At 68.6% G+C, this 93069-nt stretch carries 77 protein-coding genes, 1 tRNA gene, 2 rRNA genes and 3 riboswitches (2 of these 83 only partly in view); of the genes, 34 read left to right on the top strand and 46 right to left on the bottom strand.

What is annotated here, in order from left to right; translation table 11 throughout:
- Positions 1–1050: the 3' portion of a gamma-glutamyltransferase gene (locus tag BLU81_RS30550; protein WP_092548932.1), read on the top strand. Its footprint begins 342 nt before the window's first position; the window shows 1050 of its 1392 coding nt (coding positions 343–1392); its start codon lies beyond the left edge, outside the window; it ends in the stop codon at positions 1048–1050.
- Positions 1051–1158: 108 nt separating this feature from the next.
- Here the strand turns inward: BLU81_RS30550 and BLU81_RS30555 are convergent, their stop codons facing one another.
- Positions 1159–2088: an NAD-dependent epimerase/dehydratase family protein gene (locus BLU81_RS30555; protein ID WP_092557865.1), complete on the bottom strand. Its 930-nt coding sequence runs from the start codon at positions 2086–2088 to the stop codon at positions 1159–1161.
- A gap of 94 nt (positions 2089–2182) precedes the next feature.
- Between BLU81_RS30555 and BLU81_RS30560 the strand changes: the two genes are divergently transcribed.
- Complete coding sequence (locus tag BLU81_RS30560; RefSeq protein ID WP_092548936.1) at positions 2183–2893, top strand: TetR/AcrR family transcriptional regulator; 711 nt, start codon at positions 2183–2185, stop codon at positions 2891–2893.
- Here the strand turns inward: BLU81_RS30560 and BLU81_RS30565 are convergent.
- Both BLU81_RS30565 and BLU81_RS30570 read right to left on the bottom strand, forming a co-directional pair.
- Positions 2876–3658, bottom strand: a complete 783-nt coding sequence (locus tag BLU81_RS30565; RefSeq protein ID WP_092548939.1) for a class I SAM-dependent methyltransferase — start codon at positions 3656–3658, stop codon at positions 2876–2878. The genes BLU81_RS30560 and BLU81_RS30565 overlap by 18 nt on opposite strands.
- Positions 3658–3960, bottom strand: coding sequence for an MGMT family protein (locus BLU81_RS30570; protein WP_092548942.1), 303 nt, complete (start codon positions 3958–3960; stop codon positions 3658–3660). Before BLU81_RS30570 ends, BLU81_RS30565 begins: the two co-directional genes overlap by 1 nt.
- A gap of 62 nt (positions 3961–4022) precedes the next feature.
- Between BLU81_RS30570 and proB the strand changes: the two genes are divergently transcribed.
- Together proB and BLU81_RS30580 are read left to right on the top strand one after the other, a co-directional pair.
- Positions 4023–5135 carry a glutamate 5-kinase gene (gene proB / locus BLU81_RS30575; protein WP_172890649.1) on the top strand — a complete coding sequence of 371 codons (1113 nt, stop codon included), beginning with the start codon at positions 4023–4025 and terminating at the stop codon, positions 5133–5135.
- 41 nt (positions 5136–5176) lie between these two features.
- Positions 5177–6418, top strand: a complete 1242-nt coding sequence (locus tag BLU81_RS30580) for a glutamate-5-semialdehyde dehydrogenase (RefSeq protein ID WP_092548948.1) — start codon at positions 5177–5179, stop codon at positions 6416–6418.
- A 10-nt stretch (positions 6419–6428) separates the two neighbouring features.
- Here the strand turns inward: BLU81_RS30580 and BLU81_RS30585 are convergent, their stop codons facing one another.
- The 6 genes from BLU81_RS30585 to BLU81_RS30610 all read right to left on the bottom strand — a co-directional run bounded on the left by BLU81_RS30585 (position 6429) and on the right by BLU81_RS30610 (position 14200).
- Positions 6429–7235 (bottom strand): prenyltransferase/squalene oxidase repeat-containing protein, encoded by an 807-nt coding sequence (locus BLU81_RS30585; RefSeq protein WP_092548951.1) that lies wholly within the window; start codon positions 7233–7235, stop codon positions 6429–6431.
- Between the two features lie 88 nt (positions 7236–7323).
- Complete coding sequence (gene moeZ / locus BLU81_RS30590; RefSeq protein WP_092548953.1) at positions 7324–8505, bottom strand: adenylyltransferase/sulfurtransferase MoeZ; 1182 nt, start codon at positions 8503–8505, stop codon at positions 7324–7326.
- Between the two features lie 108 nt (positions 8506–8613).
- On the bottom strand, positions 8614–10347 hold the full coding sequence (locus BLU81_RS50955; RefSeq protein WP_231953588.1) for a DUF3152 domain-containing protein: 1734 nt from the start codon (positions 10345–10347) through the stop codon (positions 8614–8616).
- A 166-nt stretch (positions 10348–10513) separates the two neighbouring features.
- Positions 10514–11101, bottom strand: a complete 588-nt coding sequence (locus BLU81_RS30600) for a DUF3152 domain-containing protein (protein WP_231953589.1) — start codon at positions 11099–11101, stop codon at positions 10514–10516.
- Positions 11102–11415: 314 nt separating this feature from the next.
- Complete coding sequence (locus BLU81_RS30605; RefSeq protein WP_092548959.1) at positions 11416–12384, bottom strand: alpha/beta fold hydrolase; 969 nt, start codon at positions 12382–12384, stop codon at positions 11416–11418.
- Between the two features lie 94 nt (positions 12385–12478).
- Positions 12479–14200 carry a Daple gene (locus BLU81_RS30610; RefSeq protein ID WP_231953590.1) on the bottom strand — a complete coding sequence of 574 codons (1722 nt, stop codon included), beginning with the start codon at positions 14198–14200 and terminating at the stop codon, positions 12479–12481.
- Positions 14201–14501: 301 nt separating this feature from the next.
- On the opposite strand from BLU81_RS30610, the gene BLU81_RS30615 reads away from it, so the two are divergent.
- The 4 genes from BLU81_RS30615 to BLU81_RS30630 all read left to right on the top strand — a co-directional run bounded on the left by BLU81_RS30615 (position 14502) and on the right by BLU81_RS30630 (position 18925).
- On the top strand, positions 14502–15161 hold the full coding sequence (locus tag BLU81_RS30615) for a TetR/AcrR family transcriptional regulator (protein ID WP_092548965.1): 660 nt from the start codon (positions 14502–14504) through the stop codon (positions 15159–15161).
- A 40-nt stretch (positions 15162–15201) separates the two neighbouring features.
- Positions 15202–15426 carry a DUF3107 domain-containing protein gene (locus BLU81_RS30620; RefSeq protein ID WP_092548968.1) on the top strand — a complete coding sequence of 75 codons (225 nt, stop codon included), beginning with the start codon at positions 15202–15204 and terminating at the stop codon, positions 15424–15426.
- 220 nt (positions 15427–15646) lie between these two features.
- The gene (locus BLU81_RS30625) at positions 15647–17704 is read left to right on the top strand and encodes a DEAD/DEAH box helicase (RefSeq protein WP_092548971.1); all 2058 of its coding nucleotides are present in this window, start codon (positions 15647–15649) and stop codon (positions 17702–17704) included.
- A gap of 87 nt (positions 17705–17791) precedes the next feature.
- Complete coding sequence (locus BLU81_RS30630) at positions 17792–18925, top strand: class I SAM-dependent methyltransferase (protein WP_092548974.1); 1134 nt, start codon at positions 17792–17794, stop codon at positions 18923–18925.
- A 21-nt stretch (positions 18926–18946) separates the two neighbouring features.
- Here the strand turns inward: BLU81_RS30630 and BLU81_RS30635 are convergent, their stop codons facing one another.
- Complete coding sequence (locus tag BLU81_RS30635) at positions 18947–19915, bottom strand: hypothetical protein (RefSeq protein ID WP_231953591.1); 969 nt, start codon at positions 19913–19915, stop codon at positions 18947–18949.
- 76 nt (positions 19916–19991) lie between these two features.
- Between BLU81_RS30635 and BLU81_RS30640 the strand changes: the two genes are divergently transcribed.
- From BLU81_RS30640 to BLU81_RS30650, 3 genes are all read left to right on the top strand, one after another.
- Complete coding sequence (locus tag BLU81_RS30640; RefSeq protein ID WP_092548977.1) at positions 19992–20498, top strand: hypothetical protein; 507 nt, start codon at positions 19992–19994, stop codon at positions 20496–20498.
- Positions 20477–21052 carry a nucleotidyl transferase AbiEii/AbiGii toxin family protein gene (locus BLU81_RS30645; RefSeq protein ID WP_092548979.1) on the top strand — a complete coding sequence of 192 codons (576 nt, stop codon included), beginning with the start codon at positions 20477–20479 and terminating at the stop codon, positions 21050–21052. Before BLU81_RS30640 ends, BLU81_RS30645 begins: the two co-directional genes overlap by 22 nt.
- 272 nt (positions 21053–21324) lie before the next feature.
- Positions 21325–21897: a GNAT family N-acetyltransferase gene (locus tag BLU81_RS30650; protein ID WP_231953592.1), complete on the top strand. Its 573-nt coding sequence runs from the start codon at positions 21325–21327 to the stop codon at positions 21895–21897.
- Positions 21898–21932: 35 nt separating this feature from the next.
- Here the strand turns inward: BLU81_RS30650 and BLU81_RS30655 are convergent, their stop codons facing one another.
- Positions 21933–24065, bottom strand: coding sequence for a RecQ family ATP-dependent DNA helicase (locus BLU81_RS30655; protein WP_092548982.1), 2133 nt, complete (start codon positions 24063–24065; stop codon positions 21933–21935).
- A gap of 217 nt (positions 24066–24282) precedes the next feature.
- On the bottom strand, positions 24283–24411 hold the full coding sequence (locus BLU81_RS51650; RefSeq protein WP_269460927.1) for a hypothetical protein: 129 nt from the start codon (positions 24409–24411) through the stop codon (positions 24283–24285).
- On the opposite strand from BLU81_RS51650, the gene BLU81_RS30660 reads away from it, so the two are divergent.
- Entirely contained in the window at positions 24410–24808 is a 399-nt protein-coding gene (locus BLU81_RS30660; protein ID WP_092548985.1) for a hypothetical protein, read from the top strand. The two genes, BLU81_RS51650 and BLU81_RS30660, sit on opposite strands and share 2 nt — an antisense overlap.
- 284 nt (positions 24809–25092) lie before the next feature.
- Here BLU81_RS30660 and BLU81_RS30665 read toward each other — a convergent pair whose 3' ends face one another.
- The 3 genes from BLU81_RS30665 to BLU81_RS30675 all read right to left on the bottom strand — a co-directional run bounded on the left by BLU81_RS30665 (position 25093) and on the right by BLU81_RS30675 (position 29299).
- On the bottom strand, positions 25093–25818 hold the full coding sequence (locus tag BLU81_RS30665; RefSeq protein WP_092548989.1) for an SDR family NAD(P)-dependent oxidoreductase: 726 nt from the start codon (positions 25816–25818) through the stop codon (positions 25093–25095).
- A gap of 85 nt (positions 25819–25903) precedes the next feature.
- Positions 25904–27700: a serine/threonine-protein kinase gene (locus tag BLU81_RS30670; RefSeq protein ID WP_092548992.1), complete on the bottom strand. Its 1797-nt coding sequence runs from the start codon at positions 27698–27700 to the stop codon at positions 25904–25906.
- A 90-nt stretch (positions 27701–27790) separates the two neighbouring features.
- Positions 27791–29299: a fused MFS/spermidine synthase gene (locus tag BLU81_RS30675; RefSeq protein WP_092548995.1), complete on the bottom strand. Its 1509-nt coding sequence runs from the start codon at positions 29297–29299 to the stop codon at positions 27791–27793.
- A 384-nt stretch (positions 29300–29683) separates the two neighbouring features.
- On the opposite strand from BLU81_RS30675, the gene BLU81_RS30680 reads away from it, so the two are divergent.
- A complete protein-coding gene (locus tag BLU81_RS30680) occupies positions 29684–30316 on the top strand; it encodes an RNA polymerase sigma factor (RefSeq protein WP_197686003.1) in 633 nt (210 codons plus the stop codon).
- Positions 30300–30830 (top strand): hypothetical protein, encoded by a 531-nt coding sequence (locus tag BLU81_RS30685; protein ID WP_092549001.1) that lies wholly within the window; start codon positions 30300–30302, stop codon positions 30828–30830. Before BLU81_RS30680 ends, BLU81_RS30685 begins: the two co-directional genes overlap by 17 nt.
- Before the next feature lie 36 nt (positions 30831–30866).
- Here BLU81_RS30685 and BLU81_RS30690 read toward each other — a convergent pair whose 3' ends face one another.
- From BLU81_RS30690 to BLU81_RS30740, 11 genes are all read right to left on the bottom strand, one after another.
- Positions 30867–31604 carry a hypothetical protein gene (locus BLU81_RS30690; RefSeq protein WP_092549004.1) on the bottom strand — a complete coding sequence of 246 codons (738 nt, stop codon included), beginning with the start codon at positions 31602–31604 and terminating at the stop codon, positions 30867–30869.
- Positions 31601–33319 (bottom strand): hypothetical protein, encoded by a 1719-nt coding sequence (locus BLU81_RS30695; RefSeq protein ID WP_092549007.1) that lies wholly within the window; start codon positions 33317–33319, stop codon positions 31601–31603. Before BLU81_RS30695 ends, BLU81_RS30690 begins: the two co-directional genes overlap by 4 nt.
- A complete protein-coding gene (locus tag BLU81_RS30700; RefSeq protein ID WP_092549009.1) occupies positions 33316–33654 on the bottom strand; it encodes a helix-turn-helix domain-containing protein in 339 nt (112 codons plus the stop codon). Before BLU81_RS30700 ends, BLU81_RS30695 begins: the two co-directional genes overlap by 4 nt.
- Positions 33651–34763: a tyrosine-type recombinase/integrase gene (locus BLU81_RS30705; protein ID WP_092549012.1), complete on the bottom strand. Its 1113-nt coding sequence runs from the start codon at positions 34761–34763 to the stop codon at positions 33651–33653. The genes BLU81_RS30700 and BLU81_RS30705 overlap by 4 nt, the downstream gene beginning before the upstream one ends.
- A gap of 185 nt (positions 34764–34948) precedes the next feature.
- Complete coding sequence (locus BLU81_RS30710; RefSeq protein ID WP_092549015.1) at positions 34949–35959, bottom strand: coiled-coil domain-containing protein; 1011 nt, start codon at positions 35957–35959, stop codon at positions 34949–34951.
- 63 nt (positions 35960–36022) lie between these two features.
- Positions 36023–36796 carry an SDR family NAD(P)-dependent oxidoreductase gene (locus tag BLU81_RS30715; protein WP_092549018.1) on the bottom strand — a complete coding sequence of 258 codons (774 nt, stop codon included), beginning with the start codon at positions 36794–36796 and terminating at the stop codon, positions 36023–36025.
- Positions 36797–36924: 128 nt separating this feature from the next.
- On the bottom strand, positions 36925–37752 hold the full coding sequence (locus BLU81_RS30720; protein WP_231953593.1) for an inositol monophosphatase family protein: 828 nt from the start codon (positions 37750–37752) through the stop codon (positions 36925–36927).
- Positions 37745–38197 (bottom strand): response regulator, encoded by a 453-nt coding sequence (locus tag BLU81_RS30725; protein WP_092549021.1) that lies wholly within the window; start codon positions 38195–38197, stop codon positions 37745–37747. The genes BLU81_RS30720 and BLU81_RS30725 overlap by 8 nt, the downstream gene beginning before the upstream one ends.
- Positions 38194–39873: a sensor histidine kinase gene (locus BLU81_RS30730; protein ID WP_307833806.1), complete on the bottom strand. Its 1680-nt coding sequence runs from the start codon at positions 39871–39873 to the stop codon at positions 38194–38196. The genes BLU81_RS30725 and BLU81_RS30730 overlap by 4 nt, the downstream gene beginning before the upstream one ends.
- Positions 39870–41069 (bottom strand): PP2C family protein-serine/threonine phosphatase, encoded by a 1200-nt coding sequence (locus BLU81_RS30735; RefSeq protein WP_092549027.1) that lies wholly within the window; start codon positions 41067–41069, stop codon positions 39870–39872. The genes BLU81_RS30730 and BLU81_RS30735 overlap by 4 nt, the downstream gene beginning before the upstream one ends.
- A 93-nt stretch (positions 41070–41162) precedes the next feature.
- The gene (locus tag BLU81_RS30740) at positions 41163–41504 is read right to left on the bottom strand and encodes a hypothetical protein (protein WP_092549030.1); all 342 of its coding nucleotides are present in this window, start codon (positions 41502–41504) and stop codon (positions 41163–41165) included.
- A 75-nt stretch (positions 41505–41579) separates the two neighbouring features.
- On the opposite strand from BLU81_RS30740, the gene BLU81_RS30745 reads away from it, so the two are divergent.
- Positions 41580–43895 carry a M28 family peptidase gene (locus tag BLU81_RS30745; protein WP_092549033.1) on the top strand — a complete coding sequence of 772 codons (2316 nt, stop codon included), beginning with the start codon at positions 41580–41582 and terminating at the stop codon, positions 43893–43895.
- 13 nt (positions 43896–43908) lie between these two features.
- On the opposite strand, the gene BLU81_RS30750 is transcribed toward BLU81_RS30745, so the two are convergent.
- Entirely contained in the window at positions 43909–44193 is a 285-nt protein-coding gene (locus BLU81_RS30750; protein WP_092549036.1) for a Smr/MutS family protein, read from the bottom strand.
- A 10-nt stretch (positions 44194–44203) separates the two neighbouring features.
- Complete coding sequence (locus BLU81_RS30755) at positions 44204–44575, bottom strand: tetratricopeptide repeat protein (RefSeq protein ID WP_092549039.1); 372 nt, start codon at positions 44573–44575, stop codon at positions 44204–44206.
- Positions 44576–44897: 322 nt separating this feature from the next.
- On the opposite strand from BLU81_RS30755, the gene BLU81_RS30760 reads away from it, so the two are divergent.
- The 6 genes from BLU81_RS30760 to BLU81_RS30785 all read left to right on the top strand — a co-directional run bounded on the left by BLU81_RS30760 (position 44898) and on the right by BLU81_RS30785 (position 52461).
- Complete coding sequence (locus BLU81_RS30760) at positions 44898–45635, top strand: response regulator transcription factor (protein WP_092549042.1); 738 nt, start codon at positions 44898–44900, stop codon at positions 45633–45635.
- A gap of 3 nt (positions 45636–45638) precedes the next feature.
- Positions 45639–47219 (top strand): sensor histidine kinase, encoded by a 1581-nt coding sequence (locus BLU81_RS30765; RefSeq protein ID WP_092549045.1) that lies wholly within the window; start codon positions 45639–45641, stop codon positions 47217–47219.
- A gap of 200 nt (positions 47220–47419) precedes the next feature.
- Positions 47420–48484: a 3-deoxy-7-phosphoheptulonate synthase gene (locus tag BLU81_RS30770; protein WP_092549048.1), complete on the top strand. Its 1065-nt coding sequence runs from the start codon at positions 47420–47422 to the stop codon at positions 48482–48484.
- A 97-nt stretch (positions 48485–48581) separates the two neighbouring features.
- Complete coding sequence (locus tag BLU81_RS30775; RefSeq protein WP_092549051.1) at positions 48582–50585, top strand: ArnT family glycosyltransferase; 2004 nt, start codon at positions 48582–48584, stop codon at positions 50583–50585.
- Between the two features lie 110 nt (positions 50586–50695).
- Positions 50696–51919 (top strand): glycosyltransferase, encoded by a 1224-nt coding sequence (locus BLU81_RS30780; protein WP_092549054.1) that lies wholly within the window; start codon positions 50696–50698, stop codon positions 51917–51919.
- A gap of 245 nt (positions 51920–52164) precedes the next feature.
- The gene (locus tag BLU81_RS30785; RefSeq protein WP_092549057.1) at positions 52165–52461 is read left to right on the top strand and encodes a DUF3040 domain-containing protein; all 297 of its coding nucleotides are present in this window, start codon (positions 52165–52167) and stop codon (positions 52459–52461) included.
- A 6-nt stretch (positions 52462–52467) separates the two neighbouring features.
- Here BLU81_RS30785 and BLU81_RS30790 read toward each other — a convergent pair whose 3' ends face one another.
- Positions 52468–53184: a hypothetical protein gene (locus BLU81_RS30790; RefSeq protein ID WP_092549060.1), complete on the bottom strand. Its 717-nt coding sequence runs from the start codon at positions 53182–53184 to the stop codon at positions 52468–52470.
- Positions 53185–53279: 95 nt separating this feature from the next.
- Positions 53280–57950, bottom strand: coding sequence for an ExeM/NucH family extracellular endonuclease (locus BLU81_RS30795; RefSeq protein ID WP_231953594.1), 4671 nt, complete (start codon positions 57948–57950; stop codon positions 53280–53282).
- Positions 57951–58361: 411 nt separating this feature from the next.
- Between BLU81_RS30795 and BLU81_RS30800 the strand changes: the two genes are divergently transcribed.
- Entirely contained in the window at positions 58362–59504 is a 1143-nt protein-coding gene (locus tag BLU81_RS30800; RefSeq protein WP_231953595.1) for an LCP family protein, read from the top strand.
- Positions 59505–59538: 34 nt separating this feature from the next.
- Positions 59539–59611, top strand: a tRNA-Arg gene (locus tag BLU81_RS30805).
- A 76-nt stretch (positions 59612–59687) separates the two neighbouring features.
- Here BLU81_RS30805 and BLU81_RS30810 read toward each other — a convergent pair.
- Positions 59688–60230 carry a LysM peptidoglycan-binding domain-containing protein gene (locus tag BLU81_RS30810; RefSeq protein WP_092549069.1) on the bottom strand — a complete coding sequence of 181 codons (543 nt, stop codon included), beginning with the start codon at positions 60228–60230 and terminating at the stop codon, positions 59688–59690.
- A gap of 5 nt (positions 60231–60235) precedes the next feature.
- Positions 60236–60376: riboswitch (cyclic di-AMP (ydaO/yuaA leader) on the bottom strand.
- Positions 60377–60582: 206 nt separating this feature from the next.
- Between BLU81_RS30810 and BLU81_RS30815 the strand changes: the two genes are divergently transcribed.
- The 6 genes from BLU81_RS30815 to BLU81_RS30840 all read left to right on the top strand — a co-directional run bounded on the left by BLU81_RS30815 (position 60583) and on the right by BLU81_RS30840 (position 68715).
- On the top strand, positions 60583–61797 hold the full coding sequence (locus tag BLU81_RS30815; RefSeq protein ID WP_092549072.1) for a saccharopine dehydrogenase family protein: 1215 nt from the start codon (positions 60583–60585) through the stop codon (positions 61795–61797).
- A gap of 93 nt (positions 61798–61890) precedes the next feature.
- Positions 61891–62496 carry a GNAT family N-acetyltransferase gene (locus BLU81_RS30820; RefSeq protein ID WP_092549075.1) on the top strand — a complete coding sequence of 202 codons (606 nt, stop codon included), beginning with the start codon at positions 61891–61893 and terminating at the stop codon, positions 62494–62496.
- Between the two features lie 21 nt (positions 62497–62517).
- Positions 62518–63600: a winged helix DNA-binding domain-containing protein gene (locus BLU81_RS30825; protein WP_092549078.1), complete on the top strand. Its 1083-nt coding sequence runs from the start codon at positions 62518–62520 to the stop codon at positions 63598–63600.
- 71 nt (positions 63601–63671) lie between these two features.
- Positions 63672–65285 (top strand): rhamnogalacturonan lyase B N-terminal domain-containing protein, encoded by a 1614-nt coding sequence (locus tag BLU81_RS30830; RefSeq protein ID WP_092549081.1) that lies wholly within the window; start codon positions 63672–63674, stop codon positions 65283–65285.
- Positions 65286–65656: 371 nt separating this feature from the next.
- Positions 65657–67249 (top strand): FG-GAP-like repeat-containing protein, encoded by a 1593-nt coding sequence (locus BLU81_RS30835; RefSeq protein ID WP_172890650.1) that lies wholly within the window; start codon positions 65657–65659, stop codon positions 67247–67249.
- Positions 67246–68715, top strand: coding sequence for a calcium-binding protein (locus BLU81_RS30840; RefSeq protein WP_092549087.1), 1470 nt, complete (start codon positions 67246–67248; stop codon positions 68713–68715). Before BLU81_RS30835 ends, BLU81_RS30840 begins: the two co-directional genes overlap by 4 nt.
- Positions 68716–68766: 51 nt before the next feature.
- Here BLU81_RS30840 and BLU81_RS30845 read toward each other — a convergent pair whose 3' ends face one another.
- From BLU81_RS30845 to BLU81_RS30870, 6 genes are all read right to left on the bottom strand, one after another.
- Complete coding sequence (locus BLU81_RS30845; RefSeq protein WP_092549090.1) at positions 68767–68982, bottom strand: DUF397 domain-containing protein; 216 nt, start codon at positions 68980–68982, stop codon at positions 68767–68769.
- Between the two features lie 103 nt (positions 68983–69085).
- The gene (locus tag BLU81_RS30850; RefSeq protein ID WP_092549093.1) at positions 69086–71053 is read right to left on the bottom strand and encodes an SMP-30/gluconolactonase/LRE family protein; all 1968 of its coding nucleotides are present in this window, start codon (positions 71051–71053) and stop codon (positions 69086–69088) included.
- A 116-nt stretch (positions 71054–71169) separates the two neighbouring features.
- A complete protein-coding gene (locus tag BLU81_RS30855; RefSeq protein WP_231953596.1) occupies positions 71170–71709 on the bottom strand; it encodes a response regulator transcription factor in 540 nt (179 codons plus the stop codon).
- 183 nt (positions 71710–71892) lie between these two features.
- Entirely contained in the window at positions 71893–72789 is an 897-nt protein-coding gene (locus BLU81_RS30860) for an NAD-dependent epimerase/dehydratase family protein (RefSeq protein ID WP_231953597.1), read from the bottom strand.
- Positions 72790–72924: 135 nt separating this feature from the next.
- Positions 72925–74913: a glycosyl hydrolase family 28-related protein gene (locus BLU81_RS30865; protein WP_092549102.1), complete on the bottom strand. Its 1989-nt coding sequence runs from the start codon at positions 74911–74913 to the stop codon at positions 72925–72927.
- Between the two features lie 114 nt (positions 74914–75027).
- Positions 75028–76617, bottom strand: a complete 1590-nt coding sequence (locus BLU81_RS30870) for a methyl-accepting chemotaxis protein (protein ID WP_092549105.1) — start codon at positions 76615–76617, stop codon at positions 75028–75030.
- A 161-nt stretch (positions 76618–76778) separates the two neighbouring features.
- Here BLU81_RS30870 and BLU81_RS30875 point away from each other — a divergent pair, with 161 nt between their 5' ends.
- From BLU81_RS30875 to BLU81_RS30890, 4 genes are all read left to right on the top strand, one after another.
- Complete coding sequence (locus tag BLU81_RS30875; protein ID WP_092549108.1) at positions 76779–77672, top strand: hypothetical protein; 894 nt, start codon at positions 76779–76781, stop codon at positions 77670–77672.
- A 30-nt stretch (positions 77673–77702) separates the two neighbouring features.
- Positions 77703–77783: riboswitch (S-adenosyl-L-homocysteine riboswitch) on the top strand.
- 19 nt (positions 77784–77802) lie between these two features.
- Positions 77803–79263, top strand: coding sequence for an adenosylhomocysteinase (gene ahcY / locus BLU81_RS30880; RefSeq protein ID WP_092549111.1), 1461 nt, complete (start codon positions 77803–77805; stop codon positions 79261–79263).
- Between the two features lie 91 nt (positions 79264–79354).
- On the top strand, positions 79355–79882 hold the full coding sequence (locus BLU81_RS30885) for a DUF4142 domain-containing protein (protein WP_157751846.1): 528 nt from the start codon (positions 79355–79357) through the stop codon (positions 79880–79882).
- 4 nt (positions 79883–79886) lie between these two features.
- On the top strand, positions 79887–81533 hold the full coding sequence (locus BLU81_RS30890) for a Na+/H+ antiporter (RefSeq protein ID WP_092549117.1): 1647 nt from the start codon (positions 79887–79889) through the stop codon (positions 81531–81533).
- A 6-nt stretch (positions 81534–81539) separates the two neighbouring features.
- Here the strand turns inward: BLU81_RS30890 and BLU81_RS30895 are convergent, their stop codons facing one another.
- From BLU81_RS30895 to BLU81_RS30905, 3 genes are read right to left on the bottom strand one after another with little or no spacing between them, the layout of a single operon-like run.
- Positions 81540–83111 (bottom strand): ABC transporter permease, encoded by a 1572-nt coding sequence (locus BLU81_RS30895; RefSeq protein WP_092549120.1) that lies wholly within the window; start codon positions 83109–83111, stop codon positions 81540–81542.
- On the bottom strand, positions 83108–84004 hold the full coding sequence (locus tag BLU81_RS30900) for an ABC transporter ATP-binding protein (protein ID WP_092549123.1): 897 nt from the start codon (positions 84002–84004) through the stop codon (positions 83108–83110). The genes BLU81_RS30895 and BLU81_RS30900 overlap by 4 nt, the downstream gene beginning before the upstream one ends.
- The gene (locus tag BLU81_RS30905; protein WP_092549126.1) at positions 83974–84621 is read right to left on the bottom strand and encodes a TetR/AcrR family transcriptional regulator; all 648 of its coding nucleotides are present in this window, start codon (positions 84619–84621) and stop codon (positions 83974–83976) included. Before BLU81_RS30905 ends, BLU81_RS30900 begins: the two co-directional genes overlap by 31 nt.
- A gap of 228 nt (positions 84622–84849) precedes the next feature.
- On the opposite strand from BLU81_RS30905, the gene BLU81_RS30910 reads away from it, so the two are divergent.
- Positions 84850–85455: a DUF4097 family beta strand repeat-containing protein gene (locus tag BLU81_RS30910; RefSeq protein ID WP_092549129.1), complete on the top strand. Its 606-nt coding sequence runs from the start codon at positions 84850–84852 to the stop codon at positions 85453–85455.
- 23 nt (positions 85456–85478) lie between these two features.
- Here BLU81_RS30910 and BLU81_RS30915 read toward each other — a convergent pair whose 3' ends face one another.
- The 6 genes from BLU81_RS30915 to BLU81_RS30940 all read right to left on the bottom strand — a co-directional run.
- Positions 85479–86243, bottom strand: coding sequence for an ATP-binding cassette domain-containing protein (locus BLU81_RS30915; protein ID WP_092549132.1), 765 nt, complete (start codon positions 86241–86243; stop codon positions 85479–85481).
- Positions 86240–87250, bottom strand: coding sequence for an ABC transporter permease (locus BLU81_RS30920; RefSeq protein WP_092549135.1), 1011 nt, complete (start codon positions 87248–87250; stop codon positions 86240–86242). The genes BLU81_RS30915 and BLU81_RS30920 overlap by 4 nt, the downstream gene beginning before the upstream one ends.
- Positions 87251–87253: 3 nt before the next feature.
- A complete protein-coding gene (locus BLU81_RS30925; RefSeq protein WP_092549138.1) occupies positions 87254–88276 on the bottom strand; it encodes a substrate-binding domain-containing protein in 1023 nt (340 codons plus the stop codon).
- A 200-nt stretch (positions 88277–88476) separates the two neighbouring features.
- Positions 88477–89904: a glycine hydroxymethyltransferase gene (locus BLU81_RS30930; protein WP_092549141.1), complete on the bottom strand. Its 1428-nt coding sequence runs from the start codon at positions 89902–89904 to the stop codon at positions 88477–88479.
- Positions 89905–89924: 20 nt separating this feature from the next.
- Positions 89925–90016: riboswitch (ZMP/ZTP riboswitch) on the bottom strand.
- 132 nt (positions 90017–90148) lie between these two features.
- Positions 90149–90265: ribosomal RNA gene (gene rrf, locus BLU81_RS30935) — 5S ribosomal RNA — on the bottom strand.
- 111 nt (positions 90266–90376) lie between these two features.
- A 23S ribosomal RNA gene (locus BLU81_RS30940) occupies positions 90377–93069 on the bottom strand (it continues 422 nt past the right edge of the window).

Raw genomic sequence — 93069 nt, forward strand, 5'->3', positions numbered from 1 at the left:
GCCGGGCTCGGCGAGGTGCATCGCCGCTGGGGCAAGCTGGCCTGGCCGGAGGTGGTGGCGCCGGCGGCTGGGCTGGCCCGGACCGGGGTGCTGCTGCCACCGGCGCACGCTCGCACCCTGGAATCGTGCGCGCTGGCGCTGGCCTACGGCGAGGGGGCGGCCCACTACCAGCCGGGTGGGCGGCTGCTGCAGGGCGACGAGTTGCTCTTCCACCCCGGGCTGGCGACGGCGATGGACGTGCTGGCCAGTGACGGGCCGGAGGTCTTCTACACCGGGGAGTACGCGAAAGTGCTCGTCGACACGGTTCGGGAGGCGGGCGGGTCGATCGGGCCGGCTGATCTGGCGGCCTATCGGGTCGAATCGGTTCCGGTGGATCACGCGAGGTTGGCCGGTTACCGGGTGCACGCCCGGCATGATCTGAACCGGACCGTCGACACGATCGGTGCGCTGCCCGCCGACCTGTCCCGCCCGCATCGTGCGCCGGGAGTGGCGGACGCGCTGGTCAACCGGGGTAAGCAGCGGCTCGGCGACACCACGAACGTCTCGGTCGTGGACGGCGAGGGCAACGCCTGCGTGATCACTACGACGCTCGGGCTGGGCGCCGGGGTGTGGCTGCCGGGGCTCGGCATCAACTTGAACTCGATGCTCGGTGAGGGTGAGCTGCTGACCGGTGAACTGGTGCCGGGGCAGCGGATGTCGTCGTACATGTGCCCGCTCGTGGTCACCGATCCGGACGGTGGATTGGTCGTCGCGGCCGGTTCGGCAGGGGCCTCCCGGATTCGGACCGCGCTTGTCGACACGCTGCTCGGGGTCCTGGTCGACGAGTTGAGCGTTCCCGAAGCGATCGCCCGGCCGCGCTTTCACGCGGTCGAGGACACCGTGCATGCCGAAGCCGGCTGCCCGCCCGGTGAGCTGGAGGCTCTGGCGAGTGCCGGCTGGCAGATCGTCGAGTGGCCGGAGATCAACCACTACTTCGGCGGGGTCACCGCCGTGGGCCGGGCCGGTGCGGCCGGCGACCCTCGGCGTGGCGGTGTCGGACTGCTCGTCTGAGGTCACTCACGCGCTGTGAGACGGGGCGTGAGTGACGGGATGATCGCTTGGCGACGGCCGCGGGACGCAAAGACGGTGCTTGAGCGGTGGGGTGGCTGTCTGGTGGGGTCACATGGTTCGGGCGGCGGTGGTGTCGGCTTCGGTGGCGGTTTCGCGGAGCGGGATCTCGACGTCGGTGGGGGTGAGGCCGAAGGTGCGCTCGGTCAGGGACGAGTCGAGGATGAACGGGGCGTAGAACTGGTAGTCCATTTCGGCCATCTCGCGGGCCATCGGAACGGCGACGCCGGCGGTGTGCATCACGAAGCGGGGCAGCTTGTGGATCTTCAGGTGGGGCTGGCCGGTCAGGTCGCAGTAGCGGTGGGCCAGCTCGCGGATGCTGATCGGCTTCGGTGACGGGACGTGCCAGGCTCGGCCCCAGGCTCGGTCGTCGCGGGCCAGTTCGACCAGGGTGCGGGCCATGTCGCCGGTGTAGGTGAAGGTGTGCGGGGCGTCGACGTCGCCGGGCGCCCAGGCGGCGCGGCCGGCGCGGATCGCGGGCAGCAGCACGCTGGAGAAGACGCCGACCGCGCCGGCACCCACGTAGTCGGAGGCTCGGGCCTCGAACGTGCGCACGCCACTGTCCAGGGCGTCCTGCCACATCTGGTTGCGAATGCGGCCCTTACGGCCGGTGGCGGCCAGCGGGGAGTCCTCGGTCATGAGGCCGCCGGGCTGAGGGCCGTAACCGTAGAGGTTGCCGGTGATGGCGTAGACCGCGCCGGACGCCTTGGCCGCGGCGATCATCGCGTTGTTCATCGGGAACCACTTCTCGGCCCACTCGGTGTATTTCGGGTTGGCGCAGTTGTAGATGACCTCGGCGCCTTCGGACAGCTCAGTGAGGCGGCGCACGTCGGACGCGTCGGCCGCGACCCGCTCGATCAGCTCGTGTGAGGGGCCGCCGCCGCTGCGGGTCACCATCCGGACGTTTTCGCCGCGCTGGGCGAGAAGACGGGCGACGGTGGAGCCGATGGGACCGAAACCGATGATTACCTGCATTGCGATCTCCTTTGTGAGCACTGCTCTCTGTTGAGAACAACGATCGCACAGCCTTCATCCGAAAGCAAGAGCAGTGCTCTCGTTATGGCACACTGGCCTCATGAGCGAGCGATCACCAGCGAAAACACCACGAACGCTGCGAGCCCGGGTGCGGGCCGAGATGACCGAGGAGATCAAGACGGTGGCCCGGCGGCACCTGGCAACCGATGGGGCGAACCTGTCGTTGCGGGCGGTCGCACGGGATCTGGAGATGGCCTCGTCCGCGGTCTACCGGTACTTCGCCAGCCGGGACGAACTGCTCACCGCGCTGATCATCGACGCGTACAACACGGTGGGTGAGGCGGCCGAACAGGCCGCGGCGGCACAGACGGCACCGTTGGAGAAGTGGCTGGCGGCCGGGCACGCGGTCCGCGACTGGGCATTGGCCAACCCGCACGAGTGGGCGCTGATCTACGGCAGCCCGGTCCCGGGTTACCAGGCCCCAGCCGACACCATCACCCCGGCCACCCGCGTGTTGCTGCTGCTGGGGGCGATTTTGACCGGGGCGTACGAGGCCGGCGAGATCCCGGCGCGCGAGCCTCTGGCCGGCCGGTTCGCGCAGGAGCTCGCACCGATCGCGGCGCAGTACTCCCCCGGCATGCCGACCCGGGTCATCGCCGAGACCATCGCCGCCTACTTCCAGATCTGCGGCGCGATCAGTTACGAGCTGTTCGGGCAACTCAAGAACTCGGTCGAGGACGACCGGCGAGGTTTCTTCGAGTTCCAGATGCGCAACGCGGCCGCGACGGCGGGCCTAACGGGCGTGCAGTAAGTGGCCTCCGGGGGTTGAGGGCGGCACGTCGGTGCGGCCGAAGTAGCGTGCGGCCAGCGCTGACGGCCCCAGGTCCTCGATCTCGGCGAATCCGAGCCCTCGCAACCGGGAGTCGATCTCGTCGGGCTCGAAATAGCTGAGCCACGGCTCGCCGAGCTTGGCCACCCGGTCAGTGCGCGCCTCCAGAGCGGCCCGGCGATCACCGGTCGTCCGATCGGGTGACTGGGCGTAGTCGAAGACGACCTCGTGCCCGACGGTCGACGACATCGTCGAGGTGAAGGCAGCGACGGTCAGGTAGGGCACCACACCCAGCCAGAGGAAGAACGTCGGCTGATCCCACCGGGGAAGGGACAAGGTCTCGAAGTCGACGCCCAGGTAGCGCACGTTCGGCGGGACGACGATGCCAGCCGACGCGAGCCGTTCCCGCTTCCACTCCTGCGTGTCCGGATGATCGACTTCGACGACCGACAGGTTCGGGTACGGGTTGCGGTAGGCGAACGTGTCCAGCCCCGCCCCGAGCACCACCACCTGCCGGACTCCCCGGGACACAGCGGCGGCCAGCGCGTCCTCGGCGAACCGATGCCGGGCCGCGATGAACAGACGCATGCCCCGGCGCGGTTCGTCGGCGAGGAGGGCGGCTTCGGGTTCACCTGACAGGCGTACCGCCAAATCGTCTTTGAAGATCGACCCGCCCTCCAGGAGCTGATGGGCGGCCCGGTAGCGCGCGGCACTCCACGCTGTCCGGCTCGGTGATCCCTGTCGCATCACGGCATCCAGGAGGCGTCGGCGATCAGGACCCGGTCGCCGCGCATCGGCACGCCCTCGGCCACCAGCAGGGCCTTGGCCCGCGCCTCGTGACCTGGGGGAAGCCGGCCGCCGCCGCTGCACACCCGATGCCACGGGACCGCACCGCCGTGCAGCGACATGATCCGGCCGACCTGTCGTGGTGAGTTGCGGCCCGAGCGGTCGGCGAGGGCGTCGGCGATCGCGCCGTACGACATCACCCGGCCCTCGGGAATGCGCTCCACGAGGCTGAGGACCTCTTCGACGTACTCCTGCGGTGTCATCACCCGCCACGATATGGGATCTGACAACGATCGACACCCGCCTGCCGAGCACAATGGGCCGGGTGCGGGAACTGGTGACCGGTGCGCGACGGATCGTGGTGAAGGTGGGCTCGTCCTCACTGACCACCGCGACGGGCGGCATCGACGAGCAACGGGTCGATGCCCTGATCGACGTGCTGGGCAAACTGGCAGCCGACGGGCGTGAGGTGGTGCTGGTCTCCAGCGGCGCGATCGCCGCCGGGCTGGCCCCGTTGCATCTGCGGCGCCGGCCGCGCGACCTGGCCACCCAGCAGGCCGCCGCTTCGGTGGGCCAGGGTCTCCTGATCGGGCGGTACATCGCCGGTTTCGCCCGGCACGGCATCACCGTCGGGCAGGTGCTGCTGACCGTCGACGACGTGACCCGGCGCGTGCACTATCGCAACGCCTATCGCACGCTGCGCAAACTGCTCGATCTGGGCGCGCTTCCGATCGTGAACGAGAACGACACGGTGGCCACCGAGGAGATCCGGTTCGGCGACAACGACCGGCTGGCCGCGCTGGTGGCCGCGCTGGCCGACGCTGATCTGCTGGTGCTGCTCTCCGACGTGGACGCGCTCTACACCGGCAATCCGGCCGACCCGTCGTCGGTGCGGATTCCGCTGGTCCGCGACGACCGGGACCTCGATGGGGTGACGGTCGGATCGGCCGGTAAGGCCGGAGTCGGCACCGGTGGCATGGTCACCAAGGTCGAGGCGGCCCGGATCGCCACCGGTTTCGGCATCCCGGTGGTGCTGACCGCGGCGCCGCTGGCCGCCGAGGCGCTCGGCGGCGAGGAGGTCGGAACGCTGTTCGAGGCGGCCGCGAAACGACCGGCGGCCCGGCTGTTCTGGCTGGCCCACGCCACGTCTCCGCGCGGGCGCCTGCACCTGGACGCGGGGGCCGTCGCGGCGGTGGTGGCCCGGCGCAAGTCGTTGCTGCCGGCCGGGATCACCGCGGTGGACGGGTCGTTCGCAGCCGGGGATCCGGTGGACCTGGTGGACGCCGAGTCCGGGACACCGGTCGCCCGGGGACTGGTCAACTACGACGCGGTGGAACTTCCGGCACTGCTGGGACGGTCCACACCGGAGTTGGCCGCGGAGCTGGGGCCGGGATATGAACGAGAGGTCGTCCACCGCGACGACCTGGTTCTTCTCTAAGAAGAGACGACCTGGTTCTTCTCTAAGAAGAAAGGCTAGTAATGAGCGTGCTGGAACAGGCCGCCGCGGCGCGGGTCGCCGCCATCGATCTGGCCCGGGCCACCCGCGCCGAGAAGGACGCGGCCCTGCTGCTGATGGCCGACCGGCTGGTCGAGCGGACCGACGACATCGTCCACGCCAACGGGGTGGACATCACGAACGCCCGAGCCAACGGCCTCTCCGAGGCGATGATCGACCGGCTGACGCTCACCCCGGAGCGGGTCGCCGCGATGGCCGACGGTCTGCGGCAGCTCGCCGTCCTGCCCGACCCGATCGGTGACGTGGTGCGCGGGTCGACGCTGGCCAACGGGCTGGAGCTGCGGCAGATCCGGGTGCCGTTCGGGGTCGTCGGCATGATCTACGAGGGCCGGCCGAACGTGACCGCCGACGCCGCCGGCATCTGCCTCAAGAGCGGCAACGCGGCGCTGCTGCGCGGCTCCGGTTCGGCGTTCGCGTCGAACGCGGCGATCGTCGCGGTGCTGCGCAAGGCGGTCGCCGACGCGGGTCTGCCGGTCAACACGGTCCAGTTGCTCGACGCCACCACCCGCGACTCGGTGAAGGAGCTGATGCGGGCCCGGGGCCTGGTCGACGTGCTGATCCCGCGCGGTGGCGCCTCGCTGATCAAGACGGTGGTCGAGGAGTCGACGGTGCCGGTGATCGAGACCGGGGTGGGCAACTGCCACGTCTATGTGGACTCGGCCGCCGACCTGGAGAAGGCTCTGGCCGTCACGGTCAACTCGAAGACACAGCGGTACTCCACCTGCAACACCGCAGAGTCGCTGCTGGTACACGCGGCTATCGCGGACACGTTCCTGCCGCTGGTCCTGGAGGAGTTGCAGAGCCGCGGCGTCACCGTGCACGGCGACGCCCGCGTGGCGGGTTTCAGCGATGCGGTGGTCGCCGCCACTGACGACGACTGGGGTACGGAATACCTGTCCCCGGACATCGCGGTGGCCGTCGTCGACTCCCTGGACGACGCCCTCGACCACATCCGGCAGTGGGGCACCGGCCACACCGAGGCCATCGTCAGCGAGTCGACCACCGCGACCAGGCGTTTCGTGGCCGGCGTGGATGCGGCGGCAGTGATGGTCAACGCGTCGACCCGGTTCACCGACGGCGGCGAGTTCGGTTTCGGCGCGGAGATCGGCATCAGCACCCAGAAACTGCACGCCCGCGGTCCGATGGGCCTGCCGGAGCTGACCTCCACGAAATACGTGGTGACCGGAAACGGTCACACTCGCTAGAAGCGAGAAATCAACGGCAGGCCCGCAGCGCCGTCAGCGTCGCGTTGACGTCGAAGAGCGGGCCTTCGTTGCTGTCCCAGCCGCCGTCGACACGTTGTGCCTCACCCAGCCGCTTCCAGGCGCTCTGCAACAGCCAGTCGTCACCCAGGTTGACCCGGCGCAGCGCCACCGTCATCGCCGCCACATCGGCCGGGGACATGTCCGGCAGGCGGCTGCCGAGCACCTGCTGGACCCGGGCCGACTCGTAGAAGAACTGCTGCTGATGCAGGAGCCCGGCGGCGTGCCAGCCGGTGGCCAGGAACGACGGCCAGCTGCCGTCCGGCCGGAGCTGGGCGGCCACCCACGTCGCGGACGAGCGCGCTACCTCGTCGTACGGCGAACGGGTTTGAAAAGGGTCGGTCGCGACCGCGACGGCGGTGAGCCAGAAGCCGGCCAGCGACGTCAGGTACAGGGTCGCCTCCGGGTCGCCGGGCAGCGCCCACGGTGGCGCCTGCCCGGCCAGCGACTCGTGCTCCTGCCAGGTGCCGTCGCCGCGCTGGGCCGAGGCCAGCCACTGCAGGGCCCGCTCGCCGATCGGGCTGTTGAGGACGCCGATGTCGTCCAGCTCGGCCAGGCGGAAGCAGGTGGCGTCGATCGAGGGGATCGCACCGTCGTCGGCGGAGGCGGGCCAGCCGCCCTCGGGCAACTGCCCGGCGGCGATCCGGTCCACGATTTCCGGCAGAGGCGGCTGACCGGTCCTGATATGGGACAACCGCGCCCGCTCGACGGGGTCACCATGGGCGACCACATATCCGATCGCGGCGTCTATATCGATCACGATGACGACCGTACCGGCCGAACCTATGGAACGCAGGCCCCTCCACTTCGGGGAGTCACCCGTTGGTGACCCCCCGGGGTGAAAACGATCAGTACGACGGGAGGGACGGGTCGACCGTGCTGACCCAGGAGACGATGCCGCCCTGGACGTGCACGGCGTCCTTGAAACCGGCCGCCTTGAGTGCCGCGAGCGCCTCCGCCGAGCGCACGCCCGACTTGCAGTGCAGGACGATCTGCTTGTCCTGCGGGAACTGCGCGAGCGCGGCACCGGACAGGATCTCGCCCTTGGGGATCAGGACCGCGCCGGGGATCCGGTTGATCTCCCACTCGGCCGGCTCGCGGACGTCGGCCAGGAAGATGTCCTTGCCGCTGTCCTGCCAGTCCTTCAGCTCGCGGGCGGTGATCGTGGAACCGGTGATCGCCTCCTGCGCCTCCTCGGAGACCGCGCCGCAGAAGTCCTCGTAGTCCTCGAGCAGGTCGGTGACGGTCGGGTTGTCGCCGCAGAGCGCGCAGTCCGGGTCCTTGCGGACCTTGATCTTGCGGTACTCCATCTCCAGGGCGTCGTAGACCATCAGCCGACCGACCAGCGGCTCACCGATGCCGGTGATCAGCTTGATCGCCTCGTTGACCTGGATCGAGCCGATCGACGCACAGAGCACACCGAGCACGCCACCCTCGGCGCAGCTCGGGACCATGCCGGGCGGCGGCGGCTCCGGGTAGAGGCAGCGGTAGCAGGGACCGTGCTCCTCCCAGAAGACCGAGGCCTGGCCGTCGAAACGGTAGATGGATCCCCAGACGTACGGCTTGCCGAGCAGCACGGCGGCGTCGTTGACCATGTACCGCGTGGCGAAGTTGTCGGTGCCGTCGACGATCAGGTCGTACTGGCTGAAGATCTCTTTGACGTTGTCGCGGTCCAGCGCGGTGTTGTGGATGACCACGTTCACCAGCGGGTTGATCTCGGCGATGCTGCGGGCCGCCGACTCCGCCTTGGGTGTGCCGACGTCGGAGACACCGTGGATGACCTGACGCTGCAGGTTGGACTCGTCGACCGTGTCGAAGTCGATGATGCCGAGCGTGCCCACCCCGGCCGCGGCCAGGTAGAGCAGCGCCGGCGAACCGAGACCGCCCGCGCCGACCGCGAGGACCTTGGCGTTCTTCAGACGCTTCTGCCCGTCCATCCCGACGTCGGGGATGATCAGGTGACGCGAGTAGCGGCGGATCTCGTCGACGCTCAGCTCAGCTGCCGGCTCGACGAGCGGAGGCAGACCCACATTCACTCCCCGGGTTGATGGTAAGGATCGCCGCCCATTGTTGCTCGATTCGCGGGCTCGCACCCATGACGTTGGCCACCGGCCCGACATGCGGGATGACGGAATAACTCAGGCGATCGGCTTACCCTGATAACGGTCGCCGTCCAGGTACGGCCACGCGTTCGCGGTGCACCCCTTCAGACCGAACGTCTGCTGCTGCATCACCGGCGCCGGTTCGCCCTTACCCGGACACGCCTCGTGACCGTGCCCCAGCTCGTGCCCGACCTCATGATTGATCGTGTAACGGCGGTAGGTCGTCAGCCGGTCCCCGAACTCCGGCACCGCCCCGGCCCACCGGGCGGCGTTGATGATCACCTTTCCGGGAAGCCGGCACGAGGTGTAACCGTCGGTGTCCAGGCCACCGGCCGCGCACATCTTCTCCGAGGTCTTCGCGGACGCCAGGTAGATGGTGAAGTCCACGTCGTCGCCGGCTTTCGCGGCCCGGCGCAACCGCAGTTCACCACTGTGCACCCAGCTGCGGTCGTCACCGAGAGTCTCGTCGATCACCTCGGCGAAGCCGGCCGGTGACGTGTCCTCGACGACCTCCTCGACCGCGACCCGGAAACGGTACAGACGGCCACTCTCGCCGAGCATCGGGCCACGGCTCCGTTCGTACGAGAAATCGCCGCTCTTGCCCTTTTTCTTGCTGGTCGGCTCCTCCAGCGGTGCCCCGGTCATCGTGACAGCCGGTGTCGGGCCCGCCGGAACACCGATCTCGCCCGCCGGCTGGGCGACCTCCGGTTTGTCCCGCACCGAATCGATCGGCTGCCCACCGGTCCACACCTCATGACCGACGACCAAAGCCGTCAAGACCACCATGGTGTACGCCACCAGAACCGCCCGCCTGCGACGGCGAACCTGGCGAGTCGTCACCGACTCCGGAACCATGTGCCGGGCCGGAGACGGCCGGGAGTGCGCGGGAACGTAATCGATCTCCTCGCGCTCCGCGACCTCGTGCTGGGACAGCACCGCCGGCAGGAAGTCGGGGGCGGGTTCCTCGTCCGGCACCGGTTCGGACGCCGCGGGCACGTAGATCCGCTCCTCGGTGACCGGCTCGAACTCCGGGGCGTGATGCCGGCCCGCCAGTTCGGGGATCGACTCGACCCGGGGCGTCACGGGCGGGTTCTCCGCGAGGTTCCGGTCCAGCAGGTTCTTCGGCGGCCACAGGTTGTCCGGCAGCTCGGCCGGCAGGCGCAGACTCGGCGGCAGGCCGCGCCGGTTCGGGGTCCGCGGGTAGCGGTCCTCCAGCGGGATGTCGTCGGCGTACACGTTCCGGGCCGGCTTCTCGTCGACCTCGAGGGCGGGCTCTGGCTCGACCGGGCCGCCCAGCCAGCCGTTGTCCGGCGCGGGCGGGCGGGGCGCCTCGGGCAGTGCTCTCATTCCGCCGGAGCGACTCGATCGGCGGCCACCGGCGGCTCGGAGGCCCACCGAGGTTCCCGGAGCCGCCATCGGGTCGCCGGGGGCCGGGGCGGGCGGCTCCAGCTCCGGCGTGCGGGGCTGGGACGCGGCCAGGCGTTCGGCGGCCAGCTCCAGGATGCCGCGGGTCATCTCCGGTCCCCTCGCCGGCGGCGCCGTCTCCGCTACTTCCGGCGGCTTCGCCACCGGGCGCCGACGGGCCGCCCGCTCCCCCACCGGGCGGGGCTCTGCCCTGGTCACGGTGGTCTTGCGGGCCGGGGCGCGTTCGGTCGCCGCTCGCGCTGAAGGGCTCTTGACCGCGTCCGGTTCCAGGTTCTCCCCGGCGGTGGACTTCTTGGCGGCCGGTTTACGGGCGGGCTTGCGGGCCGGGTCGGTGGAGGCGGTCACCGGAGACTTCGCGGTGGCCGTCGCAGGCACGGTACGGGCGCGGGCCCGGCCTCGCCGCTCACTGCCGGCGTCCGGGTCAACAGGGCCATTTGTCGCGTTTGCCATAGCAAGCGAAAGCCTGCCACGACTTACCGTCCGTCACAGGACTTTCGCGTTTCCGTACCTGTCAGAGACGCGGCCCGGCCAGGTTCTTGTCGTTGCGGCGCGGCCAGGAGTACGGCGTACAGCCCCGTAACGTCAGCGTCTGCTGCACCATCACCGGGGCCGGGCCGCCCGCCTCGGGACAGCCCTCGTGCCGGTGGCCCAGCTCGTGCCCGACCTCGTGGTTGATCACATATTGCCGGTACTCGGCCAGCCCGGCCTTCGCGGCCAGGTAGGGCGTCGACGACTTCCGCCAGCGGTCCAGGTTGATGATCGCCTTGCCGCTGGTCCGGCACGAGGTGAACGGCACCCCGCCGATCCGGATGTCGGTGCCGCCCCGTTCGCACATCCGCCCGGCCGTGACCCGCGTCGCCAGGTAGATCGTGAAGTCGGCCTTGTCCGACCCGGCAACCAGTTGCAACCGGAACTTTCCGGAGCCGGCCCAGCTGCGCTCGTCCTCCAGCACCGCCCGGACCCGCTCGGTGAAGTCGGCGACGTCCTCGCCACTGCCCTTCTCCACGGCGACCTTGAAACGGCGGAGCGTGCCCTTGCTCCCGGCCACCGGCCCGCGCTCACTGGAGAACGTGAAGTCGCCGGAGCCCTTGGACGGCACTTTCCCGGCGAGCTGAAGAACGCCCTCGGCCAGAGTTTCCTCAGCCGGTTCGCTCGGTTCAGCCGGTTCGCTCGGCCTGGTCGTCCCACTTACCGACGGCTCTTCTAAAGGCTCGGCGGCCGCCGCCGGACTGCCCGGCTGGACCGGCTCAGCCCTCCACCGGCTGCTGATGGCAATCGTCGCGAGCAGCAGCAAGGTCGCGGCCAGCACCACGAACCAGGTCCACTGCCATCGGTCACCACGGGAGATCACCTTTCGGAGATTTCCACATGTCACTCACCGTGCCCAGCCGGGGACAATCTTGGTGCGTTTCGTTACACGTTCCCGCTGGTGGACTGATGGGCCTCGGTCAGCAGGCCGACGATGGCACGGCCCACCAGACGGGGGACCTCCATCTGAGCGACGTGGCCGACCCCGGGCAGGATCAGCAACCGGCCGTCCGGGACGATCCGGGCCACCTGAGCCGGCACCCGCGGGTCGATCAGCTTGTCGGTGAGACCCCCGATGACAAGCGTCGGCGCCTCGATCCGGGCGGCCAGGCGCCACTGCGAGTTGTCACCCGGCAGATAAGCCCGCAAGAAGCTGCCGACCAGGCCCCGCAGGGTGCCGAGATAGGCCCGCGGGTAGTGGGCGACGGTGTAGCGGAGCTGGATCTCGGCCATCGCCTCGGCCCGACGCTGCGGATGCACCTTCGTGGTGTCCCCGAAACACGCCGCCAGCACCTGCTCGGCCATCTCCTCAGCGGTCACCCGGGTGAGTGCCCAGGCCATCAGGCGCTCGGCACCGGGCAGCGCGAGCAGCGGCAGCACCGGGCCCTGCGCGGTCCGGCGCGGGTCCAGGAACGGCATCGCCGGCGAGATCAGCGTGAGGGTCCGGACCAGGTCGGGCCGGAGCGCCGCCACCCGCACCGAGATCGACCCGCCGAGCGAGTTGCCGATCAGGTGGACCGGTCCCCGCCCGGAGTGGTCCAGGTAGTCGATCAGCGTCGACGCGAAGGACGGGATCGAATAACGCGGGCTCGGGTCGCTGTAACCGAACCCGGGCAGGTCGACCGCCTGGCCGTCGAGCCGGTCGGCGAGCAGCCCGGCCAAGTCGGTGAAATTCTGCGAGGAACCACCCAGCCCGTGTACGTACACGGCGGGCTGGGCCTCAGGAGTCAGCCCCGGGGTGTCCCGGACGTGCAGCATCGCGCCACCGACCGTGACCCGGCGCGCGGGCCACGGTGGCGGAACCTCACCATCCGGCAACAGCGTGCTGTCGTCGGCAAGAATCGCGCCTCTCATCAGCCCCTCATCAGGCCTGTGGTCAGGCCGTTCATCGGGCCTATGGTCAGGCCTTTCGCCGGGCCTCTCAACAGGCCTTTCGCCGGGCCCCTCATCAGGCCAGCAGTGCCTCTAGGCGGCGGTTGACCGCGGCCAAGGTGGCGCGGACCATGGCGTGCCGGTCGTCGCCGGTCACCACAGCCGATCCGGCCAGCTGCTCGACCCAGCCGCCGCCGCACGAGAGCAGCAACACGACCACGGCGACCTGCATCTGCCCGAACGACACCGCGGCGGCGTGCTCGACGAAACAGCGCGCCGGACCGTCCGGATGACCGGAGGTGGAGAGCAACTCGTCGACCGCACCCGCGGTGGCCGTCGCGCAGAGGCGAAGCAGGTAGCCGTCGACCGCCGGGCCGGTGGCCACACCCGAGGCGGTCCGCCCGCCGGCGCGCAGCCGCACCTCGACGGTGGCGTCCGCACCGAACGTGTTGACGTGCACGTTCTCGATGATCACCCGAGGGCCGGGGTTGTCACCCGGGTCCAGCGGGCGCGGTTTGGAGGCGTCCGCCGGGACCAGTGCGGCCGGTGTGCTGATCGCCGGGCTGACCGGAGTGGCCGCCGGCACCGGAGCCGGAGCCATCAGGGCCGTCGGAATAGTCGGAATCGGCGAGGCCGTCGGCATCGGCGGGGCCGGTGCCGCGGAGACCGGTGCCATCGGCATCGGGGCCGCCGGGCTCGACACCGGCGCGGCCGGACTGGAGATCGGGCGGACCGGACTGGAGACCGGCCGGGCCGGGCTGGACACCGGCGCCACCGGGAACGAGGCCCGGGCCTGCCGGGTGGGCTGGCTGGGCAGCAACGGCGTCCGCGGTGACGAGACCGGGGCGCCGGCCGGCCGGAGCGCGGCGGGCGGGTCGCCCGGCATGGCCGCGTCGAGACCCATCCGGTCCTGCAGGAGGCGGGCCACCTGGCGGCTCACCTCGGCCGGGTCGGCGCCGTCGGACAGGTCGAGCCGGAGACTGTGCGCGCCGGCCGGGGTGGCCCGCAGCGACGCGTCCCGGACCCCGTCGACCTCACGGACCGCGGCCAGGATGTCCTGGACGTCGAAACCTTCTTGACGCTCCTGGGCGGGCACGACGTCACCGCGACGCAGGTGCGTCGCTATCCGCGCCAATGCCGGTGCTTCGGCCGACGGCTCCACAGCGGGCGGCTCCGGAACTCTCGGGACGTCCGGCTGGGCCGGAACGCGCTGGGGCAGGACCCCGCGCGGCTCGCCGTCGGCGTCGGTCTCGACGTCGCCGGCACCCGGCAGACCCGGCGAGGGGAATGTCGGCTTGCGCGGGTAGCTCGGCGAATCGTACGCCGAACCGTCACCTGTCGGCCCGTCGAAATGCGGCAGGCCCTGAGCCAGAGTGTCGGTGACCAGGGCGTGCCGGGACCGGATCGGCTCGGACGAGACCGGCGCGGCCGGCGTCTGCTCGGCGGCGGGCTGCTCGGGAAGCCAGTCGGGCCGGGGCATCGGCACCGAGCCACGCTGCTGGGGGTACGAGTCGTCCAGATCACCCTCGTACGGGTACGGCGGGGCGCTGCTCGGGGTCGGCGGCAGCGGCGGCACACCCGGCGGACGGCGGTGGCCGAGAATGTCGGCGAGCCTGTTCCGTTCGGAAGGCCACCCGTCAGAGGACCCGGACGGGGGAACCTCGGAACTCGGTGCCGAACCCGGCGTCGACTCGGGAACCCCGGACGCCGGCGCTGTCCCGAACGGCCGCTCGGCCGGGAACTGCTGCCGGCCGAAGGTGCGCCCGTCCGCTGGCCGCCGCCATGGAGGCGTGTCCACTCCCTGCTCCAACCCCGCTCCCGTGTTGGGCCACGAGCTGTCGTTATTCGCCCAGCCGTTCACCCGTGTGCGGTCTTGCGAGTCGGCTCCGTTGCCACCCGTTGAGGCTCCGGTGTCCCCGGAATGCCCTGATTCATCCACCGCGTGCTCCTCGCTCGCCCCCGCTGAGGCTACCGTGTCGTTGCAGTGGCGATAAGTTGCAGCGTCGCGACAATTGCCCGCACGACCGCGACATGCGCCGAACCGGGCAATCCGAGACGACAAACCGCGGGGACACGAGACCCCCTGGAGGTTCACAGAAATGACCGCTGCGTCCGGCGGGCCACAGACCGCACGACCTACCCGCCTGCCCCGCTCGGCGCGCCGTAAGCAGTTGCTGGCCGCCGCGCAGCAAGTCTTCGTCGCCCACGGCTACCACGCCGCGGCGATGGACGACATCGCGGAACGTGCAGGTGTCTCGAAGCCTGTTCTCTACCAGCACTTCCCCGGCAAACTCGAGCTCTACCTGGCCCTGTTGGACACGCACTGCGACGCGATAATCGCCAAGGTGCGCGGGGCGATGCTGGCATCGCCGGACAACAAGGACCGGGTGAAGGGCGCCGTCCGGGCGTACTTCGACTTCATGGACCACGAGAGCGAGGCCTTCCGGCTCGTCTTCGAGTCGGACCTGCGCAACGACCCCCAGGTGCGCCAGCGGGTCGAGCGGGTCGAGCAGGGCTGCATCGCCGCGGTGACCGACACCATCATCTCGGACACCGGGCTCCGGGCCGATCAAGCCGAACTGCTCGCCTCGGGCCTCGCCGGGGCCGCCGGGCAGGCCGCGCAGTTCTGGCTGGCGAACGGTCGGCGTACGCCGAAAGCTGAAGCCGAAGCGCTTGTAGCTGCACTGATCTGGCGTGGGATCGCCAGCTTCCCGCTCCAGGGCGGTTCAACCGCCGGAATGGCCCCGGAAATCGGATAGCCTTTCGATCGGGTAACAGATCTTTTTTGGGAGGGACTCCGTGGAGGTCAAGATCGGCGTGCAACAGTCGCCGCGCGAGCTTGTGCTGGAGAGCGCTCAGACCCCGGCGGAGGTCGAGCAGGCCGTGACGGATGCTCTGGCCAAGGACGGCGTCCTGACACTCACTGACGAGAAGGGCCGCAAGGTGATCATCCCGATCGCCAAGGTGGCTTACGTGGAGATCGCGGAGGCGACGCACCGCCCCTTCGGCTTCACCACTCGCTGAACTACTGCGACGGGAGGGATGCCCTGGCACAGGGCGCCCTCCCGTAACTCTCTCTCGGGTGCGTCTGCTATCAGGTCGGGTAGAGTGGCCTGTGTCGTCGTCGATCTGTCAAGTCGACGGCCCGCGTGTGGCCCGCTTTCGAGCGTGCGGCCCGCGCCTATACGAGATCGCGCCCACGACATCCGACGGGCGCACCACGAGAGGGCACCCGTAAAACTTCATGACCGACAATGAGCAAGCTCTAGTTCCCGTAACCAGCCGCGCCCCGGTCCGCGCTGACAGCCCCACCTTTGCTGAGCTGGGCGTTCGGGCCGAGACCGTCGAGGCGCTGGCCACGGCCGGCATCACCCACGCGTTCGCCATCCAGGAGTACGCGCTGCCGATCGCCCTGCGCGGCACCGACCTGATCGGCCAGGCGCCCACCGGCACCGGCAAGACCCTCGGTTTCGGCCTCCCCCTGCTGGAGCGCGTCACCGCCCCGTCCGAGGGCGCCGACGGCCAGGCGCAGGCCCTGATCGTCGTCCCCACCCGTGAGCTCGGTCTCCAGGTGGCCCGTGACCTGGCCGCCGCGGGCAGCACCCGCGGTGTCCGAGTGCTGCCGATCTACGGCGGGGTGGCGTACGAGCCGCAGGTCGAGGTCTTGAAAAAGGGTGTCGAGATCCTGGTCGGCACCCCCGGCCGTCTGCTCGACCTGGCCAAGCAGAAGCACCTGAAGCTGAACTCGGTCAAGGCGCTGGTGCTCGACGAGGCCGACCGGATGCTCGACCTGGGCTTCCTGGAGGACGTCGAGAAGATCCTGGCGATGCTTCCCGCGAAGCGCCAGACGATGCTCTTCTCGGCCACCATGCCGGACCCGATCGTGGCCCTGTCCCGCCGGTTCCTGCACAACCCGGTCACGATCCACGCCGGGCACACCACCGAGAGCGCCGCGTCGCCGCTGACCAAGCAGGTCGTCTACCGCACCCACCCGCTGAACAAGGTGGAGATGGTGGCCCGCATCCTGCAGGCCAAGGACCGCAGCCTCACGATGATCTTCACCCGCACCAAGCGGGCCGCCGACCGGGTCGCCGAGGACCTCGACTTCCGTGGTTTCGCGGTTGCCGCAGTGCACGGTGACCTGGGCCAGGGCGCGCGTGAGAGGGCACTGCGGGCGTTCCGCAGCGGCAAGATCGACGTGCTGGTGGCGACCGACGTGGCGGCCCGTGGCCTGGACGTGTCCGGCGTCACCCACGTGATCAACTACGACTGCCCGGAAGACCCGGAAACCTACACGCACCGCATCGGCCGCACCGGCCGGGCCGGTGCGACAGGTGTCGCGGTGACCTTCGTCGACTGGGAGGACATGCCGCGCTGGGTGCTGATCGACAAGTCGCTCAGTCTCAGCATGCCGGAGCCGCCGGAGACCTACCACACGAGTCCGGCGCTCTACTCCGACCTGGACATCCCCAGCGGCATCTCGGGCACCCTGCCGACCGCCTCGCGCAGCCGGGCCGGTCTGTCCGCGGAGATCGAGGAAGACCTCGGCGGTGTGGGGCGTCGCGGTGGTAGCCGTAGCCCTCGCGGTCGTGGCGACAGCAGCCGCTCACGTGGGCGCAGCTCCGGGCCGTCGTCGCCGTCCACCTCGGGTTCCGCTGCGGATTCCGGTTCGGGCTCGGGATACGGGCCGGGCTCGGCATCCGGATCGGGTTCGGGTTCGGGTTCGGCATCGGCTGAGGTGACCGAGCGGCCCAAGCGGCAGCGTCGCCGTCGCCGGATCGACGAGGAAGCATCCGCCGGGTCCGTTGTGGCTCCCGCGGACGGCCCGGTCGTCACCGAGGCTCCGGTCGCCGTTGCTCCGGCCGCTTCAGTTTCGACCGACGCTGCGCCGGCCGACTCCGGTTCGGCCGCTTCCGCTCCGGCAGCCTCTGCACCGGCGGTCTCCGCTCCGGCGGTCTCCGCTCCGGCTTCGGAGGGTTCGGTTGTCGAGGAGGCCGCGCCTCGTGCCCGGACTCGGCGGCGCCGCGCTCCCGCGACTTCGCTGACCTTCTCCGAAGTCGCCGCCACCGAAGCCGCTGCTCCGTCCGCCGCCACCGTTTCGGCTGAGGTTCCGGCCGCCACCACCGGTGCGGCTGCTACCGCCGTTTCGGCTGAGGCTCCGGTCGCTGCCGCCGCTTCGGATGACGCTGTTGCTGCTCCGGCTGCTGCTGCTCCGGCTGTTGCTGAGGAGCCCGCCGCACCTCGTCGGCGTCGTCGTCGCGCCGCCACCGCACCGGCTGAGGACACCACCGCCGACGCCTGATCGTCCGTAAGCCGCATGGGCCCCTCTTGGCCCATGCGGCCGCATGGGCTGATGGGACCGTCTCCCACCGCGGGCAGAATGGGACCCATGCCAGAACCGCTCGAATCAGTACTCGCCGAGGTGCGTGAGCTTCTGCTCGCACCCGGCCTCACCCGGGCTGTCGCGGCCGGCCGCCGCCGCGGGCATACACCCTCGGTGACTCGCGCCCAGGTGCGCCCGGTCACCTTGAAGCAGGGGCGGAAGCTACAGATCGTCACCGACGACGGTGCCCGGCCGTTCACCCGGAACGTCGAGGGCACCGAAGCCGCCGAGGCGGTCGACGCTCTGCTGGCCGAGCCGTTCGGCAACTGGCATGTGGAGACCGACTCGGCCACCGTGCAGGTACGGGTGACCAAGAAGGGCGACGCTCAGGTGCACCGGGGCGCGGCTGTCGCCGGGCAGCCCGTGCCCGAGACTCACGACCGGGCCAAGCAGTGGCTGCTCGACCCGGGTGACCCGCTCTTCACCGTGATCGGCGGCACGGCCGCCAAACGCCGCCAGATCGACGCCTTCCTCCGGGCGCTCGCCGCCACGCTGCCCGACGATCTTCCGACTCCGCTGCGTGTCGTCGACCTGGGCTGCGGAAACGCGTACCTCACCTTCGCCGCCTATCGATACCTGGCCGGGCGGGGCGTTCAGGTCCAGGTCGTCGGGGTCGACGTCCGCGAGGATCAGCGGGTACGCAACAGCGCGGTCGCTGCCGAACTGGGCTGCGCCGCCGAGGTCACGTTCGTAGCCGGAACCATCGAGGAAGCCGAACTGCCGATCGAGCCCGACCTGGTGCTCGCGCTGCACGCCTGTGACACCGCCACCGATCAGGCGCTGGCTCGCGCGGTGGGCTGGCGGGCCCGGTGGGTGCTGGCCGCTCCGTGCTGCCATCACGACATCGCGGCGCAGCTCAAAGGCAGTTCGACCCCTTCGCCGTACGGGGAGGTAACCCGTCACGCGATCCTGCGCGAACGATTCGCCGACGTGCTGACCGATTCGCTTCGGGCCGCCCTGCTGCGACTGCACGGCTACCGGGTGGACGTCGTCGAGTTCATCGACTCGGCACACACGCCACGCAACCTGATGCTGCGGGCCCGGCGGACCGAGGCCACACCCACGGCCGAGCAGGAAGCCGAATATGCCTCGCTGACCGGCCAGTGGGGCGTCGAACCGGCGCTGGCGAAACTACTCTGAGTCTTCCAACTGGGGTTGCGCTCAGCTGACTACGACAGTCCAGGCCGCCGTGGAGACCTTCCCGGCGACCTGGAAGTCGAGGAACATCCGGTAGGTGCCCGGACTCGGAGCGGCCAGCCAGAACTTGACCTTGCCGTCGACCAGCTGAGTCTCCGGGTGCACGTGGACATAGCCGAGATCGTTCTGGCGCAGCATGACCAGGTGACCGAACGCACCCAGATAGGGCTCCAGCACGGCGGGTTTCCCGGAGCCGTCGGTCACCGTCATCAGCAGTGGCTGGGTGGACTCGGTGGCGGGCGTTCCTTCGTACCCCACCTGGAAGTCGCCGGTGGTAGCGGCCCGGACCGGATCGGGAAGGGTGACCGGCGCGTAGTCTCCCGCGACCGTCAGGTCGCTGCCCAGGCTGCTGACCGTCTCGACACCACCGACCTGAGCAGTGAAATCAGCGATCATCCGGTAGAGGCCCGGCTCACCCAGGGTGAGATCGACACTCCACGTACCGTCGGGCGCCATCACCGGATGTAGATGCTGAAAGCCGGTGAGGTCACGCCGAATAACGATCAAATGCAACAGCTTGTCGTGTACGACGGCAAACGTGGTGACCGGCGCACCACCCGGCCCGTTGATCGTGAATTCAAGCCGCCGCGCTTTCCCCGCGTCGAAGACCGTGGTCAGCGGAGTGAGGGTGAGACCGCCGCCGCTGAGGGAGAGGCCGCCGACGGGGGCGCCGCCGGTCGTACCGATCGGGGCGGTGGTCCCATGAACATGGGGCTGACTCTCGTCAAAAGCGGACGCGCTCGGGGTGGCCTGCGGCCTGGTCGCGCCTGCCTCGCCTGTGGTGCCGCCGTTGAGCCGGCCGAGCCCGTATCCCGCGAAGAGGACGACGATCAACAGGGCGCCGATCGCGGCGAATCGAAAGCCGTCACCTGCCGGTTTCCCGGCGCTCTCCGGCCGGGCGAGGCCGAACCGTGGTTCCTCGTCGTCAGGCATCGATGATGAGAATCCTTCCGCCCGGTTGCGTCCACTCGTCAGCGTAACTGTCATCCCCGGCGGTAGCGTGCGGGGCGTGGGCGGCTTCGAAATACATCTGACGGTTTCAGCCGAAGCGGACGACGAGAAGCTTCGGTCCTGGGCCGCCGGGAGCGGGTGGAAGTACACCCGTATCCTGCTCGACCAGGGCCTCACCGCCGACCAGCCGATGCTCAGCCTACTGACCGGCGGCACCGCTGCCGAAGCCGAGCAGGTCGCCCGCCATACCGCGGCTGAACTGTGGAAATCCGGCTTCACCGTCACCCGGCTCAAAGTGGAGGCCGCCGCGTCCAGCCGGGAGACGCCCGCCACGGGCCACCTCTACTTCGAGCATCACGTGAAGCTGCTGCTGCCGGCCGGCAGCGACCTCGAGCAGGTACGCGCGGTCGTCGGCCGGCACGACGCCCGCCTGTCCCGCAACGCGCGACGGGTCCGCGACGACGGCGTGCAGGAGCGGTTTGTGACCCAGTGCTGCCATCACGTCGGCCGGGCCGAGGCGGACCCGGTTCTCCTGAAGGCATCGTGTTCGACCCCGAGGAGATGAACGTCACGTCGGACATCGACTACGCCGACTACGACCTCGACGGTGAGACCGGCCGTGTCCGGGTCAGCGTCCCGTGGCGTGCCCCGGACTTCGAGCCCGGCACCGTGCAGATCGACGTGTCCTTCGGCGAACGCCTCCCCGAGCCTCCGGTGTGCACGGCTGTCCCCCGCTCCGGCGGCCGGCCGCCCCTGGGCTTGTGGACACCGAGCCGTGAGTTGTCGCTGGCGTGGAAACTGTACTGGCTCGCCACCGACCAGAGGGTAAGCCGGGTATCAGCGATGAAGGACGACTACGACGCCGTCCTGCTGGCCGAATCCCCCGGCATGCACCTGCGTCCGGTGTTGCAGAGGGTCGCCCTGGGCACCGAGCCCGCGCCCTCACCCATCCGCTCCCCCAGCAATGCCATCAGCCACACCGTCGGCGACCAGCGGGCCGACGGTGTGGTTGGAGCCGCCGTCAGAACCAACCCTGGAGTCCCTGCTGTCACCCGCCACGATCCGCACCTGGACGGTGAGCGGCACCCCTCCAGACGGCGGCGCGCCCCCACCTCCTGACTGACGCGCCTGGCAACCGCAACAACCCGACTGCTCTGACACCGGCAGCCCTCCCGTGCCCCGCTCCCCTACCCATCGCCGACCTGGATCGGCCCCGCTTTCCCTGCTCACCGCCTGTCCCGCACCGGCCCTGTCTTACCTGTTCGCAAGGCCTGCCCATCAGAGGGTGACGTCCCGGATGCCGTGACACGGCGGCCTACCGACACGGGACGATCAACCTCTGTGACACCATGCGACCGGCCGGGTACTCAGCCAGGACGAAGGAGCACTCCGTGGAAGATCTGGAACGCGACGGATACGTCCTGTCCGCAGACCCGAAACGCGTCGACTTCACCCGCGTCCACCGCTGGCTGGCCGAGGAGTCCTACTGGGCAGCCGGCCGCCCGTACGACCTGGTAGCCCGCTCCATCAACGGCTCCCTCCCTTACTCGGTCTTCAAAGCCACCCCAACCACACCCGCTACCGCCCACACCCCAGCGTCAGACGCGGGCACCGCCTCGGACCCGGCCACCGTCCCGGACCCCGGCACCGTCCCTGGTCAGGGCGCCGTCGCCGGTCCGGGTGAGCAGGTCGCGTTCGCTCGGGCCGTCACCGATGGCGCCACCTTCGCCTGGATCTGCGACGTCTTCGTCGACAAGGATCACCGCGGCCACGGCCTCGGCCAATGGGTGATCGACACCATCCTGGCCGACCTCTCCGAACGCGGCATCCAGCGTTTCCTCCTGGCCACCCGGGACGCCCACGACGTCTACCGCCGCTCCGGTTTCACCGAACTGGCCGGGGCCCACCGCTTCATGGAGATCGACCGCCGCCCCACCCGAAACGCCATCCTCGGCAAGTCCTGACAGCCACCACCGGGCACTCCACGCCTTGAGGTTGGTCAGCCGGCCACCGCAAGTGCCAGGGGCAGGACTCCGGGGGCGCCTGCTCGTCGGAGGGCACGGCCGGCCAGTGTCATCGTCCAACCGGAGTCGACCAGGTCGTCGACCAGTAACACCGGGCCGGACAGGTCCGGCAGCTCGGCGGCCATCGCCGGTGGCACCTCGAAAGCGTCGTGCAAGGCCCGGACCCGCTGGGCGCTGTTGCCTCGGTGACTGCCGCCATCGAGCGTGGGTGAGGCTTGGACCACGCCGAGCATCGGCAGCCTGCCGACCGCGGCGATGCGCTCGGTGAGGCTGTGGATAAGTTGTGGATGACGCTGTGAATAGACGGCTGCGACGGCTGCGGGACGCTGCTTCCAAGCGTCATCTCCCCTGGCCCAGGCCTTGAGCACCTCGACAACAGCATCGGCCAGCTCTGGTGGGATCGGACCGTCCACGGACTCCGGTGAGACCGCGGCGCGCAGCCGGTTGCCCCAGCCGAGATCGGACAGACGGCCGACGGCCCGGCCCGGTTCGATCTGCTCGGCGGGCGCGATCCGGCCTTTGAGTGAGACACCGACCGCGGCCAGCCCGGTGGGCCACATCTTCTTCGGTGCGATTTCGAGACCGGGACGGCCGAGGAACGCTTCGGCGGCCGCGAACGAACCGGCGGACACCTCACTGTCGAACAGCGGTTCCGCGCAGTTGTCGCAGCGGCCACACGGGACCGCTTCCGGGTCGTCCAGGCAACGACGGAGGAACTCCATCCGGCAGGCGGTGGTCACCGCGTACTCAAGCATGGTCTTCTGCTCTGTCTCGCGTGCCTCGGCGACGCGCCGCAACCGTGCCTCGTCGTAGGTCCACGGTTCACCGGTGGCGAGCCAGCCGCCACGGGTGCGGCGCACCGCCCCGTCCACGTCGAGGACCTTGAGCATCAGCTCCAGCCGGGTGCGTCGGAGATCGACGAGTGGCTCCAGCGCCTGGGTCGACATCGGCTGGACCGGCGAGAGCCGGCTCAGCACCGCGTGCACCTGATCTTCCGGCGGGAAGGCCAGCGATGCGAAGTAGCGCCAGATCGCGACGTCCTCGGGGCCGGGCAGCAGCACCACCTCGGCGTGTTCGACCGCGCGGCCGGCGCGGCCGACCTGCTGGTAGTAGGCGATCGGGGAGGGCGGCGCGCCGAGGTGGACGACGAACCCCAGGTCGGGTTTGTCGAAGCCCATGCCGAGAGCCGACGTGGCGACCAGCGCCTTGATCTTGTTGTTGAGCAGGTCCTGCTCGGCGGCCCGGCGCTCGGCGTCCTCGACCTGGCCGGTGTAGGTCGCCACCTCGAATCCACGCGAGCGCAGGAAGTCGGCGGTCTCACCGGCCGCGGCGACGGTCAGGGTGTAGATGATGCCGGAACCGGGCAGCCGCTCCAGGTGGTCGGCGAGCCAGGCCAGACGATGCGCGGGGTCCTCCAGCCGGAGCGCGGCCAGGCGCAGTGAGTCCCGCTCGAGCGAGCCACGCAGGACCAGCGCGTCGCCGAGCTGGTCAGCGACATCGGCGGTGACCCGGGCGTTGGCGGTCGCGGTGGTGGCCAGCACCGGGGTGCGGCTGGGCAGGCCGGCCAGGAACGTCCGCAGCCGCCGATAGTCGGGCCGGAAATCGTGCCCCCAGTCGGAGACACAGTGCGCCTCGTCGACCACGAGCAGGCCGGTGCTGCCTGCGAGCCCGGGCAGCACGTTGTCCCGGAAGTCGGGGTTGTTGAGCCGCTCCGGGCTGATCAGCAGCACGTCGACCTCGCCGGCCCGGATCTCCTGCTCGATCAGGGACCACTCGTCGAGGTTCGCTGAGTTGATCGTGCGGGCCTGGATGCCGGCCCGGGCGGCCGCGTCGACCTGGTTGCGCATCAGGGCGAGCAGCGGCGACACGATGACCGTCGGCCCGGCCTGCCGGTCACCGGCGCGCAGCAGCGCGGTGGCCACGAAGTAGACCGCCGACTTGCCCCATCCGGTGCGCTGCACACACAGCACCCGCCGCCGGTCGACGGTGAGCGCCTCGATCGCCCGCCACTGGTCCTCCCGGAGCACCGCGTGCTCCCCGGCCAGCCGGCGGAGAACCTCCTCGGCCCGCTCTCGCACGACCGCTCGCTCGGCCTCGCTTGCCGCCATCCGCGTCGTATCAGTCACCCGGCATGTCTATCAGCCCGCGGCGGACCTCCTTCGAGTTATCCACAGTCGGGAGTTGTCCACAGGGCGAGGGGCGATTTCGAGCAGCGGTCCGGCGGATCGGCAATGCTCCAAGGCGTCCAAGCGGGTTCGATCGGAAGGGGCACCATGCAGACGTCAGGTGGATGCACGACCCGGTTCGTCCCGGCGCGAAGTGGCGTCAAACCGGCTCAGGCCGGGCCTCGCCCACCACCACGCCGGGCCGGCTCCGGCCGGCCCGGTACCCACGTGGGACGCGTTCGGCGAAGACGGTGATCCGGTGCCGGGCGGGTGGAATTCTCGGTGACATGACCACAACGATCGCCGAGAAACTGCTGATCAAGCCCAACTCGACCGTCTGGCTCAACGAGCCGGCCCGGCTGCCGCTGCTCACTCCGATGCCGGAGGGCGTGCGGGAGTCCGCGTCCCTCGCGACCGCGAGCACGGCGGTGCTGTTCACCGAGGATGCCGCTGGTGTGCGGGATCAGCTCGAACGGCATCGCACCGATCTCGATAAGCCCGGCGCGTTCTGGATCGCCTATCCGAAGGGGAACAAGGCCGACATCAACCGGGATTCGTTATGGCCGATCGTGGCCGACTTCGACATGCGCCCCTGCGGTCAGGTGTCGATCGACGAGCAATGGTCGGGGTTGCGATTCCGGGCCAATCGTCCTGACGAGGGCCGCTTCACCGGCGGTGCGGGATGAGATGGCACCGGCCGTCGCCGCCCTCGACGGGGTGGCGACGGCCGGTCTTGGAGCTTCTCGGCCAACCTGGCCCAGCGGATGCCGGGCCAGGCCGGTCGGTCCGGTCCGGCGCATGCCAGGCCAGGCCGGTCGGTCCGGTCCGGCGCATGCCAGGCCAGGCCGGTCGGTCCGGTCCGGCGCATGCCAGGCCAGGCCGGTCGGTCCGGTCCGGCGCATGCCAGGCCAGGCCGGTCGGTCCGGTCCGGCGCATGCCAGGCCAGGCCGGTCCTGGCCGCGAAACGTCTCTATCGGCCGAGGACGGAGCCGCCGTTGACGTTGATGATCTGTCCGGTGACGAAGCCGCCGCCGGGGCCGACCAGCCAGCGGACCGTCTCGGCGATCTCGCCGGGTGTGCCGGCGCGCTTGACGAGGGTGGCGGCGACGCGGTGTTGGTGTCCTTCCGGGGTCATCCGGCCGTCGAAGAACTCGCTGTCGGTGATGTAACCAGGCGCGATGACGTTGGCCGTGATGCCCTCGGCACCGAGTGAGGTGGCCAGGTCGAGGACGTATCCGTGCAGTGCGGCCTTGGCTGCCGAGTAGGGTCCGCCACCACCACGCTGGGCGGCGATCGAACTGGTCAGGATGATCTTGCCGCCGGGACGGCGGAGCTGCGGAAGGAGGGCGGTCGTCGTGAGAACCGCGGTGAGTACGTTGGAGTCGAGGTTGGCCCGCCAGCGGTCCGCTACCTCGTGGAGGGTGCTCTCGTCCCCGGCGACGTACGCCCCCGCGTTGTTGACCAGCACGTCGAGCGGACGGCCGGCCACCGCCTCGACCACGGCCGGGAGCTGGGCCGGGTCGGTGACGTCGGCGGTCACCGCGGTGGCCTGCGGTCCGATCCATTTCACGGCGTCGTCGAGCACCTCGGCACGGCGTCCGACAATGATCACGTCGAAGCCCTCGCCGGCGAGCATGCCCGCCGTCGACCTGCCGATCCCGGTCCCGCCGCCGGTGACCACTGCGAGTCTCGTCATGCTCTCGACCCTATCGGTGGATCATCCGGGCGATCGTCGGCCGTGGCGTTCCGGGCCGGGGAACGGAACCGGACGCCGAAGTCCGTCAGAGCGCCAGGGAGAAGCCGGTCTTCCTTTTGGGGGCCGGGAGGCCGGGCGGGACCGGTGCCGGGCTCTTCCGGGCCGTCCCAGCACGCCGGGACGGCGGGCGTTTGCGTTTGTTCGCGGTCTCGTTCCCGGCCGGGGGCTGCTCGGCCGTCGCCGCGTTGACGGAGTCGGCGTTGGACGCCACCGGTGGCGGGCTGATGGTGCCGTCCGGAGGGGTGGTGGTGCCGCCCAGGACTTCGGCGCGGCACCGGACGCCGTTCAGTGTGAACGAGAGTGGCAGCGGGTTCCGGCTCCGGTAATCACCGCGCAGGACGACGGCCCGGGACCGTCCGCGACCGTCGAGCACGACCCGGCGGCCGTGCTGGGTCACCGTGTCAGGCGTGGCGGCGAGGCGTTGCGAGCCGGGAAAGGTGAACTCGACCCGCCACTGGGCCGTCTCCGTGGTCTCCACGCTCAGCCGCGCCTCGAAGTCGGTTCCGGAGTCCCGTTTTACCTGGTATCTGACCCGGCAACGGCCACGTTCCGGAGCGGCGACGACAGCGGTGCCCGCTCCGGCACCGGCCGCTGCGGCCTGGGCCGGCTCGGTGTCCGGTGCCTCGCGGCGCGTGGACCAGCTGAGCGCGGTTCCGGCGAGCAGGATCAGGGTGGCCAGGGCGGCGATGGCGGGCTTCCGGTCGCGAGCGCCCATCAGACGGTTCGCCGGGAGTATCCGGCGCCGGTCGCCCATGAAGAGGCCGCCTCCGAGCGGGCGCACGGTCCCGCGGCGCAGCAACAGACCGGCCCGCAGCCGTACGGTGGCGACCGCGACCCTGGGCCGGGTGGCGCAGACGCTCAGGACTCGGCGTACCCCCGCTCCGGCTCGTCGGGCGGCCGGCACCGACGCGACCGCCCGCGCCACCGGCGCCGTGGGTTTCTCGTTCTGCCGCAGTGGCGGGATGATCGGCCGCAGTCCGACGGTCGCGGCCAGGGCCCGGGCCACCTCGGCCGCGCCGGGACGTTCGGCCGGACTCTTCGCGAGGCAGCGCAGGCACAGTTCGGCGACGACGGCGGGCATCCCGTCGAGTTCGGGGATCGGTGCGGGGTCGGCGTACAGGTGGGCGCGCAGGGCTTCGGTGGTGTTCTCGGCATGCCAGGGCATCCGGCCGGTGAGTGCCCGGTAAAGCAGGAGACCGAGGGCGTAGACGTCAGTGGCGGGCGAGACGGAGGAGCCGCCGAGGCGTTCCGGGGCGAGGTAGGCGGGGGTGCCGAGCAGGGTGCCGTCCGGGCCCGCGTCACGTTGCCCGACCACCGCGGAGATGCCGAAGTCGACGATCTTCGCCCCGGAGCCGGTCAGCATGACGTTCGCGGGGGTGACGTCACGGTGCACGAGGCCGCGGGCGTGTGCGGTGGCCAGTGCGGAGGCGACCTCGGCGGTGATCGTGACGGCTTCCCGCCAGTCGAGCGATCCCTGCCGGCCGAGGCGGGCGCCGACGGACTCGCCGTCATTGAGTTCCATCACCACGTAGGGGACGGTCAGCCGCTCGGAGATCGGGGCCTCGCCGAAGTCGTGGATCCCGGTGATGTGCGGGTGGCAGAGCCGGGCCGCGGCCAGGGCCTCCTGGCGGAGCCGGTCCCGGAAAGCCCGGTCCTCGGCCAGTTGGGGAGAGAGCACCTTGACGGCGACGTCACGGCCGAGGACTTCGTCGTAACCACGCCAGACCACCGACATGCCGCCGGTGCCGAGTTTCTCGATCAGGCGGTAGCGGCCGGCCAGACGGAGCGATCCGTCGTGACCGTTTCGCTCCGTACGCCCCATGCGCCGATTCTCGCCCTAGTGACTCGCCCACCGATGCCGCACCCGAAAACCCGCTCGGAATCCGAGGTCGTCTCCTGGCCGGTCGAAGAGTCAGCCGGCCAGGAGCTGGTCCACCGGTGCGTAATCATCGGTGAGGACCGGGGAGTCACCGATGAAGTCGGTCAGCTCGGTGCCGGAGAGCAGGAGGACCGGTTCGTTCAGCCCGGACAGAGCGGGCCGGACGGCGTCCAGCGGGAGCGGCGCCCGCGAGGCCAGGATGACGAAGTTGGAACCCCGGTCACCGGAGAGCGCCGCGGGCGGGACGATCAGGGCGACGTGCGGGAACGCGGCGGCCACGGTGGCCAGCTCGGCGCGGATGAAACGGTTCGGCGGGTAGTCGATCACGTTCTGGGTGTAGATCCCGTCGGGCCGCAGCACCCGGGCGACGTCCTCGGCCATCTCACGGGTGGCCAGGTGCCAGGGGACGGCCAGGTGCCCGAAAGCGTCACCGACGACCAGGTCGTACGAGGTGTCCGGGCGTTCGGCCAGGCCCACCCGGGCATCACCGATCCGGACTCGCATGTCGGGGCCGGTCTTCAGTCCGAGGCTGCGTTCGTCCAGGTCGACCAGGCCGCCGTCGAGTTCGAGGACGAGCTGGTCGCTGCCGGGGCGGGTGGCCCGCAGATAGTTCGGGACGGTGAAACCACCACCGCCGAGATGCAGCGCGTCGATCGGGGTGCCGGCCGGCTTCAGCACGTCGGCGACGGCACCGATCCACTGCACGTACTCGAACTCCAGGTGGGTCGGGTCGTTCAGGTCGACGTACGAGTGCCGGGCCGAGTTGAGCACCAGGGTCCGTCCGCCGTCTCGCCCCGAATCCGTCGTCACGGTCGCGCAGTGATAGGCCGTCTCCACGTCGCACGGTGTCGGTGCGGTGGCGCCCAGCCCGGCTCCGACCAGCCCGACCACGGCCAGCGAAGCCCGGATCCGGGGCGTGCCGGGCAGCTCCGGCCGAGTTCCGTCCCGGCGCAGCCACCAGGCCAGTGCCACTCCGCTGAGCGCCAGCAGCACGGCCAGACTCAGGATGATCGCGCTGCTCGGCATAGCCGCGACGAAGACGAACCCGGTCACCAGTGTGGCCGTGATGGCGCCGAGCGTGCCGATGCTGGACAGCCGGCCCACCACCGAGCCGGCTTTCCGCAGATCGGCGAGCTGAAGTTTCACCACCATCGGCGGAATCGTGGACAGCACCAGCGCGGGCAGGAAGATCGCGAGCGCGGCCAGCATGAGCACGGCCGGGGCGGCACCACCCCGCAGCAGCTCACCGCCCCAGCGGACGAGGGGCAGGGTGACCGCGGTCCCGATGGCGCCGAGGATCAGGGCCGGGGCCAACAGCGTACGAGCGTCGAACTTGTCGGCGAGGCGGCCACCGATCCACGCTCCGTAGGCGATCGCGGCCAGCGCGACTCCGATCACCGAGCTGCTGACCTGAAGGGTCACGCCGACGTAGGGCCCGACGAGGCGCAACGCCACGATCTCCAGGACGAGGACGGCACCACTGGATCCGAACGCCAGAGCGGTCGCCAGGACCGAGGGCAGGGCACGCGGCTGGTTCTCCACCGCCGGGATGCTACCGGCGGCGGAGGGGGCGTCACCTCATCGACAGGCCGCTTTGTACCTGTGCAAAAGCTGGAGGCCGGCGAGTGCTGGGGCAGTACAGGTATTCCAACGGTGTGAATGGGCAGGCTCCGCTGTCGGTGGCCTTCGGCTCCTACCCCGGGGTACCTGCTGAACAGCCGTCTGAGCCGCCAAGCGCGACTGCTGTGAGTGGTGGCGGACGAGCCGAGCACGGGTCGGGAAGGGACCGAGCGCGGGATGCCTGCGTCAGATCGAGTGGGAAGATCTGCCAGCCCGCCTAGTTCACGACGCCGGTCGGGCTGGGCGGATCGGGGGTTCCGCGAACTCGGGAGTGGCGAGCGGACATATACAGGTATGGGGCCGCCGATGGGTGAAGAGGTTCGCGATGTCGAGCTGTTGGCGCGCGCGCAGGCCGGTGAGGGAGAGGCGTTTGGGCTGATCTTCCGCCGGCACGTCGACGCCGTGTACAACCATTGCTTTCGGCGGTTGGGTTCGTGGAGCGGCGCGGAGGACGCCGCTTCGCTGGTCTTTCTGGAGACCTGGCGCCGCCGGCGTGATGCCGTCGACTCGGACGGCTCGCTGCTGCCGTGGCTGCTCGGAGTGGCGAACAACGTAGTGCGGAACCTGAGTCGCACCGCGCGCCGGTACGACGCCGCGCTGTTCAGGCTCCCCCAGCCTGTGTCCGAGCCGGATCACGCCGATCAGGTGGCGGCCCGGCTCGACGACGAACGTCGGATGCGGGAGGTCCTTCGTGACCTGTCCGCCCTGAGCAGGGTCGAGCAGGACGTCGTCGCGTTGGTGCTGATGTCCGGCCTGAGCTATGCCGAGGCTGCAGTCGCCTTGGGCGTGCCGGTGGGCACCGTTCGCTCCCGGCTGGCCCGCGCCCGTGAGCGCCTCAAGGCCACCGCGCTGGGACCAACCGCATCGAGGCCTGCGCTGACATCGCCCCGTCCAGACCGTCGCGAGTCCGAAGGAGTGCCTGATGGTCGATCTGAGTGATCTCCCGTCCGAGCGGCCCATGCCGCATGTCCACATGCTGGTGCGTCAACAGCGCATCGAGCAGTACGCCGCCGGGCCGACGCGACGTCGATGGGCCGTCCGGAACGCGGTCCGCTACGCGATGGTGGTCGCGGGTGCATCTGCCCTGTTGATCGGCGGCACCGCGGCGGCGTACGTCGCGTTCAAACCCGCGACGGTTCCGGTCGCCGACGAAACTCGTTGCTATACCAAGGCATCCCTGGAGGGGGGCAAGGACTTCTTCGGCACCACCGTCAGCCAGGCGTGGTCGGCCGACGGCACCCGAGACGCTGCATCCGCGGTGGAGGCATGCTCCGCGGTATGGCGGCAGGGCTTGCTGCGACTCGGCTCGAAGCAGGTAGGCGGGCCGGACACCGGGACCGACCATCCGATCCCACCACTAGTTGCCTGCACACTGGACAACGGCGTTGCCGCAGTCTTCCCCGGCGACGAGCAGACCTGCGCTCGACTGGGCCTGCCCCGACTGGCCGAATAGACCCAAGGCGCACCCCGCCCCCGAACGGGCGCGTGTTCAGCCGAACCGATTCGCGGCTACCCGGAGTAGCTGCCAGAGCAGCGCGGTCAGTGCCGCGGTCGAGATCATTGCGATGAGCAGTGTGGGCCACGCTCGCCAAAGGCGCTGGACGTGTGCCAGCCAGGCACCGATAGCGAGCGGGAGGATGACTTGGATCAGCTTCGCTGCGAGGAAGCCGGGTGCGACTTCGCCGTCAGCTGCTGCCGCCAGGAAGACCCAGGGTGGCGCCGCAGCGATCTCTTGCCAGCCTTGGCCCGACAATAATCCGCATGCGATCCCCGCGGCCAGCGCCGAGCCCGTCGTCTGAGTGGTTCGAGTCCGGTGGCCGAGCAGGCCCAGCATTGGTCCCGCGATGAGAGATGCCACGAGCCATGCTGCGGTCATGATCGCCAAAGAGCGCAGCCCGTACAGGTCCGCCGACGATCCGTCGGCCAGATACCCACCGCTCCAGCGTCGGCTCACCACAAGGATCAGCAGGTAGTACACGAGCGTGGCGGAGATCAGCAGGACGGTCGCGCCGTGGACGGCGCTGCGGTGATCAGCTGCTCTCCGGCCTGCCAGGAACGCTGCCAGGCCCCAGGCGAGGCCGCTGCTGATCAATGCCGTGAGCACTTGTCCAGCGGGGGCGGCTGGGTCGAAGGCGTCGGCGGCGAACGCAAGCAGGCCGAGCGCGAATGCCGCGGCCAAGATCCGTGGGTTACGGGCAGCAGGACGCCGCACCGTAAGGTTGATCATGATCGTTCTCCTGGACCGGGCCACGCTACCAGCACCGTGCTCCGTCCGTTGCAGGTTTTCATCGACTGCGGTCGGCGGCGTAGGTGGCCCAGTTGCCGTTGGCTTCGTGCGCCCATTTTCGTCGCGGTGCCGGTATGGACTCCGAGTAGGTCAGCGATGACGACGGCGGGGAGTTCAGCCGCGAGTTGGAGCATGGCGGCGTTGCGGTTGCTGCGGGCGTAGATGCCGAGGGCGTTGAGCCGGCGCATGAGGGTGGCGGAGTCTGCGGGGCGGTCGGGGTGTCGGCCGGGGAACAGCCAATGGTCGGTGTAGAGAGTTCGAGCCATGCCGACGGGCCGCCGCTCGGGAAGGCTGGCAGCGAGGCCGGCCAGGGGTGATGGGAGTTGGAGGGCGTCAGTGCCGACGTCGAGCATGGTGGTGCCGCCGACGTGGCGGAGGTGGCCGGTGGTCAGGCGCGCGATGCGGGCCACCGGTTGGGCGTAGAGCAGTACGAGCAGGCCGGCGAAGCGGTCGCTGATGGTGGCGGCGGAATCGTCGTGCAAGAGGGTGCGGGCCAGGTTCCAGCGGTGTTGGTCGTCGGCGAAGTGCAAGGGCTGGCGGGGCTGGTGTTTCGGCAGCTGGATTCCGGTGATGAGCCGGTGGCTGTCGGCCCAGGAGAGAAACGAACGCAGGATGTCACGGCTGGTGAGGAGCGCGTCGATGTCGGGTTGGCACAGGGTGTCGAGTGATCGTCCTTGCTGACGGATGTCGGCCAGAAGCCGTGCAGCGGCGGTGATCTCGTGGCGGGCGCGGTATCCGGCAGCGGGCCAGATCGCGGGGCGGGGCCGGTCGTTGCGGATGCGGTGGATGACGTGCCAGGTGGCGTAGGAACGCAGCAGACGTCGGTCCTTGGGATCCTCGATGGCCTCGATGGTGCGCTTTGCGAATGCTTCGAGTCGGGCGAGGTGTTCGTTGCGTTCGGGCAGGGCGTCGGCGGCGACGAGCATGCGGCGCAGGTGCTCGACGGACTTGCCGGGTGGTTGGCGGTCGAGAGCGTCGTGGGTGAGCGGGAGCTGCCCGGAGGCGAGCTGGGCGAGGAGGGTGGCGCCGCGGCTGCGGCCGAGCCAGCCGAGTCCGGTGGCGGGGTTGTCCACCGACAGGACGGCGGTGCGGATCGGTTGCAGGGCGGGCAGGATGGTGCCGTCGGGTTGGACGAGCAGCGCGTCGAGGCGGTCGGTCAGGTGGCAGCGCCAGCAGATGGCGTGGCGTCCGGTGGTGGTGCCTCGGCAGCGGGTGACGGTGCCGCAACGGGTGCAGGCGGTGATGGCGGCCTGGTGGCAGGTGCCGCACAGGTCCGGTGAGGTGGCGGTGGCCTTCACGCGGACGCGGCGGGTGCGCCCGCAGCCGCCGCAACGTCGGCTCTCACCGCGGTAGCAGCACGGGCCGAGGTTCTCGGTGTGTCCGCCGCGGCCGCCGGCGCGGACGATCGGGTGCACGAGCTTGCCGCGCCGATCGCACGGCAGCTTGGGCTGGGTGGACTTGCGGTAGCAGTTCGTGCAGCGGGCGGTGCCGTCGGCGGCGCGGGCGTTGACCCGCTTGGTCTGGCCGCAGCCGCCGCAGGGCTCCCAGGTCGCCGGATCCTGGTGGAAGCAGTTGCGGCAGCGAGCCCGGCCGTCGGGCATGCGCTGCCGGACCGGCTTGTCCTGCCCGCAGAACGCGCAGACGGCGCGGCTCACCGCGGGTCGTCGCCGACGATCCGGGCCCGTTTCGGTCGGCGGGCAACGGACGCGGTCGGTGCCTCGCCACCCGCTGCTTTGCGGGCACGTCCGCTGCTGGTCTCGACGGTGGGCTCGAACAGGTCGGCGGCGGTGCAGCCGAGGATGTCGCACAGCGCGGCGAGAACGGTGAGATTGAGCCGTTCGGGCGTCTGGGCGACGAGCCGGTAGACCTGTACCGGTGACAGGTCGATGCCCCGCTCGGCCAGGTGCGGGTGGATGTCGGTGGTGTGGAACATGCCGTGGGCGGCCATGACCTCCCGCAGCCGCCACCGGTGGCCGACCCTGCGCGTCATCCGTGGCTTTCCTTCCCGAGCGCTGGGCCGAGAGCTCGGCGCAGCATGGTGTTCTTGAAGTCGGAGCTGACGCCGGTGTAGAGAGCCGTGGTCGACCCCCACGCGTGACCGACCTGCTGTTGGACGAAGAACGGGTCGAACCCGTCCTCGATCAGGTGCGTGACATACGAGTGTCGCAGGCAATGCGGGTGCAGTTCGGGCGGCAGACCCGCGGCGCTGCGGTACTCCGCGAACCTGATGTTGATCGACGCGACCGATATCCGACCGCCGCGTTCGGTGGGCCACAACGCGGTCCGCTTGCCCGGGGCGTAGAAGCCGCGGATGTCCTCGACGTACTCGGTGAGCACGTCAACGGCCCAACCCATGGTGGTGAGCACGTTACGGCGCCTCGGTGGTGAGCCCTTCACGGCCTTGCCATACCGGACGTTGCACATGCCGTACCGGCCGAACTGCGGTGCCGCGGCGTTACGGGTGAAGTCGGTGACGTCCAGCATCGCGACCTCCCGACGCCGTAGCCCCCAGGCGTAGGCGACCTTGAACAGCGTCGCGTCCCGGAACGCCGCCAGCCAACCCTTACGGTTCAGCCGCCGGGCCTGGTCGACCTGCTCGTCGGCGAAGTCGAAAAACTCCTGCAGCTCGCTGCGGGTGAACGGCCGCACCTCGGGCCGGGCCTCGTGGTCGCTGGTGTGCCGAGCGGTGTTCCACTCGTGGAAGACCTGCACCGGATGCGTCCCCAACTCCTGCTCACACCGGTCCGCCCAGCCGTACCGGGCGTCGGTGATGAAGGAGCAGAACAGCGCGACGTCGTTCTGGTAGCCACGAATGGTCGAGTGCGCTCGGCCACCGCGCAACTCGGCGGTCCACTCCTCGACGTCAGCCGGCGTCCACTGCCACGGGTACGAGCCGACGAACCGCGCGAACCGGCCCACCGAGTCCGCACGCTGCTTACGCGTCGAGGCAGCCAACAGCCGACTCGCCTGCTGCCGGTCCCACACGGTCAGCATCGCCGCGAACATGGCCTCGGCTGGATCCAGGTGCCGGACCACCCCACGATCAGCGAGCACCAGGTGCGCCGCACCTGGAATATCAACCGCCCGAACAGCCACCATGACCCCTTCATCAGGAGAATGAATCCTTCTTCTGATGAAGGGCTACTCGGCGAAAGTCCTGTTCAGGCAGAGGGTCAGGCCTTCTACAGCCTCATCGGGTCGGCGCTATAGTTTCCGCTGGTAGAGCCGATGCGGCCGCTGGCCCAACGATGCGAATGCATCATCTGATGAAACTTTTCTCAGAACTACAGCATGGAGAGATGGACGTGGTTGGTGTGCACCGCCGCTGGGCCGCCACTCGCGCTGTAGGCGCGCCAGCCGGTGCTCGGCATCCAGATCTGCCGGTACCAGATCACGTACATCACACCGAGCGAGCTGGCGTTCTTCACGTAGTACGCGGCGAGACGGTCGCCGTAGGTCTTGTCGCCGCCGGTGGCCGCGACGTTCTCGAAACCGCCCGAGGCCGCGGAGTGGTCACAGGCCCGGCCTTTCGGGTGCTCACCGGAGGACCGCTCGCTGAAACAGACCGTGTACCGCTTGAAGCCCGCCGCCTGCGCCTGCTGGTAGGCGTGCAGGGTGCGCGGCGTGATGCACCCGTTCGAGGTCGGGTCCTTGATCGTGCACGACTCCTTCGGCCAGGAGCCGTCGGAGTTGCGGGGCGCCGGCTCGGCCGCGGGCGAGTTCGGGTCGATGAAGCCGCCGGCCGAGCCGCCACCGACCTCGGCCAGCGCGGTCTCGGCGTCCTTCTTCCGCTTGGCCATCACGTTGACCTGACGCTGCTGCTCCTTGACCTCGGCATCGAGCGCGATCTTGGCCTTCGACGCGGTCTCGATCTGCTGGCGATAGTCGGCGAGTGTCCCGCCGTCCATCTGGGCGAGCATGTCGAGGCTCTGCACCTTCTCGATGAAGTCGCTGGGGTTCGCGCTGTTCAGCAGCAGCCCGGCGGTGCTGACCCGGCCCATCTGGTAAGCCCGGTTGGCGACCTCGTTGACCTGCGCGGTCAGAGTCGACGAGTTCGTCTCGGCGTCCTTGAGCGCGGTGGTGAGCAGCTTCTGCCGCTTCTTGGAGTTGGCCAGCTTCGTCTTCGCCGAGTCGTAGCCCTTGGCCGCGGTCTCCAGTGCGGTGCGCAGCTTCTTCGTACCGCCCTCGGGGTCGGCAGCAAGGGCTGGCGAACCGGGCACGGCAAGGGCCACCGCGAAGACCGCGGCGAACAGCGCGAGCAGGGTTGCGAACCGGCGCGGGAGACTGGCCGCCACAGTTACCTCCAAGTCGTGAGCGCCGGTACTTTACCGTGTCTCAGCAGGGGAAAGGGAGATCGGTCAGGTAGCCGAATATCCACCGTCAACGAAGAGTGTCTGTCCGGTTACCGCCTGACCAGCATTACTAGCCAGGAAAACGACACAACCGGCAAAGTCGCCCGGTACGCCGTTGCGTCCGGTCATCGCGCGAGCCGCGTGCGCCGCCACTTTCGTGGGATCGGCGAAGACCGGCTCGGTCAGCGGCGTGTGCACCACCCCGGGGGCGATCGCGTTGCAGCAGACGCCGTGCGGACTCCATGCCTCGGCCTGCGATCGGGTGAGGCCGACCAGTCCGGCTTTGGCCGCACCGTAGGCGCCGCTGTTCCCGTAGGCGCGGAACGCCTGCTGCGAGACGACGTTGACGATCCGGCCCCAGCCACGGGCGGCCATCGCCGGGGCGAACGCCTGGCCCAGCAGGAACGGGGCGGTCAGGTTCGCGGCGAGCGTCTGATCCCACACGTCGTCGCTCAGCTCCGCGAGGGGCGGGCGCAGGTTGACGGCGGCCGAGTTGACCAGGACGTCAGGGGCGTCGTACCGCGCAATGATCTCTGCGGCGACGGCCTTGACGGCCTCGCGGTCGGCGAGATCCGCGGAGAACGCGTCCGCTTCCGCACCGTGACCGCGCAGTTCGGCCACCACTTCGGCCATCGGCGCTGCACGCCGGGCCACCAGCACGATCCGGGCTCCGGCCCGGCCCAGGGCCAGCGCCATGGCCCGCCCGATCCCGGAGCTACCGCCGGTCACCACCGCGGTCCGCCCGGCCAGCCCGAAAATCTCATCGAGATACGACGTCATGACCGCACCCTAGATCGACCGGCCCGCACCCGGAGACCCGACGGAAGGTCAGCCCGGAAGGCGAGCCCGAGAGGTGAGCCCTGCAGGTCAGCACGGCAGGTCAGCACGGCAGGTCAGGGGACGTAAGGTCAGGGAACGGCTGGTGTGCCGGACGGGAAGAGGGTGCCGTGGACTGTGTTCCAGATGTCCTCGTTGGCGGCGGCCAGCAGGCCCCGCTGATGGCCCGCGGGGCGATACTCCGAGCCGTCCAGGTGCCGGACGACCCCGCCGGCCTCACTGACGATCAGGGCTCCGGGAACGTGGTCCCACGGGAGGATCCGCCAGAACATCGCGAACTGCTGCTCGTCGGTGGCGACCGCCGGGTACTCGTACCCCGCGCAGTGCCGCCCGGTGTTGGAACCGCCCAGCCCGGTGGCCGTCGAGAGAACCTGTTCCCGAAGGTCGTCCGGGAAGTACTTGTGAGCGATCACGCCGTGCAGCGCCGCCGCGCCCGGATCATCGGTGCGGGTCTTCACCCGGACGCCGTTGCAGTATGTGCCCGAGCCGGTCTCGGCGACCGTCAGGTGGTCCGCGACCACGTCGAGGACCCAGGCCGCGGTGGCCACCCCGCCCCGGACCAGGGCGACCATCACACAGAACGGGGTCACCCCGGCGGCGAAGTTGTTGGTCCCGTCGACCGGGTCCACGATCCAGACCGCGCCGTCGCCACCGAGCCGGTCCAGGACGGCGGGGTCGGCGGCCACCGCCTCCTCACCGACGACGGTCGAGCCGGGCAGCAGTGCGGCGAGGCCGCGGGTCAGCGCCTTCTCGGACTCCTGGTCGGCGATGGTGACCAGGTCGCCGGGCGCTTTCTGGTGCACGTCGTCGGCGGACAGGTGCTGGAAACGCGGCAGCACGATGGTGTGCGCCACCTCGCGGACGAGTTCGGCTACCTGATCAAGGATCCGATCAGGCACGCGGCGGCAACTTCACGACGCTGACGAAGAATTCGTCGATCTGCCGGATGACCGTGATGAAGCGATCGAAGTCGACCGGCTTGGTGACGTAGGCGTTCGCGTGCAACTGGTAGCTGCGCAGGATGTCCTCGTCGGCGGACGAGGTGGTCAGCACGACGACCGGGATCCGGCCCAGTTCGTCGTCCTTCTTGATCTCGGCGAGCACCTCGCGGCCGTCCCGCCGGGGCAGGTTGAGGTCGAGCAGGATCAGGTCGGGACGGACGGCGTTCGCGTACTGACCCTCCCGCCGCAGGTAGGCGAGCGCCTCAGCACCGTCGGAGACGACGTTGAGCCGGTTGCGGACCTTGTGCTCCTCGAACGCTTCCTGCGTCATCAGCACGTCGCCGGGGTCGTCCTCGATGAGCAGCACCTCGATCGGGGTGCCGTTCTCTCGTTCCAGGCTCACATGCCCACCTTCTCTTCCTCGCCCGAAGACGAATCCGACCCCGCTGGCAAAGAATCCGCAGAGGAAGCGGACGAAGCGGGTGATGTGGATGAAGCTGATGAAGCGGGTAGAACAGGCGAAAGACCCGGCACCACCGGTAGCGTGAACCAGATCGAAGCGCCCTCCGCCACATCGACGTCCAGCCAGATCCGTCCGCCATGGTATTCGACGATCTTCTTGACGATGGCCAGGCCGATGCCGGTCCCGTCGTAGGCGTCCCGCGCGTGCAGCCGCTGGAAGATCACGAAGACCTTGTCCGCGAACTCGGCTTCGATCCCGATGCCGTTGTCCCGGACGTTGATCCGCCATTCGGAGCCGTCCAGTTCCGCGCTGATCCGGATCTGCGACGGCACGTCCGGGCGGTGGAACTTCAGCGAGTTACCGATCAGGTTGACGAAGAGCGTGCTGAGCAGCGGCTCCTCACCCTCCACGGTGGGCAGTCCGGTCCAGCTGATCTCGGCGTCCTCGCCACCGGCCCGGCCGGAGAGCTGCGATTTCACGTCGCTGAGCAGTTCATTCAGGTCGATGTCGGTGAATCCGGTGGTGAGCCGGCCGATGCGGGAGAAGGCGAGCAGGTCGTTGATGAGTCGCTGCATGCGCTGGGCGCCGTCGACGGCGAAGCCGATGTACTGGTCGGCGCGTTCGTCCATCTGCCCGGCGTAGCGGCGTTGCAGGAGCTGGCAGAAGCTGGCCACCTTACGCAGCGGCTCCTGCAGGTCGTGCGACGCGACGTAGGCGAATTGTTCCAGGTCACGGTTGGACCGGGTGAGTTCCTCGGCCTGGGTCCGCAGTTGCTGGTTGATCCATTCGACCTGCTGGCGGGCGTCGCTGACCTCGCTCAGTTCGCTGGCGATCTGCTGGCGCATCTGGTCGACGTCGTCGGCGAGCCCGATCAGGTCGGGTGAGCCGTACACGGTGCTGTCGATGTGCCGGGTGTAGTCACCGGCGGCGACCTGCCGCACCTGACCGGCGAGGTGCAGGATCGGCCGGCTGACGAGGCGATCCAGCAGGATCAGCAGAAGCACGCCGGTGATCAGGATGATCACCGCGGCGGCGACCTCGATCGCCACCATGGTCTGGCTGCTGTCCCGGGCGGCCTGGGCCGAACTCGCCCGCAACACCGAGATCCGGTCCTGCATGACGCTGACGGCGCCGCGCAGTGCGTCGAAGTCGCGGGTGTCGGAGGCTTCGACGCGCTGCTGGGCGGCTTGTGTGCCCTCGGTGCGGACGGTTTCCAGGAGTGGTTCGGCGACGTTGGCCCGCCAGGTCGCGGCGCGGGCTACGACGGTGTCGAGGGCGGCGCGGATCTCGTCGTCCTCGGGGCCGAGGAGGCGCTGGATCCGGGCGACCTGATCGGTCTCCGCCGCGAGGCCCCGCAGGTACGGCTCGAGGGTGCGATCCTGTCCGGTGATGGCGTACCCGCGGACGCCGGTCTCCTGGTTGACCAGGGCGGTGCTGAGGGTCTCGCCGGCGGCCCGCATCGGGCTGGCCCGGTCGAGGACGTTGTCGATCTGCCGGTTGTTGGCGGCGGCGGTGAGCGCGGCGACGACACCGAGCCCGCCGAGGATGATTCCGGTGGCCGCGCAGAGCGCGAAGATCCGGACGCGCAGGGTCCAGTGCCGGACGCTGATCCTCACCGGCCACCACCTCGGGAGATCAACAGCATCGCCACGTCGTCGGCGAGGGGGCCCCCGTTGTCCCGGTCGGCTCGGGCCACCAGCCATTCCGGGAGTTCCGGGAGGGGGCGGCTGCGGGCGTCCGGCTCGTCGAGCAGTTTGCAGAGCCCGTCCACGTCGAGTCGTTCGTCGCCGGCACCGGTGCGCCCTTCGATGAGTCCGTCGGTGTACATCAACAGAGACCAGTCGTCACCGGAGAACTCCAGTTCGGTGGCGGGGGTCGGAGTGGGTCGTACCCCGAGGACGATCCCGGTACGCACGGCCACCGGCGCGGCTTTCCCACCGGAGAGGACGACGGGCGGCGGGTGCCCGGCGACCCGGACGGTCGCCCGGTTTCCCGGCAGGTCGATGACCGCGGAGGCGACGGTGGCGAAGACCTCCCGGGCCCGGCGTTCGGTCATCAGCACCTGTTCCAGCGCTTTCAGCACCTGGTCCTCGGGCACGCCGGCCAGGATGAGTGCCCGCCACGCGACCCGTAGTTCGACACCGAGGGCCGCTTCGTCGACCCCGTGACCGCAGACGTCACCGACGATCACGTGCAGTTTGTCGGCGCCGACCTGGACCACATCGTAGAAGTCGCCGCCGAGCAGGCCCATGGCCCGCCCCGAGCGGTAGAACGGCTGGACCTCGATGCCGAAGTCGTCGCTCTTGAGCGGTTTCGGCAGCAGACCGCGTTCCAGGCGGGCCGATTCGGCCTGGAGCAGTTCGACCTCACGCAGCAGCCGGGCGTTCTCGTCGGCGCGTTTACGCTCGACCGCGTATCGCAGCGAACGGATCAGCAGGACCCCGTCGACCTGCCCCTTGACCAGGTAGTCCTGGGCGCCCTCGGCAACCGCCTGGACGCCGAGGTGCTCGTCGGAGCGGCCGGTCAGCACACAGACCGCGGCGCCGCCGGCGACGGCCAGGAGTTTACGAAGCCCGTCGATGCCCTCGGCGTCGGGCAGCCCGAGGTCGAGCAGGACGCATTCGACGCCGGTCAGCATCTCCCGGGCCTGGCGCAGGCTGGTGGCGACGTTCAGCTCGAACGGCGCCTCGGCCTCGCTCAACAGCTCGCGCACGAGGAAGGCGTCGCCCTCGTCGTCCTCGACCAGGAGGATGCGCAGCCGTTCCATCTGTGACGGCGCGTACCTGCGAGGTGCGAGGGACCGCTCAGTCATTCCGATTCCCCACTCGACGCAGAAGTGACCCGCTAGACGCAGAAGTGACCCGCAAATCGTGTACCACGCGGCCCGGCTGCACAACTTCGGTAGTCACGGGGAGTCGTCACTCTTGGCCGCGACTCGGCGCGCGTGCTCGGCGATCACTTGCCCAAGGATGCCGTGCAGTTGCCCGCAGTCCTCGCAGTGCAGGTTCTCATCGATGTGGCGACTCCCACAGTTGGCGCAGTTCCCCCGATCCTCGGGGTCGCGATAGGACTCGATCGCTCGGCACAGGGCTCGGATGACGTGATCGCTGAGTGTGAAGACGTCCTCGCCGAGCGCGGTGCGCACGCCGAGGACGGCGACGGGGTCGGCGTCCGGATGTGGGTTGTAGGGGGCCACCCGGTCGATGAACTCGGCGATGACGGCTGCTGGGTCTAGCGGCTTAGTCACGCGGACAACGCTATTGCACGCGCGAATGGATCTACGGGCTACCCGCCAGGCGTACCCGGACGATTAGATGTCCCCATGCGTGCCTCAGTCCCCCTCCGATCCGCGGCCGTCGTTCTGGCCGTTCTCGCCCTGGCCGGGTTCGCGGCGATCCGTTCGGCGCAGCCACCCGCGGCGCGCACCGATTCGGCACCGGCGACCGAGTTCAGCGCTTCAAGAGCATTTGCCACGGTACGCACCATCTCGTCCACACCACACCCGGCTGGCAGTGTCGCCAACGACACGGTCCGGGACTACCTGTTGACGACCCTGCGCGGGCTCGGTCTCTCCCCCGAGGTCCAGGACACCGTGTCGGTGCAGGGCGCCGGCCTGTCGTCATCGGCGGGTGGCACCGGGTTCGCCCGGGTCCGCAACGTGGTCACGGTGATCCCGGGCACCGCGTCGACCGGGCGGGTGTTCCTGGTCGCGCACTATGACTCGGCACAGATCGCCCCGGGCGCGAACGATGACGGCGCGGGCACCGCCACGATCCTGGAGGCGGCCCGGGCGCTGACCGCCGGGGAACGGCCCCGCAACGACGTGGTGCTGGTGCTCACCGACGCCGAGGAGGCCTGTCTCTGCGGGGCCAAGGCCTTCGTCGACCAGCACCCGCTGGCCCGCGACGGGGGCGTGGTGCTCAATCTGGAGGCACGCGGCAGCAGCGGTCCGGCGATCATGTTCGAGACGACCGACGGCAACCGGGAACTGGTCGAGACGTACGCGAAGACGCCGTACCCGGTCGGTACGTCCTTCGCGGTGGAGATCTACCGGCTGCTGCCGAACGACACCGACTTCACCCCGTTCCGGGAACAGCCGCGGTTCCGGGGCCTGAACACCGCCTACATCGACGGGGCCGCGATCTATCACGCGCCGACCGACCGGCCGGAGGCGATGAACCAGGACAGCCTCCAGCACCACGGTTCCAACGCGCTCGCCCTGATCCGCGAGTTCGGCGACGAGGATCTGGGCGCGAGCACGAACGTGGGGGACGCGACCTACTTCCCGGCGCCGGGGCTGCTGGTCCGCTACCCGGGCGAACTGGTGTGGCCGCTGGCCGTACTCGCCCTGGTCCTGGCACTGGCGCTGGCCTGGACGGTCGGCCGGCGGTCCTTCGCCGCGATCCCGCTGACCCTGATCCCGATCGTCGTGGCCCCGCTGCTCGGGCAGGGGTTGTGGATGATGCTGGTGGCGATCCGTCCGGGGTACGGCGGTCTACCGATCGACCCGTACCGTCCGATGTGGTATCGATTGGCAGTTATCGCCCTGGTCGCCCTGACCATCCTGGTCTGGTACGCCCTGCTCCGCCGCCGTGTCACGCCGGCCGCCCTGGCCGCCGGTGGTCTGTTCTGGCTGGCGGTCCTCGGTGTGGTGCTTGCCGCCTTACTCCCGGGCGGTTCCTACCTAGCGGCTCTGCCGGCGCTGGCCGGTTCGATCGCCGCCCTGGTCGCGGCCCGGCTGCGGTCCTGGCCGGCGCTGGCCGTGCTGACCGCCGGCGCCCTGGTCCCGATCGTCGTCCTGCTGCCGGCCGTGTTGTTGCTCTTCCCCGCGCTGGGCATGCCGATGGCCGGGGTGGGCGCGTTCCTGACCGTGTTGCTCGGCCTCGCGCTGCTCCCGATGATCGAGCGGCTGCATCCGGCGGTCCAGGGGGCACGGGGCATGAAGACGCTGCGGGCCAGGCGGCAGGGAGCGCTGCCCGCCCTGGTCGCGACGGGGGCGGTGCTCGCGTGCACGGCGACCGGCCTGATCGTGGACACCTTCGACGACGAGCACCCGTCGCTCACCCACCTGATGTACGCGCTGGACGCCGACAACGGCACGGCCCGCTGGCTGAGCGAGGAGACCGAGCCGCAGGAGTGGACCGCCCGGCACGTCTCCGACGCACCGGCCGTGGTCGCCGACACTCTGCCCGCGTTCGGCGCGGAGCTACTGCGCAGTGGCCCGGCACCGGCCGCGACCCTGCCGGCCCCGGCCCTGACCCTGGTGTCGGAGACCCGCACCGGCGACCAGCGCACCATGAAACTGCTGCTGGACCCGCAGCGGACGGCCCGTTTCACCACGCTGCACGTGGCCACCGCGACACCGGTCACCGCGGCCACGATCGGCGGCCGGCCGGCCGAGATCGAACCGGTCACCGGCGGGAAGTGGGGCTTCGGGTTCGCCTTCCACGCGCCGCCGGAGACCGGTGTCGAGATCGAGCTGACGGTCCGGTCCACCGGCCCGGTCACCTTCCGGGTCATGGACGGCAGCGACGACCTGCCCACGGTCCCGGGTTTCCAGCCTCGCCCGGCCGGGGTCGGCGTCCTCGGTTCACACAGCAGCGAGCTGGTGGCGGTCGCCAAGACCTACACCCTGTGAGGAGTACGCCGGGTTACCGGCCCCGTCCGCGCTTGCCGGTGGGCGCGTTGTGACGGAAGTGGACGAAGAGACGGCCCCAGTTGTCGCCGTCCTTCTCCACCCGGTGATAGAGCTGCTTGATCTCTTTCTGCTCGAGGAAGCGGATGACCTTCTTCTTCAGGGCCCCGCTGCCCTTCCCCGGGATGATCTCGACGAGGGGAGCCTTCTTCTGGATCGCCTCGTCGATGATCCCGCGGAGGGCGCGGTCGATCTCTTGACCCCGGTTGAAGATGTCGTGCAGGTCCAGCTTCAGCTTCACGATCGTGACCCTACGCCGCGGTGGACTTCCCGAGCCACGTCTCGACCCGGCGCACGGCCTCCTGGTAGTCGGCCTGCGTCTTCATCGCGGCAGCCAGCCGCAGGTGCGGCAGCGCCTCCCGGAAACGGCCGGCCCGCTCCAGGGTCCGGCCGAGCACATGATGCGAGTAGTGGTCGGAGGGGTCCTGCTCGACCAGCACGCGCAGTTGCTCCTCCGCCCCGCTGAGTTGGGCGGAGTTGAAGTAGGCCCGCGCCAGCAACTGGCGGACCGCGGCGTTGTGCGGCTCGGCCTCGACTATCGGCTCCAGGAGCCGGGCGGCGCCGAGCGGGTCGCCGGATTCGAAGAAGAAGGTGGCCCTGCGGTAGTCCTCGAGAAGATCCACTGCACGCTCCTCACGCTCTTTGCCCAACGCTCGCACAACAACGCCCCGACATCGAGTGTTCCCCCGATACGAGGTTGTCAACAAGCCGGTTGAGCAGCAGCGGGAGGCCGCCGTTTCGTCACGATAAAACTAGTATGTAAATGTTGATCCATAATTTAACGTCGCCGGATTCTCAAGCACCGGAACCGGCGTGCCGAAACGAAAATGCCGGTGCGACATTGGGGCAACCTGTGCACCGGTCGTGACGTGTCTGTGCTCAACACACAGGTGGCACACAGCAAACGGAAAGCCGGCGCAGAGCGTGGGTCAGCACAGTGGGGGCATGACGATGGCGAACACCGATCCGAGCACCGAACTCCGGCGTCCCGACGGGACCCCGGTCCGGGTGCTCGTCGTGGATGACGAACCGACGCTGGCCGAGCTGCTGTCGATGGCTCTGCGCTACGAGGGCTGGGACGTCCGCAGCGCCGGTGACGGCATGACCGCGGTGCGCACCGCGCGCGACTTCCGGCCGGACGCCGTCGTCCTGGACATGATGCTGCCCGACATCGACGGGCTCGAGGTGCTGCGCCGCCTGCGCGGGGAGTCGCCCGAGGTGCCGGTGCTGTTCCTCACCGCCAAGGACTCGGTCGAGGACCGGATCACCGGCTTGACCGCCGGCGGCGACGACTACGTGACCAAGCCGTTCAGCCTGGAAGAGGTGGTGGCCCGGCTGCGCGGGCTGATGCGTCGGATGGGGCACGCCCCGATGCGCACCGAGTCGCAGCTCGTCGTCGGTGACCTCACCCTGGACGAGGACTCGCACGAGGTGCGCCGGGCCGGTGACCTGATCACGCTGACCGCCACCGAGTTCGAGCTGCTGCGCTACCTGATGCGCAACCCGCGCCGGGTGCTGAGCAAGCCGCAGATCCTGGACCGGGTGTGGAACTACGACTTCGGTGGGCAGGCGAACGTGGTCGAGCTCTACATCTCGTACCTGCGCAAGAAGATCGACGCCGGTCGCGCGCCGATGATCCACACCATGCGCGGCGCCGGTTACGTGCTGAAGCCGGCCGACTGACCGATGAGTTCCGCCGCCCCGAAAGCCCGCCGCACCCGCTGGATCGATCCCGCGGGCTGGCCGCTGCGCACCCGCATCGTCACCACCATGATCGCGCTGCTGGCCGTGCTGGGCCTGGTCGTCGGCGGCACCGCCGAGCTCTATCTCTACAACTCGCTGCACAAGCAGGTCGACACCGAGGTCGAGGAACTGAGCCGGCGGATCGGTTCCAAGCCGCCGGGAAAGGGCGCATTCGACAAACACGACGGCCAGCAGGATGACGGCCTCGTCTCCACGAAGAGCACCGACAACCTCCCCGGTGGTATTCCCCGGGACGCGCTGGTCCTCCAGCAACTGACGGACGGTTCACTCGACGGCGGTGTGCTCCAGTTCCTGGACACCAGCCCCGACCCCCAGGTTCAGGCCCTGACCGCCGCGGCGCAGACGACCGTGATCGCCGAAGTCCCGGCGGATGGCAGGAGGGTCGACGTCTCGGTCGGTGACGGACTTCCCCAGTACCGGATGAAGAAGGTCACCAAGGACGGCAATGTCTACTACATCGGGATCTCCCTGGAGGAGTCGAACGGCACTCTTCTGCAGGTCGCCCTCTTCACCGGCTGCGTCATCCTCGGATCGCTGATCATCGCGGGCTGGGGTGGGGCGCTCATCGTCCGCCGTACCCTCCTGCCTCTGGATCGGGTCGCGGCGACCGCGACCCGCGTCTCCGAACTGCGCCTGGACCGTGGCGAGGTGCAGCTCGCGCAGCGAGTGCCCGAGCAGGACACCGACCCCCGCACCGAGGTCGGCCAGGTCGGCGCCGCCCTGAACCGGATGCTCGACCACGTCGGCAACGCGCTGGAGGCGCGGCACGCGAGCGAGATGCAGGTCCGCCAGTTCGTCGCGGACGCCAGCCACGAGTTGCGCACCCCGCTGGCCGCGATCCGTGGTTACGCCGAGTTGAGCCGCCGCAGCCGCAAGCCGGTCCCGGACGAGATCGCGCACGTGCTGACCCGGGTCGAGTCCGAGGCGAAACGGATGACCGCCCTGGTCGAGGACCTGTTGCTGCTGGCCCGTCTGGACGCCGGCCGCCCGCTGGCCCAGGATCCGGTCGACCTGACCATGCTGGCCGTCGACGCGGCGAGCGACGCGCACGCGGCCGGCCCCCGGCACTACTGGCAGCTGGATCTGCCGGAGGAGCCGGTCACGGTGATCGGCGACGGTGCCCGCCTGCATCAGGTGGTGGCGAACCTGCTGGCCAACGCCCGCACGCACACGCCGGAGGGTTCGACCGTGACGGTCAAGGTCGGCGCGGTGCCGAACGCCGCCGTGGTCCAGGTGATCGACAACGGCCCGGGTATCCAGCAGGACCTGGTGCCGCGCATCTTCGAACGGTTCGCCCGTGGTGACAGTTCCCGGTCGCGGGCGGCCGGCAGCACCGGTCTGGGCCTGTCGATCGTGCACGCCGTGGTCACCTCGCACCGTGGCAAGGTGGGTGTGCAGAGCCGTCCCGGGCAGACCATCTTCACCGTCATGCTGCCGCTCGGCCCTCCGCCGGTCGTCCCAACAGCTGAACAACGGCCGCAGATGCTGCATCCGGCCCGGTGATGTGGCTATGCTGGCGGGCATGTCTCGGATGTGGTCCTTCTATTGGTTTACGAGGCCGGCTCAAGCCGGTGACTCGGCCATGACCGCATGACCTGAGACACCCGCCAGAGCCGGCAAGGCAGCGACGTCGTCGCTGCCTTTTTGTTTGCCCCGAGCAAACCGGCTCTGACGCAGGGCCGGTCGAAGGAGAAGAGAACACCATGACCGCCCCTGAGGTGCAGCGAGTCCGTGATCAGCGGATCGAGAAGGTCGTCCCGCTGATGAGCCCGGCGCTGCTGCACCACGAGCTGCCGCTGACCAGTGAGTGTCACGACACCGTGCTGGCGGGCCGCAAACAGGTCGAGGACGTGCTGAACGGCCGAGATCAACGCCTGATCGTGGTCGTCGGCCCGTGTTCGGTGCACGACCCGGTGGCCGCCGGCGAGTACGCGGACCGGCTTCAGCTGGAGGCCGAGCGGCTGAAGGAGGACCTGCTGATCGTGATGCGGGTGTACTTCGAGAAGCCGCGTTCCACGGTCGGCTGGAAGGGCCTGATCATGGACCCGGCCCTGGACGGCTCGGGTGACGTCGGCACCGGCCTGCGGATCGCCCGCAAGCTGCTGCTGGAGGTCGTCCAGCGGGGTCTGCCGGTGGCGGTGGAGTTCCTCGACCCGATCACCCCGCAGTACATCGCGGACACCGTGGCCTGGGGTGCGATCGGCGCCCGGACGGTGGAGTCGCAGGTGCACCGTCAGCTCTCGTCCGGCCTGTCGATGCCGATCGGCATGAAGAACCGCCCGGACGGCAGTGTCTCCACCGCGGTCGACGCGATCCAGGCCGCCGAGGCGAAGCATGTCTTCCCGGGGATCGACTACTCGGGCACGCCGGCGATCCTGCACACGGCCGGTAACCCGGACTGTCACCTGGTGCTGCGCGGTGGCGGCGGCAAGCCGAACTACAGCGCCGAGCACGTCGAGTCGTCGCTGGCGCTGCTGCGCAAGGCGGGCCTGCCGGAGCGTCTGGTGATCGACTGTTCGCACGGCAACAGCAGCAAGGACCACAACCGGCAGCCGATCGTGGCCGAGGACATCGCGCAGCAGATGGAAGCCGGTCAGCACGCGATCAGCGGCGTGATGCTGGAGAGTTTCCTGGAGCCGGGCCGACAGGACCTCGGTGGCGAGCTGACGTACGGCCAGTCGGTCACCGACGCCTGCATGGGCTGGGACGCGACGGTGAGTGTGCTGGACCGGCTGGCCGCGGCCTCCGCGAAGCGGCGCACGGTCTGAATTGTGCAGACCCCTGTGAGTCCGATGGGGACTCACAGGGGTCGCACAGCGGCGGCACAAGGACGCGACAGGGCGCCGACGAACCGTTGACCGGGTGATGACCGCACCACGTACCGGGGCGGCCCGGTGGCTGCTCGGCCGCCACGACGCCCCTTGGATCCGCCCGTCCCTCTACGCCCTGCTGCTGACCACCGCCGTCCTCTACATCTGGGGGCTGGGCGCGTCGGGCTGGGCCAACGCGTTCTACTCCGCCGCCGTCCAGGCCGGTTCGGAGAGCTGGACGGCGTTCTTCTTCGGTTCGTCCGACGCGGCCAACGCGATCACCGTCGACAAGACCCCGGCCGCCCTCTGGATCATGGCGCTGTCGGTGCGGATCTTCGGGCTCAGCTCGTGGAGCATCCTGGTCCCGCAGGCGCTGCTGGGCGTAGCGACGACCGGATTGCTGTTCGCGACCGTACGGCGCGGTTTCGGTCCCGCGGCCGGTCTGCTCGCCGGTGCGATCTCGGCGCTGACCCCGGTGGCCGTGCTGATGTTCCGCTTCAACAACCCGGACGCGCTGCTGGTGCTGCTGATGGTCGGCGGGGCGTACTCGATCCTGCGAGCCGTCGAGTCCGGCGCCACGAAGTGGGTGGTGCTGACCGGTGTGCTGGTCGGGTTCGCGTTCCTGGCCAAGCAGTTGCAGGCGCTGCTGGTGGTTCCGGCGTTCGGTTTGGCCTACCTGATCGCCGGCCCGCCGAAGCTCGGTAAGCGGATCGTCCAGTTGCTGCTGGCACTGGTCGCGATGGTCGCCTCCGCCGGCTGGTACATCGGCATCGTCGAACTGGTGCCCACGTCGATGCGCCCGTACATCGGTGGTTCGCAGAATAACAGCCTGCTCGAACTCACCCTCGGTTACAACGGCCTGGGCCGGCTCAACGGCGAGGAGTCCGGCAGTGTCGGCAACGCGTCGGCCCGGCTGAGCGAGGTCGGCCTGACCCGGCTCTTCAACAGCGCGCAGGGTGGTCAGATCTCCTGGCTGCTGCCGGCCGCGCTGATCCTGCTGGTCGCCGGACTCGTGATCACCGCTCGGCGGGCCCGCACCGACACGCAGCGGGCCGCCCTGATCGTCTGGGGCACCTGGCTGCTGGTCACCGGGCTGATCTTCAGCTACATGCAGGGCATCTTCCACGCGTACTACACGGTGGCGCTGGCTCCGGCGATCGCCGCGGTGGTCGCGATGGGTGCGGCGCTGCTGTGGAAGCGCCGGGCGGAACTGTTCGCGGCGCTCGCCCTGGCCACGGCGATCGGGGTGACCGCCTGGTGGTCGTGGACGCTGCTCGGCCGCAGTTCTGACTTCGTGCCGTGGCTGCGCCTGCCGGTGCTGATCGCGGGGCTGCTGGCGGCGGTCGCGGTGGTCCTCTCGGTCCGGCTCACGGCGCGTCTGGCCCTGGTCGCCGCGACGGTCGCGGCAGTCGCCGGATTGGCAGGACCGGCTGCGTACGCGGTACAAACGGCCGCCGAAGCCCACACCGGTTCGATCCCGACCGCCGGCCCGTCGGTCTCCGGTGGACGGGGCGGCGGCATGGCACCCGGCGGCCGAGGCAACGGTGGCCCCAGCGGCGGACAGAACGGTCGTACTTTCGGGGGCGGCGCCCCTGGTGGACAGAACGGTCGTTCTGCGGACGGGTCTGAAGGCGCCCAGAACAGCCGCCCAACCCAGACCGGCCGAAGCTCCCGTGGCGGCAACAGTGGCCTGCTCAACGCGAGCGAGGTCAACACTCAGGTGAAGGCCCTGCTGGAGAACGATGCCGACAGTTACACCTGGGTGGCCGCCGCGATCGGTTCACAGAACGCGTCCGGCTATCAGCTGGCCACCGAGGAACCGGTGATGGCGGTAGGCGGTTTCAACGGCACCGATCCGTCCCCGACGCTGGCGCAGTTCCAGCAGTACGTCACCGACGGAAAGATCCACTACTTCATCGGCGGCGGCGGCTTCGCTCGCAACGGCGGCAACGGTGGCAGCGACGAGAGTGGCCGGATCTCTGAGTGGGTGGCCGCGAACTTCACCGCCCAGACGGTCGGCGGCACCACCCTCTACGACCTGACGACGACCGGCAAGTAGCACAGCGGAGCGTGGTGAGCCCTAGGGCTCACCACGCTCCGCTGTGGACTCACAGGGCCGGCACAGGGCCGCCATAAGCTGGGCAAAGACGCGCGACGGACCTTGGGGACATGACCCTCTCGACGCTGCCCTCACAGGACACCGGCCGCAGCCGCGTCGGGGCGCCGGTTCTCGACGTGGTGATCCCGGTCTACAACGAGGAAGCCGATCTGGAGCCGTGTGTTCGCCGGCTGCACGCTTATCTGGCGGCGAACTTCCCGTACCGGTTCCGGATCACCGTGGCGGACAACGCGAGCGTCGACGGCACAGCACTGGTGGCACAGCGACTGACCGAGGCGTTCGCCGAAGTCAGCGCGGTCCACCTGGCGGAGAAGGGCCGGGGACGGGCGCTCAAGCACGTCTGGTCGCACTCCGACGCCACCGTCCTGGCGTACATGGATGTGGATCTCTCGACCGATCTCGGTGCCCTGCTGCCGCTGGTGGCGCCGCTGATCTCGGGGCATTCGGACCTGGCGATCGGGTCCCGGCTGGCACGTGGTTCGCGGGTGGTGCGCGGCGCAAAGCGGGAGCTGATCTCCCGGGGTTACAACCTGATCCTGCGTGGCACGCTGGCCGCACGGTTCTCCGACGCGCAGTGCGGTTTCAAGGCGATCCGGTCCGATGTGGCCGAACGGCTGCTGCCGATGGTCGAGGATCCGGGCTGGTTCTTCGACACCGAGCTGCTGGTGCTGGCGGAGCGGGCCGGGCTGCGTATCCACGAGGTGCCGGTGGACTGGATCGACGATCCGGACAGCCGGGTCGACATCGTGGCGACCGCGGTGGCGGATCTGAAGGGCATCGTCCGGGTCGCTCGCGCGCTGAGCACCGGCCGTCTGCCGCTGGCCACGCTGCGTGCGCAGTTGGGCCGTAATCCGTTGCCGGTGGCGGGTGAGCCGGCCGGGCTGACCGGGCAGCTCATCCGGTTCGCCGGGGTGGGTGTCGCGAGCACCTTGGCCTACCTGGTCCTTTACGCACTGTTGCGGACCGGGGTGGAAGCTCAGTGGGCCAACCTGTGGGCGCTGCTGCTGACCGCGATGGCCAACACGGCCGCCAACCGACGATTGACCTTCGGAGTACGTGGTGGTGACGGTGCTCTGCGGCATCAGGCGCAGGGGCTGGTGGTATTCGGCATCGGTCTCGGGCTGACGAGCGGAGCCCTCGCCCTGCTGCACGCCACGGCCGCCGGCGCCCCACGTACCGCCGAATTGATGGTGCTTGTCCTGGCCAACCTGGTGGCCACCGCCGCGCGCTTCCTGATGTTGCGTATCTGGGTCTTCCGGCCCTCGGCCGGCTGATCGCGATCTGCCGCCTCAGCCGACGGAACGCCCGCCTGACCGGGCCGTAATCGGAGATCAACCGATCCGTTGTACCCGAAGTTGCGGGATTTCAACAGGGCTTGTTGTCCGGAACACAACGAACCGAAAATTCGGCACACGCGGGCGTATCACATCGGCAACCCAGAGGTAACAATGAGCTCTGATCGGGATCTGCACCTCTCGATCCATGCTTCACCGGCGCGGCAGACCGGAAGGTAGCGATCATGCTCAACAAAGAGGACACTCGGCGGCTGGCAGCGATGGAACGCCAACTTCGACGTGACGATCCGGATTTCTGCGCTCGAATGGGCGGCGGAAACTTCAGCGTGTCAACAACCGGTCGCCCTCCGCTACCACTGTTCATCGTGGCCACCGTGATCACTGTCGCCGCCGTCGTGCTGGGAGCGGTCGGCTGGTGGATCTCCACCTCGATCGTCGGCGCCTGGGCCGTGATCACCTTCTCCGCGGCGGTCCACCGGTTGCGCAGGCAGCGGACCGAGACCGCGTTCCGGCAGGCCTGAACACCCTCACGAGCTGGTCGTGGCCTGGCTCTCGAACCGGCGGACGATCTCCACGAGGGCCCGGACCTGCCGCAGGACGGCGTCGGCCTCGGTGGACCGGTGCGGCCGCGCGGCGATGTCGACGATCGCGTCGGCCCGGACACCGACCATGGTGAGCGGGCGGCGGTAAAGCGGCTCCTGCGCCGTGGCCCACTTGACGAAGGCCCGCGTCGGGTCCGGCAGGTAGACGATCCAAGCGGTGCTCAGCACCCCGGTCTCCGGTTTGCGGAAGTCGAAGACCACGAACTCCAGGTCGTCGTAGTAGCCGCGCAGCACCGCATAGGCCGGCTGATCCTCGCCGAAGTCCGGGGTGTCGCTCCAGGCGTCCAGCAGATCGCCGTCGACGTCCAGGAACTGCCAGCCGTGCCGGCGGGCCAGCTCGATCCGGTCACCCACCCCTGCCGATCGGGGAATCGACCGGTCGGCGAAGAACACCAGCCAGACACCCGCGGCGGCGACCAGACCACCGGCACCGATGATGAGCCGGCCCGCGAGACGGCCGGTGTCGTCCGGTTCCAGAATGCGCGAAGCGCCATCACCGTACGTGATGCACTGGCCGCCGATCTGCATCTCGGTCGCTCTACAGGAGGCGCCGCCGTTCAGCAGCAGGATGACGCCGAGGGCGAGAAGCCCCAGTCCGACGATGAGGACGATCCACGAGGATCGACTCGTTCGCCCGTTCATCCGACCTCCTGTGTGCGGCTAGTGATCAAAGTACCGCTACAGGACGTGAAGAGGCCCCCGCCATACAGCGGGGGCCTCGACATGTGTGCAGGTTGTTACTTGGTGATACGCACCGTGTGCGTACGAACCGTCGCGGTGTTACCCGCCTTGTCCGTCGCGGTGTAGGTGATCAGCAGCTTGCCCTTGGTGACGCCGGTGAGCTTGACGCTCCAGACACCCTTGGCGTTCGGCACGGCGGTCAGCACCGCGGCCTTGGCCTGAGCGTCCTTCTTCGACTTCGCCTTGGTCCACTTGCCGGCCGAGTAGTAGTACCACTTGCCGGACCGCTCCTCGATCGCCTTGACCTTCGCCTTGGCGACACCGAGACCCTTGTCGGTCGCCTTGCCGGTGACCGTCTTCCAGGAGCTGGCGCGTTCGGAGTGGCTCGGCTTGGTCAGACTCACCGTCGGCTTGGCGGTGTCCTTGGTGACCTTGACGGTGCCGACGGTGACGGCCTTACCGGCACCGGCCGCGTTGGACGGCGTCACCTTGACCGCGAAATTCCCGGCCTTGGTGTACTTGTGCACCACCGTCGCGTTCGCCGCGGTGGTCTTGGTGGTGCTGCCGTCGCCCCAGACGATCGAGAGCTGGGTGGCTCCGGTGACACCGCTGACCCCGAGGCTCACCGACTGGGTCGTCCAGATCGCCTTGGTGTTCAGCTTGTAGGTGCCGGCCTGCGCCTTCACCACCACGGTGGACGCGGTGATCGTGGCCTTGTTGCCGGCCTCGTCGCTCAGGGTGACGGTGACCTTGAAGCTGCCCGCCTTGGTGTAGGCGTGCGTGGCCTTGGTCGTACCGACCGCCAGGGTCTGGACGGCGCTGCCGTCGCCCCAGTCGACGACCCGGGTGATCTTCGCGTTGTCACTGACGTCGTCGTCCAGCGCGGACTCGGTGAGCGTCACCGACTGGCCGGGCCAGATCGCCGCCGTGTTCACCGCGTAGGTGCCGGTCGGCGCGGTGGCGTCGGCGATCCCGACGGTGCTGCGCGGCGTGGCGTCCGGGGTGATCGGGGTGTACTTGGCGAAGAAGTTGACCAGCATGGTCAGGTCGTTGTCGCCGGTCGTCTTGCGATCGGTGCCCTTGCCCAGGGTGGTGAAGTTGTCACCACCGGCGGCGAGGAACGAGTTCGACGTGACGCGGTACGTGCCGGTCGGGTTGAGAACGACCCCGTTCAGCTTCAGCGTCGACGCGATGATCTTCGAGCCCCGCGGCTGGTTCAGGTCGTAGGAGTAGACGAGCCCCTTCGACGAGCCCAGGTGCAGCACCGGCCGGGACGCGCCGTCCGGCTGCCACTGCTCCTCCAGCACCTGCTTGATCTGGGCGCCGGTCAGGGTCTGGGTCACCACGTCGTTGGCGAACGGCTGGACGGCGAACGCGGCCGAGTAGGTCACGGTTCCGTCGGTGCCGTACGCCAGGTCGGCACGCAGGCCACCCGGGTTCATCAGCGCGATCTGCGCCCCACCACGACCGGCGTCGCTGGTCTGGTCGAGCTGCACGTCGGCGATGAAGTTGCCCATCACCGACTCGGCACCACGGTCCTCGGCGCCGGCGGCGGAGTAGGCCCGCTTGATGTCGCCGGTGATCTTGCCGAGCTCACGCTTGCCCAGCTCGGCGGCCTTCGTCTTGGCGTCGGCCACGATCTGCGCGACCGCCGCGTCGGACGGGTAACCGGTCACGTTCAGCAGCTCGGCCGTCGACGAGGTCACCGACTTGGTGGCCGGGTCGATGGTCAGGACCGCCTTGCCCAGCCGCAGACCGTAGTCCTCGGCCTGGATCACCGGACGGGTCTTGGTGGTACCGGGGACCGGCACCTGGAACGCGTACGGCTGGTGGGTGTGCCCGCTGAAGATCGCGTCGATCTCGGCGCTCACCTTGGTGAACTCACCGAACACCGGGTCGGCGGCGAGCGCCTCGGCGGAGTTGATGTTCTCAGTGGCCGCACCCTCGTGGGTGAGCAGCACCAGCACGTCGGCCTCGCCGTTGGCGGCGTCGCCGTCGGAGAGCTGCGCCGCGAGGGTGTTGGTCTCGGTGATCGGGTCGCGGAACTCCACGCCCTTGATGCCGTCCGGGCTGACCAGCGAACCGGTCTGCTCGGTCACCACACCGATGTAGCCGACCTTGATGCCACCCACGGTCTGCACGACGTAGCCGGGCAGGACCCGCTCGCCGTCCTTGTAGACGTTGGCCGCCAGGTACGGGAAGTCGGCCTTGTCGGAGACCCGGCCGAGCAGGTCGGACAGGCCCTTGTCGAACTCGTGGTTGCCGACCGCGGAGACGTTCAGCCCACCGGCGTTGAGCGCCGCGAGGGTCGGGTTGTCGTCGTCGATCGCGGAGATGAACGTGGAGGCGCCGATGTTGTCACCGACGGACACCCACGCGGTGTTCGGGTTGGCCGCGCGGAGCTGGTTGACCGCCCCGACGAGCTGGGCCGCGCCACCGTTGCCGGTGGTCGGCGACTCGAGCCGGCCGTGGAAGTCGTTGATGCTCAGCAGCTGCAGGTCGATCGGGCTGGCGGCACCGGTCTCCAGGCCGACGACGACCGGGTCGTGGTCGCTGGAGCGGAACGGGCCGGACTCGTAGAAGGGTCCGTAGCCGTCGTATTCGAAGGCGAACGACTCGACCGAGTTGATGTTCCAGATGTCGACGCCGGTGATCCGCTTCGCGAACTCGCCGGTGACCAGCGCGTGGTCCAGCGAACCGGACTCGCCGCCGTAGACGTACGAGGACTTGTCCGGCGCGAACGTGGCGTGCGCGTCGGAGTAGCCCTTCTCGTACAGAGCCTGGAGCGGGTCTTCCTGGCCGTAGGCGTTGAAGTCGCCGAGCAGGATCACCTTGTCGGTGCCGAGGCCCGCGACGAAGGTCGCGAGCGCGTTGGCCTGCCGGATCCGGTCGCCGTTGTAGGCGCCCTGTCCGTCACCGGTGTCCACGTTGTCACCGGTCGGGGCGACCGAGGCGCTCTTGGACTTGAAGTGGTTCGCGACCACGGTGAAGTCGATCGAGCCGGCGGTGAACGTCTGCGCGATCGGCTCGCGGGCGTTGCCCCAGACCGTCTCGTCGTTCACCGACTTCGACGCGCCCTTCGGCGTGACCGAGGCGGGCTTGAAGATGATCGCGCTGGTGATGACGTCCTGCTCGGTCGCGCCCGGCAGTTCGCCCGGTGACCGGACGTAGTCCCAGACACCCGCGCCGTCGACCGTGTTGAGCTCGCCGACCAGGGTCTTGAGCGCCAGCTGGGTCTCGGTCGTCTCGAAGCGGACCGAGTTCTCGATCTCCATGAGCGCGACCACGTCGGCGTCCAGGGCGGTGATCGCCGAGACGATCTTCGCTTCCTGCTTCTCCTTGGCCGCCTCGTCAGCGGCACCGCGCGCCTCGCCACCGAAGTGGACGAAGTAGTTCAGCACGTTGAAGCTGGCGACCTTGATGTCCCCGCCGACGCTCGCCGGAGCGCTGGTCCGCGGGTTCGACGCCTTGAAGGCGGTGTCGAGGGAGGCCGGGCTGGCCGGCTGCAGGCGCCATTCGCTGAAGCCGTAGCTCAGAACGGCCGCACCGAACTTCTCGACGGTGTCACCGACACGCAGCGGCGCGTCCTTGGTCATGTACACCGGGGGCAGGCCGGCGGTCGCCAGGTTGGTGGTCTTCGCGTCGTCGAGCAGAACCCGGCCGGCCTTGTTGCCGGCCTTCAGCTCGTTCGCGGCAGCGCTGCCGGGCCGGGCCACGTCGGTGGGGATCCGGGCCGGGGTGCTGCCGGCCGCGAGGATGACCTCGCCGTACCGGTTGGTGTTGTAGACGTCCGAGACGGTGAACGCGCCGACCGGGGCGACCAGCATGCCCTCGGCGGACTCGCGGGCCTCGTCGCTGAGCGGGAGGGTCAGCGGGACCGGGGCGGGCAGCGGGGCGTCGTTCGCGCAGACCTGCACGTCGGACTTGGCACCGATGGTGATCTGGGTCAGCGCGTTGTACTCGCTGACCGTGCCGGTCACCCGTACCGAGTCACCGATCTTCACCGACGGGTGGTTCGCGGCGGTCGAGGTCAGGTAGACGAAGATGCCGTCGGAGGCGGCGCCCGCGATGACCGGGCGGTCGCCGCCGGTGCCGGCCGTCTGCACATAGACGCCGTTGTAACCACCGGTGCGGTGGTCGGCGGTCACGATGCCCTCGACGGTCACGATCGAACCGGCCAGCGGCGTGGCCGCACCGGCGCCCTGCACCTGGGCGATCGTGTGGGTGACCGCGGTGTCGCAGCCGGTGGAGGGCTCTTCGGGCTCCTCCGGGGTGGTGACCACGGTGTTGAGCGCGCCGAAGCTGCTCGTCGCCGGGCCGGTCCAGACACCGTCGATCTTCTGCAGCGACTGACCGGCAGCAGTGGTCTCCGACTCGGCGACACCGATGTCCACGCTGGTCTGACCGAGGGCCGGACCGTTGGCGGCGGTGACGACGCCTTCGTAGCTGAGGAACTCGGCTACTGTGTTGTCCGGCTTCACCAGCGCGATGCCGTCCGGGGCTCCGTTCTGGATCCCGGCTGCGGCGGCGAAGTTCTGAACGACCACACCGGACGCCGGTACGACACCGGTGAACGTGGTGATCGGCGTGTAGCTGGCTCCGCCGTTGCCGTTGTAGAGGTAGAGCTTCCAGCCACTCAGGTCGTAACCGACCGGGGCCTCGATCTCCACGGCCTCGCCGCTGTCGGTGCCCGTGTTGTCGTAGTGGATCTCGCTGATGAACGGCACATCGGTGGCCGCGGAAACCGGGCCGGTGAAGCTGAGACAAAGCGTGGTCGCCAGGACGGCAGCACCCAGCGCACGAAAACCCGCAGGGGTTTTCGGTACTGGGAGGAAGCGTCCGGCGTCACCCACGCTGCGTATGAAAGAACGCATCGAGGTTGCCCTCCGAAGGAGTGTTGATCCGCCGCAGCGTAGGTATCGCTGATGACGAAAGATTCTCGGAAAGGTAACGGAAGAGCAATCACCGGGCTACCGGTGGCAGGTTTTTCCCGCCGTTCATTGTTCGCGTTTGTACAGTCGCCGGATCTTAGGTGGACGGTTACCTGCCGGAAACCTGCCGCCCGCCGACAGCCGTACCGCACCCATGATCGTGTGCAAAAATGCAGATCCTTCGAAGCTCGGCGGAATGGAACACCGGTGACGAAAACGGTCAAGCGACGTGCACCGCTCTGGGCTCGATTGAGCGCGATCGCCGGCTCCGTACTGATCGTCACGAGTGTTGGTGCTCTCGTCACCGCGCAGACTCTGGTCGCGAAATACACCGCCGCGGTGACCGATGACAGCATCTTCGAACCCCGGGCGGCCAACGCCGCGGTCCCGCGGGACCGGAAAGAGGACGACAGCCCGTCGATCAAGGGCCCGCTGAACCTGCTACTGGTCGGGATCGATCCGCGGGACGACAAGACGCCGCCGCTCTCCGACTCGATCATCCTGGCGCACATCCCGGCCGACATGAGCACGGTCTACCTGTTCTCGCTGCCCCGTGACCTGTACGTCGACATCCCGGCGTTCCCGAAGGCGGACTACCGCGGCGGCTCCGGGAAGATCAACGGCTCGATGTCGATGGGCAGCCATCTCGGCGACGGGAAGTACAGCGCCGCCCAGGGCTTCCAGCTGCTCGCCAAGACGGTCGGCGGGTACACCGGCATCAAGGAGTTCGACGCCGGCGGGATCGTCAACTTCGGCGGCTTCAAGAAGATCGTCGAGGCGATGGAGGGCGTCACCATGACGATCGACCAGGACGTGAAGTCCGAGCACCTGAAACCGGACGGCTCGCCCCGCGACCGGTTGTCCCGCTGCGCCGACAACACCTGCGACCACCCGTACATCGGGGTGCAGAAGATCTATCAGAAGGGCACCTACCACCTGCAGGCGTGGGAGGCCCTGGACTACGTGCGGCAACGCTACGGACTCCCCGAGGGCGACTACGACCGGCAGCGGCACCAGCAGCAGTTCGTCAAGGCGCTGGCCAAGCAGGCGATGAGCAAGGACGTGGTGACCGACCCGGCGAAACTGCTGAAGGTGATGAACGCGGCCGGTGGCTCGCTGACCTTCTCCGGCGGCGGCCACACCGTGCTCGACTGGGCGTTCGCCCTACAGGGCCTCAACGTCGACGACATGATCACGGTGAAGCTGCCGGGTGGCGGAAAGTTCGCCGGCAGCACCTATCTGGGCGAGGAACTGGAGCCTTCGACCAAGGAGTTCTTCCAGGCCGTCCGGGAGGACCGGGTCGGCGGATTCCTGCTCGACCACCCGGAGTACGTGAACCTCCAGAGCTGAGCCCTACTGGTACCCTCAGGTTTCAGTGGCTCCAGGGCTCGTAGCTCAGTGGATAGAGCAACCGCCTCCTAAGCGGTAGGTCGCGCGTTCAAGTCGCGCCGGGCCCACTCACTCCCCGGCCGTTCCGCACTCGCGGAACGGCCGGTGTCGTTCCCGCCGAATCAGGGCCAGGTCAGAGCCGGGTCAGAGCCGGATCCGCTGCCCCACAGCCAGTCGGTTCGGGCTGCGCAGCGTCGCCGTGTTTGCCCGGTAAAGGGCTTTCCAGCCGCCCCGCACGTGGTAACGGGCGGCGATCTTCGCCAGCGTGTCACCCGGGCGTACGACGTAGCTGCCCGAGGAGTGCCGGGTGACCGGAGCCCGGCGCGCGGAACGGGACGCCGGCTTGTAGGCGTTACGCCGCCCGCAGGTCGGCCACGCACCGATCCCCTGGCCGCGCAGCACCCGTTCGGCGATGCGGATCTGCTCGGACTTGGAGGCCCGGTTGGCGGTGCTGGCGTACCGCGCTCCGCCGTAGGCCCGCCAGGTGCCGTGGCTGAACTGAAGCCCGCCGTAGTACCCGTTTCCGGTATTGATGCCCCAGTTGCCGCCGGATTCGCAGCGGGCGATCGCCTCCCAGTTGATGCTGTCCGGAGCGGCGGCGGCCGGCCCGGCCAGCACGGCGCTTCCGGTGACGCAGACGACCGCCAGGCCGATCACGCGCTTCCACTGTTCACTTTTCTGAGCCATGTGCGTTGTCCTCCACGCCTGCGAGGTCAGCTGTCGGGTTCGGGCAGAGGTGCCCGGCCGCTTACCACGGCTTCACCCCGAGGCGCCGTAGCGCCGAGGAACTCTTGGGTCCCCCGCTCCATGCCTTGATTCGTAGATCCGCGACCGGCGGCAGGACTCGGCGTTACCGGCCACGGTGCCCGCTCACGCGGGCCGCTGAGACGCCGCTCTCGACACACATGACCGAGCAGCGGCAATGGAGTTGTTGGTCACAAATTAGCCGCTTTGATCTTCCTTTGTGTGGATAACATGCCGATCTCGGCGCGCCGCGGTGGGTACACAACCCTCCACCGAGGGTGCACAATCGGCAGCCATGAGCGATCGACAGCGCGAGTTCGACGTGATCGTCTACGGTGCCTCGGGTTTCGCCGGCGCGCTGGTCGCGAAGCATCTCGCGACGAAATCACCGCAAGGCACCCGGATCGCGCTCGCCGGACGGTCCGCGGCGAAACTGGAACGACTCGGCCTGGACCTGCCCATCGTGGTCGCTGACGCGGACGACGCCGAGGCCCTGACCACGATGGCCGACCGCACTCGCGTGGTGGTGACGACGGTCGGGCCGTACGCGAAATTCGGCAAGCCACTCGCTCGCGCCTGCGCCGAAACCGGTACCGACTACGTGGACCTGACCGGTGAGGTCCTGTTCGCCCGGGACAGCATCGACGAGAACCATGAGGTCGCCCGGCGCACCGGTGCACGGATCGTGCACTCCTGCGGCTTCGATTCGATCCCGTCCGATATCGGGGTGCACGTCCTGCATGAGCTGGTGCAAGCCGACGGCGCCGGCGAACTGACCGACACCACGCTGGTGGTGACCAGCATGCGCGGCGGTGTCAGCGGCGGCACCATCGACTCGATGCGGCACCAGGTCGACGTGATGAAGAAGGACCGGCGGCTACGGCGGATCGGGGCCAGCCCGTACTCGCTGAGTCCCGACCGGAAGGCCGAACCCGATCTCGGGCGCCAGCCGGACATGCTCACCCTGGCGCCTTCCGAAGTGGACCCGAGTCTGCGCGGGCACCTCGCCCCGTTCGTGATGGCGTCGTACAACACCCGGGTCGTACGCCGGAGCAACGCGCTGCGCGGCTGGGCGTACGGTCGCGGGTTCCGCTACCGCGAGGTGCTGCGAGTCGGCTCCCCGGTGATCGCCCGGGTGACCAAGGCCGCGATGAGCGCCCTGGTGATCGGATTCGCGGTGCCGCCGATCCGATTCGTGCTGGACCGGGTCCTGCCCGCGCCGGGTACCGGGCCGAGCGAGAGCAACCGGACCAACGGCCACTTCACCATGGACATCTTCGGTGTCACCACGACGGGGGCGCGCTATCGCGCGAGGGTCAAGGCCCAGGGCGACCCGGGGTACGCCGCGACCGCGGTCATGCTCGGTGAGTCCGCCCTGGCGCTGGCCCTGGACCGGGATCGGCTGCCGAAGTCCGAGGGTGGTGTGCTCACTCCGGCGACCGGCATCGGCGACGCCCTGGTCGACCGGCTGCGCACGGCCGGCCTGGAGATCACCGCCCGGAAGGCATAACCTGCGGAGCCCCCAGAGCGGTATCAGTGATCTGACGCGTTTCGCGCCGATCCCCACTAGCACTAAGAGTGCATATTCCGGCACGATTCATGAGTGACCGTCAGCCCGCTCCCCTACCCGCTGCGGTTGGCGGGGGCTGGCGTCGTCCTGCGGGAGTGGTGCTGGGAGGACCTCGACGACCTGGTCGCACTGCTGGACGAGCCGGACATCGCCCGCTGGACACTGCGGCCGTCGCCGTTCGACGTGGAGGCCGGGCTGGCCTATCTGCGGCGGGCCTTGCAGGGCCGGGTCAATGGCAGCCGGATCCAGCTCGCGATCACCGCCGACGGTGGTAGGCCGCTCGGCGAGGTGCTGCTCTTCGCGGTGCGTTCCGACGCGCACGAGGCCGAACTGGGTTATCTGGTCGGCCTGCCGTTCCGCCGCCGGGGTCTAGCGTCGGCCGCGCTCTCCCTGCTCACCACGTTCTCGGTCGACACGTTGCGGCTGCGCCGGCTGCTGCTGCGGATCGACCGGGGTAACACGGCGAGCACGTCGGTGGCCCGGCACTGTGGTTACCGGCCGGCCGCCGATCCGGTGATCCAGCAGGCCGGCCCGGACGGTCCGGTGTACCTGGACACGTGGGAGTTCGTCGAGGGCCGGCCCGGTCCGCACGACGATCGCCGGAAAAATGTCGCATCCCGCCGGTACGGTCGGCGATGACCGCCGTCGCAGGAGGTGCGCATGATCGAGGTGGACCGCGAGCAGGTGATGGCCTTCCGGGTCGTCGCGCAGGGACTGTCCGGCCGGGTCGACGATCGGCCCGCCGACCTGCCGGTGCTCGACCTGGGCCTCCAGGAGTACACGCCCGGTTCGATCCAGGTCGCTCTGGCCGCCCGCACCACGGCGGGAGCGAGTGACGACCGGCTGGTCACCGTCTGGGCGGCCCGCGGTGCCCCGCATCTGCACCGCCGGGCCGACCTGCCGGCCCTGGTGCGCCAGTTGTGGCCCACCGGTGACGACGACGCGGCGGCCCGGGTGAAGAGCGGCCAGATCCCGCGGGCTCAGGCGCTGGGGGTGCGGGCGTTCACCGCGGTCGCGGAGGCGTTCCGGGCCGTGGTGACCGGGCCGATCCCCCGTGGCGAGGCGAGCACCGAGGTCAGCGCCCGGGTTCCGGCCGAGTTGACGTATGACTGCAAGCCCTGCGGCGCCCGCCACGTCGCCGGCAACGTCTGGCAGCAGGCCGGCCTGGCCGGTGGCGTGGAGGTGCTGTCCCGCGGCCGGGAGGCGTCTCTGGGCCCGCTAGCGGACGCTCCCCCGATCCCGGACACCACCGCCGGTCTCGACCACCTGATCAAGACCTACCTTCGGTTTCTCGGCCCGGCCGGCCCGGCCGAGGTCGCGAAACACCTCGGCACCACGACCACGGTGATCAAGCGGGCGTGGCCGGCGGACCTGACCGCGGTGAGTGTGGACGGTCGCCGCGCCTGGCTGCCCGAAGCCTCGGCGGGGCTGCTCGAAACGGCACCGCGACCATCCGGGGTGCGCCTGCTGCCGGCGATGGATCCGCTGCTCCAGGCCCGTGACCGGGACCTGCTGGTGCCCGGCCGGGAGCATCAGAAACAGGTGTGGCGTCCTCTCGGCAACCCGGGGGTGCTGCTGGTGGACGGCGAGATCGCCGGAGTCTGGCGGGCCGCGCTCAAGAAGAAACAGGTGGATCTGACCGTCACACCGTTCGGGCGGTTGTCGGCCGCCCGGGTCGAGGAGGAGGCGGCCCAGGTCGCGCGGGCGCGGGAGGTGCCGGCGGCGACCGTGAAAATCGACTGAGGAACCCAGGCAACCTTTTCCGTCTCCGGGACCACCTACCGATGTCCCTAACAGCTCCCCTAGGTGGTCACATGTCACGCAAAAGCCGTAAAGCTCTGGCCGTCGGCCTCGCCTCGACGGCGGTACTGGCCGGAGCCGGTCTGCTGGGTGTCGGCCAGCCCTGGGCGAACGCGGCCGCGAACGTCAGCTTCGACACCGGCACCGGCCTGGCGTTCACGATCAACGGCGACAACGGCAACATGACGTCGCTGAAGCACAACGGCACCGAGATGACCGCGTCCGGTTTCGCCGCCGGCCAGTTCGAGTCCGGCTTCTCGACGGCCACGGTGACCAGCAAGACCTTCAACAGTGGCGCGTCGATCCTGGTGAGTGTGGCGAGCGCGTCGACCGGCGTGACGCAGTACTACTTCGCCCGCAAGAACGACAACACGGTCTACATGGCGACCAACATCAGCAAGGCCCTGAACCCGGGTGAGGCCCGTTTCATCGCCCGGCTCAAGCCGTCGCTGCTGACCACGTCACCGGCCGGGGCCAAGACCAGTGGTTTCACCACCACCGTCGAGGGCTCGGACGTCTTCTCGAACTCCGCGGGCCGCACCGCGTCGAAGTTCTACAGCTCGCAGCGGCTGATCGCGCAGCAGCCGTTCGGAGCCAGCGGCACCGGGCACGGCGCGTTCATCCTCCCGGCGTACACCGACATGACCTCGGGCGGCCCGTTCTTCCGGGACATCGAGGTCAACGACACCGGCAGCGCCGTCAACATCACCCACTACATGTTCAGCGGCCACCAGCAGACCGAGGCACTGCGACTGGGCCTGCACGGGCCGTACGCGCTGAGCCTCACCAACGGCGAGGCACCGACCGCCCGCAGCATGGACTTCCTCGCCTCGTTCATCCCCGGGATGCTGTCGAACGCGCAGCGCGGCGGTGTCAGCGGCACCGCGTCCGGCACCTGGAACGGCCTCAAGGCCACCGTCGCCCTGGCCGGCCCGAACGGCCAGTACTGGGGCCAGGTCAAGTCCGGCCAGTTCGTGATCGGCCACGTCAAGCCGGGCACCTACACCGCGACTCTGTACGCCGGTGAGCTGGCGGTCGGCGCCACCAAGTCGATCACCGTGACGGCCGGCGCGACGGGCACCCTGGCGATGACCGGCAACGTCCCGGCCGCCGGCACGCTGTTCCAGCTGGGCACCTTCGACGGCACCCCGGCCGGTTTCCTCAACGCCGACAAGATCGAGACGATGCACCCGTCGGACTCCCGGATGTCGGCGTGGAAGGCGAGCAGCTACAGCGTGGCGAACGGCGCGTCGAAGTTCCCGATGGCCGAGTTCAAGTCGGTCAACTCCCCGGCCGCGCTGAACTTCACCCTGTCATCGGTCCCGGCGAACGGCGTCAAACTGCGCATCGCCACCACGTCGACCTTCGCCGGTGGCCGTCCCGCCGTCGCGATCGGCAGTTACACGTCCCCCGCGTCGGCCTCTCCGACCCCGGTGAACCTGAACTCCCGCAACGTCACCCGCGGCACGTGGCGCGGCATCAACACCACCTACACGTACTCGATCCCGGCGAGCGCCCTGAAGATCGGCACCAACACCCTGTCGATCTCGGTGGTGAGCGGCAGCAGCGGCGAGACGTTCCTCAGCCCGAACTTCATCTTCGACGCGCTGGCCCTCGACCCCGCCTGATCCCCGGACGTTCACGCCGCCCCGCCAGGCCGCGTGAACGTCCGGAAACGGAGGGAGCACTGGTCACGGACGACCGGTGCTCCTTCTCTGATTCTGAACCTTTTCTGGTACGCCAGAGGGGCTCAGCAACCGCAAGCCACCCCGCACGCCTCGGCCTCGCGAGGTCCGCCGGACGGACGGCCGACTCGCGGGCGCCGGGCCGAATGCGGTGGTCAGGGACCCCAAATGGTCACCAAAAAGGGCGAGCCGGACCCGGTACGTCGCAACGCCAGCGGATCGTCGCCTAATCGTGATCCGGCGGCCCATCGAAGGGCACACCGGTAGATGCGTCGATGCGTAATCTGCTGCTCCTGAAGTTTCGAGGAGCATCCATGAATCACACGCGCGCCGTGCTCGCCACGGCGGTCGCCGTCACCACGATGTTGATGACCACCGGCGAGGCCGCCACCGCGGCACCGATCACGACGGAGACCGTTCGCGACGGCGTCCGGCTGTTGTCGGAACGCACCCCGGTCACCGCGAAACCGGTCACCGGCAAGGGCCCCACCCGAGCCGACTTCGACGGTGACGGCCGGGACGACGTCGCCGTCTTCAGCTACTCCGGAGTGGCCGTCTCCTACTCGTCGGCGGCGCACCGTGACGTCCTGCGCACCGAGATCCCGGGCTGGGCGAACAGCGGTTTCGGTTGGTCGATGACGGTCGGTGATTTCAACGGCGACCGGTACGACGACCTGGTGATCGGCGACGACAACGAGCCCGATCTGCGCCGGATGGGCTATCAGGCGGGCGCTGTCTGGGTGATCCCGGGCGGGTCGGGCGGGCTGCGGATAAGCGGAGCGAAGCACTTCAACCAGAGCACCGCGGGAGTGCCCGGCACGTCCACGCAGTCGGATTTCTTCGGGTTCTCGCTGGCGGCCGGTGACATCACCGGTGACGGCCGGGACGACCTGGCGATCGGCGTCCCGCTGAAGAAGATCGGCACCCAGAAGGAGGCCGGCGCGGTCGTCGTGCTCAAGGGCGGGGTCTCCGGGGTCACCACCACCGGCGCCCGCTGGATCAGCCAGAGCACCGCCGGGGTCCCCGGCGTCTCGAAGACCGGCGACCACTTCGGCATGGCGCTGGCGATCGGCCGGGTCGACAAGAACCGATTCCAGGAGCTGGTCGTCAGCGCGCAGCACAAGAGCGCGGAGGACTCCCAGACCTGGATGGGCAGCGGAACCATCACCCAGTTCTGGGGCGGCGCCGCGGGGGTGTCGCTGAAGAAGGTGACCGCGCTGAGCGGTGGCCTGATCACCAAGACGGCCAAGCTGAAGAACTCCTACCTCTGGGAGATCGGCGACGCCGTGGCGATCGGGGACGTCAACGGCGACGGGTACGGCGAGGTCGTCGTCGGCGCCTCCGGCGCACAGGTGGGCAACCACGTCACCGCCGGGGCGGTGTTCACCGTTCCGGGCCGGTCCACCGGCCTGAACGCCAAGGGCGCCATCGTGATCACCCAGAACAGTGCCGGGGTGGCCGGCGCGGCGGAGGACGGCGACCGCTTCGGCAGCGACGTCGTGGTCGGTGACGTGACCCTCGACGGCCGGGCCGACGTACTGGTCAGCGTGCCCGACGAGAACAAGACCGCGGGCGCGGTCGTGCTGCTGCGCGGCTCCGCAAAGGGCCTGACCGGCGTCAAGTCCCAGACCCTGACCCAGGCGTCGGCCGGGGTTCCGGACAGCCCCGAAACCGGCGACGAGTTCGGCCGGTCGGTGGCGCTGCTGAACCTCAACGGCAGTGGCGGCCTGGACGCGCTGGTGGGCAGCCCCGGCGAGGTGGTCCCGGCCGACACGGCCGGCTACGGCTCGGGCACCGTCACCCGGTTCCTCGGAGGTCATGCCGGGCTGGGCAACGCGACCGTGACCAACGGCCGGTTCTTCGGCGCCGAACTCGGCGTCCACTACGGCGGGCAGGTGGCGCGATGAGCAGGCGTTCGGTGGCGACCGCGGTCTCCGCCGCCGTGCTCGCCGGGTTGGTCGTCAGCGGCCCGGCCGAGGCCGCGAGTGTCGGAACCGTCAAGGTCGTGAGCGGTAGCAAAATCACGTTCGCGGCCGCGGCGAAGCGGGTCAACCACGTGACGATCACCCGCTCCGGCCGGACGATCACGGTCGACGACCGGGTGACCCTGAAACCGGGCAAGGGCTGCAAGCAGGTCAAGGGCGACAAGACCCGGGTCACCTGTACGACACCGGGCACGCCCGCCGGTGGCAGCATCCGGACCTACGACAAGAACGACACCATCGTGAACCGCAGCGATCTGCCGCTCTGGATCCGGGCCGGCAGCGGCACCAACAAGATCATCGGTGGGTCGCGTGGCGAGAACCTGTTCGGCGGCGACGGCACCGACACGATCTGGGGCAACGGCGGCAACGACTACATCTTCGGGGGCGACGGCACCAACGTCGTCTACGGCGGCCCCGGCGACGACGATCTGCGCGGTGGGCAGAACCGGGACACGATCTGGGGGCAGGAGGGCAACGACCGGATCGACCCGTGGTCGGGTGACGACATGGCGCACGGCGGCCCCGGCGATGACTCGTTCACCGAGGGCAATGGCCGGAACGTCCTCTACGGTGATGCCGGTTCCGACAGCTTCCAGCAAAGCGGCTACGACGGCCTGGGCCGGGACGCCATCCGCGGCGGCGCCGGCTCCGACTCGGTCGACTACGGCTCCCGGTCCAAACGGATCGTCGCCGACCTGGACAGCGCGATCGGCGACGACGGCCAGGCGGGCGAGGGTGACTCGATCAGCTCCGACGTCGAGAGCCTCACCGGCGGCGGGGGCAACGACTGGCTGGCCGGCAACAGCAGCCACAACTACCTGGGCGGCGGTGGGGGCAACGACACCCTGCACGGGCTGGGCGGCGACGACTACCTGCACGGCGAGGACGGGAACGACAGTCTCTACGGCGCCGCCGGGAACGACGAGCTGACCGGCGACTTCGGTGACGACGTGATGGCCGGTGGCGCGGGAGTCGACGCGGTCCGGTACGACCAGCGCCTGGTCCCGGTGCGTGCCGACCCGGACGGCCAGACCGGTGACGACGGTTCCACCGGCGAACGGGACAGCATCGGCGCCGACGTCGAGAACCTGTTCGGTGGCTGGAGCGACGACGTGCTGACCGGCAACTCCAGCGCCAACACGATCTACGGATCGGGCGGCGCGGACGTGATCCGGGGCGGCGGCGGGAACGACACCCTGTACGCCAACGACGGCTCACGAACCGGCGTCGACAAGATCTACGGCGAAGCCGGGGACGACAAGCTCTACTACGGCGGCCCGGAGGCGTACAACCGTTACGCCTTCGACGGCGGTGACGGTGTGGACGCCTGCCTGCTCGACTACGGCCAGGCCACCGGCGAACAGGTGAACTGCGAGACCGGCAACTGATCAGCGGTACGACGGGAAGGGCCGGTCATCACGACCGGCCCTTCCTCCGTGTCAGAGGTCGAACTCCCCGTCGTCGACACCACCGGTGAACGCCTCCCATTCGGCCCGGGTGAAGAAGAGGACCGTGCCCGGGTCGCTGGAGTTGCGCATCGCGGCGCCTCCGTCGGGCAGCCGGGAGATCTCCACGTGCTCCATCCCGGCGCCTTCGGCTCGCAGCCACTCCGCGCTGTCGGCGTCGAACGTGTCCGCATAGGACTTCTGTGACATCGGGCCACCTCCTGCCCCTCAACCTAGACGGCCTCCCCCGGTCCGGAGGAGGCCGCGAACAGGCGACAGGCAGGTGTTACTTGACGACGGTTAAGTCAGTGGGTCACTTCGTGTAGGTGAAGTAGTTCCAGGCTCCGTACGTGGTGTAGTTGGCCTCGTCGCCACTGCCGCTGTAGATGTACGCGGTCCGGAACCGCCATTTGGATCCAGCCGGGTAGGTTCCCGCGAACCGCACCGTGGACTTCCCGTACCGGTCCAGCGGGAAGTAGTCGTCGGCGAAGGCCGTCCACTTGCCACTCCGATACCGTTGGATGACGGAGTACTGATGGCGCCCCGGATGACGGGTCATGGTCACGTTGAAGTACGGGTCCGCCGTCTTCCGGAAATGGTAGTACTTCGTCTTCCCGATCTTCTTGGTCTTGTAGTGGCCCTTGACCCCGTTGACCACCGAGACCTTGGCGTAGACCCGGGAAGTCACCGAGCGGGCCGCGTACTCCTGATCGCCGGTGAATTTTGCGGTGAAGGTGACGTTTTTCTGGATCTTGTAGCTGGCGCTGACCTTGCCGGCGCTGTTCACCGTCGCCCGTTTGAGCAGGTAGAAGCTGGTCACGTCGTCGACCCAGATCTCGACGGCCCGGTTCGCATAGGTCTTGCCGAGCGTCGCGGTCACCGTCACCGTCGCCTCGTACTTCTGGACCGATCCGTGCTTGTCCAGGCTCAGTGCCGGGGTGAACTGGGTGACCTTGACCTTGGCGGTCTGCTCCATGTTCCCGGCATAGCTGACCCGGTAGAGGTAGGTGCTCAGTCCCGGCGGCAGGTCGGTGAAGGTGAACGACCCGTCACTGTTCAGTGCCGGCCGCCCGATCGTCTCGGGTTCGAGTCCCGGCCGGTTCTCGTCGGCGCGGGTGACCGTCAGCGTGTGCCCGATCGGAAGCCCGGTCGTGGTTCCGCTGAAGGTCGCTTTCCGGCCGTTGACGACCGTCGCCGGTGCGGACAGCGTGATCTCCGCGCCGGCCGGGATCGTCACCGTGCTGGGTGTCGGGGACGGTGGCGCCGGCGGGGGCTCGACGACGGATTCGAGGGCGTAGGAGACGTCGAAGCCGGACCGGCTCTCGGTCACCGCGAGGAGCCGCTCGGTTCCGGGCTGCCAGTGCAGGCCGTCCGGCACCGGCGTCGCGGCCAGCGAGGCCGACCACTGTTCCGTCTCACCGTCGGGGCTGCGGACGTAGACGCCGTTGCCGGATCCGAGGGCGATGCTGCCGTCCGCGGCGATGTCGATCTGGTCCGGGGTCGAACGGTCCCACAGCCGGGTGGAGGTGGTGGCATCGTTGAGGTCGACGCGGCAGAAGCCGAGCCAGCCGACCCGGAACACCCGGGTTCCGTCCGCGGTGAAATCGGCGTCCCGGACATCGAGGCGATTGCCGTACTCCATTGTCAACGGCTTCTCCACCGCGCCGGAGACGTCGAAGGTGCGGATGTGATCGTCCATCCCGTAGCCGACGCCGTCCGGGGCGACAAGAAGGGTCGTGTCGTCGGCGAACAGGTTGGGCGCGCCCGGATAGAGCTGCTCACCGCTGGACCGTTCGTGCAGGCGAACCGTCCCGTCGGCGTCCAGCGACCCGAAGTTGCCGGTGGCCTCGGTGGTCCCCCGGTCGTAACCGAACCAGATCCGGTCGCCGGTCACTGCCACCTTGCCCGGGAACACGTCCGCGCCCAATGGGTACCGGGTGATCTCGGTCAGGGTCTCGGTCGCGAAGGTGGCGATGGCACCGGCTCCGTCCACCGCGGCATAGAGGATGTTCGAGTCCCGCGACAGTGCCAGCCCGCGCACTCCGGGCAGGCCGGGCTCACGATCCAGCACGGCGCCGGAGTAGTCGGTGGCGATGATCTCGCCGGTGGCCGGATCGCTGAGGAAGAGCCGCTGATGAGCACCGTCGACGACGACGCCGCCCACCGAGGTGACCGGCAGGGAGATCGGGGCGGCCGAGGCGACCCCGGTCGAAAGTTGGACGGCCAATGTGGTGGAACCGGCAAGAACCGTTGCCGCCAGCACGGCCCGGGAGGAACGCATGGACAAGATCCTAATTTTCGGATCGACCGATGCGGATCAACCGAAAGTACGGTCCCGTAACGGCGCGACGCTTGGCCACGCCGTCGTCGACGTGGCCACGCGTCGCCGGATGCGTGTCAGACGAGGCCGGCGCTGCCGGCTAGAGCAGCGGCTTCGGTACGGCTGGAGACGTGCAGTTTGCGCAGCAGCGCGGCGGTCAGTCGCTTGACCGTCCGGTCCGACACGTGCAGCATCCCGGCGATGTCGCTCGTCGACGAGCCGGTGGCGATCAACCGCAGCAGCCGGCGGTCGGGTTCGTCGAGGTGGTCGGTCACCGGTTGCCCGCCCGGCTCCACCGCCCCGGCTCGCTCGATCGGACCGGCGCGTTCCACCAGTGAGTTGAGCAGCGGGACCGGCACGACCGCCCAGCCTTCCAGCGCGGCCAGCAGCGGCGGGATCGCGTCGTCGCCACGGGGCACCACCCCGGATGCTCCGGCCCGCAGCGCCTCGATCGGGGTGCCCGGGTCGTCGCCGCCGATGGCCAGGATCCGGGCTTGCGGGACGGCGGCGCGTGCCGCGGCGACAGCAGGCAGTCCGGTGGGCGGCTGCAGGTCGACCAGGACCACGTCCGGGTCGGCCTCCCGCACCGAACCGGCCAGCTCCGAGCCGTCATCCACCCCGGTCACGGTGACCCGGCCGCCCGTTGCCGCAGGCAGAGACTGTTGCAGGCCACGCACGAGTGCGGGGTGGCCCGAGATGACGACGATGCTGATCCCGTTCCGCATAAGGCCCCGAATGCCCCGCCAGCGCCGGATCATGCCTCGGAATTCGGTGTGGTTACTTCAGGCGCGGTCCGCGCCTCAAGCCACCATGCTCGGGTTGGCGGCGATGAAACCGGCGATGTAGTCGTCGAGCCGGTTCTGCGGGTGCCAGCCGAGGCTGTTCGCCTTGGTGGTGTCGGCCTGGCCGCGGACCCGCTCGCCCCGGCGCTCCGGGATCAGCGTGAAGCCGGTGCCGAACATCCCGGCGACCTCGGCCATCGGCCACTCGGAGCCGGTGCCGAGCAGGTAACCGTCGCCGGAGCCGCTGCGGGCGACCAGGACCAGGCCACGGACGATGTCGTCGATGTGGGTGAAGTCACGTGTCTGCGTGCCCGGGGAGACCACGGTCAGCGGCTCACCGGCCAGGTACTGCCGCTCGAAGATGCCGATCACGGTGGCGTACTTGCCCTGGGTGATCTGGCCGGGGCCGTAGACGTTGTAGAAGTAGGCGATCGCGTAGTCCAGCCCGAACCAGTTCGAGTAGTTCCTGATGTACTCGATGTTCTTGGCCTTGGTCCACGCGTACGGATTGAGGTTCTCGTCCTCACCGTCATTGCCGAATTTCGAGCTGGACCCGGCGTAGATCAGCTTCGCCCCGTGGCCGGCCGTGAACTTGACGACCTCCTTGGTGCCGAGGAGGTTGAAGTCCCAGGTCAGATCGTGGTCTTCGAACGACTGGGGAATCCGCGAGTACTCACCGAGGTGGAAGACCATCTCGGGTGCCGGGAAACCACGGTCGGCCCAGATCTTGGCGATGTCGGCCGTCGAGCCGTCGATGTAACTGACCCGCGGATCGTGGACGTGGTTCTCCGGGGTGCCGGTGAAGTAGTTGTCCAGCGAGATCACCGTCGCGTCCGGAAAGTCGTTCAGCAGCGACTTGATCAAGGAGCTACCGACGAATCCGGCACCACCGGTGACCAACAGTGTTCGGCTCAACGTACTTCCCATCTCTGGCAGTCCTGCAGCGCCGCCCAGGCTACCTAAGCAATACACCCGAAAACCAACTGCTCGTACGGGTATCACTGGGCGCGGCCGTGACGACACTCTGTGGTCGTCACGGCCGCGTGCTGGTCACCAGCGTGCGGGTGCCGGTGGCGGGACCACCGGGGGGCGGTCGTCGCACGTGATCACGTTCGGCAGGTACGGGCCGAGCCAGCCGCCGTCGTTGCGGCCCCGATCGGTGAGGGTGAACTCGGAGCCGGCCGGGGTGAAGAGGAACCGGCCGCAGTTGTTCACGCCGACCGCGCCGACGTTGCGGGCGTCGACGTTCTCGAACGAGGCCGAGCCGCCGGCCCGTGCGCTCAGGACGCTGGTACCCGTACCGTCGATCCGGATGTCCTTGAACTTGATCTCGTCGATCGAGTAGAGGTCCTTGACCGGCCAGTCGGCCACCAGCATGACCGCGTTGTAGGTGCTGTCCAGGTAGTGGTCGCCGGTCACCCGCACATCCGCGGCGATGGTGCCCTGCAGCGCGTAGAACCAGATCGCGCCGAGCCCGATGCGCCAGTTCAGTTCCTGGGTCCCGGCCCGCACCGTGGTGTTGTTCCGGAACAGCAGGTGCCCGGTGAATGGTTCGGCCCCGAACCGGGTTCCGGCGTGCAGGGCGCTGCCCTCCCGGACCGGGTCGGCGATCAGGTTGTTCGAGACCGTGGTGTTCTCGCCGCCGTAGATCGCGATGCCGTTGGCCAGGGTCGGCGTCTGGATCGTGTTGTGGTCGAAGACGTTGCCAGAGTCGGTGATCGTCTCCGACCAGGCAGCCAGCGCGTCGTCACCGGTGTTGCGCAGGAAGTTGCCGCGGACCAGCGAGTCCGTCACCCCGGTGTGGAAGTTCAGGCCGTCGGCGACCTGGTCGACGATCACGTTGTTCGTGACCCTGACGTTCGACATCGGGCCGTCGAACCAGAGGCCGACCTTGGTGTGCCGGATGTGCAGGCCGTCGATCGTCGAGTCGCTCATCGCGCCGCCGATCCCGTTGACCTGGTCGGTGTCGATCCGCTCCCGGACATCGCCCTCGATGGCGAAATCGGACAGGTGCACGTCGCGGCTGCCCCCGTCGGCCGCGTACTTGCCGTAGAAGCCGACGCCGGTGTGGATCGATCCGTCCGGCGCTGGTTCACTCAGCGCGACCGAGCGGCCCTTGACGATCGTGTACCAGTTGCCGGCCCCGGTGATCGTCACGTCGTCGACGACGATGTGCCGGTTCACCTGGAAGACGCCCGGCGGGAGATAGACCCGGCGGTGGACCTTCTTGGCGTACGCGATGGCCCGCTCGATGGCCGGTGCGGCGTCGTGTCGCCCGGTCGGGTCGGCCCCGAAGGCCAGCACGTTCACCGCGGTCAGGTCGAGCTTCGGCGGTCCCACCAGCTCCGAGTCGAGCAGGTCGATGGTGGTCGGCACGGTCCGCGCGATCAGCCGGATCTTGTCACCGGCCCGGTAGGTGTGCCCGAGCAGCAGCCGCTGTTCGTCGTAGAACCGGGCGGCCCGGAACGGCTTGTTGATCACCGGCGCAGGGCTGGTCTCGACCGGCACACACTGACATTCGGTGATCCACCAGTCCGGGTGCAGCAGCCCGGCCTGCGGGTCGTCAGTGAACGGATACTGGTTGTAAAGCCAAGAGTATTCCGAGGTCAGCGCCATCGTGCGGGCGCCGAGCCGGGTCTTGACGGTCAGTGGCGCGGTGATCCCGCCGCCGGTCGCCGAGTCCGGGATGCTGTACCGCACGGTGATCGCGTTGGCGGCTCTCGGCAGGGTGAACTCCACCCATTCGTTCGCGTCGAGGGTGACCGCGGACCGGCCGGACGCCTCGGCCGGCAGCGTGTAGGCGGTGCGGTCCGGTCCGATCACGGTGCCGTTGGTGGCCGCGTTCTCGGCCTCCTGTTCCAGGAAGGCGACGTTCGCACCGCGCCCGGCGGTGAGCGAAGGGTCGAGGGCGGCACGGGTGACCACCGGCACGGGCGCGGCAGTGGCCGGAAGCGCGGGGCCGGTCACCCCGGCCACCAGACCGAGGATCAGGGCGGACCAGCGCGGTGGAGCGCTGATCCGCCACGAGACGTTGGACATCGAAGGCTCCAGAGGAGAGACGGTGAGCCGACGATAGATGTCCGGTGATCTAACTCACAAGAGTCCGTCTATGTCTTTCATTGATCTGCTCATTTCTTGCAGTAACCAGCAAAATCAGAGCTTGAACCTGTCCACGATCTGCCGCAGGTCGCCGGACATCCCGGCCAGGTCGGTGGCCGCCCGGTCCGTCTCGGCGACCCCGGCGGTGGTCTGCCGCACCGACGAGGCGACCGCGTTGATGGTGTCCGCGACCCGGCTGCCGGCCTGTGCGGCCTCGCTGACGTTGCGGCTCATCTCGTTCGTGGTCACCGTCTGCTCCTCGACCGCGGACGCGATCGTGGTCTGGAAGTCGTTGATCCGCCCGATGATCTCGCTGATCTCCGCGATCGCCGCGACCGCGCCGGCGGTGTCGGCCTGGATCGCGGCGACCCGCTGGCCGATGTCCTCGGTGGCCCGGGCGGTCTCCTGGGAGAGTTCCTTGACCTCACTGGCCACCACGGCGAAGCCCTTGCCCAGCTCACCGGCGCGGGCCGCTTCGATGGTGGCGTTCAGGGCGAGCAGGTTGGTCTGCTCGGCGATCGCGGTGATCGTCTTGATCACGTCGCCGATCTCGGCCGACGACTCGTTCAGCTTGGCCATCACGGTGCTGGTGCTCGCGGTGACGCCGACCGCGCGGGACGCGACCTGAGCGGCCTGGGTGGCGCTCTCGCTGATCTCCCGGATCGACGCGCCCATCTCCTCAGCCCCGGCCGCGACCGTCTGGATGTTCGACGACATGATGGCGGCCGACTCGGCGACCGTGGCGGCCTGTGCAGCGCCCAGGTCGGCGCTGGACGCGCTGTTGCGGCTGGTCCGGGCCAGGCTCTCGGACTCGTCGGCCAGCTTGCGCGAGTTCAGGGCCAGGTCGGTGACGGTCCGCCGGAGCGTGCCGTTGGCCCGGCGCAGCGCGTCCGCCATCTGGCCCACCTCGTCGCGCTGGTCCACCTGCGGATCGCCGGAGAGGTCACCCTCGGCCACCTGGTCCAGGACCCGGCCGACCCGCCGCAACGGCTGCACGATCAGACGGGCCACGAACAGGGCGCTGACGATCGCCAGCAACAGCGCCACGACCAGCACCACCACGACCGTACTGCCGGTCCGTTCCGCCTTGGTGTCGAACTCCCGGCCCTGCAGCAGCGCCGCGTCGGCGTACTCGATCTCCTGCGTCATCAGGCCCTCGTACGCCTTGCGCAGCTCCCGGTTCTCGTTCAGCGCCAGGTTGATCGCCGTCTGGGGTTTCGACTCGTAGAGCGCGAACTCCGACTCCAGGGCGTCGAACCAGGCGTCGGTGGCGGTCTGGATCGCGTCGATGCGGGCGGCCGACGCGCTGGAGTCGGCGACCCCCTTGGCGGCGGCGAGCAATGCGTCGACCTTGTCCTTGCGGGCGAGCGCCTCGTCGCTGAATTTGGTGTCGCCCTTGAGCAGGAAGCCACGTTCGTCGTTGGCGGCCGCCTTCGCGAGCAGGGCGGCACTGTTCAGGTTGGTGCTGTACGGCAGCACCTCGGCGATCTCGGTGTTCCGATCGCTCTGCAACTGGTTGATGCCGACCAGGCTGATCGCCCCGGTCGCGAGGGTCCCGGCGACGGCTACGCCCGCGACCGTGAGCACCTTGGTGGAGACCTTGCGGTTTCGGCACCATTGCCCGAGCCCACGGTTAACGGACATGTTCAACCTTCCTTGACTGTCAGTACCGTTCCATCGGTGACCGAAAGCAAGGAATTAGTCACGCAAAGGTGAACATTGGGCGAAGCCCGGCCACCCGCTCGCCGCCCCTGTTGATCACCAGCACGTCACCGCGCCGACGGAACCCCACTTAAACTGCCCGCGTGCGCGCATTCTCCCGAAAGCTGAACCATCTGGTCGAGGTCTACGACGCCGACCTCACCCTGGTGCGAACCTTCCCCGTGCCGCCACGGAGCACCTTCCAGGAGCCGGGAAGCGAGGGGCACACCGTCACGAACCCGGGCGACCAGCTGATCTACGCGACCGACCGGGCGGTGCTGCGCGTCGATCCGGAGGGGCGCGAACAGTGGCGTTTCGACCTGGGTGAGCGCGGGCCGAAGCGGGGTGTCGCCTACACCGACGTGGCACTGTCCGCCGACGACTCCCTGGTCTGGGTGTACGTGCCGAACGCGATGGCCGACCGCGGTGACGACGCGTGGATCGCGCTGGACGCGGTCACCGGCGAGCTGCGGGCTCGGCACACGCTTCCGACGGTGGGTCACGGCGGCGACCAGTACCCGCTGCGGGACGGCCGGATGATGCTGGAGGTCGGCGAGGGTCAGGACGGTCTGCGGATCTATCTGGCCGGGCCGGGAATCGAACCGCGGGACTTCGGCTGGGACGACCGCTCGCTGTGTGGTGTCTCGCCGGACGAGACCCGGTTCGTGACCGTCGCCCACGACTCGGAGGATCTGGCCGTGCACGCGTTCCCCGGCGGGGAGGTCCTGTTCCGGGTCACCGTCGCGGATTTCGGGTTCGACTCCGACGACGAGGTCTACATCGAGTGGAGTCCCGGCTTCCTGGACGGCGAGACGATCATCGCGGTCGTCCGCGGCGAGGACGAGGAGAACTGGTGGAAGCACTTCACGGTTGACGCCAGGACCGGGGATATAAAGGGCGAAATGGGCATTTCAACCATTGATGAGTACGATCTGACACCGCTCGGTGACGGTACGTATGTGATTACGGACACCGACGGAACTCTCAGACGGATGTGATCTTGCCGGGCAGAGGCTATCGTTGCTTTGTCCGCCGAGAGGCGCTGCAACGGACAACGACGTCCGCCACGCTCGGCCGGGCTCACGACGACTCAAGGGCGCCTCCTGATGAGGGAGGAGCCCTCTTTTCATGAGCGACAAACTTCGATCCGTCAACGGTCTCGACTTCGCGGTAGCCGACCTCTCGCTGGCTGAGGCGGGTCGTCACCAGCTCCGTCTCGCCGAGCACGAGATGCCCGGCCTGATGTCCCTGCGCACCGAGTTCGGCGACTCCAAGCCGCTGCGTGGTGCCCGGATCGCCGGCTCGCTGCACATGACCGTGCAGACCGCGGTCCTGATCGAGACGCTGGTCGCGCTCGGCGCCGAGGTGCGCTGGGTGTCCTGCAACATCTTCTCCACCCAGGACGAGGCGGCCGCCGCCACCGTCGTCGGCCCGACCGGCACGGTCGACGCCCCGGCCGGTGTCCCGGTCTTCGCCTGGAAGGGCGAGTCGCTGGAGGAGTACTGGTGGGCCACCATGCGGCTGTTCGAGTTCAGCGACGGCCAGGGCCCGAACATGATCCTCGACGACGGCGGTGACGCCACCCTGCTCGTGCACAAGGGTGTCGAGTTCGAGGCGGCCGGCGCGGTGCCGCAGACCACCGAGAACGACAGCCACGAGTACTCGATCATCCTGGACACCCTGCGTGCCAGCCTCGCGACCTCGAAGGACCGCTTCACCAAGATCGCGGCCGAGATCAAGGGTGTCACCGAGGAGACCACCACCGGTGTGGCCCGGCTGTACAAGCTGGCCAAGGAGGGCACGCTGCTCTTCCCGGCGATCAACGTCAACGACGCGGTCACCAAGAGCAAGTTCGACAACAAGTACGGCATCCGCCACTCGCTGGTCGACGGCCTGAACCGGGCGACCGACGTGATGCTCGGCGGCAAGCTGGCCGTGGTCTGTGGTTACGGCGATGTCGGCAAGGGCTCGGCGGAGACGTTGCGTGGCCAGGGCGCCCGCGTCGTCGTCACCGAGGTCGACCCGATCTGCGCGCTGCAGGCGGCCATGGACGGCATGCAGGTGGTCCGGCTCGAAGACGTCGTCGCCTCGGCGGACATCTTCATCACCACGACCGGTGGCACCGACATCATCACCGCCGAGCACCTGGCCGCGATGAAGCACAACGCCATCGTCGGCAACGTCGGCCACTTCGACGACGAGATCGACATGGCCGGTCTGGCCAAGGTCGCCGGCATCGAGAAGGTCGAGATCAAGCCGCAGGTCCACGAGTGGCGCTTCGCGGACGGTCACTCGGTGATCGTGCTCTCCGAGGGACGCCTGATGAACCTGGGCAACGCCACCGGTCACCCCAGCTTCGTGATGTCGAATTCCTTCACCAACCAGGTGATGGCGCAGATCGAGCTGTGGACCAAGCCGGGCGAGTACGACAAGCAGGTCTACGTCCTGCCGAAGCACCTGGACGAGAAGGTGGCTCGCCTGCACCTGGACGCGCTGGGTGTGCGCCTCACGACCCTCACCAAGAAGCAGGCCGAGTACCTGGGTGTGGACGTCGCGGGCCCGTTCAAGCCGGAGCACTACCGCTACTGATCTGTCGCGCCCGGTCGTCCGATGACGGCCGGGCGCGCCTCAGTAAAGTCCGACTTGTCCCACTTATGCTCCGAATATGTCTTTGCGTCACATGATTTTTACGTTGGGTTTCGCGGCGCTGTCGATCGTGCCCGCCGCGCCCGCGACGGCCGGGCTCCCGAACCGTCCGGCCAGCCCCGAAGCCGAGTTCCTGATCGCCGCGCACCAGGGGAACCTGGCCCAGATCAAGGCCGGGAAGATCGCCGCCCGCAAGGGTGAGAGCTCGGCGGTCCGCAAGCTCGGCAAGCGGTTCGCGAGCTACCACAAGAAGCTGGATTCCCAGGTCAGAGCGGTTTCCGAGGACTTGCACGTGAGCCTGCCGGACGAGCCGAACTCCGAACAGCGGCAGCTCGCCGCGCAGTACAAGGCGGCCTCGGCGACCGAGTTCGACACCCTCTTCGTCACCACCCAGATCACGAATTACGAGCGCGCCGCGAAGCTCGCCGGCACCGTGCTCAAGATCACCACCGACCCGGCCGTGCAGCGGATCGTCGAGGCGGCGACCCCCGTCATCGAGCAGAATCGCGAGGCTCTGACCACAACCCGCGACCAACTCGGCTTGGACCTGCCGCGAGAATGATCGTATGAGCTACGAGGAGATCCTGTTATTTGCCCTGAGCGCGGTCGGGGTGATCATCGTGGTCCACTGGGTGACGGACAAGACCGGCCTCCCGGCCGCGGTGCTACTGACGGTGGTCGGCATCGTCTACTCGTACTTACCGGGCTACAACCTCGTGCTGGACGAGCACATCATTCTGTACTTCATCCTGCCGCCCCTTCTCTACAACGCGGCGCTGGACTCCTCACTGCTCGACATCCGGCGCAACATGCGCACGGTGATCAGCCTTTCGGTAGCTCTGGTCCTGGTCACCGCCCTGCTGATCGGCTTCGGCTTCTCGTACTGGGTGGCCGGCGCCACCCTCGCCGCCGGTGTCGCCCTGGGCGCGGCGGTCGCCCCGCCGGACCCGGTGGCCGCTCTGGCCGTCGGCCGCAAGGCCGGCCTGCCCGCCAAACTGATCACCCTGATCCAGGGTGAGGGCCTGCTCAACGACGCGACCGCGCTGACCCTGCTCACCGTGGCGATCGCCGCCCAGGAGGACGGCAACTTCTCGTTCCCGTCGGCGATCGGCCAGTTCGTCATCTCCGCCACCGGTGGTGTGCTGATCGGTGTCGCGGTCGCCTACACCGTGCGGTTCCTGCGCCCGCTGCGGTCCGACCCGCTCAGCGCCAACGCCCTGTCGATCATCACCCCGCTCGCCGCGTTCCTGGTGGCCGAGCACTGGCACCTCTCCGGCGTGCTCGCGGTCGTGGTCGCCGGTCTGATGATCGGGCACGACACTCCGCGGTACACCACCGGCGCGAGCCGCCTGCAGACCAGCGCGGTCTGGCGGCTGATCGACTTCCTGCTGGAGGGCGTCGTCTTCCTGCTGATCGGCCAGCAGGTCAAGTCGATCCTGGGCGCGCTCAACGACTACTCGTGGACCACGATCACCATCGCCCTGGCCATCACCCTTGGCGCGGTCCTGCTGATCCGGCCGCTCTGGCTGGTCGTCACCCAGCTCCTGCCCCGCCAACTGCACCTGCGTCTCGGCGGGCAGCAGGACGACGACATGGACTGTCCGGAGGGTGTGAAGAAGGAGGAGCCGATCAACGGCCGCGAGGTGACCGCCCTGAGCTGGGCCGGTACCCGTGGCGTGATCACCCTGGCCGCCATCTTCGCGCTGCCGCACGACTTCCCGAACCGGGAACTGCTGGTCTTCTGCGCCATGATCGTCGTGCTGGTCACCCTGGTCGGCCAGGGCCTCACCTTCGCGCCGCTGGTCCGCTGGCTGGGCCTGCGCGCCGACCAGAAGGACAAGGCCCGGCTGCGCAACGAGGCCCGGTCGGCCGCCGTCCAGGCCGCGCTCAACCGGCTCGACGACATCCAGGAGGAGCAGCACGACAACGTCGAGGACGAGGCGATCGAGCAGATGCGCAAGCAGCTCCAGGTCCGCCTGGACCGGTACCGCCGGCGACTCGACCTGCTCGAACAGTTCGAGTCGCAGGAGCTACCGCAGTCCCCGCAGTACGAGGCCGCGCTGACGGTCCGCCAGGCCGTCATCGACGCCGAGCGCGAGGAGCTGTTGCGCTGGCGCGATGCCGGCCGGCTCAGTGACGACAACCTGCGGGTCCTCAACCGCGAGCTGGACCACGAGGAACTGGTCCTGCCGAAGCGGCCGGGCACCCACTAGGTCTTCTCACACCGGGACGTCCCGGCGGCGCAGGGCGATCAGTCCGGCGCCACCGAGGACGGCCGCGATCAAGGTCAACATCAGCAGCGGTACGACCGCGGAAGCGTCCCCCGGCAGCCGCGGCACATGGGTGAACGGCGACAGGTCGAGCACCAGTTGATCGACCTTGAGCAACGGCCCCACCAGCAGGATCAGCAACGCCGCAGCAGTCACCGCCCAGGCCGCCGCCGCCAGTTTCGGCACCGCCCCGATCAGCAGCGTCGCCACCGCGGCCAGCACCCAGACGGCCGGCAACTGAACCAGCGTGGTCGCCAGCACCCCACCGAGATCACCGAACGCCAGCCCGGCGAGCAGACCTTCGGCGAACAGCGCGACAGCCGGCCCGCCCACGGCGAAGACCAGGTGCCCGGCGGCCCAGGACCAGCGGCTGACATCGGTGCTGAGCAGGGCCTCGGCATGCCCGGACTGCTCCTCGTCCCGCATCCGCAGCGCGCACTGCACCGCATAACAGGCGACGATCAACCCGCTCAACTGCGCGGCGATGGCGAAGTAGGCGTCCGCGACAGCAGTGGTGCCGCCGATCCGGGTGAACATCTCCGTCACCCCGGACGAGTCGTCGGCCAACTGAACCACACTGTTGGCGACCGCACCGAAGACCAGGCCCAGCACGGCGAACCCGGCGGTCCAGCCGAACAGCAGTCCCCGATGCAGCCGCCAGGCGAGCCCGATCGGCGAGCGCAGTGCCGCCCCCGCGGTAGCCGGTCCGAGACGGCTGGCCAGAATGCCCGAACCGAGGTCCCGGCGGGTCAGCAGAAACGCCCCGGCACCCACCGTGACCAACGTCAGGGCGACCGTCAGGATGAGCGGACCCCCGTCGTCCGCCCCGAACGGGAAGACCCGCTCCACCCAGCCGATCGGGGAGAGCCAGGACAGCCAGTCGAGCCGGCTGTCCCCCATCGCCGAGATGTCGCCGCCGAGCCGCAGGACATAGGACACCCCGAGGACCAGGACCGCGATCGTACGGCCACCGCGGGCACTGTCACTGAGCTGCGCCGTGACCGCCGCCACCCCGGCGAAGGCCCAGCCGCTGACGGCGAACACCGCGCCCAGCGCCATCGCACCGCCGCCCGGCAGACCGTGCCCGATCAGGGTGACCGCCACGACCACCCCCATCACGGTGCACGCCAGCACGGTCGCGAGCACCGCGGCGGCCAGCGGCGCGAACCGCCCGACCACCCCGGCCCGGATCAGCTCGGTACGCCCCGCCTCCTCGTCCGCGCGGGTGTGCCGCAGCACCGTGAGCAGCGCCGCCAGCGCGATCATCACGGGCACGAACCCGCCACGCCAGACCACCAGCTCACCCAGGCTGTCGCCGCGCAGCGGTCCGTAGAGCGCGACGAACCCGGTGTTGGCGGCGCTGATCCGCGCGTAGTCCACCCGCTCCTGGACTGTGCTGAACAACGAGTCGAAGCCGGTCACGTAGACCCACGGCAGGATGCCCAGGCCGAGCACCCAGAGCGGCATGATGATCCGGTCCCGTCGCAGGACGAGCCGGAGCAACCCGAACGTGCCGGTCATCGGGACTGCGCCCCGGTGTAGTGCCGCAGGAACAGTTCCTCCAGCGACGGCGGCTGACTGACCAGGCTGCGCACCCCGGCCGCGACCAGGGATCGCAGCGCCGGTTCGAGGGCCGCGGCGTCGACGTCGAAGGCGACCCGGCCGTCCTCGGTGGTCAGGCCGTGCACCCCGGGGATGTCGGCCAGCCCGTTCACCGGGCCGGTCAGCTCGGCCCGGATCGTGGTCCGGGTCAGGTGCCGCAGGTCGTCGAGGGTGCCGGTCTCCACGCTCTTCCCGGCCCGGATGATGGTCAGCCGGTCACAGAGCGCCTCCACTTCGGAGAGGATGTGACTGGACAGCAGCACCGTCCGGTCCCCGCGCCGCTTCTCCTCCAGGATCACCTCACGGAAGACCTCCTCCATCAGCGGATCCAGCCCGGAGGTCGGCTCGTCCAGGATCAGCAGCTCCACATCGGAGGCCAGCGCCGCGACCAGCGCCACCTTCTGCCGGTTGCCCTTGGAGTAGGCCCGGCCCTTCTTTCGTGGGTCGAGCTCGAACCGCTCGATCAGCCGGTCCCGCCGCCCGGTGTCGAGGCCGCCGCGCAGCCGGCCGAGCAGGTCGATCACCTCACCACCGGTGAGGTTGGGCCAGAACGTGACATCACCCGGCACGTACGCCAGACGGCGGTGCAGCGCCGTCGCGTCGGCCCACGGGTCACCGCCGAGCAGCCGGGCCGAGCCTGAATCGGCCCGCATCAGGCCCAGCAACACGCGGATGGTGGTGGTCTTGCCGGCCCCGTTCGGCCCGAGGAAACCGTGCACCTCGCCGGTCCGGACCGTCAGGTCCAGCCCGTCCAGGGCGGTGACCGCCCCGAACCGTTTGATCAGTCCGTCGGCATCGATGGCATCTGCCATGGCCCCTTCTCTCCGTTAAGCGTTTCGCCGAGCTGATCCAGCTCCTTGAGCGTGCGATCAGCTTGTTCAGGGGTGAGTAGCGGCTGGCTGAAGACCTCCACCGAGGCCCGGATCATGCGCAGATAGCCGGACGGCTCGCCGACGTCCTCACCGAGCACCGCGGTGAGCTGGTCGCGCATCACGAACATGCCCAACTTCATGGCACCGAGGACGGCCGCGAAGGCCCGCCGGTCGGAGGTCTGCAGATCGGTGCCGGCCACCCAGCGCTCCCCGTGCTCCACCGCCATGGTGAACATGGCCGAACCCCGGGCGGAACCGTCCATCAGGGACCGCACCAGGTAATGCTGAAACGCCAGCGCCTCGGGCATCAGCGCGCCGACCGCCTGGTTCTCGGAGAACCGGATCTGCATCTGCGCGATCTGGCTGAACGCCCACTCGTCACAGGCGTCGCGCAGCCCCTCCTTGGAACCGAAGTGGTGCCGCAGCAACCCCGAGGAGACCCCGGCGGCCTGGGCGATGTCCCGAATCGTGGCGGCGGCGACACCACGCTCGGTGAAGAGCGCGATCGCGGCGTCACGAATCCGGGCCCGCGCGGTCAGGTCACTGTCACTACTCACCTGTGTAGCCTACTACACAGTCGTGTAGCAAGTCACGAACTTCCATCCGTCATAGCCTTCACTCTTCATCCATTGCAACGGCTCGTTGCGTTGAATTCACGGCCATTGCAATGATTTCAAGCCGCTGATCTGCTAGTACGTCGCACAAACGCAATGTGATTGTTGCTCACCCATCGAAGGCAACGTAGCGTTTCCAATGTCAGAAACAAGAGATCGAAGGAGTCCACCATGCAGACGTACGCCACTCCCGCCCCCGTCTCCGCCGTCCTCGACATCCCGGCCGGCCGGATCCAGTTCATCGCCGCCGACCGCGCCGACACCACCGTCGAGGTCCGGCCCGCCAACGCCGCCAAGTCCCGCGATGTGCGAGCAGCCGAGGACGTCACGGTCAGCTACGACGACGGTGTGCTGCGGATCCACACCGTGGAGACGAGCCGACGCTTCCCCGGCGCCCCCGGATCCGTCGAGGTCACCGTCCAGCTCCCGGCCGGTTCCCGGATCGAGGCGACCGCAGCCGCCGCGGACCTGCGCGGGGTCGGCCGGCTCGGGGACGTCACCTATGACGGCGCGCACGGCACGGTCCGGCTCGACGAGACCGCCGCCGCCCGGCTCACCCTGCAGTCCGGCGACATCACCGTCAGCCGACTCGGCGGCGACGCACGGATCAGCACCCAGAGCGGCGACATCACCGTCGGCGCGGCCGGCGACGCGGTCCTGGACGCCGGCACCGCCCACGGCCGCATCGCCAACACACTCCGCAACACCGGCGGCACCGCCGGCCTGACCATCCACGCCACCACCGCCAACGGCGACATCACCGCCCACGGTCTCTGATCCGGTCACGGTCTCTGATCCGATTACTTCGGGGGCGGCGCCGCCCCCGTCATGATCGCCACCGCGTCGGACATCGAGTGGGATTGCGGAGTGATCACCGCGATCCGCCGGCCCAGCCGCTGGATGTGGATCCGGTCCGCGATCTCGAAGACGTGCGGCATGTTGTGACTGATCAGAATCACCGGCAGACCCCGATCACGGACGTCACGGATGAGCTGGAGGACCCGGTTGCCCTCCTTCACCCCGAGCGCCGCGGTGGGCTCGTCGAGAATCACCACCTTGCTGCCGAACGCCGCCGACCGGGCTACCGCGACCGCCTGCCGCTGACCACCGGAGAGCGACTCGACCGCCTGCCCGATGTTCTGCAGGGTGCCGACACCCAGCTCGCTCATGTGCCGGGCCGCCTCCGACCGCATCCGTTTACGGTCCAGCATCCGGAACACCGAACCGAGCACACCGGGACGGCGCTCCTCCCGGCCGAGAAACAGGTTGTCCGCGATGTCCAGGCCGGGCGCGACCGCGAGAGTCTGGTAAACGGTCTCGATCCCGGCCGCCCGGGCGTCCATCGGGTTCCGGAACCGCACCGGCTGCCCGTCCAGCAGAATCTCGCCGCGGTCCGGGACGATCGCGCCGGACAGTGCCTTGATCAGGCTCGACTTCCCGGCGCCGTTGTCACCGATCACCGCGAGGATCTCCCCGGGCAGCAACTCCAGGTCACTACCTTCAATCGCGACCACCCGGCCGTACGCCTTGGTAAGGCCCTTGGCTTGAAGAACCGGAGTCGTCATGCCTTGACCCTCCTGATCCACTGATCCAGGGAGACCGCGATCAGGACCAGCAGGCCGATCGCGAAGCCCTGCCAGACCACCTCGACCCCGGCCAGCTGCAACCCGTTGCGGAAGACCCCGACGATCAGCGCCCCGATCAGGGTGCCGACCACTCCGCCCCGCCCACCGAAGAGGCTGGTGCCGCCGAGCACGACCGCGGTGATCGAGTCCAGGTTGTACTCGGTGCCGACGTTCGGGCTGGCCGACGCGAGCCGGCCGATCAGGATCCACCCGGCGACCGCATAGAGCAGACCAGCCGTGGCATAGACCGAGAAGAGCACTCTGCCGGTACGAATACCGGCCAGTCGCGCCGCCTCCACGTCGTCACCGGTCGCGTAGACGTGTTTCCCCCAGGCCGTCGAGCTGAGCGCGTAAGCGAAGAACCCGAACAGCAGCAGCATGATGATCGACCCGTAACTGAGCCGGAAATCCCCGATCGGGATCGCGTCCCCGGTCCACGTCATCAGCCCCGGCATGTCCGCACCACGCACCGTCTCGCTGTTGCTGACCACCGAGTTCAGGGAGAAGAAGATGGTCAGCGTGCCGAGCGTGACGATGAACGGCGGCAACTTGATCCGGGTCACCAGCAGCCCGTTCAGCGCGCCCATCGCCGTGCCGCAGGCGAACCCGAGCAGCAGCGCGAGCGGTGCCGGCACCCCCGCGCTGGTGGCGAAGAGCGCCATCAGGATCGACGAGAAGACCGCGACCGCACCGGCCGACAGATCGATCCCGGCGGTCAGGATGACGAGTGTCTGCCCGAGCGCCAGCGTCGCGATCACGGTGACCTGCAACAGCACCAGCGACAGGTTGGCCGCGGCGAAGAACCGGACGTTGACGATCGAGAACGCGACGATCGCCACGAGCAGCACAGCAAGCGGCCCGAGGACCGGATTGCCGTGCAGCAGATGTTGCAGACGCGCCCCGAACGATTCGTTGCGCCGTACCTCGAAGTCCGCGGTGGTCGCCATCGGTCACCCCCAGCAGTTCTGCCGGCCCCACGTGGAGTCCTCGGCCTCCACGCCGGCCTGCGGATCGTCGGTGATCAGCTGTACACCGGTGTCGAAGAAGGACTTCCCGGCGGTGTTCTGTGGTTTGACGCCGGTCTTCGCGTACTCCGCGATGGCCCGCACGCCCAGCTCGGCCATCTTGATCGGGAACTGCATCGAGGTCGCCCCGATCACCCCACCGGCCACGTTGTCGACACCCGGGCAGCCACCGTCGACCGAGACGATGGTGACGTCCTGATCCTTACCGGCCGCCTTGAGCGCCTGATAGGCACCGGCCGCCGCCGGCTCGTTGATCGTGTAGACCAGGTTGATCGCCGGATCCTTCTGGAGCAGGTTCTCCATCGCGGTCCGCCCACCGTCCTCGTTGCCGTCGGTGACGTCGTGCCCGACGATCCGCGGATCGTTCTCGTCACCGATCCGCGCCGGGTCGGCCACGTCCACCCCGAACCCCTCCAGGAACCCCTGATCCCGCTGCACGTCGACGGAGACCTGGTTCGGATTTAGGTCGAGCAGGGCGATCCGCGCCTGCTTGCCCTCCTTGGCGAACTTCGCCTTCGCCCACTGCCCGATCAGCCGCCCGGCCTGGTAATTGTCGGTGGCGAACGTGGCGTCGGCGGCATCAGCCGGCTCGACCGGGGTGTCCAGGGCGATCACCAGCATCCCGGCGTCGTGCGCCCGGTCGATCGCTGGAACGATCGCCTTGGAGTCGTTCGGAGTGATCAGAAAACCTTTGGCGCCGTACGAGATCAAATTCTCGATCGCCAGCATCTGCGCCTCGGTGTCCCCGTCCACCCGCCCAGCGAACGTCTGCAACTCGACGGCCTGCTGACCGGCCGCACGCTGTGCCCCGTTCTTCATGGTCACGAAGAACGGGTTGGTATCCGTCTTGGTGATCAGCCCGACAACCGGCTCCCCGGTGCCCCGATTGCACGCGGCCCCGCTGAGAACGAGCATCACGCAGACCACTGCTTTCCCGAACCCGCGCATGCCCCCTCCGAACACATCGAGAGATGACGCTGCCTCTGGCAGTAGACGCCCACCCTCCCTGAGTGTCAACAGCAGGTTTCTCGGCAGTTACATTCAGCTACGGCGCGGGCTTGTCTTGCGGCCGATCAACCTGGCGAGAAATGGCAAACGCCGCCTTCACCGGAACGGATCCGATGAAGGCGGCGCTTTGGGAAGAACTGTCAGCCGAGGTCGACCGACGGGTAGAGCGGGAACGGGGCGAGAAGTTCGGTGGCCTGCTTGCTGATCCGGTCGGAGAGGGCCGGGTCCAGGGTGAACTTGGCCTTCGAGCCCTCGGCCGGGGTGGTGGCGGCAAGGACCGTGTGGATCAGGTCGGCGATCTGGTCCATCTCGGCGACGCCCAGGCCGCGGCTGGTCAGGGCCGGGGTGCCGACGCGGATACCGGAGGTGTACCAGGCGCCGTTCGGGTCGTTCGGGATCGCGTTGCGGTTCGTCACGATGCCGCTGTCCAGCAGGGCCTGCTCGGCCTGGCGGCCGGTGATGCCGAACGGGTGCACGTCGAGCAGCACCAGATGGTTGTCGGTGCCGCCGGAGACCACCTGCACACCCCGCTTCAGCAGGCCCTCGGCCAGAGCCTGGCTGTTGGTGACGATCTGCTGGGCATACGTCGCGAACTCCGGCCGACGGGCCTCGGCGAACGCGATCGCCTTCGCGGCCATCACGTGCGGCAGCGGGCCACCGAGCACCATCGGGCAGCCGCGGTCCACCTGGGAGGACAGCTCCGGCTGGCAGAACACCGCACCGCCACGCGGGCCACGCAGGCTCTTGTGGGTAGTGGTGGTGACGATGTGCGCGTGCGGGATCGGGTTGTAGTCCCCGGTGAACACGCCACCGGCGACCAGACCGGCGAAGTGCGCCATGTCGACCATGAACGTCGCGCCCACCTCGTCGGCGATCTCGCGCATCTTCGCGAAGTTCACCTTCCGCGGGTACGCCGAGTAACCGCCCACGATCACCGCGGGCTTGAACTCCTTGGCGCTCTCCCGCAGCGCCTGGTAGTCGATCTGGCCGGTGGCCTGGTCGACACCGTAGGAGCGCTGGTCGAACATCTTGCCGGAGATGTTCGGCCGGAAACCGTGGGTCAGGTGGCCACCGGCGTCCAGAGACATGCCGAGCAGCCGCTGGTTGCCAAACGCCTGCCGCAGCTCGGCCCACTCGGCGTCGGTCAGGTCGTTGATCTGCCGCTTCTCGAACTTCTTGAGGAACGGCACCTCGACCCGGTCGGCGAGGATGGCCCAGTAGGCGACCAGGTTCGCGTCGATGCCGGAGTGCGGCTGGACGTACGCGTACGGAGCCCCGAACAGCTCTTTCGCGTGCTCGACGGCGATCGACTCGACGGTGTCGACGTTCTGGCAGCCGGCGTAGAACCGGCGGCCGATGGTGCCCTCCGCATATTTGTCGGAGAGCCAGTTACCCATGGCGAGCAGGACGGCCGGAGAAGCGTAGTTCTCACTGGCGATCAGCTTCAGCGACTCACGCTGATCGGTCAGCTCTTTCGCGATCGCATCAGCGATCCGCGGGTCGACCGTGCGGACCACCTCGAGCGCGGAACGGAAAGCGACGGACTCGGCGTTCAACTCTGCAGACATGGGACCTCCCTATCACGTAGCGAAGAGGCCCAGGCGCACGGCATGTCGTCGTCTCGACGGAGCCGCTCCCCGATGGTCAGCCCATCCGAACGCGCCAGTCACGGCCCGGACCCAGCATACCGGCGGTACCGGAACCCATCACACCCATTGCCCGTGACGCGGCCGACTCCACCGTCATTCAATCCTCTTCCAAACGCAGAAAAGGCCCACCCGGTCACCCGGGTGGGCCTTTCCATACGTTTGAGTCCGGCGGCGTCCTACTCTCCCACACCCTCACGAGTGCAGTACCATCGGCGCTGGAGGGCTTAGCTACCGGGTTCGGAATGTAACCGGGCGTTTCCCCTCCGCTATGACCACCGAAACAGCCATCAGCGAAACATCAACCAGCAACCCGAGGACCGGACTTCTCCGGATCGGGGTGGTTGTTCGTTTGCTGTGAATCACACAGTGGACGCTAAGCACAAAATTTAGGGTGGTTAAGCCCTCGGCCTATTAGTACCGGTCAACTCAACACGTTACCGTGCTTACATCTCCGGCCTATCAACCCAGTAGTCTAGCTGGGAGCCTTACCCACTCAAGGTGGTGGGATACCTCATCTCGAAGCAGGCTTCCCGCTTAGATGCTTTCAGCGGTTATCCCTTCCGAACGTAGCCAACCAGCCATGCTCCTGGCGGAACAACTGGCACACCAGAGGTTCGTCCGTCCCGGTCCTCTCGTACTAGGGACAGCCCTTCTCAAGTATCCAACGCGCACGGCGGATAGGGACCGAACTGTCTCACGACGTTCTAAACCCAGCTCGCGTACCGCTTTAATGGGCGAACAGCCCAACCCTTGGGACCTGCTACAGCCCCAGGATGCGACGAGCCGACATCGAGGTGCCAAACCATCCCGTCGATATGGACTCTTGGGGAAGATCAGCCTGTTATCCCCGGGGTACCTTTTATCCGTTGAGCGACACCGCTTCCACTCGCAAGTGCCGGATCACTAGTCCCGACTTTCGTCCCTGCTCGACCCGTCAGTCTCACAGTCAAGCTCCCTTGTGCACTTACACTCAACACCTGATTGCCAACCAGGCTGAGGGAACCTTTGGGCGCCTCCGTTACCCTTTAGGAGGCAACCGCCCCAGTTAAACTACCCACCAGACACTGTCCCTCGACCCGATCAGGGCCGCAAGTTAGATACCCAAACCCAACAGAGTGGTATTTCAACATTGCCTCCACCCGAACTGGCGTCCGAGCTTCACCGGCTCCCACCTATCCTACACAATTAAATTCAGATACCAATGTCAAGCTATAGTAAAGGTCCCGGGGTCTTTCCGTCCTGCCGCGCGTAACGAGCATCTTTACTCGTACTGCAATTTCGCCGGGCCTGTGGTTGAGACAGTGGGGAAGTCGTTACGCCATTCGTGCAGGTCGGAACTTACCCGACAAGGAATTTCGCTACCTTAGGATGGTTATAGTTACCACCGCCGTTTACTGGCGCTTAAGTTCTCCGCCTCGCCCTCACGGGCTAACAGGTCCCCTTAACGTTCCAGCACCGGGCAGGCGTCAGTCCATATACATCGTCTTACGACTTGGCATGGACCTGTGTTTTTAGTAAACAGTCGCTTCCCCCTGCTCTCTGCGGCCATACCACGCTCCACCAGCAAGTGGCTTCACGCGTCCGGCCCCCCTTCTCCCTAAGTTACGGGGGCAATTTGCCGAGTTCCTTAACCACAGTTCACCCGTCGCCTTGGTATTCTCTACCTGACCACCTGTGTCGGTTTAGGGTACGGGCCGCTCAAAGCTCGCTAGAGGCTTTTCTCGGCAGCATAGGATCAATGACTTCACCAGAACGGCTCGGCATCACGTCTCAGACTATATGCACCGCGGATTTGCCTACGGTACGTCCTACACGCTTACCCCGGCACAACCACCGGCCGGGATCATCTACCTTCCTGCGTCACCCCATCGCTAAACTACTACCCGCTGAGGTCCTAGTCTCCCGCATCGCCGGCCGAAGCCATTGAATTGATCAAGTAGTTAGTACAACGAGGTTCGTCTTGGGCGCTTCTTTGCGGGTACGGGAATATCAACCCGTTATCCATCGACTACGCCTCTCGGCCTCGCCTTAGGCCCCGACTCACCCAGGGCGGATTAGCCTGGCCCTGGAACCCTTGGTCATCCGGCGGAAGGGGTTCTCACCCTTCATTCGCTACTCATGCCTGCATTCTCACTCGTATGGCGTCCACGGCTGGATCACTCCGCCGCTTCACCCGCCATACGACGCTCCCCTACCCATCCACACACCTGCACAACACTCACGAAGAGTGAAGCGAAGTAAAGTATGAATGCCACAGCTTCGGCGGTGTGCTTGAGCCCCGCTACATTGTCGGCGCGGAACCACTTGACCAGTGAGCTATTACGCACTCTTTAAAGGGTGGCTGCTTCTAAGCCAACCTCCTGGTTGTCAATGCGATCCCACATCCTTTTCCACTTAGCACACGCTTAGGGGCCTTAGCTGGCGATCTGGGCTGTTTCCCTCTCGACTACGAAGCTTATCCCCCGCAGTCTCACTGCCGCGCTCTCACTTACCGGCATTCGGAGTTTGGCTGATTTCAGTAAGCTTGTGGGCCCCCTAGACCATCCAGTGCTCTACCTCCGGCAAGAAACACGCGACGCTGCACCTAAATGCATTTCGGGGAGAACCAGCTATCACGGAGTTTGATTGGCCTTTCACCCCTAACCACAGGTCATCCCCCAACTTTTCAACGTTGGTGGGTTCGGTCCTCCACGCAGTCTTACCCACGCTTCAACCTGCCCATGGCTAGATCACTCCGCTTCGGGTCTAGAACATGCGACTAAAAGGCGCCCTATTAAGACTCGCTTTCGCTACGGCTACCCCACACGGGTTAACCTCGCCACATGCCACTAACTCGCAGGCTCATTCTTCAAAAGGCACGCCATCACCCCAGCAAAGGAGGCTCTGACGGATTGTAGGCGAACGGTTTCAGGTACTATTTCACTCCCCTCCCGGGGTACTTTTCACCATTCCCTCACGGTACTAGTCCGCTATCGGTCACCAGGAAGTATTCAGCCTTACCAGGTGGTCCTGGCAGATTCACAGCAGATTTCAGGGGTCCGCTGCTACTCGGGTGTTCCTCAAGGAGGTCAGACATTTTCGTTT

It is taken from the genome of Actinoplanes derwentensis (assembly GCF_900104725.1).
GTDB lineage: Bacteria > Actinomycetota > Actinomycetes > Mycobacteriales > Micromonosporaceae > Actinoplanes > Actinoplanes derwentensis.

Coding starts and splice junctions, on each gene's coding strand:
- BLU81_RS30715 (WP_092549018.1), bottom strand. CDS start 36,796: ATGACGTCGTATCTCGATGAGATTTTCGGGCTGGCCGGGCGGACCGCG.
- BLU81_RS30580 (WP_092548948.1), top strand. CDS start 5,177: ATGAGCGTGCTGGAACAGGCCGCCGCGGCGCGGGTCGCCGCCATCGAT.
- BLU81_RS30780 (WP_092549054.1), top strand. CDS start 50,696: ATGACCCTCTCGACGCTGCCCTCACAGGACACCGGCCGCAGCCGCGTC.
- ahcY (WP_092549111.1), top strand. CDS start 77,803: ATGAGCGACAAACTTCGATCCGTCAACGGTCTCGACTTCGCGGTAGCC.
- BLU81_RS30660 (WP_092548985.1), top strand. CDS start 24,410: ATGACCACAACGATCGCCGAGAAACTGCTGATCAAGCCCAACTCGACC.
- BLU81_RS30565 (WP_092548939.1), bottom strand. CDS start 3,658: ATGCGACAGGGATCACCGAGCCGGACAGCGTGGAGTGCCGCGCGCTAC.
- BLU81_RS30910 (WP_092549129.1), top strand. CDS start 84,850: ATGCAGACGTACGCCACTCCCGCCCCCGTCTCCGCCGTCCTCGACATC.
- BLU81_RS30775 (WP_092549051.1), top strand. CDS start 48,582: ATGACCGCACCACGTACCGGGGCGGCCCGGTGGCTGCTCGGCCGCCAC.
- BLU81_RS51650 (WP_269460927.1), bottom strand. CDS start 24,411: ATGTCACCGAGAATTCCACCCGCCCGGCACCGGATCACCGTCTTCGCC.
- BLU81_RS30690 (WP_092549004.1), bottom strand. CDS start 31,604: ATGATCAACCTTACGGTGCGGCGTCCTGCTGCCCGTAACCCACGGATC.
- BLU81_RS30915 (WP_092549132.1), bottom strand. CDS start 86,243: ATGACGACTCCGGTTCTTCAAGCCAAGGGCCTTACCAAGGCGTACGGC.
- BLU81_RS30920 (WP_092549135.1), bottom strand. CDS start 87,250: ATGGCGACCACCGCGGACTTCGAGGTACGGCGCAACGAATCGTTCGGG.
- BLU81_RS30930 (WP_092549141.1), bottom strand. CDS start 89,904: ATGTCTGCAGAGTTGAACGCCGAGTCCGTCGCTTTCCGTTCCGCGCTC.
- BLU81_RS30655 (WP_092548982.1), bottom strand. CDS start 24,065: ATGGCGGCAAGCGAGGCCGAGCGAGCGGTCGTGCGAGAGCGGGCCGAG.
- BLU81_RS30615 (WP_092548965.1), top strand. CDS start 14,502: ATGACCGCTGCGTCCGGCGGGCCACAGACCGCACGACCTACCCGCCTG.
- BLU81_RS30685 (WP_092549001.1), top strand. CDS start 30,300: ATGGTCGATCTGAGTGATCTCCCGTCCGAGCGGCCCATGCCGCATGTC.
- BLU81_RS30895 (WP_092549120.1), bottom strand. CDS start 83,111: ATGACCGGCACGTTCGGGTTGCTCCGGCTCGTCCTGCGACGGGACCGG.
- BLU81_RS30670 (WP_092548992.1), bottom strand. CDS start 27,700: ATGGGGCGTACGGAGCGAAACGGTCACGACGGATCGCTCCGTCTGGCC.
- BLU81_RS30885 (WP_157751846.1), top strand. CDS start 79,355: ATGATTTTTACGTTGGGTTTCGCGGCGCTGTCGATCGTGCCCGCCGCG.
- BLU81_RS30785 (WP_092549057.1), top strand. CDS start 52,165: ATGCTCAACAAAGAGGACACTCGGCGGCTGGCAGCGATGGAACGCCAA.
- BLU81_RS30925 (WP_092549138.1), bottom strand. CDS start 88,276: ATGCGCGGGTTCGGGAAAGCAGTGGTCTGCGTGATGCTCGTTCTCAGC.
- BLU81_RS30825 (WP_092549078.1), top strand. CDS start 62,518: ATGATCGAGGTGGACCGCGAGCAGGTGATGGCCTTCCGGGTCGTCGCG.
- BLU81_RS30835 (WP_172890650.1), top strand. CDS start 65,657: ATGAATCACACGCGCGCCGTGCTCGCCACGGCGGTCGCCGTCACCACG.
- BLU81_RS30850 (WP_092549093.1), bottom strand. CDS start 71,053: ATGCGTTCCTCCCGGGCCGTGCTGGCGGCAACGGTTCTTGCCGGTTCC.
- BLU81_RS30705 (WP_092549012.1), bottom strand. CDS start 34,763: ATGGTGGCTGTTCGGGCGGTTGATATTCCAGGTGCGGCGCACCTGGTG.
- BLU81_RS30665 (WP_092548989.1), bottom strand. CDS start 25,818: ATGACGAGACTCGCAGTGGTCACCGGCGGCGGGACCGGGATCGGCAGG.
- BLU81_RS30900 (WP_092549123.1), bottom strand. CDS start 84,004: ATGGCAGATGCCATCGATGCCGACGGACTGATCAAACGGTTCGGGGCG.
- BLU81_RS30840 (WP_092549087.1), top strand. CDS start 67,246: ATGAGCAGGCGTTCGGTGGCGACCGCGGTCTCCGCCGCCGTGCTCGCC.
- BLU81_RS30625 (WP_092548971.1), top strand. CDS start 15,647: ATGACCGACAATGAGCAAGCTCTAGTTCCCGTAACCAGCCGCGCCCCG.
- BLU81_RS30570 (WP_092548942.1), bottom strand. CDS start 3,960: ATGACACCGCAGGAGTACGTCGAAGAGGTCCTCAGCCTCGTGGAGCGC.
- BLU81_RS30845 (WP_092549090.1), bottom strand. CDS start 68,982: ATGTCACAGAAGTCCTATGCGGACACGTTCGACGCCGACAGCGCGGAG.
- BLU81_RS30560 (WP_092548936.1), top strand. CDS start 2,183: ATGAGCGAGCGATCACCAGCGAAAACACCACGAACGCTGCGAGCCCGG.
- BLU81_RS30735 (WP_092549027.1), bottom strand. CDS start 41,069: ATGACTGAGCGGTCCCTCGCACCTCGCAGGTACGCGCCGTCACAGATG.
- BLU81_RS30745 (WP_092549033.1), top strand. CDS start 41,580: ATGCGTGCCTCAGTCCCCCTCCGATCCGCGGCCGTCGTTCTGGCCGTT.
- BLU81_RS30815 (WP_092549072.1), top strand. CDS start 60,583: ATGAGCGATCGACAGCGCGAGTTCGACGTGATCGTCTACGGTGCCTCG.
- BLU81_RS30680 (WP_197686003.1), top strand. CDS start 29,684: ATGGGTGAAGAGGTTCGCGATGTCGAGCTGTTGGCGCGCGCGCAGGCC.
- BLU81_RS30760 (WP_092549042.1), top strand. CDS start 44,898: ATGACGATGGCGAACACCGATCCGAGCACCGAACTCCGGCGTCCCGAC.
- BLU81_RS30700 (WP_092549009.1), bottom strand. CDS start 33,654: ATGACGCGCAGGGTCGGCCACCGGTGGCGGCTGCGGGAGGTCATGGCC.
- BLU81_RS30635 (WP_231953591.1), bottom strand. CDS start 19,915: ATGCCTGACGACGAGGAACCACGGTTCGGCCTCGCCCGGCCGGAGAGC.
- BLU81_RS30830 (WP_092549081.1), top strand. CDS start 63,672: ATGTCACGCAAAAGCCGTAAAGCTCTGGCCGTCGGCCTCGCCTCGACG.
- BLU81_RS30630 (WP_092548974.1), top strand. CDS start 17,792: ATGCCAGAACCGCTCGAATCAGTACTCGCCGAGGTGCGTGAGCTTCTG.
- BLU81_RS30810 (WP_092549069.1), bottom strand. CDS start 60,230: ATGGCTCAGAAAAGTGAACAGTGGAAGCGCGTGATCGGCCTGGCGGTC.
- BLU81_RS30605 (WP_092548959.1), bottom strand. CDS start 12,384: ATGAGAGGCGCGATTCTTGCCGACGACAGCACGCTGTTGCCGGATGGT.
- BLU81_RS30790 (WP_092549060.1), bottom strand. CDS start 53,184: ATGAACGGGCGAACGAGTCGATCCTCGTGGATCGTCCTCATCGTCGGA.
- BLU81_RS30865 (WP_092549102.1), bottom strand. CDS start 74,913: ATGTCCAACGTCTCGTGGCGGATCAGCGCTCCACCGCGCTGGTCCGCC.
- BLU81_RS30770 (WP_092549048.1), top strand. CDS start 47,420: ATGACCGCCCCTGAGGTGCAGCGAGTCCGTGATCAGCGGATCGAGAAG.
- BLU81_RS30890 (WP_092549117.1), top strand. CDS start 79,887: ATGAGCTACGAGGAGATCCTGTTATTTGCCCTGAGCGCGGTCGGGGTG.
- BLU81_RS30765 (WP_092549045.1), top strand. CDS start 45,639: ATGAGTTCCGCCGCCCCGAAAGCCCGCCGCACCCGCTGGATCGATCCC.
- BLU81_RS30870 (WP_092549105.1), bottom strand. CDS start 76,617: ATGTCCGTTAACCGTGGGCTCGGGCAATGGTGCCGAAACCGCAAGGTC.